Source organism: Bradyrhizobium sp. P5_C12, assembly GCF_054049735.1.
On the sequence record NZ_JBFULU010000022.1, the window covers coordinates 1 to 113,988 of the forward strand.

Annotated in this window: 102 protein-coding genes (1 of these 102 only partly in view); 48 read left to right on the forward strand and 54 right to left on the reverse strand. The window is 65.4% G+C overall.

Annotated elements, in window-relative coordinates; translation table 11 throughout:
• Positions 1–1,289 (reverse strand): single-stranded-DNA-specific exonuclease RecJ (locus tag ACXJMY_RS20260; protein ID WP_456621112.1); only part of this gene is annotated, 1,289 nt, incomplete at its 3' end.
• Between the two features lie 288 nt (positions 1,290–1,577).
• Here ACXJMY_RS20260 and ACXJMY_RS20265 point away from each other — a divergent pair.
• Positions 1,578–2,660, forward strand: coding sequence for a methyl-accepting chemotaxis protein (locus ACXJMY_RS20265; RefSeq protein ID WP_456621113.1), 1,083 nt, complete (start codon positions 1,578–1,580; stop codon positions 2,658–2,660).
• Positions 2,661–2,838: 178 nt separating this feature from the next.
• Here ACXJMY_RS20265 and ACXJMY_RS20270 read toward each other — a convergent pair whose 3' ends face one another.
• Together ACXJMY_RS20270 and ACXJMY_RS20275 are read right to left on the reverse strand one after the other, a co-directional pair.
• Positions 2,839–3,597 (reverse strand): sulfite exporter TauE/SafE family protein, encoded by a 759-nt coding sequence (locus tag ACXJMY_RS20270; protein WP_456621114.1) that lies wholly within the window; start codon positions 3,595–3,597, stop codon positions 2,839–2,841.
• A 73-nt stretch (positions 3,598–3,670) separates the two neighbouring features.
• Positions 3,671–3,844 carry a hypothetical protein gene (locus ACXJMY_RS20275; RefSeq protein WP_456621115.1) on the reverse strand — a complete coding sequence of 58 codons (174 nt, stop codon included), beginning with the start codon at positions 3,842–3,844 and terminating at the stop codon, positions 3,671–3,673.
• 364 nt (positions 3,845–4,208) lie between these two features.
• Here ACXJMY_RS20275 and ACXJMY_RS20280 point away from each other — a divergent pair, with 364 nt between their 5' ends.
• On the forward strand, positions 4,209–4,952 hold the full coding sequence (locus ACXJMY_RS20280) for an SDR family oxidoreductase (protein WP_456621116.1): 744 nt from the start codon (positions 4,209–4,211) through the stop codon (positions 4,950–4,952).
• Between the two features lie 14 nt (positions 4,953–4,966).
• On the forward strand, positions 4,967–5,383 hold the full coding sequence (locus tag ACXJMY_RS20285) for a cupin domain-containing protein (RefSeq protein ID WP_456621117.1): 417 nt from the start codon (positions 4,967–4,969) through the stop codon (positions 5,381–5,383).
• 10 nt (positions 5,384–5,393) lie between these two features.
• Here the strand turns inward: ACXJMY_RS20285 and ACXJMY_RS20290 are convergent, their stop codons facing one another.
• From ACXJMY_RS20290 to ACXJMY_RS20315, 6 genes are read right to left on the reverse strand one after another with little or no spacing between them, the layout of a single operon-like run.
• Complete coding sequence (locus tag ACXJMY_RS20290) at positions 5,394–6,398, reverse strand: 4-hydroxythreonine-4-phosphate dehydrogenase PdxA (protein ID WP_456621118.1); 1,005 nt, start codon at positions 6,396–6,398, stop codon at positions 5,394–5,396.
• The gene (locus tag ACXJMY_RS20295; RefSeq protein WP_456621119.1) at positions 6,395–7,939 is read right to left on the reverse strand and encodes a tripartite tricarboxylate transporter permease; all 1,545 of its coding nucleotides are present in this window, start codon (positions 7,937–7,939) and stop codon (positions 6,395–6,397) included. The genes ACXJMY_RS20290 and ACXJMY_RS20295 overlap by 4 nt, the downstream gene beginning before the upstream one ends.
• A gap of 12 nt (positions 7,940–7,951) precedes the next feature.
• Positions 7,952–8,434: a tripartite tricarboxylate transporter TctB family protein gene (locus ACXJMY_RS20300; protein WP_456621120.1), complete on the reverse strand. Its 483-nt coding sequence runs from the start codon at positions 8,432–8,434 to the stop codon at positions 7,952–7,954.
• 55 nt (positions 8,435–8,489) lie between these two features.
• Positions 8,490–9,482 carry a Bug family tripartite tricarboxylate transporter substrate binding protein gene (locus ACXJMY_RS20305; RefSeq protein ID WP_456621121.1) on the reverse strand — a complete coding sequence of 331 codons (993 nt, stop codon included), beginning with the start codon at positions 9,480–9,482 and terminating at the stop codon, positions 8,490–8,492.
• A 52-nt stretch (positions 9,483–9,534) separates the two neighbouring features.
• Complete coding sequence (locus tag ACXJMY_RS20310) at positions 9,535–10,794, reverse strand: CaiB/BaiF CoA transferase family protein (RefSeq protein WP_456621122.1); 1,260 nt, start codon at positions 10,792–10,794, stop codon at positions 9,535–9,537.
• Between the two features lie 9 nt (positions 10,795–10,803).
• Positions 10,804–11,601, reverse strand: a complete 798-nt coding sequence (locus tag ACXJMY_RS20315; protein ID WP_456621123.1) for an enoyl-CoA hydratase/isomerase family protein — start codon at positions 11,599–11,601, stop codon at positions 10,804–10,806.
• A gap of 116 nt (positions 11,602–11,717) precedes the next feature.
• Between ACXJMY_RS20315 and ACXJMY_RS20320 the strand changes: the two genes are divergently transcribed.
• On the forward strand, positions 11,718–12,383 hold the full coding sequence (locus tag ACXJMY_RS20320; protein ID WP_456621124.1) for a GntR family transcriptional regulator: 666 nt from the start codon (positions 11,718–11,720) through the stop codon (positions 12,381–12,383).
• 42 nt (positions 12,384–12,425) lie between these two features.
• Here ACXJMY_RS20320 and ACXJMY_RS20325 read toward each other — a convergent pair whose 3' ends face one another.
• The 7 genes from ACXJMY_RS20325 to ACXJMY_RS20355 all read right to left on the reverse strand — a co-directional run bounded on the left by ACXJMY_RS20325 (position 12,426) and on the right by ACXJMY_RS20355 (position 18,364).
• Positions 12,426–12,980 (reverse strand): hypothetical protein, encoded by a 555-nt coding sequence (locus ACXJMY_RS20325; protein ID WP_456621125.1) that lies wholly within the window; start codon positions 12,978–12,980, stop codon positions 12,426–12,428.
• Positions 12,981–13,010: 30 nt separating this feature from the next.
• Positions 13,011–13,730 carry a haloacid dehalogenase type II gene (locus ACXJMY_RS20330; RefSeq protein ID WP_456621126.1) on the reverse strand — a complete coding sequence of 240 codons (720 nt, stop codon included), beginning with the start codon at positions 13,728–13,730 and terminating at the stop codon, positions 13,011–13,013.
• A 138-nt stretch (positions 13,731–13,868) separates the two neighbouring features.
• Positions 13,869–14,870, reverse strand: a complete 1,002-nt coding sequence (gene glpX, locus ACXJMY_RS20335; protein WP_456621127.1) for a class II fructose-bisphosphatase — start codon at positions 14,868–14,870, stop codon at positions 13,869–13,871.
• 144 nt (positions 14,871–15,014) lie between these two features.
• On the reverse strand, positions 15,015–16,331 hold the full coding sequence (locus ACXJMY_RS20340; RefSeq protein ID WP_456621128.1) for a homoserine dehydrogenase: 1,317 nt from the start codon (positions 16,329–16,331) through the stop codon (positions 15,015–15,017).
• Positions 16,332–16,360: 29 nt separating this feature from the next.
• Complete coding sequence (locus ACXJMY_RS20345; RefSeq protein ID WP_456621129.1) at positions 16,361–17,581, reverse strand: LL-diaminopimelate aminotransferase; 1,221 nt, start codon at positions 17,579–17,581, stop codon at positions 16,361–16,363.
• 252 nt (positions 17,582–17,833) lie between these two features.
• The gene (locus tag ACXJMY_RS20350; protein ID WP_456621130.1) at positions 17,834–18,109 is read right to left on the reverse strand and encodes a hypothetical protein; all 276 of its coding nucleotides are present in this window, start codon (positions 18,107–18,109) and stop codon (positions 17,834–17,836) included.
• A gap of 42 nt (positions 18,110–18,151) precedes the next feature.
• Positions 18,152–18,364: a hypothetical protein gene (locus ACXJMY_RS20355; protein WP_456621131.1), complete on the reverse strand. Its 213-nt coding sequence runs from the start codon at positions 18,362–18,364 to the stop codon at positions 18,152–18,154.
• On the opposite strand from ACXJMY_RS20355, the gene ACXJMY_RS20360 reads away from it, so the two are divergent.
• Both ACXJMY_RS20360 and ACXJMY_RS20365 read left to right on the forward strand, forming a co-directional pair.
• Complete coding sequence (locus tag ACXJMY_RS20360; RefSeq protein ID WP_456621132.1) at positions 18,363–20,171, forward strand: PHA/PHB synthase family protein; 1,809 nt, start codon at positions 18,363–18,365, stop codon at positions 20,169–20,171. The two genes, ACXJMY_RS20355 and ACXJMY_RS20360, sit on opposite strands and share 2 nt — an antisense overlap.
• Positions 20,172–20,236: 65 nt before the next feature.
• Entirely contained in the window at positions 20,237–20,635 is a 399-nt protein-coding gene (locus ACXJMY_RS20365; RefSeq protein WP_456621133.1) for an MAPEG family protein, read from the forward strand.
• Positions 20,636–20,638: 3 nt separating this feature from the next.
• Here the strand turns inward: ACXJMY_RS20365 and ACXJMY_RS20370 are convergent, their stop codons facing one another.
• On the reverse strand, positions 20,639–21,232 hold the full coding sequence (locus ACXJMY_RS20370; protein WP_456621134.1) for a class I SAM-dependent methyltransferase: 594 nt from the start codon (positions 21,230–21,232) through the stop codon (positions 20,639–20,641).
• 242 nt (positions 21,233–21,474) lie between these two features.
• Here ACXJMY_RS20370 and ACXJMY_RS20375 point away from each other — a divergent pair, with 242 nt between their 5' ends.
• Positions 21,475–22,242, forward strand: coding sequence for an outer membrane protein (locus ACXJMY_RS20375; RefSeq protein WP_456621135.1), 768 nt, complete (start codon positions 21,475–21,477; stop codon positions 22,240–22,242).
• Positions 22,243–22,374: 132 nt separating this feature from the next.
• Here the strand turns inward: ACXJMY_RS20375 and argC are convergent, their stop codons facing one another.
• On the reverse strand, positions 22,375–23,358 hold the full coding sequence (gene argC, locus ACXJMY_RS20380; RefSeq protein ID WP_456621136.1) for an N-acetyl-gamma-glutamyl-phosphate reductase: 984 nt from the start codon (positions 23,356–23,358) through the stop codon (positions 22,375–22,377).
• Positions 23,355–24,023: an FMN-binding negative transcriptional regulator gene (locus ACXJMY_RS20385; protein WP_456621137.1), complete on the reverse strand. Its 669-nt coding sequence runs from the start codon at positions 24,021–24,023 to the stop codon at positions 23,355–23,357. The genes argC and ACXJMY_RS20385 overlap by 4 nt, the downstream gene beginning before the upstream one ends.
• 369 nt (positions 24,024–24,392) lie before the next feature.
• On the opposite strand from ACXJMY_RS20385, the gene ACXJMY_RS20390 reads away from it, so the two are divergent.
• Entirely contained in the window at positions 24,393–25,391 is a 999-nt protein-coding gene (locus tag ACXJMY_RS20390; RefSeq protein ID WP_456621138.1) for an MBL fold metallo-hydrolase, read from the forward strand.
• A 39-nt stretch (positions 25,392–25,430) separates the two neighbouring features.
• On the opposite strand, the gene ACXJMY_RS20395 is transcribed toward ACXJMY_RS20390, so the two are convergent.
• A complete protein-coding gene (locus ACXJMY_RS20395) occupies positions 25,431–25,961 on the reverse strand; it encodes a DedA family protein (protein ID WP_456621139.1) in 531 nt (176 codons plus the stop codon).
• A 272-nt stretch (positions 25,962–26,233) separates the two neighbouring features.
• Here ACXJMY_RS20395 and parE point away from each other — a divergent pair, with 272 nt between their 5' ends.
• The 4 genes from parE (at position 26,234) to ACXJMY_RS20415 (ending at position 30,730) form a co-directional block, all read left to right on the forward strand.
• Entirely contained in the window at positions 26,234–28,279 is a 2,046-nt protein-coding gene (parE, locus tag ACXJMY_RS20400) for a DNA topoisomerase IV subunit B (protein WP_456621140.1), read from the forward strand.
• A 434-nt stretch (positions 28,280–28,713) separates the two neighbouring features.
• Positions 28,714–29,496 (forward strand): outer membrane protein, encoded by a 783-nt coding sequence (locus ACXJMY_RS20405; RefSeq protein WP_456621141.1) that lies wholly within the window; start codon positions 28,714–28,716, stop codon positions 29,494–29,496.
• 256 nt (positions 29,497–29,752) lie between these two features.
• Positions 29,753–29,938, forward strand: coding sequence for a hypothetical protein (locus ACXJMY_RS20410; protein WP_247347112.1), 186 nt, complete (start codon positions 29,753–29,755; stop codon positions 29,936–29,938).
• Positions 29,939–29,959: 21 nt separating this feature from the next.
• Positions 29,960–30,730, forward strand: coding sequence for an SDR family NAD(P)-dependent oxidoreductase (locus ACXJMY_RS20415; RefSeq protein WP_456621142.1), 771 nt, complete (start codon positions 29,960–29,962; stop codon positions 30,728–30,730).
• A gap of 91 nt (positions 30,731–30,821) precedes the next feature.
• Here the strand turns inward: ACXJMY_RS20415 and ACXJMY_RS20420 are convergent, their stop codons facing one another.
• Complete coding sequence (locus tag ACXJMY_RS20420) at positions 30,822–31,595, reverse strand: outer membrane protein (RefSeq protein WP_456621143.1); 774 nt, start codon at positions 31,593–31,595, stop codon at positions 30,822–30,824.
• A gap of 181 nt (positions 31,596–31,776) precedes the next feature.
• Positions 31,777–33,033: an FAD-dependent oxidoreductase gene (locus ACXJMY_RS20425; protein ID WP_456621144.1), complete on the reverse strand. Its 1,257-nt coding sequence runs from the start codon at positions 33,031–33,033 to the stop codon at positions 31,777–31,779.
• A 120-nt stretch (positions 33,034–33,153) separates the two neighbouring features.
• Here ACXJMY_RS20425 and ACXJMY_RS20430 point away from each other — a divergent pair, with 120 nt between their 5' ends.
• Entirely contained in the window at positions 33,154–33,438 is a 285-nt protein-coding gene (locus ACXJMY_RS20430) for a hypothetical protein (RefSeq protein ID WP_456621145.1), read from the forward strand.
• A 32-nt stretch (positions 33,439–33,470) separates the two neighbouring features.
• Here the strand turns inward: ACXJMY_RS20430 and ACXJMY_RS20435 are convergent, their stop codons facing one another.
• Complete coding sequence (locus ACXJMY_RS20435) at positions 33,471–34,991, reverse strand: caspase family protein (protein ID WP_456621146.1); 1,521 nt, start codon at positions 34,989–34,991, stop codon at positions 33,471–33,473.
• 206 nt (positions 34,992–35,197) lie between these two features.
• Between ACXJMY_RS20435 and ACXJMY_RS20440 the strand changes: the two genes are divergently transcribed.
• From ACXJMY_RS20440 to ACXJMY_RS20450, 3 genes are all read left to right on the forward strand, one after another.
• Positions 35,198–36,160: a helix-turn-helix transcriptional regulator gene (locus ACXJMY_RS20440; protein ID WP_456621147.1), complete on the forward strand. Its 963-nt coding sequence runs from the start codon at positions 35,198–35,200 to the stop codon at positions 36,158–36,160.
• Positions 36,161–36,460: 300 nt separating this feature from the next.
• Positions 36,461–38,044, forward strand: coding sequence for a DEAD/DEAH box helicase (locus ACXJMY_RS20445; RefSeq protein ID WP_456621148.1), 1,584 nt, complete (start codon positions 36,461–36,463; stop codon positions 38,042–38,044).
• A 198-nt stretch (positions 38,045–38,242) separates the two neighbouring features.
• A complete protein-coding gene (locus tag ACXJMY_RS20450) occupies positions 38,243–39,310 on the forward strand; it encodes a GGDEF domain-containing protein (protein WP_456621149.1) in 1,068 nt (355 codons plus the stop codon).
• 75 nt (positions 39,311–39,385) lie between these two features.
• On the opposite strand, the gene ACXJMY_RS20455 is transcribed toward ACXJMY_RS20450, so the two are convergent.
• The 9 genes from ACXJMY_RS20455 to ACXJMY_RS20495 all read right to left on the reverse strand — a co-directional run bounded on the left by ACXJMY_RS20455 (position 39,386) and on the right by ACXJMY_RS20495 (position 48,294).
• Positions 39,386–39,832 (reverse strand): TfoX/Sxy family protein, encoded by a 447-nt coding sequence (locus ACXJMY_RS20455; protein ID WP_456621150.1) that lies wholly within the window; start codon positions 39,830–39,832, stop codon positions 39,386–39,388.
• 181 nt (positions 39,833–40,013) lie between these two features.
• Positions 40,014–40,424, reverse strand: a complete 411-nt coding sequence (locus ACXJMY_RS20460) for a HesB/IscA family protein (protein ID WP_456621151.1) — start codon at positions 40,422–40,424, stop codon at positions 40,014–40,016.
• A gap of 63 nt (positions 40,425–40,487) precedes the next feature.
• Complete coding sequence (locus tag ACXJMY_RS20465) at positions 40,488–40,859, reverse strand: SUF system Fe-S cluster assembly protein (RefSeq protein ID WP_014495549.1); 372 nt, start codon at positions 40,857–40,859, stop codon at positions 40,488–40,490.
• Entirely contained in the window at positions 40,856–42,103 is a 1,248-nt protein-coding gene (locus ACXJMY_RS20470; protein WP_456621152.1) for a cysteine desulfurase, read from the reverse strand. The genes ACXJMY_RS20465 and ACXJMY_RS20470 overlap by 4 nt, the downstream gene beginning before the upstream one ends.
• Positions 42,100–43,404 carry a Fe-S cluster assembly protein SufD gene (gene sufD / locus ACXJMY_RS20475; RefSeq protein WP_456621153.1) on the reverse strand — a complete coding sequence of 435 codons (1,305 nt, stop codon included), beginning with the start codon at positions 43,402–43,404 and terminating at the stop codon, positions 42,100–42,102. The genes ACXJMY_RS20470 and sufD overlap by 4 nt, the downstream gene beginning before the upstream one ends.
• 12 nt (positions 43,405–43,416) lie before the next feature.
• On the reverse strand, positions 43,417–44,166 hold the full coding sequence (gene sufC / locus ACXJMY_RS20480; protein ID WP_456621154.1) for a Fe-S cluster assembly ATPase SufC: 750 nt from the start codon (positions 44,164–44,166) through the stop codon (positions 43,417–43,419).
• A 130-nt stretch (positions 44,167–44,296) separates the two neighbouring features.
• Entirely contained in the window at positions 44,297–45,793 is a 1,497-nt protein-coding gene (gene sufB / locus ACXJMY_RS20485; RefSeq protein WP_456621155.1) for a Fe-S cluster assembly protein SufB, read from the reverse strand.
• Positions 45,794–45,909: 116 nt separating this feature from the next.
• A complete protein-coding gene (locus ACXJMY_RS20490; protein ID WP_456621156.1) occupies positions 45,910–47,049 on the reverse strand; it encodes a cysteine desulfurase family protein in 1,140 nt (379 codons plus the stop codon).
• 51 nt (positions 47,050–47,100) lie between these two features.
• Positions 47,101–48,294 carry an acyltransferase family protein gene (locus tag ACXJMY_RS20495; protein WP_456621157.1) on the reverse strand — a complete coding sequence of 398 codons (1,194 nt, stop codon included), beginning with the start codon at positions 48,292–48,294 and terminating at the stop codon, positions 47,101–47,103.
• A 44-nt stretch (positions 48,295–48,338) separates the two neighbouring features.
• Between ACXJMY_RS20495 and ACXJMY_RS20500 the strand changes: the two genes are divergently transcribed.
• The 3 genes from ACXJMY_RS20500 (at position 48,339) to ACXJMY_RS20510 (ending at position 50,830) form a co-directional block, all read left to right on the forward strand.
• Positions 48,339–49,292, forward strand: a complete 954-nt coding sequence (locus ACXJMY_RS20500) for a LytTR family DNA-binding domain-containing protein (protein ID WP_456621158.1) — start codon at positions 48,339–48,341, stop codon at positions 49,290–49,292.
• A 370-nt stretch (positions 49,293–49,662) separates the two neighbouring features.
• Positions 49,663–50,310, forward strand: a complete 648-nt coding sequence (locus ACXJMY_RS20505; protein ID WP_014495555.1) for an alpha/beta hydrolase — start codon at positions 49,663–49,665, stop codon at positions 50,308–50,310.
• 7 nt (positions 50,311–50,317) lie between these two features.
• Positions 50,318–50,830: a DUF1697 domain-containing protein gene (locus ACXJMY_RS20510; RefSeq protein WP_456621159.1), complete on the forward strand. Its 513-nt coding sequence runs from the start codon at positions 50,318–50,320 to the stop codon at positions 50,828–50,830.
• Here ACXJMY_RS20510 and ACXJMY_RS20515 read toward each other — a convergent pair.
• The 3 genes from ACXJMY_RS20515 to ACXJMY_RS20525 form a co-directional block, all read right to left on the reverse strand.
• On the reverse strand, positions 50,827–51,150 hold the full coding sequence (locus ACXJMY_RS20515; RefSeq protein ID WP_456621160.1) for a DMT family transporter: 324 nt from the start codon (positions 51,148–51,150) through the stop codon (positions 50,827–50,829). The two genes, ACXJMY_RS20510 and ACXJMY_RS20515, sit on opposite strands and share 4 nt — an antisense overlap.
• Before the next feature lie 9 nt (positions 51,151–51,159).
• Positions 51,160–51,837, reverse strand: coding sequence for a glutathione S-transferase family protein (locus tag ACXJMY_RS20520; RefSeq protein ID WP_456621161.1), 678 nt, complete (start codon positions 51,835–51,837; stop codon positions 51,160–51,162).
• A 111-nt stretch (positions 51,838–51,948) separates the two neighbouring features.
• Positions 51,949–53,052, reverse strand: a complete 1,104-nt coding sequence (locus ACXJMY_RS20525) for an anhydro-N-acetylmuramic acid kinase (RefSeq protein WP_456621162.1) — start codon at positions 53,050–53,052, stop codon at positions 51,949–51,951.
• Positions 53,053–53,217: 165 nt separating this feature from the next.
• On the opposite strand from ACXJMY_RS20525, the gene tyrS reads away from it, so the two are divergent.
• The 3 genes from tyrS to ACXJMY_RS20540 all read left to right on the forward strand — a co-directional run bounded on the left by tyrS (position 53,218) and on the right by ACXJMY_RS20540 (position 56,458).
• Positions 53,218–54,471: a tyrosine--tRNA ligase gene (gene tyrS, locus ACXJMY_RS20530; protein ID WP_456621163.1), complete on the forward strand. Its 1,254-nt coding sequence runs from the start codon at positions 53,218–53,220 to the stop codon at positions 54,469–54,471.
• A gap of 57 nt (positions 54,472–54,528) precedes the next feature.
• Entirely contained in the window at positions 54,529–55,800 is a 1,272-nt protein-coding gene (locus ACXJMY_RS20535; protein WP_456621164.1) for an MFS transporter, read from the forward strand.
• Positions 55,801–56,020: 220 nt separating this feature from the next.
• Positions 56,021–56,458 carry a DoxX family protein gene (locus ACXJMY_RS20540; protein WP_456621165.1) on the forward strand — a complete coding sequence of 146 codons (438 nt, stop codon included), beginning with the start codon at positions 56,021–56,023 and terminating at the stop codon, positions 56,456–56,458.
• Between the two features lie 59 nt (positions 56,459–56,517).
• On the opposite strand, the gene ACXJMY_RS20545 is transcribed toward ACXJMY_RS20540, so the two are convergent.
• Positions 56,518–56,757 carry a hypothetical protein gene (locus tag ACXJMY_RS20545; RefSeq protein ID WP_456621166.1) on the reverse strand — a complete coding sequence of 80 codons (240 nt, stop codon included), beginning with the start codon at positions 56,755–56,757 and terminating at the stop codon, positions 56,518–56,520.
• A 64-nt stretch (positions 56,758–56,821) separates the two neighbouring features.
• Between ACXJMY_RS20545 and ACXJMY_RS20550 the strand changes: the two genes are divergently transcribed.
• The gene (locus ACXJMY_RS20550) at positions 56,822–58,516 is read left to right on the forward strand and encodes a methyl-accepting chemotaxis protein (protein ID WP_456621167.1); all 1,695 of its coding nucleotides are present in this window, start codon (positions 56,822–56,824) and stop codon (positions 58,514–58,516) included.
• A gap of 251 nt (positions 58,517–58,767) precedes the next feature.
• Here ACXJMY_RS20550 and ACXJMY_RS20555 read toward each other — a convergent pair whose 3' ends face one another.
• Positions 58,768–62,580, reverse strand: a complete 3,813-nt coding sequence (locus ACXJMY_RS20555; RefSeq protein WP_456621168.1) for a YhdP family protein — start codon at positions 62,578–62,580, stop codon at positions 58,768–58,770.
• A 195-nt stretch (positions 62,581–62,775) separates the two neighbouring features.
• Between ACXJMY_RS20555 and ACXJMY_RS20560 the strand changes: the two genes are divergently transcribed.
• Both ACXJMY_RS20560 and ACXJMY_RS20565 read left to right on the forward strand, forming a co-directional pair.
• Positions 62,776–63,468, forward strand: coding sequence for a peroxiredoxin (locus tag ACXJMY_RS20560; RefSeq protein ID WP_456621169.1), 693 nt, complete (start codon positions 62,776–62,778; stop codon positions 63,466–63,468).
• Between the two features lie 110 nt (positions 63,469–63,578).
• The gene (locus ACXJMY_RS20565) at positions 63,579–64,949 is read left to right on the forward strand and encodes a peptidoglycan DD-metalloendopeptidase family protein (protein WP_456621170.1); all 1,371 of its coding nucleotides are present in this window, start codon (positions 63,579–63,581) and stop codon (positions 64,947–64,949) included.
• Positions 64,950–64,985: 36 nt separating this feature from the next.
• Here ACXJMY_RS20565 and ACXJMY_RS20570 read toward each other — a convergent pair whose 3' ends face one another.
• Complete coding sequence (locus ACXJMY_RS20570) at positions 64,986–65,564, reverse strand: TetR/AcrR family transcriptional regulator (RefSeq protein WP_456621171.1); 579 nt, start codon at positions 65,562–65,564, stop codon at positions 64,986–64,988.
• Positions 65,565–65,838: 274 nt separating this feature from the next.
• Here ACXJMY_RS20570 and ACXJMY_RS20575 point away from each other — a divergent pair, with 274 nt between their 5' ends.
• From ACXJMY_RS20575 to ACXJMY_RS20585, 3 genes are read left to right on the forward strand one after another with little or no spacing between them, the layout of a single operon-like run.
• A complete protein-coding gene (locus ACXJMY_RS20575) occupies positions 65,839–67,401 on the forward strand; it encodes an efflux transporter outer membrane subunit (RefSeq protein ID WP_456621172.1) in 1,563 nt (520 codons plus the stop codon).
• 17 nt (positions 67,402–67,418) lie between these two features.
• Positions 67,419–68,543: an efflux RND transporter periplasmic adaptor subunit gene (locus tag ACXJMY_RS20580; RefSeq protein ID WP_456621173.1), complete on the forward strand. Its 1,125-nt coding sequence runs from the start codon at positions 67,419–67,421 to the stop codon at positions 68,541–68,543.
• Positions 68,544–68,554: 11 nt separating this feature from the next.
• Positions 68,555–71,680, forward strand: a complete 3,126-nt coding sequence (locus ACXJMY_RS20585) for an efflux RND transporter permease subunit (RefSeq protein WP_456621174.1) — start codon at positions 68,555–68,557, stop codon at positions 71,678–71,680.
• A 30-nt stretch (positions 71,681–71,710) separates the two neighbouring features.
• On the opposite strand, the gene ACXJMY_RS20590 is transcribed toward ACXJMY_RS20585, so the two are convergent.
• On the reverse strand, positions 71,711–72,913 hold the full coding sequence (locus tag ACXJMY_RS20590; RefSeq protein ID WP_456621175.1) for a DUF5666 domain-containing protein: 1,203 nt from the start codon (positions 72,911–72,913) through the stop codon (positions 71,711–71,713).
• Positions 72,910–73,800 (reverse strand): DUF6502 family protein, encoded by an 891-nt coding sequence (locus ACXJMY_RS20595; protein WP_456621176.1) that lies wholly within the window; start codon positions 73,798–73,800, stop codon positions 72,910–72,912. The genes ACXJMY_RS20590 and ACXJMY_RS20595 overlap by 4 nt, the downstream gene beginning before the upstream one ends.
• Before the next feature lie 126 nt (positions 73,801–73,926).
• Here ACXJMY_RS20595 and ACXJMY_RS20600 point away from each other — a divergent pair, with 126 nt between their 5' ends.
• The 5 genes from ACXJMY_RS20600 to ACXJMY_RS20620 are packed head-to-tail and all read left to right on the forward strand — an operon-like array spanning position 73,927 to position 79,448.
• Entirely contained in the window at positions 73,927–74,085 is a 159-nt protein-coding gene (locus ACXJMY_RS20600; RefSeq protein WP_456621177.1) for a hypothetical protein, read from the forward strand.
• A gap of 8 nt (positions 74,086–74,093) precedes the next feature.
• Positions 74,094–76,019: a glycosyltransferase gene (locus ACXJMY_RS20605; protein ID WP_456621178.1), complete on the forward strand. Its 1,926-nt coding sequence runs from the start codon at positions 74,094–74,096 to the stop codon at positions 76,017–76,019.
• 2 nt (positions 76,020–76,021) lie between these two features.
• The gene (locus tag ACXJMY_RS20610; RefSeq protein ID WP_456621179.1) at positions 76,022–76,768 is read left to right on the forward strand and encodes an ABC transporter ATP-binding protein; all 747 of its coding nucleotides are present in this window, start codon (positions 76,022–76,024) and stop codon (positions 76,766–76,768) included.
• A complete protein-coding gene (locus tag ACXJMY_RS20615; protein WP_456621180.1) occupies positions 76,765–78,144 on the forward strand; it encodes a glycosyltransferase family 4 protein in 1,380 nt (459 codons plus the stop codon). The genes ACXJMY_RS20610 and ACXJMY_RS20615 overlap by 4 nt, the downstream gene beginning before the upstream one ends.
• Before the next feature lie 11 nt (positions 78,145–78,155).
• Positions 78,156–79,448 carry an O-antigen ligase family protein gene (locus ACXJMY_RS20620; RefSeq protein WP_456621181.1) on the forward strand — a complete coding sequence of 431 codons (1,293 nt, stop codon included), beginning with the start codon at positions 78,156–78,158 and terminating at the stop codon, positions 79,446–79,448.
• Here the strand turns inward: ACXJMY_RS20620 and ACXJMY_RS20625 are convergent, their stop codons facing one another.
• From ACXJMY_RS20625 to ACXJMY_RS20655, 7 genes are all read right to left on the reverse strand, one after another.
• Positions 79,449–80,684: an ABC transporter substrate-binding protein gene (locus ACXJMY_RS20625; protein ID WP_456621182.1), complete on the reverse strand. Its 1,236-nt coding sequence runs from the start codon at positions 80,682–80,684 to the stop codon at positions 79,449–79,451.
• A 109-nt stretch (positions 80,685–80,793) separates the two neighbouring features.
• The gene (locus ACXJMY_RS20630) at positions 80,794–81,705 is read right to left on the reverse strand and encodes a DMT family transporter (RefSeq protein ID WP_456621183.1); all 912 of its coding nucleotides are present in this window, start codon (positions 81,703–81,705) and stop codon (positions 80,794–80,796) included.
• Between the two features lie 135 nt (positions 81,706–81,840).
• Complete coding sequence (locus ACXJMY_RS20635; protein WP_456621184.1) at positions 81,841–82,722, reverse strand: NAD(P)-dependent oxidoreductase; 882 nt, start codon at positions 82,720–82,722, stop codon at positions 81,841–81,843.
• Positions 82,722–83,853 (reverse strand): peptide chain release factor 2 gene (gene prfB, locus ACXJMY_RS20640; RefSeq protein WP_456621185.1). Its coding sequence is split into 2 segments (ribosomal slippage): positions 82,722–83,783 and positions 83,785–83,853, totalling 1,131 coding nucleotides; the frame shifts between segments, so codons are not numbered across the junction. The genes ACXJMY_RS20635 and prfB overlap by 1 nt, the downstream gene beginning before the upstream one ends.
• 116 nt (positions 83,854–83,969) lie before the next feature.
• Positions 83,970–86,471, reverse strand: coding sequence for a penicillin-binding protein 1A (locus ACXJMY_RS20645; RefSeq protein WP_456621186.1), 2,502 nt, complete (start codon positions 86,469–86,471; stop codon positions 83,970–83,972).
• A gap of 231 nt (positions 86,472–86,702) precedes the next feature.
• Complete coding sequence (locus ACXJMY_RS20650; RefSeq protein ID WP_456621187.1) at positions 86,703–87,995, reverse strand: N-acetylmuramoyl-L-alanine amidase; 1,293 nt, start codon at positions 87,993–87,995, stop codon at positions 86,703–86,705.
• A gap of 613 nt (positions 87,996–88,608) precedes the next feature.
• Positions 88,609–89,460: a hypothetical protein gene (locus tag ACXJMY_RS20655; protein ID WP_456621188.1), complete on the reverse strand. Its 852-nt coding sequence runs from the start codon at positions 89,458–89,460 to the stop codon at positions 88,609–88,611.
• On the opposite strand from ACXJMY_RS20655, the gene ACXJMY_RS20660 reads away from it, so the two are divergent.
• The gene (locus tag ACXJMY_RS20660; protein WP_456621189.1) at positions 89,422–91,800 is read left to right on the forward strand and encodes an Rne/Rng family ribonuclease; all 2,379 of its coding nucleotides are present in this window, start codon (positions 89,422–89,424) and stop codon (positions 91,798–91,800) included. The genes ACXJMY_RS20655 and ACXJMY_RS20660 overlap by 39 nt on opposite strands.
• 63 nt (positions 91,801–91,863) lie before the next feature.
• Here the strand turns inward: ACXJMY_RS20660 and ACXJMY_RS20665 are convergent, their stop codons facing one another.
• Complete coding sequence (locus ACXJMY_RS20665) at positions 91,864–92,544, reverse strand: helix-turn-helix domain-containing protein (RefSeq protein ID WP_456621190.1); 681 nt, start codon at positions 92,542–92,544, stop codon at positions 91,864–91,866.
• Between the two features lie 210 nt (positions 92,545–92,754).
• On the opposite strand from ACXJMY_RS20665, the gene ACXJMY_RS20670 reads away from it, so the two are divergent.
• The 3 genes from ACXJMY_RS20670 to ACXJMY_RS20680 are packed head-to-tail and all read left to right on the forward strand — an operon-like array spanning position 92,755 to position 95,757.
• Complete coding sequence (locus ACXJMY_RS20670; protein WP_456621191.1) at positions 92,755–94,251, forward strand: amidase; 1,497 nt, start codon at positions 92,755–92,757, stop codon at positions 94,249–94,251.
• 53 nt (positions 94,252–94,304) lie between these two features.
• On the forward strand, positions 94,305–94,508 hold the full coding sequence (locus ACXJMY_RS20675; protein ID WP_456621192.1) for a hypothetical protein: 204 nt from the start codon (positions 94,305–94,307) through the stop codon (positions 94,506–94,508).
• 16 nt (positions 94,509–94,524) lie between these two features.
• Positions 94,525–95,757 (forward strand): NAD(P)/FAD-dependent oxidoreductase, encoded by a 1,233-nt coding sequence (locus ACXJMY_RS20680; protein WP_456621193.1) that lies wholly within the window; start codon positions 94,525–94,527, stop codon positions 95,755–95,757.
• Here the strand turns inward: ACXJMY_RS20680 and ACXJMY_RS20685 are convergent.
• Both ACXJMY_RS20685 and ACXJMY_RS20690 read right to left on the reverse strand, forming a co-directional pair.
• Entirely contained in the window at positions 95,754–97,838 is a 2,085-nt protein-coding gene (locus tag ACXJMY_RS20685) for a tetratricopeptide repeat protein (RefSeq protein WP_456621194.1), read from the reverse strand. The genes ACXJMY_RS20680 and ACXJMY_RS20685 overlap by 4 nt on opposite strands.
• A 56-nt stretch (positions 97,839–97,894) precedes the next feature.
• A complete protein-coding gene (locus ACXJMY_RS20690) occupies positions 97,895–98,731 on the reverse strand; it encodes a helix-turn-helix transcriptional regulator (protein ID WP_456621195.1) in 837 nt (278 codons plus the stop codon).
• Between the two features lie 102 nt (positions 98,732–98,833).
• Here ACXJMY_RS20690 and ACXJMY_RS20695 point away from each other — a divergent pair, with 102 nt between their 5' ends.
• On the forward strand, positions 98,834–99,718 hold the full coding sequence (locus tag ACXJMY_RS20695; RefSeq protein WP_456621196.1) for an SDR family oxidoreductase: 885 nt from the start codon (positions 98,834–98,836) through the stop codon (positions 99,716–99,718).
• Between the two features lie 33 nt (positions 99,719–99,751).
• On the opposite strand, the gene ACXJMY_RS20700 is transcribed toward ACXJMY_RS20695, so the two are convergent.
• The 3 genes from ACXJMY_RS20700 to ACXJMY_RS20710 form a co-directional block, all read right to left on the reverse strand.
• Entirely contained in the window at positions 99,752–101,086 is a 1,335-nt protein-coding gene (locus ACXJMY_RS20700) for a dicarboxylate/amino acid:cation symporter (RefSeq protein ID WP_456621197.1), read from the reverse strand.
• A gap of 84 nt (positions 101,087–101,170) precedes the next feature.
• Entirely contained in the window at positions 101,171–101,719 is a 549-nt protein-coding gene (locus ACXJMY_RS20705) for a biotin transporter BioY (protein ID WP_456621221.1), read from the reverse strand.
• 91 nt (positions 101,720–101,810) lie between these two features.
• Positions 101,811–102,998, reverse strand: coding sequence for a pyridoxal phosphate-dependent aminotransferase (locus ACXJMY_RS20710; RefSeq protein WP_456621198.1), 1,188 nt, complete (start codon positions 102,996–102,998; stop codon positions 101,811–101,813).
• A 191-nt stretch (positions 102,999–103,189) separates the two neighbouring features.
• Here ACXJMY_RS20710 and ACXJMY_RS20715 point away from each other — a divergent pair, with 191 nt between their 5' ends.
• From ACXJMY_RS20715 to aat, 10 genes are all read left to right on the forward strand, one after another.
• On the forward strand, positions 103,190–104,593 hold the full coding sequence (locus ACXJMY_RS20715) for a M48 family metalloprotease (RefSeq protein ID WP_456621199.1): 1,404 nt from the start codon (positions 103,190–103,192) through the stop codon (positions 104,591–104,593).
• Positions 104,594–104,698: 105 nt separating this feature from the next.
• Positions 104,699–105,466: a DsbA family protein gene (locus ACXJMY_RS20720; RefSeq protein WP_456621200.1), complete on the forward strand. Its 768-nt coding sequence runs from the start codon at positions 104,699–104,701 to the stop codon at positions 105,464–105,466.
• Positions 105,467–105,688: 222 nt separating this feature from the next.
• The gene (locus tag ACXJMY_RS20725) at positions 105,689–106,528 is read left to right on the forward strand and encodes a DUF1236 domain-containing protein (protein ID WP_456621201.1); all 840 of its coding nucleotides are present in this window, start codon (positions 105,689–105,691) and stop codon (positions 106,526–106,528) included.
• A 227-nt stretch (positions 106,529–106,755) separates the two neighbouring features.
• A complete protein-coding gene (aroQ, locus tag ACXJMY_RS20730; RefSeq protein ID WP_456621202.1) occupies positions 106,756–107,223 on the forward strand; it encodes a type II 3-dehydroquinate dehydratase in 468 nt (155 codons plus the stop codon).
• A 37-nt stretch (positions 107,224–107,260) separates the two neighbouring features.
• On the forward strand, positions 107,261–107,746 hold the full coding sequence (accB, locus tag ACXJMY_RS20735) for an acetyl-CoA carboxylase biotin carboxyl carrier protein (protein ID WP_456621203.1): 486 nt from the start codon (positions 107,261–107,263) through the stop codon (positions 107,744–107,746).
• A 59-nt stretch (positions 107,747–107,805) separates the two neighbouring features.
• The gene (gene accC / locus ACXJMY_RS20740) at positions 107,806–109,164 is read left to right on the forward strand and encodes an acetyl-CoA carboxylase biotin carboxylase subunit (RefSeq protein ID WP_456621204.1); all 1,359 of its coding nucleotides are present in this window, start codon (positions 107,806–107,808) and stop codon (positions 109,162–109,164) included.
• Between the two features lie 105 nt (positions 109,165–109,269).
• A complete protein-coding gene (locus ACXJMY_RS20745) occupies positions 109,270–110,796 on the forward strand; it encodes a sensor histidine kinase (protein WP_456621205.1) in 1,527 nt (508 codons plus the stop codon).
• Positions 110,793–111,233, forward strand: coding sequence for a response regulator (locus ACXJMY_RS20750; RefSeq protein ID WP_456621206.1), 441 nt, complete (start codon positions 110,793–110,795; stop codon positions 111,231–111,233). Before ACXJMY_RS20745 ends, ACXJMY_RS20750 begins: the two co-directional genes overlap by 4 nt.
• The gene (locus ACXJMY_RS20755) at positions 111,230–112,375 is read left to right on the forward strand and encodes a sensor histidine kinase (RefSeq protein ID WP_456621207.1); all 1,146 of its coding nucleotides are present in this window, start codon (positions 111,230–111,232) and stop codon (positions 112,373–112,375) included. The genes ACXJMY_RS20750 and ACXJMY_RS20755 overlap by 4 nt, the downstream gene beginning before the upstream one ends.
• A gap of 59 nt (positions 112,376–112,434) precedes the next feature.
• Positions 112,435–113,115 (forward strand): leucyl/phenylalanyl-tRNA--protein transferase, encoded by a 681-nt coding sequence (gene aat, locus ACXJMY_RS20760; protein ID WP_456621208.1) that lies wholly within the window; start codon positions 112,435–112,437, stop codon positions 113,113–113,115.
• Positions 113,116–113,122: 7 nt separating this feature from the next.
• Here the strand turns inward: aat and ACXJMY_RS20765 are convergent, their stop codons facing one another.
• Positions 113,123–113,988: the 3' portion of a DUF2155 domain-containing protein gene (locus ACXJMY_RS20765; protein WP_456621209.1), read on the reverse strand. It continues 151 nt past the right edge of the window; only the last 866 of its 1,017 coding nucleotides appear in the window; its start codon lies beyond the right edge, outside the window; it ends in the stop codon at positions 113,123–113,125.

Below are 113,988 nucleotides of genomic sequence, written 5' to 3' on the forward strand. Positions count from 1 at the left end.
GCAATCGAGCGGCCCGAGCCAGTGCCGATGCCGCCGGGCTCCAGCGCAATGGCAAAAGCGGGGCGCGAAAATTTCTCCTTCAACCGGGAGGCGACGAGCCCGACCACGCCGGGATGCCAGCCTTCGGAGGCCGTGACGATGACGCCAAGCTTGTCCTCGAGCCCGATCGAGGCGAGCGCCTCGGCTTCGGCTTGCGCCTCCGCCGCCTGCTCGATGACGCGGCGCTCGCTGTTGAGCCGGTCGAGCTCGGCGGCGATCCGCGCGGCCTCGACGCTGTCGCCCTCGAGCAGGAGCCGCACGCCGAGATCGGCGCGGCCGATGCGGCCGCCGGCATTGATGCGCGGCCCCAGCATGAAGCCGAGATGCCAGGCCTCCGGCGGCCCGTTGAGGCGCGCCACATCCATCAGCGCGGTGTGACCGACATGGTCGCGCCGCCGCATCGCGATCAGGCCCTTGGCGACGAAGGCGCGGTTCAGCCCGATCAGCGGCGCCACGTCGGCGACCGTGCCGAGGGCGACGTGATGCAGCATGCCGAGCAGGTCGGGCTCGGGCATCTCGGATGTCCAGAAGCCGCGCTGGCGCAGCTCGCGGTTGACCGCGACCAGCGTCACCAGCACCAGCCCCACGGCGGCGAGATGGCCAAGGCCAGAGAGATCGTCGAGCCGGTTCGGATTGACCAGTGCGTCGACCACCGGCAGTTCCGTGCCGGCCTGGTGATGATCGATCACGACCACGGACATGCCGAGGCGCTTGGCTTCGGCGAGCGGCTCGATGCTGGTGGTGCCGCAATCGACGGTGACGAGCAGCGTGGCGCCCTTTGCCGCGAGTCCGCGAACGGCTTCGACGTTCGGGCCATAGCCCTCAAAGATGCGATCAGGGATGTGGATCAGCGGATCGAGCCCGCAATGGCGCAGATGCCAGGCGAGCAGCGCCGCCGAGGTGGCGCCGTCGACGTCGTAGTCGCCGAAGATCGCGACCTTTTCGCCCCGCACTGCCGCGTCTGCAATCCGCTTCGCCGCGGCCTCCATCTCGGTGACCGTGAACGGGTCCGGCAGGAGCTTGCGGATGGTCGGATCGAGGAAGTCGGCGACCGCATCGGCGTCGACGCCGCGGCCCGCCAGCACCCGCGCCAGCAGCTCAGGCAATTGGTGGCGCTGCACGATAGCCAGCGCCTTGGCCGCCCCCCGCGCGTCCAGCCGGTCCCGCCAGAGCTTGTCGGTGAACGAGCGCGCTACACCCAGGAAGGCCTGGGGCGCTTCGACGGGCAAGGTGGTGGCCGGCGGCGTCATGATTCGAGGGACTGACTGTTGGGAACTCGAGGACCGGACCTCACGCAGGCGTCCGGCCGCTCACTTAAGGGGATTGGCCGGGAATCCCTCGGGATTTGCAACGGCAACCGGGCACAAAGCGGTGGATGGCCGCTGTACAGGCCGGATTGACTACCATTTAGGCATTCCGCCAAACAGCAAATTAAGCAGGCGTTAGGCGGAATCCTCGAAAAAGACTCGTATTCGATCTGTAATTTGTTGTTCCGGGTTCTTTGCAGATCAGGCCTCATTGCCAAGGGAAGTCCCCCGATGTCTGCTGCGCTGGGTCTGAAAGCCAAGCCGATTGCGAACGGAACCACCGAACCCGACGATGATTCCGACATCTCCGCGCTGATCAACCGGTTGACCGCGGAGGTCAACCAGATCGCGGTCGACAAGACCAAGTCGATCCAGCAGATCACCAACCAGATGAAGATGCTGGCGCTGAACGCGCTGATCGAGAGCTCGCGCGCCGGTGCGCAGGGCGCGGGCTTCGCCGTGGTGGCGCAGGAGGTGCGTGGCGTCGGCCAGCAGGTCGAGACCATCGCCCGCGAACTCGAGACCCAACTGACAAAACGCACCGGCGACCTCGTCGCCTCGATCGAGCGCATGAGCCAGCGCTCGCGCGGCGAGCGCATGGTCGATCTGTCCCTGAATGCCATCGAGCTGATCGACCGCAACCTCTATGAGCGCACCTGCGACGTGCGCTGGTGGGCGACCGACTCCGCCGTGGTCGATTGCGCGGCTTCCCCGAGCGCTGCGGCCGTCTCCCATGCGTCGGAGCGCCTGGGCGTGATCCTCGGCGCCTACACCGTCTATCTCGATCTCTGGCTCTGCGACCTCGACGGCAACGTCATCGCCAACGGCCGCGCCGACCGCTTTCGCGCCGTCGGCCAGAACGTCGCCCACACCAAATGGTTTCGTGAGGCCCGGACCTTGCGCTCCGGCGACGACTATGTCGCCGGCGACGTCGAGAACCAGCCATTGCTCGGCAACGCGCAGGTGGCGACGTATTGCGCCAGCGTGCGCGCCGGCGGCCAGGCCAACGGCGCGCCGATCGGCGTTCTCGCCATCCATTTCGACTGGGAGGCGCAGGCGCGCGCCATCGTGCAAGGGGTCCGCGTCGGCGACAGCGACAAGGCCCGCGTGCTGCTGGTCGATTCCAATTTTCGCGTGATCGCGGCCTCCGACGGCCAGGGTATCCTCAGCGAGCGGATACAGCTGTCACTGAACGGCCAGCGCTCCGGCTTCTACCAGGACCGCACAGGCACGCTGGTCGCCTTCCACGCCACGCCTGGCTATGAGACCTATCGCGGCCTCGGCTGGTACGGCGTGATCATCTGCGGGGCGTGAAGGCCGGAGCCGACTGCCTCGATCAAAAACCGAGAAAACAACCCCATGCACAGTAGCCCAAGTGTTGTTTTCCTTGGTGTTTTGCGCTCGTCAAAACACCGGCATGATGACATCATCGCGTGATCTGTGAGCGGGCTGTCGAACGATGGTCGCGCCGTGATGGGGAGCGACTTGCAGCCTATCCGAGATAACCAGACACTCCGTCCCACATCAGCTTCAACGCCGTCACGACCAGCAGTCCGTAGCACGCCCGGTAGATCTGCCGCTGGTCCAGCTTTCCGTGCAGCTGCCAGCCGAGCCAAACGCCGCTGGGAATGGCAAAGAGGCACGCCGCCATCACGATCCAGACGTTGCCCGCCGGCCGCACGAGCAACAGCCACGGTACCACCTTGACCGCGTTGCCGACCGTGAAGAACAGGCTCGTCGTTCCCGCGTAGACCTCCTTGCTGAGGCCAAGCGGCAGGAGGTACATCGCCAGCGGCGGTCCGCCGGAATGCGCGACCATGGTCGTGACACCCGAGGCAAGACCGGCAGCAACCGCCTTCGGCGAGGAGCGCGGACGAATGACCACCTTCGGATCACTCACGAGCCATATGCCAACGAAGATCAACGTCACGACCGCCATCACGATCGCGACGGCGCGATGGTCCAATACACGGAACAAGAGATAGCCGAGGGCAATGCCGATCACGAGCCCGGGCAACAGCAGCACCAGGTCCGGCTTCGACCATGTCGAAGGCTTCCAGTAGCGCAGCGCGAACAGGTCCATGGCGATGAAGAGCGGTGCGAGCAGGCCACCCGCCGTGACCGGATCCATCACGAACGACAGCAACGGAATGCCGACGATGGAGAAGCCGCCGCCGAATGCGCCCTTCAAGAAGCAGATCAGGAAGACGCCGGAAAAGGCGATGATCACTGTGGCGACCGTCAAATCCATCTGCGCATCTCCATGACCGTCACGCTCGCGCCTCAGCTCGCGTCGCGCCGAAATATCGCGGGCGAGACTCGGCTCAAGTCGCCGTGACGTCGTCATCGGTTGCTGTTGGGCCGACGTCGGTTGACATCGCTTGCGACGTCCGAGGCGGCGCGGCCTTCCGCTGGAAAAAGAGGCCGGGCAGCACTGAAGGCAGGCCAAAGGTCATTCCTAGGAATGCCAGAAACACATCAAGATAATTCATGCTCATTCTCATTCTCCGCCTTGTCGGGCGCGACCACATCTCGGTGCATTTTGGTCGATGCACGCAATATGAACCGGTGCAATTACCAGTACAATAAGAACATTGATCTCGGTGCAATTTCGTCGCCTCCAAATGGGCTGAGCAGATGCAGCCGACTTTTGCGGTGGGCTTGGATCCGACTGCGGCAGGCGCGGCGCCCAACCCGCTGCAACGAGTTTTCTGAAGCATTTTCCGGCAAGGCAGGCCGGTTACAGGCAAGAGCTCGCCGCATTGCTCGGGTAAGCTGCGCTTCGCATCACGTTGGGCGACGTGACGTGATCGGCTCACGGATCGGGATCACTCACGCTCGTCGCATGCGAGGAGACGCGCCATGAAGATCGTCGTGATTGGTGGGACGGGATTGATCGGATCCAAGCTCGTCGCGAAGCTCAAGCAGCAGGGGCACGAGGCGGTGGCAGCCTCGCCGAAATCAGGCGTGAACGCCGTGACCGGGGAAGGCCTCGCAGCAGTGCTGGCGGGCGCGGATGTCGTCGTCGATGTTGCCAACGCGCCGTCCTGGGAGCCCGCCGCCGTGCTCGATTTCTTCCAGCGTTCGAGCAAGAATCTCGCTGCGGCAGAGGCCTCGGCAGCCGTGAAGCATCACGTGGCGCTGTCGATCGTCGGGACCGAACGGTCGCCCGACAATTCCTATTTTCGTGCCAAGCTCGCCCAGGAGACCATCATCAAATCCTCGCCGATCCCCTACTCGATCGTGCGCGCCACCCAGTTCTTCGAATTCCTCGGCGCCATTGCCGAGACGGGTGCGATCGAAGGAAAGATCGTCGTCCCATCGGCACTGTTTCAGCCGATCGCGGCTGAAGACGTCGCCGATCGCCTCGCCGAGGTCGCCATGGGCCGGCCGCTCAACGGCACGATCGATATCGCGGGACCCGAGAAGGCCCCCTTCAATGAATTCATCGCACGCCGCCTCAAGGCGTCCGGCGACGCCCGGCCGGTGGTGGGAGACCCAACGGCGCCGTATTACGGCGCCCCCATTGACGACACATCGCTGAACCCGCTCGGCGAGGCGCGGCTCGGAAAGATCCCGCTCGCAACCTGGCTCGCGAACCTCTGAGGAGGAAAGTCCCCATGCGCGGATTGCTGATCGCAGCGGCGGTTTATGCCGCATCTTTCCTGAGTGCCCATGCAGCAGAATCGGCGGCGCCTTCGGCGAAGGTGACTGTCGTGTTTGACCAGGCACTGCCAAATGTCCCGGGCAAGAGCATGAAGGGCGTGCTGGTCGAGTATGGTCCCGGCGGCTCCTCACCGGCCCACATGCACCCGCCCTCCGCCTTCATCTATGCCACGGTCCTGGAAGGCGCGATCCGTAGTCAGGTCAATGACGGCCCCGCCAAGGTCTTTCACAAGGGAGAGAACTTTTCCGAGAGGCCCGGCGACCGCCACGCCGTCAGCGCCAATGCCAGCGAGACCGAGCCCGCGAAGCTGCTTGCCGTGTTCGTGGTGGATACGGCCGACAAGGAGCTGACGACGCCGATCGCGAAATAGCGTCGCCTCGTCACGCAGCACGACGCCCGGCCATCTCCGCCGCGAGCAGCACCGCGGCGCGGCTCGCGCCGATCGACGCGATGCCTTGCCCTGCGATGTCATAGGCGGTGCCGTGCGCCGGCGTGCAGATCGGAAACGGAAAGCCGCCGAGCAAGGTGACGCCACGGTCGAAGCCCATCAGCTTCATCGCGATCTGGCCCTGGTCGTGATACATCGTCAGTACCGCATCGAAGGCGCCGCCCTTGGCGCGCAGAAACACGGTGTCGGCCGGGAACGGTCCCTCGGCGGCGATGCCATCGCGCTGCCCGGCGGCGACTGCGGGCGCGATGACGTCGATCTCCTCGCGGCCGAAATTGCCGCCGTCGCCGGCATGTGGATTGAGACCCRCGACCGCGATGCGCGGTCGYGCGAAGCCGGCATTGCGCATGCAGGAGTCGGTCAACTTGAGCGCGCGATGGATGCGTTCGCCCGACAATCGCGCGGCGACGTCCTTGAGCGGAATGTGGGAGGTGACCCGTGCGTTCCAGAGCTGCCCCAGAACGTTGAATTCGCTCGCCGCCGTCTTGAGGCCGGCCACTTCGGCTGAAAATGCGATCTCATCGTCATATTCGGCGCGGGCGAGCCGCATCGCCTGCTTGTTGAAGGGGGTGAAGCAGACCGCATCGACGCGGCCGTCGCGGGCGAGTTCGAGCGCATGCTTGTAGTTGGCAAGCGCGAACCTGCCGCCGGAAAGGGTCGCAGTCTTCGGTTCGACCTCTTTGGGATCGAGATGGCCGAGATCGACGAACAGCACATCGCCCTCCGTCCCGCGAAAGTCGGCTCCCTCCTCCACTGTCTTCAGCTCCGGCTTGATGCCGGCTATGCGCGCCCCCTCGTCGAAGATGCGGCGGTCGCCGATCACGACGAGCCGGCCGCGGGCGCGGACGTCGTCCTGCGCCGCGAGCCTTGCCGTCAGCTCCGGACTGATGCCGGCGGGATCTCCCATCGCAAGTGCAATGAGCGGCCTTAAGGTCATATGATCACCTTTTCTTCCTGGCTTGAGGTCTCGTCACCGGTCGCGACGGGCTTGGGTAGCAACCAGCGCGCAAGCTGCAACGCAAGCGGCAGCAGCAGCAGCGCTATGCCGGCCAGCACGAGACAGGTCACGAGACGGTTCGCGAAGAAGATTCCGAGCGATCCCTTGGACATCAGCATCGATTGCCGGAACGCATCCTCAGCCTTGTCGCCGATGACGATCGCCAGCACCAGCGGAGCCAACGGATAGAACAGCTTCTTGAAGAGATAGCCGACGATGCCGAAGCCCATCATCATGATGACGTCGAGATAGGAATTCGACACCGAATAGGCGCCGACGACGCAGATGATCACGATCAACGGCGCGATGACGACGAAGGGAATCCGCATCAGGGCGGCAAACACCGGAACCGTCAGCAGCACCAACGCCACGGCGACGATGTTGCCGACATACATCGAGGCGATCAGCCCCCAGACGAAATCCTTCTGGTCGACGAACAGCATCGGTCCGGGATTGAGTCCCCAGATCATCAGGCCGCCCATCATGACCGCCGCGGTGGCCGAGCCGGGAATGCCGAGCGAGAGCATCGGCAGCAGCGCGCTGGTGCCGGCGGCATGATCGGCCGTCTCCGGCGAGATGATCCCCTCCACCTCGCCCGTCCCGAAGTAGCGGCCACGCCGCGAGAAGCGCCTGGCGATGCCGTAGCTCATGAAGGATGCAGCCGTCGGGCCGCCCGGCGTGATCCCCATCCAGCATCCGATCGCCGCGCTGCGCAGCAATGCAACGCTATGGCGCGGCAGACGGGCGACCGCGCGAAACACCTCGCGCCAATCGATCTTCGATGAGACGGCGCGGGCGTGAAACTCCTCCTCGACCGCGACCAGAAGCTCGCCGATGCCGAACAGGCCCATCACCGCGACGACGAAGTTCACGCCCTTGACCAGCTCGTCGATCCCCATGGTGAGGCGGACGCTTCCCGAGACCGTGTCGATGCCGATGGCGGCGATCGCAAAGCCGATCGCGAGCGCCACGACCGTCTTGATCGGCGCCGCGCCGCCCATGCCGACGAAGCTTGCGAAGGCCAGGAAATAGACCGCAAAATATTCCGGGGGGCCGAAAGCGAGCGCGACCTCGGCCACCCATGAGGCGAGAAAGGTGATCAGGATAACGCCGACCAGCGCGCCGAACGCCGCCGAGCCGAAGGCGGTGGCGAGCGCCGTCGTCGGCCGCCCGTCGCGTGCCATCGGATAACCGTCGAAGGTGGTCGCGACGGACGACGGCTCGCCGGGGATGTTGAACAGGATCGACGTCACCGAGCCGCCGAACAGCGCGCCCCAATACATGCTGGAGAGCAGGATGATGGCTGAGACCGGCTGCATGCCGAAGGTCAGCGGCAACAGCAGCGACACACCGTTCGGTGCACCCAGCCCCGGCAGTACGCCAACGAGAATGCCGAGCAGCACGCCGACCACCATCAGCGCCAGATGCGGCACCGTGACCGCGATGCTGAAGCCGTGCAGGAGCTCCTGGAGATTATCCATCGCGGCCTTCCATCAGAGTCCGAACGCGGCGGCGAGCGCCCCGTGCGGCAAGGACACCTGGAACATCCGCTCGAACACGACGTAGAGCGCCAGCGCCGTCGCTCCCGCCATGGCGAGCGCGCGCGGCACGGATTGGTGTCTGGGGATCGCCAGCACCGCAAAGACATACAGCGCCGACGCGGCGTACATCCCGGCGAGCGGGATCGCGGCAACAAAAATCGCGGCCGGCACGAACAAGCCGGCAAGCCGGCGCAGCTCCGTCGGCGTGATGGCGATAGGGACGCTTGCAAGCGTCGCGCCCGGCAGGGCACCGCGCGCCAGATTATACAGGCTGCCGAGGACGAGGATGACACCGGTCAGGAACGGGAATGTGCCCGACTCCACGCCCGCACTCGACCAGCCGATGCCGTTGTCGAGGCTGGAGACGACGACCGTGACACCGAAGCTGCCGGTGAGAGCGGCGGTCGCCAGTTCGAGAGCGCGGCGCGATATCATCGGAAGCTCCAGCTCGGCACGAGATAACAGGACGTCATTGCCCGGTGGCGCCGGCTCACTTGATGAGCCAGCCCTGCTCGCCCGCGACCTGCTTGAGGTGCTCAAGATCCTCCTTGATGAACTTGTCGAAGTCAGCTCCGGTCAGGAACGTGTCGACCTGGGACGTCTTCTCGATGTAGTCCTTCCATTCCGGCGTCGCCTGTACCTTCTTCATGAGATCGACATAGTACGCGGCCTGCTCCGGCGTGACCTTGCCCGGCAGCCAGACCGTGCGCGGCTGCTCATATTGCTTGATGTCGAGGCCCTGCTCGGCGCAGGTCGGAACATCACCCCAGCCTTCGGTCGCGGTGACCTTGGCGCCCTGCGGCAATCGCTTCGGGCTGAACACACAAAGGGGGCGCTGCGTACCGCCGCGCCATTGCCCAAGGCTCTCGCTGGGATTGTTGACGTGGGAGTCGAGGTGTCCGCCAGCGAGCTGCACCGCGGTCTCGGCGCCGCTCTTGAAAGGGATGTAGGTCATCTTGACGTGACCGGCCTTCTCGATCATGCGGGTCAGCACCTCATCGGTGTCCTTGGACTGGGCGCCGCCCATCTTGAACTCACCAGCGGCGGCAGCTTTCAGATAATCGCCCGCCGTCTTGTAGGGCGCGTCCTGCTTGACCCAGAGCAGGAACTCGTCCTGCGCCATCGCCGCGACCGGCGTGAGATCGGTGTAGTTGAAGGCCACCTTCGACACGAGCGGCTGCTGCCAGGCGTTCGACGTGCCGAAGATCACCTTGTAGGGATCGCCGGCGGAGGCCTTGCCGTAGACATAGCCCTCCGCGCCGCTGCCTCCGCCCTTGTTGACGACGACGATCGGCTGCTCCGTCAGCTTGTACTTGGTGATGATGTTCTGGACCGCGCGGGCCAGATTGTCGGTGCCGCCGCCCGGCCCTGCAGTCGCCACGAACTCGATCGGTTTCTGCGGCTGCCAGGCCGCGCTGGCGGAAATCGTGCAGGCGAGCACGCTGGCGGCTGCGGACAGCAAAAATGTCGACGTCTTGCGCATGTTTTTCCTCCACCCAAATTTTTTTGTCTTGTTTCTTGGTCGCGACGTCAGATCAGGCGATACGTTCCTCCTGCCTGATCGACGCCGAGACGATCGCGCCTTCTTTTTCGAGCGCTTCGATCTGTTGCTGGTCGAACCCGTATTCCGCCAGCACCTCCCGTGTATGTTCACCATAGACCGGTGCGCCGGAACGTACCTTGCCGGGCGTCTCCGAGAATTTGACCGGAAGTCCGATCGTCTTCACCGGACCGAGCGTCGAATGCTCGACCTCGACCACCATCTCGCGCGCAAGCGTCTGCGGATCGCTCAGGGCTTCCAGCATGTCGTGCACGGGACCACAGGGCACGCCCTTATCCTCAAGCGCCGCCAGCCAATGCGACCGCGGCCTGGTGCGGAAGCGCTCGCTGAGAACGGCTTCGAGCTCCTTCAGATGCGCCATTCGGTCGGCCCCGGTGACGAAGCGCGGGTCGGAGGCGAGCTCGGTCGCGCCGAGCGCCTCCAGCATCAACAGCCAGTGCTTCTTGTTGGCACCGCCGACCACGAGCCAACCGTCGGAGGCTTCAAAGGCCTGATACGGCGCGTTGAGCGGATGCGCCGAGCCCATCGCGCGTGGCGCCGTCCCCGCGGCCAGCGCAATGGTCGATTGCCAATAGGTCTGCACCAGCGCGGCTTCATAGAGCGACGTCTCGACCCACTGCCCCTCACCCGTCTTGAGACGATGCGCATAGGCGGCAAGAATTCCCATGCTCGCGAGCAGGCCGGCGGTGATGTCCGACAGCGGCGGCCCGCACTTCACGGGCGGGCCGTCCGGACGTTCACCGGTGAAGCTCATGATCCCGCTCATCGCCTGCGCGACCAGATCGAATCCCCTGCGGTGCCTGTAGGGGCCGGTGCGGCCGAAGCCCGACAGCGAACAATAGATCAGCGCCGGATACTCCTCGTGCAGCTCCTCATAGCCGAAGCCCAGCCGCTCCATGGCGCCGGGCGCGAAATTCTCGACCAGCACATCGGCGCTCGCGATCAGTCGGCGCAGGACGCACTTGCCGCCGTCGGTTTTCAGATCCAGCACGACGCCGCGCTTGTTGCGGTTCATCATCAGGAACGAGGCCGCCTCGTCGCCGATCTTCGGCGGCACCGAATGGCGGGTGTCATCGCCATTGGGCGATTTTTCGATCTTGATGACGTCGGCGCCCATGTCGGCGAGCATCAAGGTACAGGTCGGCCCTGCCATGACATGGGTGAGATCGACGACCTTGAGGCCGGCCAGCGGCCCCGGGCGGACGGAGGTGGATTGCGATTGACCCTTTTGCATCGGCCCGTCCTATTGGCCGCGCCATTGCGGCGGGCGCTTGTTGAGAAATGCGTCGAGGCCCTCGCGAAAATCCTGGCTGGTGTAGCACATCAGGATCAGGTCCTCGCCCTCGTCCCGCGTCAGCCGCTTTTGCAGGCGGGCCACCGCCTGCTTGGTCGCGTTAAGCGTCAGCGGCGCATGACCGGCGAGAAGCCGGGCGACTTCGTCGGCGCGCTTGTCGAGTGCCGTGATATCCTCGACGACTTCGCCGAGCAGTCCGACGCTTGCCGCCTCCGCGGCTTCGATGAGCCGCGCGGTGAAGATCAGATCCTTGACCCGGGCAGCACCGATCAGCGCGGTAAGACGGCTGACATTGGACATCGACAGGCAATTGCCGAGCGTCCTTGCGATGGGGAATCCAATCTTGGTGCTGGCTGTGCCGATGCGCAGATCGCAGGCCGCGGCGATGCCGGCGCCTCCGCCGGTGCAGAAGCCGTTGATCGCCGCGATCGTCGGCACCCGGCATTGCTCGAGGGTGGAGAGAACGCGGTCGATCCGGTTCTCGTAGTCGAGCGCGTCCTGCGGTGTCTCGAATTCGCGGAACTGGTTGATGTCGGTTCCCGAGGCGAAGGCCTTGTCGCCGGCACCGCGGAGCACCAGCACCTTGATCGACGGATCCTGGTTGGCCTCTTCGCAGATCGCGGCGAGCCGCTCGTACATGGCGAAGGTGAAGGCATTGCGGGCCTGCGGGCGGTTGAAAATGATCCGCCCGATGCTGCCATTGCGTTCAAAGATGAGGTCTTCCGCCGCCGCGACCTGCTGGTCCATCTCCCGAGCCTCCTCTGTTTTTTGTAGTTTTGAATGCAAAATATGATATTTTCAAGCCTGAACTTAACGATTGGCGACAGTATTCCCCTTTTTGCATGCAAATTAGGTCTCATCCCATGCTTCATGAGGAAGTCGTCGGCCGCATCCGCGCCATTCTGCTCGAGGGCGAAATCCCGCCAGGCGCGCGGATTCCCGAGCGCGAGCTGTGCGACCGGCTCCAGATCTCGCGCACACCGCTGCGCGAGGCGCTCAAGGTGCTGGCCGCCGAGGGCCTCGTGCAGTTGCTGCCGCATCGCGGCTCGCGCGCCGCGAAGCTGACCGACAAGGACATGCGCGACCTGTTCGAAGTCTGCCAGGGCCTGGAAGCGCTCGCCGGCGAACTCGCTTGCGAGCGCATCACGGAGGTCGAGATCGACGTGATCACCGCCGCGCACGCGGTCATGGTGCAGCATTATCGCGAGGGCGACCTGATCCAATATTACCGCGGCAACCGCGCCATTCACGAGGCCATCGTCGACGCGGCCGGAAATCCCGCGCTTGCGGCGGTCTATGCGTCCGTGACCGCGCGCATCCGGCGCGCGCGCTACGTCACGCCGATGACGCCGCAGCGCTGGGCGCTGGCCGTGAAGGAGCACGAGGCGATCCTGAACGCGCTGCAGCGCCGCGACGGCGTCGGCCTGTCCCACATTCTGCGCGCGCATCTGCGGCACAAGCGCGAAGAGGTTTTACAGGCGGGATTTGCGGAGACGGAGGGGAGCGAGCCCGCGTTGCGGATTGCGTGACGGACAAGGACCCGCAGGTATCTCCTCAGGGACGGCCGCCTGTCATTTCCGTCCGCCAAGGAAGCGCTCGATCGGCCGCAGCGCATCGATATCCGGAATGCGCTCGCGGGCCTGGACGTCCGGGCACCCTGGATAAGGCAAACCCGCCAGCCACTGCATGATCGGCTCCGAGGCCTCGATCGGAAGCACGCACATGACCTCGATGTCGATCACGAGCTTCTTCACACGCCCATCGTCGCCGGAAGCAAAATGCCAGCCATAGTGTCCGCATCCGACGCGAACGGCGCCGCCCTGCCGCGTCGACATCCCGACCAGCCAATCGCAACGGAAATGCGGCAGGTGGCCTGCATCGGGACGCGAAAGGCAAAACGTGCGCACATTCTCGTACTGGTCGCCGAAGCCGGTGACCAGCACCTGGGTGACTTGCTCCAGCCCCTTTGCCGAACTCGGAAACGAGATGGCGTCGGTCTTGACGGCCATTTCGAGCTCGCAGTCCTCCACGAAGGCGAGCTTCATCAATTGAGGCCGGTTGCCATCCTTCGCCAGGATATAGGTGCTGATCGCATTGGCGGCATCGATGGCCGCGGCCTGGTTCATTCGGTCGCCCTCAACACGTTCAGGCCGCCTTTAGCACCCCAGTCTGTCGGCGATCCCGCCAAAGTCCTTGGCGACGATGTCCCAATTGCCGGTGGCCTCGAAATCCACCTTCTGCAACGGACCATACTCGGTCGGCCGCGCCACGAACGCGGTCTTCAGCCCGTTCTTCTGCGCGGCCGCAAGGTCGCCGTTGTGGGCGGCGACCATCATCACCTGCTCGGGCTTGAGGCCGAGCAGGCGCGCGGCGCCGAGATAGGTCTCGGGATCGGGCTTGTAGTGCTCGAACAATTCCGCCGACATGATGAGGTCCCAGGGGAGCCCAGAGAACTTCGCCATGTTGGTGAGCAGCGCGACGTTGCCGTTCGACAGCGGCGAGATCACGAATTTTGATTTCAGCCGGGTCAGGCCGGCGACGCTGTCGGGCCACGGATGCAGGCGATGCCAGCCCCTGGTGATGTAGTCGAGATCGGCCTCGGTCAGGCCCTTGATTGCAAACTTCTCGACCAGCTTCTCCAGCGAGCGGCGGTGCAGGTCGTCGAGGATGACGTAGCCGCGCTCGGGGTGTTTGCGCACATCGTCCATGGAGGCCATGTACATGCCGCGCCAGCCGTCGACCAAAGCGGTCCAGTCGGCGGTGACGCCGCGGTCCCTGCTCCACCACATCAGGTCGGTGATCAGGCTGGTGCGCCAGTCGACGACGGTGCCGAACACGTCGAAGACGAGGGCTTTGACGGCGGAGAGATCGGACATGGGCGCTTCCCCTGTTGTTCTTGTTGTCATTCCGGGGCGTCGGGACCGCGCCAGGCGCGGCCCGGACAACCCGGAATCCAGAAGTTGTGGCGCGAGATTCCGGGTTCTCGCTGCGCGAGCCCCGGAATGACAGACGTCTTAGTCCAGGTGGAACTTCGCCAGCTCGCGGTGCTCGGCCTTGATGTAGCGCACGGTGCCGGTGACGGAGCGCATCACCACGGTCTCGGTCTCGATCACGCCGTCCTTGCGGAATTTCACGCCCGAGAGCAGCGAGCCGGTGGTGACGCCGGTGGCGGCGAACAGGCAGTCGCCCTTGGCCATGTCCTCGATGCCGTAGATCATCTTGGGATCGTTGACGCCCATCTTGCCGGCGCGTTCGCGCTTCTCGTCGGAATCGAGGATCAGGCGGCACTGCATCTGGCCGCCGATGCAGCGCAGCGCCACCGCGGCGAGCACGCCTTCCGGCGCGCCGCCGGTGCCGAGATACATGTCGACGCCGGTGTTGTCGGGATCGGCGCAGTGGATCACGCCGGCGACGTCGCCGTCGGTGATGAGCCGCACCGCCGCACCCGTCGAGCGCACGCTCTCGATGATGCTGGCGTGGCGCGGACGGTCGAGCACGAGCACGGTGATGCCCTCCGGCGTGACGCCCTTGGCCTTGGCGAGACGGCGGACGTTGTCGGCCGGCGTGGCATCGAGCTCGACGACGCCCTTGGCGTAACCTGGGCCGATCGCGAGCTTCTGCATGTAGACGTCGGGCGCGTGCAGCAGCGTGCCGCCGTCGGCCATCGCCATGGTGGCAATCGAGCCCGGCATGTTCTTGGCGCACAGCGTGGTGCCTTCGAGCGGATCGACCGCGATGTCGACCTTCGGGCCGGCGTTCATGCCGACCTTCTCGCCGATGAAGAGCATCGGCGCCTCGTCGCGCTCGCCCTCGCCGATCACGATGGTGCCCTCGATCGGCAGCTTGTTGAGCTCGCGCCGCATCGCGTCCACCGCGGCCTGGTCGGCCGCCTTCTCATTGCCGTGCCCGCGCAGCCGCGCCGAAGACACCGCCGCCCGCTCCGTCACGCGCACGATCTCCAGCGTGAGAATGCGCTCAAGCAACGCATGCGGCGGGACTGAAATATGGGTCGACATCGGCTCACTCCTTCAAGACAGTTTTTGGACGGAAATCTCCGTCCGCATTAACTCGCAACGCCCACGGTTCGTTCGTTCAAACCGCCCTCATTGTTTGAGCATGACCTTTCCGGAAAACCGCTTCGCACGTTTCCGGGGCATGCTCTAGTTCTTCTCGATCCGGATCACCTGCGGCCGTCCGCTGATCACCTTGTCGCGCTGCACGGCGGCAAGCGCCCGGCGCACGGCGTCCTCATGCGTCGCATAGGTGATCAGGATGACCGGCACGGGCACCGCCTTGCCGTTTGCCGGCGCGGCGCCGCCATTGGGATGACGCTGCACGATCGATTCGATCGAAATCTTCTGTTCTGCAAGCCGGGTCGCGATCGCAGCCGCGGTGCCCGGGAAATCGCGCGCCAGAAGGCGGATGTAGTAGCCGCCCTCGTGCCGCTCCATCGGCGCCTTCTTGGTGTCGCGCAGTTGCGAGATCGGCCGGCCGAACGGATTGGCGCGGATACCGCGCGCAACGTCGGCGATGTCGGCAACGACGGCGGATGCGGTCGCAGCACCGCCGGCGCCCGGGCCGACCAGCGTGATCGGCGGAATGCCCTCGCCATCGATCGTGACCGCATTGGTGACACCCATCACCTGCGCGATCGAGGAGGATTTTGGAACCATGGTCGGGTGCACGCGCTGCTCGATGCCCTTGGCGGTACGAACCGCAACACCGAGCAGCTTGACGCGGTAACCGAGATCGGCAGCCGCGCGCAGATCCTCCGGCGCGATGGACGAGATACCTTCGACATACACCGCGCTTTGAGCAACTTTCGTGCCGAAAGCGAGGCTGGCGAGGATGGCGAGTTTTTGCGCGGTATCATGGCCGTCGACGTCGAAGGACGGATTGGCCTCGGCATAGCCGAGCCGCTGCGCATCCTTCAGGCATTCGGCGAACGACAGGCTCTCCTGCTCCATCCGGGTCAGGATGTAATTGCAGGTGCCGTTGAGGATGCCGTAGATGCGGTTGATGCCGGTTCCCGCAAGACCCTCGCGTAACGTTTTGATGACGGGGATCGCGGCGCCGACGGCTGCCTCGAAATTCAGCGCACCGCCGTGCTTTTCGGCGGCTTTTGCCAGCTTGAGCCCGTGCTTGGCGAGCAACGCCTTGTTGGCGGTGACGACGGACTTGCCGGCGTTGAGCGCGGCTTCGACCGCGGAGAGCGCGGGGTCGCCGGCGCCGCCCATCAGCTCGACGAAGCAGTCGATGCCGGGATGCGTGGCCAGCGCCATCGGATCCTTGGCCCATTCGACGCCACGCAGATCGACGCCGCGCTTCTTCGCCTTCGAGCGCGCGGTGACGGCGACGACGCGAATGCCGCGGCCGCTGCGGCCGGCGAGCACGCGGGCTTGCGTTTCAATCAGACGGACAACTTCGGCGCCCACGGTGCCGAGCCCCGCTATGCCCACTTTCAGGGGTGCGACCATGATGCTTTTCGAAAACCTGCCGAGGAGAATTAGCGCCGATTGGCGAGCGGAACGACGTTGTGCAACGTTTCGATGCCGCTTTCAAGGAAGCGGCGCACGCCGCGCGCGGCCTGCCTGATCCGTTGCTCGTTTTCCACCATGGCGATGCGGACATATCCTTCACCATGCTCGCCGAAGCCGACGCCGGGCGACACCACGACGCCGGATTTCTCCACCATCAGGGTTGCGAACTGCATGCTGCCGACGCTGCGGAACGCTTCCGGCAGCGGCGCCCAGGCGAACATCGAGGCGTCCGGCGGCGGAATCTCCCAGCCGGCGCGGCCGAACGATTCGACCAGCGCGTCGCGGCGCTTGCGATAGGTGTCGCGCATCTCCTTGATGCAATCGTCGGGCCCGTTCAGCGCGGCGGTCGCAGCGACCTGCACCGGCGTGAAGGCGCCGTAATCGAGATAGGATTTGACGCGGGCGAGCGCCGCGATCACGCGCTCGTTGCCGACCGCAAAGCCCATGCGCCAGCCGGCCATCGAATAGGTCTTCGACATCGAGGTGAACTCGACGGTGACGTCGATTGCGCCGGGCACCTGGAGCACCGAGGGCGGCGGGTTGTTCTCGTCGAAATAGACCTCGGCATAAGCGAGATCGGACAGGATCAGGATCTCGTGCTTCTTCGCGAACGCCACGAGGTCCGTGTAGAAGTCGAGGCTCGCGACATAGGCGGTCGGGTTCGAGGGGTAGCAGACCACCAGCGCCAGCGGCTTCGGGATCGAATGCACGATCGCCCGCTCCACCGCCTCGAAGAACTGCGGCGTCGGCTCCGACGGCACCGAGCGGATCACGCCGCCCGCCATCAAAAAGCCGAAGGCGTGAATCGGGTAACTAGGGTTCGGGCACAGGATGACGTCGCCGGGCGCGGTGATCGCCTGGGCCACGTTGGCAAAGCCCTCCTTGGAGCCGAGCGTCGCCACCACTTCGGTGTCCGGGTTGAGCTTCACGCCGAAGCGGCGGGCATAATAGCCGGCCTGGGCCCGGCGCAGTCCTGGGATGCCGCGCGAGGCCGAGTAGCGGTCGGTGCGCGGCTTGCCGAGGGTCTCCTTGAGCTTCTCCAGCACATGCGCCGGCGCCGGCAGGTCCGGATTGCCCATACCGAGGTCGATGATGTCAGCGCCGGCATTCCGCGCGGCTGCCTTGGCCCGGTTGACCTGCTCGAACACGTAAGGCGGAAGGCGGCGGATGCGGTAAAAATCTTCCATGGCTCTCTGGGCTCCGGGCAACCGGTCAGGACAGAATCGAAAGGGGTGTGACGGCCCCTTGAAAGGCCCCCGGCCCCTGCGCGAAAATAGCTCTACATCAAAGACTTAGAGCAATCTTCGGCGACAAGGGCTGAACTCCTTCGCCCCAACTCTCGGCTGATCTCGGTCTTTTTAGCACGGAGTGGCGGGGGCGCCAGCGATTACCTTGCACCGCCCCAATCGGTCTCGGCCTCTTGGTCTTGGCCTGGCGTGCTATTTGGCATCCTTGGCGGCAACGGCCTGGCGGTCGCGCGCGGCAGCAAGTTCGGCCTCGATCTTGGCACGCTGATCCGGCGGGATGATCGCTTGATCACGGTCCGGCGGCAGGTCGTGCACCGGCAGATAGCTGCCGGGCTCCCTGGGATGCGCCTGCGCATCGGTGGGCGTGAGGTCCGCGAGCTGACTCGAGCAGCCGCTCAGCGCCGACGCCGCGATCAGCAGCGCGCAGCAGGCAAGCCGCGTCTTTTGCAGGTCCCTCAACGCCAACACTTGGGAAATCCCCTACTCGTCCCAACGCCAGGCTGCCGGACCTTAGCCCAACAACCCATCCAAGCTCAAACCATTGCTGCCCAACATGGTGCGAGCGAGAAAACATCCAAGACCCATCAACCCGCCCGGTGCGGCCTGATTGTGACGGAACCAAGAAAACTTATCGCAGTGCAGCACATCTTCAAGAGCGTTTAGGGCGAAACGTGCGAGCTTCGCGGTGACGAATACGGAATGAATCGTTACTGTTCTGCGCATGAGTACCGCCACGACCGACACGCCCAAATCCGAGACGAAGTTCAATGCGGAAGCCTTCGCGATGAATGTCGCGCGGGCCATGGAAAGCGGCGGCAAGGCGCTCGCCGCCTACCTGAAGCCGCGCGAAAGCGGCGAGGTGCAGGATCGCCCGCCGGCCGAGCTCACGGAAGTGGTCAAGACCTTCACGTCGGTCGCCGAATACTGGCTATCGGATACATCGCGCGCGTCCGATCTCCAGACCAAGCTCGCCAAGGACTATCTCGACCTCTGGGGCTCGGCGGCACGGCGCATGGCCGGCCAGGACGCCGCGCCCGCGATCGCGCCCTCGCCGCGCGACAAGCGCTTTGCCGATCCGGAATGGAAGTCGAACCAGTTCTTCGATTTCGTGATGCAGCTCTATCTGCTCACGACCAAATGGGCGCAGGAGCTGGTGAGCGACGCCGACGGGCTCGATCCGCAGACCCGCCGCAAGGCCGAATTCTACATCCAGCAGGTCATCAACGCGCTGTCGCCGTCGAACTTCGTGCTGACCAATCCGGAGGTGCTGCGCGAGACGGTTGCCAGCAGCGGCGAGAACCTGGCGCGCGGCCTGAAGATGCTGGCCGAGGACATCGCCGCCGGCAAGGGCATGCTGAAGATCCGCCAGTCCAATCCGGACAACCTCGTCGTCGGCGTCAACATGGCGACGACGCCGGGCAAGGTGATCTACCAGAACGAGATGATGCAGCTGATCCAGTATTCGCCGACCACGGAGAAGGTGCTGCGCACCCCGCTGCTGATCGTGCCGCCCTGGATCAACAAGTTCTACATCCTCGATCTCAAGCCGGAAAAATCCTACATCAAGTGGTGCGTCGACCAGGGCATCACCGTGTTCGTGATCTCATGGGTCAATCCCGACAAGCGGCTCGGCAACAAGAGCTGGGAAGACTACATGAAGGAAGGCCCGCTCACGGCGATGGACGTGATCGAGAAGGTCACCGGCGAGATGAAGGTGCACACCGCCGGTTATTGCGTCGGCGGCACCATGCTCGCGACCACGCTGGCCTGGCTCGCCGAGAAGCGCCGCCAGCGGGTGAGTTCCGCGACGTTCTTTGCCGCGCAGGTCGACTTCACCCATGCCGGCGATCTCCTGGTCTTCGTCGACGAGGAGCAGGTCGCAGCGCTCGAGAAGGACATGAAGGCGGCCGGGGTGCTCGAAGGCTCGAAGATGGCGATGGCCTTCAACATGCTGCGCTCCAACGATTTGATCTGGTCCTATGTCGTCAGCAATTACCTCAAGGGCCAGCAGCCGAGCGCGTTCGACCTGCTGCACTGGAATTCTGACGCGACGCGCATGACCGCGTCGAACCATTCCTACTATTTGCGCAACTGCTATCTGGAGAACCGGCTGTCCACGGGCTCGATGGTGCTCGACAACACCCTGCTCGATCTCTCCAAGGTCATGGTGCCGGTCTACAATCTCGCGACCCGCGAGGACCACATCGCGCCGGCCGAGTCGGTGCTCTACGGCTCGCAGTTCTTCGGCGGCCCGGTGAAATATGTGCTGTCCGGCTCGGGCCACATCGCCGGCGTGGTCAATCCGCCCGCCTCGAACAAGTACCAGTACTGGACCAACGACGCCATCAAGGACGTCAACGTGGCCCAGTGGATGAAGGATGCGGTGGAGCACAAGGGCTCGTGGTGGCCGGACTGGCGCGAATGGCTGGGCGGGCTCGATCCGGAAGAGGTCCCGGCGCGCGCGGTCGGCAGCGAGGCGCTGCCGCCGATCGAAGACGCGCCCGGCAGCTATGTCAGGGTTCGCGCGTAGCGGAATCTTCCGCGCTTTCGTATAAGCTCCACTTCCGCCGCGGCGATTGATGAGGGGACCGGGTTATGACGCGTGAATTGTTCTGGCTGACCTTGACGGTGATCCTGACCGGAATCCTCTGGATTCCCTACACCATCAACCGCTGTCAGATTCGGGGGCTCAGCGGCGCCCTGGCCAACCCCTCGCGCAACGACAAGCCGCAGTCGGACTGGGCGAACCGCCTGATGTTCGCGCACGACAATGCGGTCGAGAACCTCGTGCTGTTCGCGCCGCTGGTGCTGATCCTGAATGCGATCGACTATTCCACGAAATGGACCGTGCTCGCCTGCGCCGTCTATTTCTGGTCGCGCGTCGCACATCTGATCGTCTACGCGCTGGGGATCCCGGTGTTCCGCACGCTGGCCTTCACCGTCGGCTTCCTCGCCCAGGCCGTGCTGGCGCTGGCGATCTTCAAGGTCTTCTAGCGATCAGGTAGCAGCCTTGCGGACGACGAGATTCAGCATGTTGGCCGGGGTCTGGTCGAAGCTCTGAATCACGTTGGTATCGGATGACAGCGTGATCCACGGACCCGCGCTGGCATAGGTCGCTTCAAGCCACTCCGGCGATACATAGCTGTAGTAGCGCCCAAGGCTGTCGCGGCCGTCGCTTTCGCCCATCTTGTAGCTCGCGTAGAATACGCCTGACGGTTTGAGGGCGCGATGAATCCGCGCCAGGATTCCGGCGAGCTCGTCGCGCGGTGCGTGCAGCAGGCAGGCGCTGGCCCAGACGCCGTCATAGGCTTGATGCGCGTCCAGTTCGTCGAACAGCATCGCCTCGACGGGATGACCGAGCCGGCGCGACGCGATCTCGGCCATTTCCGACGAGCCGTCGGTGGCACGCACCGAAAAACCTTCGGCCAGCATCACGGCCGAATGATTGCCGGCACCGCAGCCGAGCTCGAGGATCGCGGCACCGGGCGGCAACAGCGCGAGAAAGCCACGCAGCCGCGTCGAGGGTGCCTTCGCCCACCCGGCATAGGCCTCGGCGTTGTCCCGATAGAACTGCAGCGTGCTCTCATCCATGGCGTCACCTGCTCCGGGAGGCGCACGATAAGCCTCCTCGCCTTTCCGGCGGCCCCGGCATCAAGCCCATGTTCCGGCCGCCTGCCCGCCCCCAACCTTGCCCAACCTGCCCTGCCGCGCAACCAGGTGTTGCCGAAGGATGACAGTGCGACAGAATCAGCGGTGCTGCCGTTTGACTGTTACAAAGTGTCGCGCATCCAGAGGTATAGTGGGCCATCGCAATTGATTGATTCGGGGCAGACATGAATTGGAAGATCGCATCCGTGCTCGGCGCCGCGTCGCTGGCAGCCGTCGTGACCCAGGCCAGTGCCGCTGATCTCGCCGCCCGTCCCTACACCAAGGCGCCACCGATGATCGCCGCGGTCTACAATTGGAGCGGTTTCTATATCGGCGCCAACGGCGGCTATGGCTCGTCACGCAAGTGCTGGGACCAGACTGTCGGCTTCGCGCCCGGCGTTGCGGAAGGATGCCATGACGCGACGGGCGCCGTCGCCGGCGGCCAGATCGGCTATCGCTGGCAGAGCAGCGCCTTCGTGTTCGGTCTTGAAGCGCAGGGCGACTGGGCCGACCTCTCCGGCCGGAGTGCCAGCACCGTTTTCGGCGTCGCGAACCGCACCCGCGTCGACGCCTTCGGCCTGTTCACCGGCCAGGTCGGCTACGCCTGGAACAACGCGCTGCTTTACGTGAAGGGCGGCGCCGGCGTTACCCGCGATCGCTACCGCGGCATCGGTACGGGCGGTCTGGCCGGGGCCGAGTTCGATGGTGCCGACGAGACCCGCTGGGGCGGCACGGTCGGCGTCGGCTTCGACTACGGCTTTGCCCCGAACTGGTCGGTCGGCATCGAATACGACCACATGTTCATGGGTCACCGCGACGTCACCCTCACGGCGAACGGCGTGCTGGCGCCTGTCGGCACATTCTCGCGCACCGACCGCATCGGTCAGGATGTCGATCTGATCACCGCCCGGATCAACTACCGGTTCGGTGGCCCGGTGATTGCGAAGTACTGAAGTCTAGTGTCCCGGACGCGCGAAGCGCGAGCCGGGACCCAGACTGCCACAGACGAAGCAAGAAGAATGGGCTCCGGCTCTGCAGCGCATCACTGAAGAAGTGCTGCGCTGCGCCCGGCGCACGAGACTGCCCTACTGGTCAGCCAATCCCAGCATCAGCCGCATGTTCTGCACGGCCGCGCCGGACGCACCCTTGCCGAGATTGTCGAGCCTGGCGACCAGCACCGCCTGGTGGTACTTGTCGCTGGCGAAGACGTAGAGCTCGAGCATGTTGGTCTCGTTCAGCGCCTCGGGCTCGATCCGGCCGCCCTTGGCCGCCTCGTTCTGAAGCGGCATCACCGAGACATATTTCGAGCCGGCGTAACGCTTTGCCAGCGCGGCTTGCAGGTCCGCGCCGCTGGGCTTGCCCGGCAGCGTGTCGAGCTGGAGCGGCACCGAGACCAGCATGCCCTGCCGGTAATTGCCGACCGACGGAATGAAGATCGGCCGCCGCGTCAGGTTGGAATAGAGCTGCATCTCCGGCAGATGCTTGTGCTCGAAGCCGAGGCCGTAGAGCTCGAAGGACGGCGCGCTGCCGTCCTCAAAACTCGCGATCATCGACTTGCCGCCGCCGGAATAGCCGCTCACCGCGTTGACGGTGACAGGATAGTCCGAAGGCAACAGGCCGGCATCGACGATCGGCCGTAGCAGCGCGATCGCGCCGGTCGGATAGCAGCCGGGATTGGACACCTTCCTCGCGGCCTTGATCTTGCCGGCCTGGTCCGGCGTCAGCTCCGGAAAGCCGTAGGCCCAGTCCGGCGCGACCCGGTACGCGGTCGAGGCGTCCAGCACCTTCGGGCCCGACGGCCCCATGCCGTCGATCAGCGCGACCGTTTCCTTGGCGGCATCATCGGGCAGGCAGAGGATGACGAGATCCACCTCCTCCATCAGCGCCTTCTTGGCCGCGGGATCCTTGCGCTTGTCGTCGGCAATCGTCTTCACCGCGACGTCGTTCTGGAGCTTCAGCCGCTCGTTGATGCCGAGCCCGGTGGTGCCGGAGCCGCCGTCGACGAAGACGGTGGCAGGCTTGCTGGCCGCGCCGGTGGTCGGGGCTTTGGTGGTTTCCGTGAGGCTCATGGCGCGCTCCTTTCGAGCATGTTGGTTTCGTTCACGAAGGCCTCCGGCCTCACGTCCTGCATCAGTTGCGCGATCTCCCTCGCGTCGGCGTGGGCTTGCGCACCGAGCGCATTGGCGATCGCCGTATAGTCGGCGTCCGACTTGTGCTGGTTGAGCTTGAAGCTGCCTTCGACCTCTTCAACCGTCATGACCAGACCCACGATCCCCTTCTTCAGCGCCTCGAGGCGGCCCGCCGTCATCTTGCCCGACGTCCATGGCTTCTTCGGCGGCAGCCAGTTCTCGAACTTGTCGCTGAGCGTGTCGATCTGCACCGCCAGCTCATCGTCCGACAACAACCGCACCGGCCCGGTCAGATGCACCGCCTGGTAGAGCCAGGTCGGCACCTGATCCGGCGAGACGTACCAGTCCGGCGATACATAGGCGTCCGGGCCGTTGACCGCGAGCAGCCAGGACGTCGTCCGGTCCGCTAGCTTTAGCAGCGGATTGTGACGAGCAACGTGGAAGGCGGCATGCGGCGTGCCGTCATCGCCATAGGTCAGATAGAACGGCAGCGGGGATGCGACCGGCTTTTGGCCGTCGAAGGCACATATGGTGCCGAAGCCGCGCTCGGCGGCGAATTTCAGGCTCGCGGCGCGGTCCTGCTTGAAAAAGGGGGGCGTGTACATCGTGGTCTCCTGCTGGGCCTCCTTGGGGGGGCCGCCGGATCAGATCGCGCTGACAGGAGAGAGAATGCCGCGGATCGGGTCCAGCGGCAAAGACGATGATCTCAAACGCGATCGACCGCCCAAACCGCAGAGCTGCGGCGGCGGCGACGGGCGAACAGGATGGTCGCGGCGTTGATCATGGCGGGGCACATAAGGCCAGAGGGTTCCGGGGTCAAGTCCAAATCGACAGCGGGAGATGGCAGCATGCCGCACCCGATGTCATCGGGCTGCAACGGAATTTCCTTTAACCAAGGGGGTTCCGGAGAAAGACTGCCGAGCCAAACCTCGCCAGTCCGTGCCATCAGCGCAACCCAGCCCCAGGACATCGCCATGACCGAGATCACTCGTCGCGCAACGCTAGCCGGCGCCGCCGCCTCGGCGCTCCTGCCGCCCTTCATGAAGACATCTCCCGCGCACGCCGCAGCGCCCCTGGCTGCGACGCAGAATGCGAGCTTCTACCGGTACAATGTCGGCACCCACCAGGTCACGGTGGTCTGCGACGGCGTCACCACCGTCAACCTCCCCGACAATTACGCGGCCGGCGCCAGCAAGGACGACATCAACAAGATCTTTGCCGAGAACCACCTGCCGACCGACAAGGTCACCCACACCTTCAGCCCGGTCGTCGTCAACACCGGCTCCAAGCTCGTCGTGATCGACACCGGTCTCGGACCGGACCAGTTCACGCAGACCAAGGGCAAGGTCGGGCAGTTCCACAACAACCTGGCGGCCGCCAGCATCGACCGTGCAGCGGTCGATACCGTGATCCTCTCGCACTTTCACGGCGACCACATCAACGGCCTGCTCGCCGCTGAGAACAAGCCGGCCTTCGCCAATGCCGAGATCATGGTGCCCTCGGTGGAGTGGAAGTTCTGGATGGACGACGGCGAGATGAGCAAGGGCATGGGCAATCCCATCCTCGAGGGCAACTTCAAGAACATCCGCCGCGTGTTCGACGCGCTCGGGCGCAAGGTGACGCAATACGATTCCGGCAAGGAGGTCGCGCCCGGCATCACCGCGCTAGCAAGCCCGGGCCACACGCCGGGCCACACCTCCTTCGTCGTCGCGTCTGGCTCGGAGAAGGTGCTGGTGCAGGTCGATATCACCGCAGGCGCGGCGTTCCTGTTCGTCAAGCATCCCGAGTGGAACATCGCCTCCGACGTCGACAAGCCGCTGGCGCAGCAGACGCGGCGCAAGCTCTACGACATGGCGATCGCCGAGAAGATGCCGATCCAGGCCTTCCACGCCGCCTTCCCCGGCCTTGTCCGGGTCGAGAAGGATGGCGCGGGCTATCGCTGGGTCCCCGCAATCTGGAACGCCTCGCTCTGACGTCATCGCAGCGCGCTGACCGGGCGGCCTGCTGCCCGGTCAGATCACGCGCCAGATCAATTCCATGATCTTCGCGATCACGTCGCCGAACAGCAGCAGCGCCGCCGACCAGACCAGCGCCGAGGTGAAATTGGCGACCTGGAAACTCCAATAGGGCATCTCGAAGATCCCGGCGGCGAGCGGCACCGAGGCGCGCAACGGCCCGAAGAAGCGGCCGATGAAGATGCTGGGCACGCCCCAGCTGCGCACGAAGGCCTCGCCCCTGGGGAGGAGTTCCGGATAACGCGAGAGCGGCCACATCTGCGCGACCTGCTCCTTGTAGCGGTAGCCGAACCAGTAGGAGACCCAGTCGCCCAGCGCCGCGCCGAGGCCGCCGGCAATCCAGACCGGATAGAAGCTGATGCCGCTGACCCCGATCAGCGCACCGATGGCGACCAGCGCGCCCCAGGCCGGGATCAGGAGCGAGATAAAGGCGAGCGATTCCCCGAATGCGAGCAGGAACACGATCGGGGCCGCCCAGACCTGGTGAGCGCGCACGAAGTCGGCCAGTGCGTGCGCATACTGCTCCATTCCAGATAGCCTTCCCGCCCCGAACAGGTCCCAGACAAATGAAAATGACTGGTAAGCCAAGGACTTGTGTGACATCAAGTCACAAAGTCCGACTGAGCCCGGACCTGGACGTCAAATTGCCGGGAACTGGTGGGCCCGCGGCGTAAAATCGCCGGGATTAGCTTCCAACCACACCGCCCAGTCCGCCCTGCGGTGACCTTTTCAAGCCAGAAGTGGCATAGTCACGCCAACCGATTCGCCGCTTGCGCGATCCTCAAAACACATCAAGACATATGTCCAAACAATTGAAGACAAAAGCAAAAGACGACCTGTTCGGCGGCAACGAGCCGAAGCCCCGTGCGCCCGCCAAGGCGGCCAGCCGCGCGAGCGGCGCGGAAGCCGACTACACCGCGGCCGACATCGAGGTGCTCGAAGGCCTGGAGCCGGTGCGGCGCCGGCCCGGCATGTATATCGGCGGCACCGACGAGAAGGCGCTGCATCATCTCTTCGCCGAAGTCATCGACAACTCGATGGACGAGGCCCTGGCGGGACACGCGACCTTCATCGGCGTCGAGCTCAGCGCAGACGGCTTTCTGACAGTCACCGACAACGGCCGCGGCATCCCGATCGATCCGCATCCGAAATTTCCAAAGAAGTCGGCGCTCGAAGTCATCATGTGCACGCTGCATTCGGGCGGCAAGTTCGACAGCAAGGTCTACGAGACCTCCGGCGGTCTGCACGGCGTCGGCATCTCCGTTGTGAACGCCCTCTCCTCGCGTCTCGAGGTCGAGGTCGCGCGCAGCCAGAAACTCTATCGCATGAGTTTCGAGCGCGGCCATCCGAAGGGCAAGCTCGAAGACCTCGGCAAGATCAACAACCGTCGCGGCACCCGCGTGCGCTTCAAGCCCGACACCGACATCTTCGGCGCCAAGGCCGCGTTCAAGCCGCAGCGCCTGTTCAAGATGACGCGCTCGAAGGCCTATCTGTTCGGCGGCGTCGAGATCCGCTGGAATTGCGCGCCTGAACTGTTGAAGGGCGTCGAGGATGTGCCGGCGGAGGCGACGTTCCACTTCCCCGGCGGCCTGAAGGATTATCTGGCCGCCGCGATCCACGCCGACACGCTGGTGCATCCCGACATCTTCTCCGGCAAATCCGGCCGCAACGGCGCGCACGGCGCCTGCGAATGGGCGGTGGCCTGGACCGCGGATGCCGACGGTTTTCTGTCGTCCTACACCAACACCGTGCCGACGCCCGACGGCGGCACGCATGAATCCGGCCTGCGCAGCGCGCTGCTGCGCGGCCTGAAGGATCACGCCGAGCGCGTCGGCCAGGGCAAGCGCGCGGCCTCCATCACCTCGGAAGACGTCATGGTCGGCGCGGCCGTGATGCTCTCGGTGTTCGTGCGCGAGCCTGAATTCCAGGGCCAGACCAAGGATCGTCTCGCCACCGCCGAAGCGCAGCGCATCGTCGAACAGGCGATAAAGGATCCATTCGACCACTGGCTGTCGGGCAATCCGAACATGGCCAACAGGCTGCTCGACTTCGTGGTCGATCGCGCCGAGGAGCGCCTGCGTCGCCGGCAGGAGAAGGAAACCGCACGCAAGACCGCGGGCAAAAAACTCCGCCTGCCCGGCAAGCTCGCCGACTGCAGCGATGCCGGCACCGAAGGCTCCGAACTCTTCATCGTCGAGGGCGACTCGGCCGGCGGCAGCGCCAAGCAGGCGCGCGACCGCAAGACCCAGGCCGTGCTGCCGCTACGCGGCAAGATCCTCAACGTCGCCTCCGCCGGCAAGGACAAGCTGGCGGGGAACGCCCAGCTCTCCGACCTCGTGCAGGCGATCGGCTGCGGCATGCTCGCGCAGTATCGCGAAGAGGATCTGCGCTATCAGCGCATCATCATCATGACCGACGCCGACGTCGACGGCGCCCACATCGCTTCGTTGCTGATCACCTTCTTCTACCAGCAGATGCGGCCGCTGATCGACCAGGGCCACCTCTTCCTGGCGGTGCCGCCGCTCTACAAGCTCACGCATGGCTCCAAATCGGTCTACGCCCGCGACGACGCGCACAAGGAGGCGCTGATCAAGAGCGAGTTCAACGCCAACGCCAAGGTCGAGGTCAATCGCTTCAAAGGCCTCGGCGAGATGATGCCGGCGCAACTCAAGGAAACCACCATGGATCCGGCCCGGCGGACCATGCTGAAGGTGGTTCTGCTCGCCGACGACCGCGACACCACGGCGGATTCGGTGGAGCGGCTGATGGGCACCAAGGCCGAGGCACGGTTTGCCTTCATTTCTGACAAGGCCGAATTTGCCAATGAGGAGCTGCTCGACGTCTGAAACCGCGATCTCTCGTCAAAAGCCCCGGCCGAAGTCCGGGGCTTTTTTATTTGTGCTTCCGCCTTGTCGCGACTATTTGCGCCGGTCCGTCGACCGGCTGTCGTTCCAGGCAGATCGCCAGCAACGGGCGACTCGGCCAGCGACTCACCGGTTCCAAGGCCGAGGCAGGATTTGCCTCCATTTCGGACAAAGCCGGTTTCCTAACGAGAAGTTACCGGAGCCCGAACTCCGGCGCTCTGCGTAACACACTGAAATCGCGTATCTTTTGCGAATCTGGCGACGGCGATCCGAATCCCGTCCGGCCGGCGTTTTCCGGCGACTGTGCCTGCCCGGCAACAGCATTTCGGTCGGAAACGTCTATAGTCCGGGCATCAGATCAAACGAACTTCAGTGCGCTCGCGCCTGCCGGACAGACCAAAGTTGGGGATTTTAAGATGAAGAAGATTTTGCTCGCACTGACCGCGATTGCGGCGATGACCGGTTCGGCCTCGGCGGCCGACCTTGGGGCCCGTCCCTACGTGAAGGCTCCGGCTCCCGCGCCGGTCGCGAACTGGACCGGCTTCTACATCTTCGGCGGCGGCGGCGGTGGCCTCTCGAACGCTGATCAGAACGTCCAGACCACGGTTGGCGCTGTTCCGCTGACGATCACCCAACGTCAGGGTGGTTCGGGCTGGTTCGGCACCGTCGGTCTCGGCTACGACTGGCAGTTCAGCGGCACCTGGGTCGCCGGCGTGTTCGCCGACGGTCAGTTCGGCAGCATCCGCGCCACCGTCCAGGATCCGATCGCCGGCATCACTGGCAACCAGAAGCTGGAAGACTCCTGGGCTGCTGGCGTGCGCCTCGGCTGGCTGGTCGCTCCGAACGTTCTCTCCTACGTCAACGGCGGCTACTCCGGCGCCCACTTCGGCAGCACCAATTTCATGACGCTGGCTGGCGTTCCCGCCGGTATCCATCTCAACGGCTATAACCGCAACGGCTGGTTCGTTGGTGGTGGCGTCGAGAACAGCCTGAACTTCTTCGGCATCTCCTCGCCCGGCTGGTTCATGAAGACCGAGTATCGTTCGGCCTTCTACAACGCCAAGACTCAGGACGAACTGTTCGACGGCGGCAACATTGCCACGGGTCGGAGCATCCGTGCCAACAGCTGGAACCAGACGATCTCGACCTCGCTGGTCTACCGCTTCAACTGGACCGGTCCGGTCGTCGCGAAGTACTGATCTGACCTCACATTCAGACGTCAAAGCCCCGGCATCGCCCGGGGCTTTTTCGTTATGGGCGGTTCGTCCGCCAACGCTGACCTTCAAAGATAAGTAGGACCCCGGACATCATCGCGCAGCTCGTCCCCGGGCGTTGCGCCCGCGGACCATTGTATCTGCAGCAGAGCTACGGCTACTGTGCCGCCCAAGTTTTCGTGGTCGCGTCAAACGTTTACGCCGCGAGCCGCGACAGAAGCAGTCCAATGGGGAGGAATGCATGCGCAGATTTCTGCTGATCGCAGGCCTGTTTGCCCTCGCCGTCGGGCTGCTCTGGATCGGACAGGGCACGGGCACCATCGCCTGGCCGCGATCGAGCTTCATGGTCAACCAGCTGCAATGGGCCGGCTATGGCGCAGCCATGGCCGGTTTCGGGCTGGTGCTGATCTGGCAGAGCAACCAATAGAAGAAACCAGGGAATAAAAGCATGACATCCAGCCGGTTCGATCTCCGCGGCAAGGTCGCGGTCGTAACGGGAGGCAATGGCGGCATCGGGCTCGGCATGGCCCGCGGCCTTGCCGACGCCGGCGCCGACATCGCCGTGGTCGGACGTAACGAAGCCAAGTCCGCCGCTGCCGTCGCAGATCTCAAGCAGCGCGGCGTCAAGGCGATCGCCGTCACCACTGACGTGACCGACAAGGCGGCGGTCACCGCGATGGTGGAGCGCGTCGTCAGGGAGCTCGGCCGCATCGACATCCTCGTCAACAACGCCGGCATGAGCATCCGCAAGCCGCCGCACGAGCTCGAGCTCGACGAGTGGAACAAGGTCATCGCGACCAACCTCACCAGCGCCTTCCTGTGCTCGAAGGCGGCCTATCCCGCGCTCAAGGTGTCCGGCAACGGCAAGGTGATCAATATCGGCTCGATGATGTCGATCTTCGGGGCGAGCTTCGCGACGGCCTATGCGGCGAGCAAGGGCGGCATCGTGCAGTACACGCGCGCCTGCGCCAATGCCTGGGCGCCCGACAACATCCAGGTCAACGCCATCCTGCCCGGCTGGATCGATACCGATCTCACCCGCGGCGCGCGGCAGCAGGTATCGGGATTGCACGAGCGGGTGCTGGCGCGCACGCCCGCAGGGCGTTGGGGCGACATCGACGATTTCGCCGGCATCGCGGTGTTTCTCTCCTCGCCCGCGTCCGGCTTCGTCACCGGCACCGCGATCCCCATCGACGGCGGTTTCTCGGTAATGGCCTGAGGCTGCCCGCACCAAAAAAGAAGCCCCGGACGAGTGCCGGGGCTTTTGAATTTGGCAGTGATCTTTTTTGTAGTGCTTGGTCGTTGGTTGCTCAGTAGCGCGCGATGACCGGCGCGTCGAACTTGTAGCTGGCGCGCACCACGGCCCACTGGATGTCGCGCGGCTTGGCATCGAACGTGTAATTGCCCGAAGTGCCGCCGAGCTGATAGGTCTGGCTGCCGAAGGCGGCGTAGTTGTATTCGAGGCCGACGATCCAGTTGCGGGTGATGCCGTATTCCCAGCCGGCGCCGACGGTCCAGCCGTTGGCCCAGTGGGTCTGACCGCCCGAGCCCGTCGACGGGTTCGCAACGTTGTCGACCACCGACAGACGATTGTTCACGCCGGCATAGCCGCCCTTGATATAGAACAGGTTGTTCTGCACGGCGAAGCCGGCGCGGCCGACGACCGTAGCAAGCACGTTGGCGCGCCAGCTGAACTGATCGTCGAGGCCGACGCCGAACACGGTGTTCGTGAACGAGCCCTTGTTGTCGAGGCCGGAGATCGTGCCCTCCATGCCGAACACGTAGTTGTTGGCCTGCCAGTTGTAGCCGATCTGGGCGCCGCCCATGATGCCCGACTTGCGCTGACGGAAACCTTCACCCGGCGAGAGATCGCCGAACGGCGCGCCGGTCCCGTTGTTGATGAACTGCTCGTTGGTCCACGCGCCACCGATGTGGCCGCCGACATAGAAACCGGTCCAGTTGAACAGGGGCTCCGCATAGGCGGGCGCCTTCGTGTAGCGCGCGCCGAGATCGGCGGCGGACGCCGCGCCGGTCGAGACCAGAGCGGTCGTGCAGGCGAAGGCAGCAATCAATTTGTTACGCATGGTACACCCCGTGTCCTTTGATGGGTGCACGCTCACACGCAGTTCTTACTCAAATTTGAATCAAGAAAGTTAAGACGCCGGTTTCCCGCGTAAGGGTCCTTGATTCCGCTTATGCTGTTGCAGCCACGCCACGCGCGGCGCGCAGTTTAACGCGGCGTTATCCCTACTGAATTCTGACGCGCTACGATGGCAGCGCGGCCTTCGAATGCACGTGCTCGGGCCGCACCCCGAGTGCAAGCAGGCGCGCCGGAATGCCCTGGAGCCACGGCAGCGCGGTGATGAGGCGCACGATCAACGGCACCTTCAGCGGCCGGTCGTCCGGCTGCAACGCGCCGCTGATGATGTTGTTCTGCACGATCACCTGCATCGCCTGCGTCATCTTCACCGGGAACTCGCGGCGTCGGCGCACGGCATCGAGTTCATCCTCGGATGGACAACCGTGTTGCATCTTGTCCGCCAGCAGGTTCGCGGCCGCGACGGCATCCTGCACGGCGAGATTGACGCCGACGCCGCCGACCGGCGACATCGCATGCGCGGCGTCGCCGATGCACAGCAGGCCCGGTCGCGTCCAGCGCTTCAGGCGGTTGATCGCGACGGTGAGAAGCTTGAGGTCGTCAAAGCTCTTCACGTCGGCAACGCCACTCCTGAGGATCGGCGCCATGCGCACGACGTCGTCGAGCAGCGCCTGCAATCCCCTCGCCTTCACCGCATCGTATTGTCCCTTGGCGATGACATAGGCGCACTGCCAGTAGTCGCCGCGATCGAAGGTCACCATCATCTTGCCGGGCTCGACCCGCGCGAACACGTTTTCCGTCTCATCCGCGTTGCGGCCGACGCGGAACCACAGCACGTCCATCGGCGCGCCGATCTCCTCGACCTCCAGCCCCGCGCGCTCGCGCACCGTCGAATGTCGGCCGTCGCAGGCGATGGTGAGATCGGCTTCGATGTCGACGGTGCCGTCCGGCGTCTTCGCACGCACACCGGCGATCGTCTCGCCGCGGCGGATCAGGTCGACGGCTTCCGTATTCATCATCACCTTGAGTGAAGAGAAGCGCTGGCCGGCCTCGCGCAGGAAATTCAGGAAGTCCCATTGCGGCATGAACGCGATGAAGGGGTACTTGGTGCGCAGGCGCCTGAGATCGGCGATCCGCACCGGCGTGCCGCCGAACAAGCCGTCCATCGTCTGCAGGCGCTGATGCGGCAGCTTCAGGAAGCCGTCGATCAGGCCGAGCTCATCCATGACCTGGAGGGTCGAGGGATGCACGGTATCACCACGAAAGTCGCGGAAGAAATCCGCATGCTTCTCCAGCACCACGACGTCGATGCCGGCGCGCCCCAGAAGATAGCCGATCATCATACCGGCGGGCCCGCCGCCGACGATGCAACACCGGACTTTCACGGAGGACCCCTGCGGTGGGTGCGATGAATCTGGTTCCACGGCAGAATCCCCGTTTACGACTTAAGTTTTCTGTGCGGTGCAGCAAGCAGGTTTAATTTGCCGCAGCTGTGAATGCCCGTTAGCGTTGCAGCGAATTTCGATTTCTTTCAGGAAATTGCAGTGCGGACGATCCTCATACTGCTCGGCGTCTGGATCCTGATCAACGTGCTTTTCGTCGTGATCATGATCCCGCCGCGCAAACCCCGGAAGTCGGCCCCGCGGGAGACGGGTACGCTTGCGCCGGTGCGGATCGATGAGAACGCCTATCCGTTCGAGGAGCAGGAAAAGTTTCTGCTTCGCCATGTCATCATCTCGATCGCCATGGGAACGCTGTTTTCGCTGACGCCGCCCTTGATCGAGGCGATCGACTCCATCAAGCGCTTCATCAGGAAGCGCCGCGAGTAGCGGGAGCGCGGCGGGCGACTCCGCCCTCGCCGTCAATTGTTGCTGCGGTTGGCGGCGCGGAAACTCTTGATCTCCGACACGCTGCCGTCGCGATAGGTCAGCTCCACCGAGACGAACTGCGTGGCCGGCGCGAGCTTCATGTAGAGCGGCATGCCCGCGGTGATCGCACTGGGATCACGCATGTCGCAATTTGGCATCTTCAGCACCTGGTTGGGAACGGCGGTGTCGATGCCGATGCGCACCTCGCGGATGGCGCAACGGTAAGAGACGAGGTGCGTGTAGTAGACCAGCAGCCCGTTGAACTCGCGGAACGACAGCCAGCTCGTCGCGGTCATGTCGAGGATCTTGCGCTGGTCGCGGATCAGCGCGGCCTCGGGATCGAACCTGATCGGGAACGGCCCCTGCATGTCGCCGGATTGATCGACATAGCGAACCTCGATGGTGCCGGCCTGCGCGTCCGGCGGCAGCTCGATCGACGGGTTCGGCATCCGCTTGCGGGTGCGCGGATCGAGCGTGTCGATGAAGCCGGTCTCGCGGAAGTCGCCGTTGCCGGCCATGCGCCAGGAGATTCCGAGTGTCGGATCGGCGAACGAGAACACCACGCTCCAGCCGCCATTGTGGCGCGAGAAGCTCGCGATCGGTGCATTGGTGGTCTCTTCCTTCGGCACGCGCGGCACCGAGACCGGCGGCAGCGCCGCGACCTTCTGCGGCGGCGGATCGGCCGGGCGGGCAGCGCCGGCCGCATCCTTCGCGACGCCGCTGAGGAAGACGTCGTCGACCATCTGATCGAAATAGACCGGCACCTGCCTGTGCTTGACGGTGTCGGCCATCTCGCTGACGAGACGGCGGGTGCGCTGCGCCACCTGCACCAGGTTCTCGCCGGGCTGGAGCAGCTCCTTGGCGAAGGTGCGCGTGAACACCGAATTGGGATTGGCGTCGTCGTTGGAGAGACGATCGAGTGCGGTCTGGCGCGGACCTGCGGAGAACACCGAGAACACGCCTTCGGGCAGCTGCACCATCGGCGCGAGCCCGCCGCCGCCGGCGACCGCGCGGGTGCCCTTGCGCTCGAACGGGTTGTTGCGGCAGGCATCGAACACCAGGATCGAGGTGCGCGCCTTCTTGTTCTGGAGCCGCTCGACGATGCGGTCCGCCAGGACCGAAGCGTCGCGCACCAGCTCCTCCTGGCCTTCGGTCGCGGCCGGCACGTCGGTCGGCAGCAAGTAGTTCTGGCCGGCGATCTCGAAGCCGTGGCCGGCGTAGAAGAAGAATGCGGTGTCGCCGGGCTCGATCGCCCTGTCGAACGCGAGCAGCGTCTCGGAGAATTGCTGCCGGCTCTGGTTCTCGGCGACCATCACCGAGAAGCCGAGCTGCTTCAGCGTATCGCCCATCGTGCGGGCATCGTTGACCGCCTTGAGGAGCTTAGGGACGTTCTTGTAGTCGTTGTTGCCGATGACGAGCGCCACGCGCTTTTCGGCGTGCGCGGGCAGCGCGAAGCCGCTCAGGCCCGCCGCAAGGCCGAGGGCCGCCAGAATTCTGAAAAGCCGACGCGTCATCGAAACATTCCCGTTGCAGAACGGCTTCCGCCGGCGCCCTTCGAACCGTCCATTGGCAAACCTTCGGCCGTTGTTGTCATAGTCGGTCCAGCCATAGCGGCGGTTCAACCGGCCTGGCCCGCCGGTTCCATGGTCTGGCCTATGGCAAGAACAGTTGGAATCTGCTTTTTCTTAGCCGCAATTCCGTTCGTGGACGAGGGGCTGCCGTGTTTCACTGGTGCACCGACGAGGTCGATCCGCAAGACCGCTTCGACTATTGGCGCGAGGTCCGGGCCAAGGGCCTGTTCGGCGTCACCGCGGAGCTCGAGCGCGAACGCCGCGCGGACTTTTTCGGCGAATTCTCGCTGCGCCAGCTCGGCGGCGCCGGCCTCGTCGAGCTGAAGGCCTCGCACTACAGGGTCGAACGCAGCGCCTCCGATATCGCCTATGCGCCGGGTGACAGCATCTGCGTCTATCAGCAGCTCGGCGGCGGCGGCTGGTTCGGCGGCATGCGCGGAAGCGACTTCGCGATTGCCAATGGCAGCTTCGCCACCAGCCATACCGACCTGCCCTATCGCACTGTGCCGCTGGGCGCGGCAGGATTCCACCTGCGGATCCTGAAGATCCCGGTGAGCGGCCTGTCCACGCGGGACAAGCGCATGCGCGAGCTCACGCCCAAGACATTCAACGACCACGCATTGGCGCCTCTGCTCGGCGCCTGCTTTGCCGACCTCGGCGAGGCCGCCGCCGATGACGGTGCGGCCGATCCCGGCTCCCTCGTGCAGGCATTGGCGCATCTGGCGCTGATCGAGCGCGGCATCATGCGACCCGGCAGCCGGCTCGGACAGGCCACGCTCCGGACCGCGCGCCTGTCGCTGGCGCGGCGCCTGATCGCGCGTCACCTGCAAAACCCTGATCTGGTGCCGGCGATGGTGGCGGACCTGCTCGGAATCTCCGTGCGCCACCTGCACATGCTGTTCGAAACCGCCGAGAAGAGCTTCTCGCTGACCGTGACGGACGAACGCCTGAAGCAGAGCCGCCGCCTGCTGCGCGAGGCGCCGGAGCGGCTGATCGCGGATATCGCGTCCAATTGCGGCTTCGAGAGCCTGGCCACCTATTATCGGGTGTTCAACGCCGCCTATGGCATGGCCCCCGGTGATTTCCGGGCCCAGGCCGCGAAAGCGGGTTAACGGCGCCGCGGTGGCCGCCGTCGGGCCGCTCCCGCCGGGGCGGAAAAGCCGAGCCGCGCCCGCTATTTGGGCAAAAACCTGAGGGTTTTTAGGGTCTTCCCGCGGCTGCTCCATTGACTTTGGCCGATTCCCGCCTATGTTCCGGTTCGACGCGGCTCAGATCGAAGAGCGATTCCTGAGCCTGGCGCTTTGTTCGCGTGAGTCAGCACCCCCAGCTTCTTTGAGAGCGCGCCGTTTCGGGGTGGAACGCGACAGCCTTATTACCCTCGATTCCGAACGGCGGTTTCGACCAGAGGCTCAATGTCCTTTTCCAATCTCGGACTATCCGAAAAAGTCCTCGCCGCAGTGGCGGCCACCGGTTACACCACCCCCACCCCCAWTCAGGAACAGGCGATTCCCCACGTCCTTGCACGCAAGGATGTGCTCGGCATCGCCCAGACCGGCACCGGCAAGACCGCGGCCTTCGTGCTGCCGATGCTCACCATCCTCGAAAAGGGTCGCGCCCGGGCACGCATGCCGCGCACGCTGATCCTGGAACCGACCCGCGAGCTCGCGGCGCAGGTCAAGGAGAACTTCGACCGCTACGGCGCCGGCCAGAAACTCAACGTCGCGCTGCTGATCGGCGGCGTCTCGTTCGGCGACCAGGACGCCAAGCTGACGCGCGGCGTCGACGTGCTGATCGCCACCCCCGGCCGCCTGCTCGACCACACCGAACGCGGCGGCCTCCTGCTCACCGGCGTCGAGCTGCTCGTCATCGACGAAGCCGACCGCATGCTGGACATGGGCTTCATTCCCGACATCGAGCGCGTCTGCAAGCTCGTGCCGTTCACGCGGCAGACCCTGTTCTTCACTGCAACCATGCCGCCGGAAATCCGGCGCATCACCGAGGCCTTCCTGCACAACCCGCAGAAGATCGAGGTCTCCAAGCCCGCCACCACGGCCGTGACCGTCACGCAGTCGCAGGTCCCGGCCGGACGCGAGGCGCATGAAAAGCGCGAATTGCTTCGCCGCCTGCTGCGCGAGGCCAAGGATCTCAAGAACGCGATCATCTTCTGCAATCGCAAGCGTGAAGTCGCGATCGTTCACAAATCGCTCCAGAAGCACGGCTTCAGCGTCGGCGCGCTGCACGGCGACATGGACCAGCCGGCCCGCATGGCCGCGCTCGAGCAGTTCCGCAAGGGTGAGCTGCCGCTGCTGGTCGCCTCCGACGTCGCCGCCCGCGGCCTCGACATTCCCGAGGTCAGCCACGTCTTCAATTTCGACGTCCCCCACCATCCCGACGACTACGTCCATCGCGTCGGCCGCACCGGCCGCGCGGGCCGCAGCGGCACGGCGATCTCGATCGTCACGCCGCTCGACCAGAAGTCGATGGTGGCGATCGAAAAGCTGATCGGCCAGAGCATTCCGCGCGCGGAGGGCGATTTCGAAATCCGCAGCGACTCCACTGATCCGAGCGAACGTCCGCGCGAGTCGCGCGGGCGCGACCGCGAGCGCTCCCGCGGCGGACGCGGCAAACCGCGTCGCGGCCACGAGCCGCGTGGCGATGCGCCACACCCCTCCGAAGCAAGGCCGTCGGCCGACGCAAGGCCTGCAGCCGAAGCGCGCCCCGCGCGCGAGGCAAGACCTCCTCGCGAAGAACGGCCTGCTCGCGAAGCAAGACCTGCTCGCGAAGAGCGGCCCGCCCGCGAGGCAAGGCCTGCTCGCGAAGCCCGGCAATCCTCCGAGCCGCGCGGCGGATCGCGCCAGCAGGCCAATCCATCCCATGTGCCCTCGATCGGCCGTCCCGAGCCGCGCCGCCAGCGCGAAGCCGACACCGAGCCTGGCGATCATTCGCATCTTCCGGCGTTCCTGCTGCGGCCGGTACGCTCGCCCGCGGGCGCCTGAAGCGCGACGCGCTTCAGGTTTTGCTTGAGCACGATCTCCGCGCAAACGCGTTCCGCGTTTGTCGCGCCTGCACACACTTCCGGATCATGCTGTCGCGAACGGCCGTTTACCGGCCGTTCACGATCGTCCGTTAGCCTACGAACATAATTTAAGCATTGCTGCGGTCGGCGGCGCACCGATCGCCGTGGGGTATGTTCTGTGGTCAAGGTGCTCGACGAACACGAACGCACGATGGCGTTCGCCGAGGTGGCGCTCGGTCAAATCCGCTCGCTCCGGCAAACCGCAATCCCCCGCAATTATGAAATCTGGTACGTCTACGCCACCGGCTACAACGCGCCGCTCAACAAGATCATCAACGAGACGCTGGCCCGCAACGGCAAGCTGACCGAAGCCGATCTCGAGCAGATCTACGAGACCTATCTCTCCCACATCAAGACCACCGACCGCATCGACAAGGTCGGCGCGCGCGTCATCGGCGAGATCGACGACGTGATGAAGGTGCTGGGCGATGCGCTCGGCATGACCGGCTCCTACGACGCCAGCCTGTCGGGCGCGACCGAACAATTGTCGACGGCCAAGAGCCGCGAGCAGATCAAGGCGATCGTCGAGAGCCTGATACGTTCGACCAGCGAGATGCGCGAGACCAACAAGACGCTGGAAGACCGGCTGACGCTGTCGAAGAGCGAAATCAGCAATCTCCAGCAGAGCCTCGAGGCGATCCGGGCCGAGAGCCTGACCGATCCGCTCACCGGCCTGGGCAATCGCAAATATTTCGACCGCATGATCGGCATGGCCGTGCAGAGCGCGCTCACCAGCGGCGAGCCGCTGTCGCTCCTGCTGCTCGACATCGATCACTTCAAGTCGTTCAACGATTCCTATGGCCATCTCACCGGCGACCAGGTGCTGCGGCTGGTCGGCCTGTCGCTGAAACAATCCATCAAGGGCCAGGACATCACCGCGCGCTACGGCGGCGAGGAGTTCGCGGTGGTGCTGCCCAATACCGCGCTGCGCCAGGCGCTCACCGTCGCCGACCACATCCGCCGCGCCGTGATGGCGAAGGAATTGAAGAAGAAGTCGACCGGCGAGATCCTCGGCCGCGTCACCATCTCCGTCGGCGTCTCCATGCTCAAGCCGGGCGACGACAACGACTCCCTGATCGAGCGTGCGGACGCCTGCCTCTACGCCGCCAAGCGCAACGGCCGCAACCGCGTGATCTGCGAGGCCGATCCGGAATACGCGATCGAGACGCACAGCCGGGTGGCGTGACGCACCTTCACAAGCAACAGAGCCGTAGGGTGGGCAAAGGTGCGAAGCGCCGTGCCCACCATCTTTCCAGCATTTCTATCGTGAGCGGTGGGCACGCTTCGCTTTGCCCACCCTACGAACCGCATTCTTGGCTGCACGCTTCTTGACGGCAGGCTTCTTGGCCACGCGCTTCTTCGCCGCCTTCTTCGCTTTCGGCCGCTTCTTCACCTTGGCGCGCTGGGCGGCTGCGAGCGCCGCCCTCGCCCATTGTACGAGATCCTCGGAATCGTCGAACAGGCGCGCCGGCAACTCCCAGTAGGAGTTGACCGTCACCGTCTTGGCCCGGGTCGAATACTGGAACGGTTTTGAGCCTTCCGCTTCAAAGTCCGGGATGGTCACCTCGTCGGCACGGAAGAACAGGCCGGCGCGTAGAGACAGCGCAAAATTGATGCCGTCGGCGGAGATGCCGTAGCCGGAGAACATTTTTCGGATGGTGACGGGGCCGAAATCGGCGAACAGGTCGATCAGGAATTCGCGGTCCATGGCCCGGATACCTCCCCATCGTCGTCCCGGCGCAGGCCGGGACCCATAACCACAGGGAGGAGTTTAGCGAAGACTCGACGTCACGCCATTCGGTACTGGCACTTCCCACAATGGAGAGATCACGCGGTATGGCTCCCGGCCTGCGCCGGGACGACAGCGGTGGGCTTTGAGATAGCCGGACTTACCCGTCGATCTTCGCCGGGCGCAGCTCGACCGACTCGCCGCAGCCGCAGGCGGAGACCTGGTTGGGGTTGTTGAAGACGAATTGGGCCTGCATCTTGTCGGCCTTGTAGTCCATCTCGGTGCCGAGCAGGAACAGCACGGCCTTGGGATCGACCAGGATCTTGACGCCCTTGTCCTCGACGACCTCGTCGGTCGGGCGGATATCATGGGCGTATTCGACGGTGTAGGACTGACCGGCGCAGCCGCCGTTCTTCACCCCGACGCGCAGGCCCACGATCTCGGAATCGGCGCGGCTCGTCAGCTCGCCGATGCGCTGCGCTGCAGCGTCCGTCAGCCGCATGACCTGCGGACGCGGCCGCTTCGGCTTGGGGGTGGAAGCTGGTGTGGAGCCTGACGAAATCTGGGTCATGTCAATGATGTGGTCCGTTGCGGCGCGAATTCAATGCCGAGGATTCAAAGCAAGCGTTACGCGTCACCACATGTTGAGCACGAGGCGGGCCTCGTCGCTCATGCGTTCGGGCGACCACGGCGGCTCCCAGACCACCTTGACGTCGACCACGCCGACGCCGGGGACGCTGGCAACGGCGTTCTCGACCATGGTCGGCAGCTCTCCGGCGGCCGGGCAGTTCGGCGTCGTCAGGGTCATCTGGACGTCCACCGAGCGGTCGTCCTTGATCTCGACCTTGTAGATCAGGCCGAGCTCGTAGATGTCGGCCGGAATTTCCGGGTCGAACACGGTCTTCAGCCCGGCGATGATCTCCGTGGTGAGACGCTCGGTCTCCTCCGGCGGCAGCGCCGACTGGGTTTCCATCGGATTGGCTTTGACTTCGGCCGTGTCACTCATGCGAACAAATCCCGCGCCTTCAACAGCGCCTGTGCCAGATGATCGACTTCTTCCCGCGTATTATACATGCCGAACGAGGCCCGGCATGTCGCCGTCACGTTGAACCGCTCTAAAAGCGGCATCACGCAATGGGTGCCGGCGCGCACCGCGATGCCCTGACGGTCGATCACGGTGGCGACGTCATGGGCGTGCGCGCCCTTGAGCTCGAAGGAGATTACCGGGCCCTTGCCGCGCGCCGTGCCGATCAGCCGCAGCGAGTTGATCTCGCGCAGCTTCTCCTGGGCGTAGGTGGTGAGATCGTGCTCGTGGGCGGCGATGCGCTCCTTGCCGATCGAATTGACGTAGTCGATGGCGGCGCCAAGGCCGACCGCCTCGACGATCGCGGGCGTGCCGGCCTCGAACTTGTGCGGGGGGTCGCCATAGGTGACGATCTCGCGCGAGACCTCGCGGATCATCTCGCCGCCGCCGTTATAGGGACGCATCGCGACAAGGTGGTCGTACTTGGCCCAGAGGATGCCGATGCCGGTGGGACCGTAGACCTTGTGGCCGGTGAAGACGTAGAAGTCGCAGCCGAGGTCCTGGACGTCGACGGGCAGATGCACCGCGCCCTGGCTGCCGTCGACCAGCACGGGAATGCCGCGGGCATGGGCGATCTTCACGACGTCCTTGATCGGCACGATGGTGCCGAGCGCGTTCGACATCTGCGTGATCGCGACCAGCTTGGTCTTCGCCGTCAGCAGCTTCTCGAACTCGTCGATGAGGAAATTGCCCTCGTCGTCGACCGGTGCCCATTTGATCACGGCGCCGTGGCGCTCGCGCAGGAAGTGCCAGGGCACGATGTTGGAGTGGTGCTCCATGATCGAGATGACGATCTCGTCGCCCGCCTTGATGTTCGGCTCGCCCCAGGACGAGGCGACCAGGTTGATGGCCTCCGTCGCGTTGCGGGTGAAGATCACTTCCTCAGTGCGGGACGCGTTGATGAACTGCGCGACCTTGGTGCGGCCGCCCTCATAGGCTTCGGTCGCGGCGTTGGCGAGGTAATGCAGGCCGCGATGGACGTTGGCGTATTCGGACGTATAGGCCTGCGTCATGCGGTCGAGCACGGACCGCGGCTTCTGCGCCGAGGCCGCGTTGTCGAGATAGACCAGCGGCTTGCCGTAGACCTGCATGGCTAGCGCCGGGAAATCCTCGCGTACGCGCGCCACGTCGTAGGCGCCGTTCTTGACTGCCGGATGCGTGCTCATGACCGCTGCTCCAGCCAGCGCTCGGCGATGCCGATCACATGCTCGCGCAGATCATCATCGGCGATCTGCTCGATCGCCTCGCCGACGAAGGCCTGGATCAGCAGCGCCTGGGCCTGCTTCTCCGGCAGGCCGCGCGCCTTCAGATAGAACAAGAGGCTGTCGTCGAGCGCGCCGGCGGTGGCGCCGTGGCCGCAGGAGACGTCATCGGCGAAGATTTCCAGCTCCGGCTTGTTGTCAGCCTCGGCCTCGTCGGAGAGCAGCAGCGCCCGCGTCATCATCTTGCCGTCGGTCTTCTGCGCGTCGGGACGGACGATGATGCGGCCCTGGAACACCGAATGGGCGCGGTCGTCGATCACGGCGCGGAAGATCTCGCGGCTGACGCAGTTCGGCACGGCATGGTCGACCACCAGCGTGGTGTCGCCGTGCTCGGTCTTCTTCAGGAGGTTGACGCCGTTGATCGCGAGATCGCTGCCCTCGCCGGCCAAGGTGATGAAGCCCTGGAGGCGGCTGACCGCGGCGCCGCTGGTCATGTTGAAGAAGTTGACCTTGGTGTTGGCGCCGACGGTGACGAATTGCGAGGTGATGTTCACCGCGTCAGGCGCATCGTCCATCAGGCGGACAAGCGCGACATCGGCGTTGTCGCCGATCGAGATCAGCACGGCGTCATGGACTTGATAGGCCGTGGCGCCGGCCGCGACAAAGCTCTCGATGATGGTGGCACGGACACCCTTCCCGACCGCGACCTGCGAGCGGGTGAACGCCGATGCGGAAGCAGCGGTCGCAACATGGATGATCTGCACGGGCACGGACAGTTGCGCGCCGTCGGCGATCGACAGCACGACGCCATCCGTCGCCATCGCCGCATTCAGCGCGATCACGGCATCGGTGGCCGCCGTCGTCAGGAGACCGGCATCGGTCGCCAGCGTCTCCCGCAACGTCTTGAAGCCCACCTCGGAGCCGAGAGCCTTGACGTCGGAGAGATCGGCCGAAAACACGCCATCGACCAGCACCAGCTTGCGGGCGCCCGCGATCGCGTGCGCCTTCACCGCCTCGGCAGCGCGCTTCAGCGCGGCCGCATCGGGCGCGGCGGCCAGCGGCAGCACCTCGCCGACCAGGGCGCGCAGATCGGTGTATTTCCATTCCTCGATCCGGCGGTGCGGCAGGCCGAGACGCTCATAGGTCTCGAAGGCCTCGCGGCGCACCGCGACCACCGCCGGCGAACCAGGCAGCCGGCCTTCTGCGCTGGTGAAGAGATCGCTCACCGCGCGGCCGCTCCCGGTCTTTGCCACAGCAACGTTCATCGCAAACAATCCTTACGCGTCCTCGAACTGGACATAGCCGGACGCTTCCAGCTCCAGCGCCAGTTCCTTGCCGCCGCTCTTCACGACGCGGCCCTTCGACATCACGTGCACGAAATCAGGCACGATGTAGTTGAGCAGCCGCTGATAATGGGTGATCACGACCATCGCGCGCTTGGGCGAGTGCAGCGCGTTGACGCCGTCGGCCGCAATCCGCAGCGCGTCGATGTCGAGACCCGAATCCATCTCGTCGAGGATGCACAGGCTCGGCTCGAACAGGGCCATCTGCAGCACTTCGTTGCGCTTCTTCTCGCCGCCGGAGAAGCCGACATTGACGCCGCGCTTGAGCATGTCCTGCGGGATGTTGAGCGACTTGGAGACCTCGCGGACCTTCTTGAGGAAGTCCGGCACCATCAGTTCGCTCTCGCCGCGCGCCTTGCGCTGGGCATTTAGTGCGGTGCGGAGGAAATTCATGGTGGTGACGCCGGGAATCTCGACCGGATACTGGAACGCCAGAAACACGCCCTTCGCGGCGCGCTCCTCAGGAGCCATCTCCAGCAGGTCCTCGCCCCTGAACAGGATCTGGCCGTCAGTGACTTCATAACCGGGCTTGCCGGCGATGACGTGCGACAGCGTCGACTTGCCGGAGCCGTTCGGCCCCATGATCGCGTGGATCTCGCCCTCGTTCACGGACAGCGTGAGCCCGTGGAGAATCTCACGCTCCTCGACACGAACCTTCAGGTCTTTCACTTCAAGCAAAGCCATAATCTTGTTCCATCTATCCACTCGTCCCGAGGAGCGCCAAAGGCGCGTCTCGAAGGATGAGGCCAACAATCATTCCGATGTCATCCTTCGAGACGGCCGCCGCCGCGGCCTCCCCGGGATGAAGCCGGAGCTAACCGACCGATCCTTCCAGCGAGATCGAGATCAGCTTCTGCGCTTCCACCGCGAACTCCATCGGGAGCTGCTGGAGCACGTCCTTGACGAAGCCGTTGACGACGAGACCGACGGCCTCCTCCTGGCTGAGGCCGCGCTGGACGCAGTAGAACAGCACATCCTCGGAGATCTTCGAGGTGGTTGCCTCGTGCTCGAACGTCGCCGACGAGTTCTTGGCCTCGATGTAGGGCACGGTGTGCGCGCCGCATTTGTCGCCGATCAACAGGGAATCGCAGGCGGTGAAGTTGCGCGCGCCTGTCGCCTTGCGATGCGCCGTCACGAGCCCACGATAGGTGTTCTGCGACTTGCCGGCGGCAATACCCTTGGAGATGATGCGGCTCGACGTGTTCTTGCCGAGATGGATCATCTTGGTGCCGCTATCGACCTGCTGGTAGCCGTTCGAGATCGCGATCGAATAGAATTCGCCGCTCGAGTTATCGCCGCGCAGGATGCAGCTCGGATACTTCCAGGTGATGGCGGAGCCGGTCTCGACCTGGGTCCAGGAGATCTTGGAGCGGTCGCCGCGGCAGTCGCCACGCTTGGTGACGAAATTGTAGATGCCGCCCTTGCCTTCCGAGTTGCCCGGGTACCAGTTCTGCACCGTCGAATATTTGATCTCGGCGTCATCATGCGCCACGAGCTCGACCACGGCGGCATGCAACTGATTCTCGTCGCGCTGCGGCGCGGTGCAGCCTTCGAGATAGCTGACGTAGGAGCCCTTGTCCGCGATGATCAGCGTGCGCTCGAACTGGCCGGTGTTGCGCTCGTTGATGCGGAAATAGGTCGACAGCTCCATCGGGCAGCGCACGCCAGGCGGCACGTAGACGAACGAGCCGTCGGAGAACACCGCCGAGTTCAGCGTCGCGTAGAAATTGTCCGAGGTCGGCACCACGGAGCCGAGATATTTCTGCACCAGCTCGGGATGCTCGCGGATCGCCTCCGAGATCGGCATGAAGATCACGCCGGCCTTCTTCAGCTCCGCCTTGAAGGTGGTCGCAACCGAAACCGAGTCGAACACCGCGTCGACCGCGATCTTGCGCCGGGCCGGGTCTTCCTCGCCCACCTTGGGCTCGACGCCTTCGAGCATCGCGACTTCCCGCAGGGGAATGCCGAGCTTCTCGTAGGTCTTCAGAATCTCGGGATCGATCTCGTCGAGCGAGGAGACCGTCTTCTTCGGCTTCGGTGCCGAATAATAATAGAGGTCCTGGAAGTCGATCTTGGGATAGTCGACGCGGGCCCAGGTCGGCTCAATCATCGTCAGCCAGCGCCGATAGGCCTCGAGCCGCCACTGGAGCATCCAGGCGGGCTCGTTCTTCTTCTCGGAGATGAACTTGACGGTTTCTTCCGACAGCCCCTTGGGGGCCTTGTCGGACTCGATCAGGGTCTCAAACCCATAACGATACTGGTCGACGTCGATGCGCTTCACGCGCTCGACCGTCTCTTGTACGGCTGGCATTCCATCCTCCGCTCGCGGTTTCAAGGACCGCGGTGGATCATCAAACTCGGACGACTATTACGATGTTTCTTGGCGGGACGCACGTGCTTAGAACCGTTCAAGCCGTGTTTCATCGCTTAACCCTTAAGTAGGGTATTACCGAGCTTTCGCCAAGCCTCTAACGTCGTATTGATGTCATCCGGTCCCGTGGACCAGCCCAGACTGAGGCGCACCGCTCCCTGGGCGGTGGCCGGGTCGAACCCCATCGCCGACAGCACGTGAGACGGCTGCACCTTTCCCGAGGAACAGGCCGAGCCTGACGATACTGCGATACCTTCAAGGTCAAAACCGATCACAGCGGTCTCGGCCTTCAGACCAGGTGCTGTGAACAGAACGGTATTTGGCAACCGCTCCACATCATCCGAGAAAACGGTCGCGCCCGCCATGGCGCGGATGCCCTGTTCCAAGCGATCTCTGAGGCTTACCATGCGTTCCATATCCTCAGGCAGAGCCTGAAGCGCCGCCTTCACCGCCGCACCGAAGCCGGCGATGCCGGCGACATTCTCGGTTCCCGCTCGCCGGTTGAGCTCCTGCCCGCCCCCTCTCAGCACCGGTTCCAGCCCCGTAATCCCCTCCGCCACCACCAGCGCGCCAATACCCTTGGGGCCACCGATCTTGTGCGCAGAAAAGGTCGCAAGGTCTGCGCCTATGGCATTGATATTGAATGGAATTTTTCCAATCACCTGGATCGCGTCGACGTGCAGGAGACCCCCGGCTTCGTGAACGATGCCGGCAGCCTCCGCGACCGGCTGGATCGCGCCGGTCTCGTTGTTGGCCGCCATGATCGAGACCAGAGCCGGTGGACCGTCGCTCAGCAGCGTCCTCAGATGGTTGAGATCGACCACGCCGGAGCGCGTAACCTTGACCTGGGCGATGCCATCGGCCGGGAACCGGCCGCCTGACAGCACCGAGGCGTGCTCGATCGCCGAGACCAGGAGCCGCTGCACCGGCCGCCCCGACTGGCCGCGGAGGCCGGGCGACAGCGCCAGCGCATTGGCCTCGGTTCCGGCGGAGGTGAAGACGACGTTCCGCGGCAGCGCCCCCACCGCTGCCGCAAGCGCGACACGGGCGTCCTCGACCAGCCGTCGCGCCTCGCGCCCCTCGGCATGGACCGAGGATGGATTGCCGATCAGGTCGTAGGCAGCCAGCATCGCAGCCCGCGCACCGGCGCGGAGCGGGGTCGTCGCATTCCAGTCGAGATAGACGCGGCCAGGCATGTCGCCCTCTTAGCACCTTTTGCCAGCGCGCCAATCGAGGCCTGGCGCACATCAGGCCGGCTGCTGCTGCGCAATCCGGACCGGGGATCGGGCCTCCTTCCGGAGTCCGAACAGCGGCCGCAGCCAGGCGATCCGCCGCACGACCTCGTAGGTGACCAGACAGGTGAGCGCGGTACCGGCAACCACGATGGCGGCTTCGTTTCCGGCTGACAGTCCGCTGCCCCGCAGCGCGTGCGCGATCATGATGATCGCGGTCTGATGCACGATGTAATAGGGAAAGATCGCGTCGGTCAGGTAGCGGCGCACGGGGCCATCGGCCGTCAAATAGCGCCGCGCATAGCCGAGCACCGCGGCCATGGCGAGCCATTGGTAGCAGCCATAGGCCGAGCTGGCGAACCACCTCAGCATCGGCGACGGTGCAAACAAGCCGGCACGAACGAGGATGAAGGCAGTGAAGCAAGCGGCTGCGATCGCCAGCATCACCCGTCGCTGCCGCTCGATGTCGCGCCAGATGCGCTCCTGGTTTGCGAGCAGGAAGCCGATCAGGAACGCGGTGGCATGGTCCGCGTGATTGTACCAGTCGCCGAACAGCGCATGCGTCGACGGAAAGGTCGGGAACAACAGCAGCCGCCAAACCGCAAACAGCAGGCACGGCAGTATCAGGAGCCACGGTCCGGCCAGCAAGGCGGCCAGCCGCTGGCCAAGCCAGGCTGCGGCCGCCGGCCAAAAGACCAGCACGCCAACCAACGCCATCGTGTAGACCCAGAGATAGACCACGAACCAGAGATGGTTCCAGGTCGGCAGCACGATGCAGGGGTTCGGACAGAACTGCGAACCGAACGCCAGGTAGTGTTGGACGTAGAAGTCGGCGAAACCCTGGGGGTAGCCGAGGGCTTCGACGATCTGGAGGTAGGACTGCGGCGGCACGATCACGAGCATGCCGAAGATCAGCGGGATCAGCAGCCGCACCGACCGCGCGCGGGCGAATTCGGCCAGGCGGTACTTTCCCAGCATGAAGCGGGTGGCGACCCCGGACACCAGGAACAGCAGCGACAGTCGCCAGGGATTGAGGAACAGCATCACCGGCTCAAGCCATATCAGCCGGTGCTGGCTCTTGATGTGAAATCCCCAGGACACGTAGAGCATGCCGACGTGGTAGAAGATCAGCAGCCCGAAGGCTAAAATCCGCACCCAATCCAGATCGATGCGCCGTTCCGAGGTCGAAACTTGCTGCGGTGTTGACATGGTATTCTGCTCCTTGACGGGACGACAAAGGCGGTCTTCGGGCCATGGCTGACACGCAAAATGCCCCCGAAACGGAGCGGGTCGAGACGGTTTGGGATCAGGACCGAACGGGAGGGGATGAGGCGTCGTCGGCCGGGACGAGCGGTTGGCGCCGCGGGATCAGTCGCGGCGACTCGACGATGTTCGGTGCGATCGCGGTCGTTGCGCTCGCCATCGGAATCGTCAATGCGCTATCCGGTGCACAGGACGCCGCCTGGCGCGGCGACAGCTACGATGTCGGCCGGCGGCTGTTCTGGGAGTTGTCGAGCATCATCGTCATCCTGCTGCTGGTGCCGATCCTGGTGCTGGCCGTCCGGCGCATGCGCCGGACACCGGGCCTGGCGGCGCAGATTGGAATCGGTGCGGTTGCCCTGCTCGGCTTCTCGACACTCCACATCATCGGCATGGTATGGCTCCGGAAACTCGTGCTCTGGCTCGCTGGAGGCGCCTACGACTTCCATTTCTCGCTCGCGGTGGTCCTGTACGAGTTCCGCAAGGATACCGCGACGGCTTTGCTGCTGGGCGGAACGCTCTGGCTGATCGAAAGCCGTCGTGAGCTGCGGAAGGCCGCACGCGCGGCTATGTCCATACCGGTCGCTCCGCTGCAGCAACCGTCCCTCGATTTGATCTGGCTCCGGGACGGCACGAGCCGCATTCGTGTCGCACCGCGCGACATCCTGTGGGTCGCCTCTGCCGGCAACTACATCGAATACAGCCTCGCTAACGGCACTCGGCACCTGATCCGGGGCACGCTTGCCGCAACCGAAAGCGAGCTGGCCCGCTTCGCCATCGCGCGCGTTCACCGGACCAGGCTTGCCAATCTCGGCCGGGTGATTGGCGTGGACTTCAAGCCGTCAGGCGATTTCGAGCTTACATTTGACAACGGGCAGACCCTGGGGGGCAGCCGCCGCTACCGGCCGTCGGTCGCCACGCTGGGAGGCCGTTCCGAGCCCGCGTGAATCGCCACCGGGATCGTCCAACGACCGATAAACAATCGTGATTCCAATTGGTTGCCGAAGGCGCATGGGCGCAACGCCAATCGTCGTCCTCACTCTGTTCGACCCCGGCAGCGGCGAGCGCGGTCGCCCAGGACGCGGCTATGACCAGCTAAACTCTTGAGCCCATTGAGAGATGTCGAAGATGCTTGCTTTTTGACCCACGCCTCATGCTAGAACGCGCGCGTCAGTTCACCGCGCGCCGCTCGCGCATCATCCGAGGGCGCCGCTCCACCCTTCCATTCGCGGTTTGCTCGGCAGAGCAGCCGACGCAGTCCGCACAATCGGTGGATTGCTGAGGAGCGCCTTCAAGGGATCAATCAAGAGATCATCCATGCCTGAAGTCATTTTCACCGGCCCTGCTGGCCGTCTCGAAGGCCGCTACCATCCGGCCAAGCAGAAGAACGCGCCGATCGCGATGATCCTGCATCCGCATCCGCAGTTCCACGGCACGATGAATCATCAGATCGTGTACCAGTGCTACTACGCCTTCGCGCATCGCGGCTTCTCCGTGCTGCGCTTCAACTTCCGTGGCGTCGGCCGCAGCCAGGGCTCGTTCGATCACGGCACCGGTGAATTGTCGGATGCCGCCGCAGCCCTCGACTGGGCGCAGACCATCAATCCCGAAGCGCGCGCCTGCTGGGTCGCCGGCTTCTCCTTCGGCGCCTGGATCGGCATGCAGCTTTTGATGCGCCGTCCCGAGGTCGAGGGATTCATCTCGATCGCGCCTCCGGCCAACCTCTATGATTTCTCGTTCCTCGCGCCCTGCCCGTCCTCGGGTCTGATCGTGCACGGCGAGAAGGACGCGGTGGTGCCGCCCAAGGACGTCAACACGCTGGTCGAGAAGCTGAAGACGCAGAAGGGCATCGTGATCGACCAGCAGGTCATCCCCGGCGCCAACCACTTTTTCGACGCCAAGCTCGAGCCGCTGATGGAAACCATCACGGCCTATCTCGACATGCGTCTCGCCAACGTGCGCTGAGGCCCCAATGGGCTCGTTCGTCGCCTTGCTGCGTGCCGTGAATGTCGGCGGCACCGGCAAGCTGGCGATGAGCGAGCTCAAGGCGATGTGCGAGGAGCTCGGCTTTGCCGCTGTCCGCACCTATATCGCCAGCGGCAACGTCGTCTTCACCAGCCGCAAATCGGAAGCTGCGATCAAGTCCGCACTCGAAAAGCGCCTCCAAGCCTACGCCGGTGCGCCGCTTGGCGTGCTCGTGCGCAGCGCAGCCGAAATGGCGCAAGTCGCGGCCGACAATCCCTTTCCGAAGGCGGCGCCCAACCGCACGGTTGCGATCTTCCTCGACAAGGCCCCGCCCGCTGACGCGCTGTCCGGGATTCGCGGCCAGAAGGACGAGGAGCTGCGCCTCGGCCGCCGTGAGATCTACGTGCATTATGGCGACGGCATAGGGACATCGAAGCTCGTCATTCCCGCCGCGAAAACCGGCACCGCGCGCAACATGAACACGATCGCGACGCTGGCGCGGATGGCCGCGGAGCTCTAGGCCAGCTTCAGCGCGGCGATCCCTGTCAGCACCAGCACGATCCCGGCGATCTTCATTGCACTCAGCGTCTCCCCGAACAGCACGACGCCCACGACGAAAGTGCCGGCCGCACCGATGCCGGTCCACACCGAATAGGCGACGCCGACCTCGAGCACCTTCAGCGCCCGCCCGAGCAGGAAGACGAAGGCGGCGAGCAGCACCAGCGAGGCGATGCTCCAGCCGGGCCGCGTATAGCCTTCCGCATATTTCATCGAGATCGCCCAGCCGACGTCGAGGAGGCCTGCGATCACGAGCATCAGCCAGGCCAGGGATGGCGACATCGGCGCGGCTCAGGCGGCGAGCTTGAGCAGATGCGCGTCATGGCGCACCAGGAACGCGCGCAGCAATTGCGGATAGTCGGCGCCGACCGCGGTGCGCACACTCGGACGCCTCGCAAGCTCCGCGCGCCAGGCGCGGACCTTCGGCACATCCTTGAAGATGCCGTGCTCGGTCAGTTCGTCGAACAGATCGAAATAGCGGAAGACGGGTGCGAACACGGCATCGACCAGGCTGAATGCTTCGCCCGCGAAGAACGGGCCTGTGCCGAGCGCGGCTTCGACACGCGCGAATTTCGCCGCAAGCGCCTGACGCTTGCTTTCGAACGTCGCCGGATCCGTCGTCGTCTCCAGCCCCCAGAGATCGCCGAGGACCGCCGAGCCGAACTCCATCCAGGCGCGATGCTCGGCGCGCTTCAACGCATCCGCCGGATGCAGCTTGAGGCCTGCTTGCGTCTCCTCGATGTACTCGCAGATCACGTTGCTCTCGAACAGCGCGACCTCGCCCTTCTCCGTCGTCACGACCAGCACCGGCACCTTGCCGAGCGGCGAAAGTTTCAGGAACCAGTCGGGCTTGTTGGCGAGATCGATGTCGACCCGCTCGAACGGCACCCCCTTCTCCTTGAGCGCGATTACCGCGCGCTGCACGTAGGGACAGAGCTTATGGCTGATCAGTTTCAGTGAAGCGGTCATGGCGATGATCCCGGCGGTTGGATGCAGTTGCATCGAATATAGATGCACTTGCATCGAACCGTCAAGATCAATGCACCTGCATCAACCGACCTTGATCTCAAGGCCTGGACCTCAGGGCCGCGCCATCACCCCGCCGGTCATCGGCATCGGCACGCCCGTGGTGGCCGGATAGGACAGCGGCAGCCCTTTCAGGCCGCGCGCGGCGAGGAAGCCGAAGGCCTGCGCCTCGATGGCGTCGGAGGCCCAGCCCAGCGTCTCGGCGGCCTCGACGGTGGCCGACCCCACCCGCTCCCGCAGCATGCGCAGCATGGTGAGGTTGCGTGCGCCGCCGCCGCAGACGATCCAGCTCCGCGGCCGCCGTGGCAATAGCGGGATGATCCGGGCGATCGCCGCGGCGGTGAAGGCGGTGAGCGTCGCGGCGCCGTCGGCCGGCGGCACATCGCCAAGCCTGAGCGCGGCAAAATCGTTGCGGTCGAGCGATTTCGGCGGCGGCAGTGCGAAGAACGGCAGCTCCAGCGCCCGCGCGATCCACGCCTCGTCCGCCTTGCCGAGCGCGGCGAACTTGCCTTCCGCGTCGAACGCCTGGTTCATGGTCCGGTACATGAAATCGTCGAGCAGCGCGTTGCCCGGCCCGGTGTCGCAGGCGATCAGCGTGTCGTTACCGTCGATATAGGTGATGTTGGAGACGCCGCCGATATTGACCACCACGATCGGCCCTTCGCGCTCCAGCGACTGGGCCAGCGCCCGGTGATAGACCGGCACGAAGGGCGCGCCTTGGCCACCGGCCTCGACGTCGGCGGCGCGGAAATCATGCATCACGGGGATATGGATCGCTCTCGCCAGAGCCGGCGCATCGCCGATCTGGACCGTGAGCCGCCGCTCAGGGCGGTGCAGCACGGTCTGGCCATGGAAGCCGACGATGTCGATGTCTTCCGGCTTCATCCGGTTCTGGGCGACGAAGGCGGCCACCGCCTCGGCATGCGCCAGCGTCACCGCGCGCTCGGCCTCGGCCAAAATCCCGGGCCGGGCATCGCGCTGCGGCAGGTGCACGGCCTCGCTGAGCGCCTGGCGCAGCAGATTGCGCTCGGCCGGGCTATAGGGCCGGTAGCCGGACGGTCCGAACGCCTTCACCTGCTTTCCGTCGGTTTCGATCAGCGCAATGTCCACCCCGTCCAGCGAGGTGCCGCTCATCAAACCGAGTGCCGTCAACATCATGGATCAGCGTCCTCTTAGACCCCACTCTGGCATGCCGATCTTGTGCCAGAGGGACACATCTTATAATGCCTCAGCGCCAAGTGGCGGGCGGCAATCGAGTTCCCACGGAAGACCCTTAAATTGCTCCCAAAACAGTAAACCAAGAATTGTCAGGCACGCCGACAGATGACTGCATTTAAATCGGATTTCCTCAATACCCTGCAGGAACGTGGATTCATCCACCAGTGCTCCGATTTCGAGGGGCTCGACGCACTCGCCGCCAAGGGCGAGGCGACCGCCTATGTCGGCTATGATTGTACCGCCCGCTCGCTGCATATCGGCAACTATCTGACCATGATGATGCTGCACTGGCTCCAGCAGTCCGGCAACAAGCCGATCACGCTGATGGGCGGCGGCACCACCATGGTCGGCGACCCCTCCGGCAAGGACGAGACCCGCGCGATCCGTACCGTCGCCGAGATCGAGGCGAACAAGGCCTCGATCCGCGGCGTGTTCGCCAAGGTGCTGCGCTATGGCGATGGCAAGAGCGACGCCATCATGCTCGACAATGCCGAATGGCTGACCAAGCTCAACTGGATCGAGATGCTGCGCGACGTCGGCCGGCATTTCTCGGTCAACCGCATGCTGACCATGGACTCCGTGCGTCTGCGCCTCGAGCGCGAGCACGAGATGAGCTTCATCGAGTTCAACTACATGGTCTGCCAGGCCTACGACTTCGTCGAGCTCGCCAGGCGCACCGGCTGCAGCTTGCAGATGGGCGGCTCCGACCAGTGGGGCAACATCATCATGGGCGTCGATCTCGGCCGCCGCATGGGCACACATCAACTGTTTGCGCTGACGACACCGCTGCTGACCACGGCGTCGGGCGCCAAGATGGGCAAGACCGCGCAAGGCGCGGTGTGGCTCAATGCCGACCAGTTCTCGCCGTATGATTTCTGGCAGTACTGGCGCAACACCGAGGACGCCGACGTCGGCAAATTCCTGAAGCTGTTCACGACGCTGCCGATGAGCGAGATCAGGAAGCTCGAGGCGCTCGCGGGCTCGGAGATCAACGAGGCCAAGAAGGTGCTCGCCACCGAGGCGACCGCGCTGCTGCACGGCCGCGACGCCGCCAACGAGGCCGCCGAGACCGCGCGCCGGACCTTCGAGGAAGGTGCGCTGGCGGAGAGCCTGCCCACGGTGGAAATTCCGCGCGGCGAGCTGGATGCAGGCCTCGGCGTGCTCAACGCCTTCGTCAGAGCGGGCCTCGTCGCCTCCAACGGCGAGGCGCGGCGCCAGATCAAGGGCGGCGGCCTGCGCGTCAATGACGAGTCCGTCACCGACGAGAAGATGGCGCTCTCGGCGGCCAACCTGACGCCGGAAGGCGTGATCAAGCTGTCGTTCGGCAAGAAGAAGCACATCCTCATCAAGCCTGCATAGGCGTATGAGCTTTTCGCTGCTTGTCAGGGCGCGCCGATGCGCGCTCCCTGATCGGCAATGGATCAGAACACGCCCAAGGAAACGCGCAAGGAAGCGATCAAGGATGGCGCCGCGGCGACACCGCAAGGCGCCGTGCGCATCGCTCTCACGGTGCTCGCTCTCTGCTTCACGCTGGCCGTGCTGGGCCGTGGGCTCGGCGACAGTTTTACGGTTTTCCTGAAGCCGATCTCGGAAAGTTTTGGCTGGGACCGCGCCCAGATCGTCTCGGTCTATTCCCTCACCTGGCTCGCGAGCGGTCTCACCGCCCCCTTCGTCGGACGGCTGTTCGATCATTCCGGACCGCGCATCGTCTATGCGCTCGGGCTGCTGCTGCTCGGCGCGGCATTCCTGATTGCGGCGCACGCACAGCATCTGTGGCAGTTCCAGCTCTCGATCGGCCTATGCGTCGGCATCGGCGTCGCCTTCATCGGCATCGTGCCGAACTCGATCCTGCTCGGTCGCTGGTTCGGGCCGCGCCTGCCGACCGCGATGTCGGTGGTGTATTCGGCGATGGGTGGCGGCGTGCTTGCGCTGCTGCCGGCCTCGCAGCTCCTGATCGATGGCATCGGCTGGCGCGACACCTACCAGCTGTTCGGATTCGCGGCACTGGCCCTGTTGCTTCCGCTGATGCTCCTGCCGTGGCGGCTGTTCGCCTCGGGCTCGCCGCATGTCGTGAAGAAGACCGATCCTCGCTTTGTCGACAACGGCTGGACGCTTCTGGGCGCGTTGCGCCACCACGCCTTTTGGGCGCTGTTCTCGACCTTCTTCTTCACCGCGGTCGGCATGTATGCGATCGCAGCCCAGATCGTGGCCTATCTGATCGACGCCGGCTTTCCGCCGCTCCAGGCCGCCACCGCCTGGGGCTTCTCGGGCGTCGTGCTGGTGTTCGGCATGTTGGGGGTCTCCGCGCTCGACGGGCTGATCGGGCGCCGGCCCTCCGTGCTGCTGAGCTACGCGATCTCGATCCTCGGTATCGTCCTGCTCTGGCTGCTGCAATATTGGCCGAACATCCTTCTGCTCACCGGCTTCGTCGTCTGCTTCGGCAGCATGATGGGCTCGCGCGGCCCGCTGATCAGCGCGACCGCGATGCGGATCTTTCAGGGCAAGCGCGTGGGCACCATCTACGGCACCATCTCGATCGGCAGCGGCCTCGGCTCGGCGTTCGGCTCCTGGAGCGGTGGCCTGATCCACGACGCGACCCACGGCTACAACGCGCTGCTCGCCTTCGCACTTGCGAGCGTGGTGCTCGGGATGATCCCGTTCCTGGTGGTTCCCGCCCTGCGGCGCTAGGTGTCTCAGAGGTAACCTGCATCCTCGCGCGTCACCGGGAAATTACGGACTGACGCGACGCCGGACACACGCAAAAAATGTGATGCCGTGGGGCTAAAATCCCAGCCTGCGGTGTTATGCCCAACATGACGAAAATGTCAGCTCGAATTGGGCGTGGGCGTCTTGCAGGGCGGAACCGAATGCGGTCCAAGTCGCAGCATTGGATGGAGGGCACAAACCAATGAACTTTCCCTATCTCGCTCGCTTTCAGCCGGCTCTGTTGAGCCTGTTTCGCTTCATCACCGGCCTCTTGCTGTTCCAGTATGGCGTCGCCAAGCTGTTCAAGTTTCCGGTGCTTCCCTACTTCGCCGACATCCCGCCGCTGATCTACGCGGCCGGTACGCTCGAGCTGGTGCTCGGGGCGACCCTGATGCTCGGCCTGTTCACGCGGCTCTCGGCATTCATCCTGTCGGGCGAAATGGCCTTCGCCTACTTCATGGGCCACATGCTCAAGACGGGCTCGCCAGTGTTCCTGCCGCTGCTCAATGGCGGCACCGCCGCGATCCTGTTCTGCTTCGCCTGCCTCTATCTCGCGGCAGCCGGCGGCGGCGCGGTCAGCGTCGATGTGCTGATGGGCAAGGACAGCGAAGCAGCGGACGGCGCCTACGCGCGGCGCTGACGCGCCCGCAATTCACCCGCAAGCAACAAGACGGCGCCGGCAGGTTTGCCGGTGCCGTCTCAGCGTGCCCCCAGCAGGTTCCAGATCACGGCCAGCGCTGCTACGAGCAGCACGGACATGATGATGCGATGAACGAATCGGTTCATTGCCGCTCCGGCCAGGCTGGATAGCCACGACACTCCAAAATCATTTTGCTCCACCACATGAACCGGCCCCAACCGGGGCACCGCCTTTTGCCTGCACGCTTGCGCACGCGGCTGCGCATGTTGCGCGCGCGGCAGCACGCCGCATGCGTCCATTCATGATTGGTAAGAACTTCATGCTACCGACGCGAGCAATAACAACCGTTCCGTAGAGGCCGCGATGAAGCTGCTGAGTCATCTGAAGATCCGCACCAAGCTCACCAGCATGGTCTGTCTCGCGGCACTCACGATTACCGCCATCATCGGAGTATCGTCCGTCCTCAGCAAGAGCCGCATGATGGAGGACCGCGTCCAGCAGATGCGGACCGCGGTGGAACTGCTCTACAACCTCGCGCAAGCGCTCCAGGACGAGGTCGCTGCCGGCAAGCTGACGCAGGCCGAAGCCAAGGCCCAGTTCCACCAGCGCGGCCGCCGCATGAGCTTCAACGGCGGCCAGGGCTACCCGGTCGTCTACAATGCCGACATCTCGCTGTTTGTGAACGGTGCCAATCAGCAGCTCGAAGGCAAGATCACCGGCGCCATCGACTCCAATGGCGTCCTGATCGCCGACGCGATCATGAACACCGCCACTCAGAATCCCCAGGGCGGCGTGGCCTCCTACCTCTATCCCCGCCCCGGCCAGACCGAGCCCGTCCGCAAGACCGTTTTCACCCGCAAATTCGCGCCCTGGAACGTGACGCTCAGCTACGGCCTCTATGTTGACGACATCGACGCCGACGTGCGCGCGCTGACGCTGGAGCTGGGCGCGATCGGCATCGGCCTGATGCTGCTGATGGCCACGCTGTCCTGGCTGATCGCCCGCGACGTGCTCGGCGCGCTCGACCGCCAGAAGAACCGCATGCAGGAGATCTCCGAAGGCGCCATCGACCAGCCGGTCGAGGAGACCGGCCGCGGCGACGAGATCGGCCGCATGGCCGAGACGCTCGAAGTGCTGCGGCAGACCGCCTTGACGGCGCGCACGCTGGAGGCCGAGCAGGCCGCCATCAAGACCCGCAGCGAGCAGGAGAAGCGCGACGCCCTGATCGCGCTCGCCGACCGCTTCGACGCCTCGGTCGGCCAGCTCGTCGGCCTGATGGCCTCAGGCTCGGGCGAACTGGAGACCACCGCAAAGTCGATGTCGTCGACCGCCGAAGGCACCAACCAGCGCGCCGCCGTGGTCGGCTCGGCCGCCACCGAGGCCAGCCAGCGCGTCCAGACGGTCGCGGCCGCCGCCGAGGAGCTCTCCTCCTCCATCACCGAGATCAGCCGCCAGGTGGCGCAGTCCGCCGAGGTCACGGGACGCGCGGTCGACAGCGCGCGCCGCACCGACACCATCGTGCGCGCGCTGTCCGACGGCGCCCAGCAGATCGAGCATGTCGCCGAACTGATCTCGAGCATCGCCGCGCAAACCAATTTGCTCGCGCTCAACGCCACCATCGAGGCCGCGCGCGCCGGCGAAGCCGGCCGCGGCTTTGCCGTGGTCGCCTCCGAGGTGAAGTCGCTCGCGAGCCAGACCGCGGAGGCGACCCGCGAGATCGGCGACAAGATCGCGCAGATCCAGGGCGCCACCAAGGAAGCCGTGGACGCCATCGGCGGCATCACCGCCACCATCGAGGAAGTCAGCCGGATCGCGACCTCGATCGGCGCCGCGATCGAGGAGCAAGGTGCCGCCACCGCCGAGATCGCCCGCAGCGTCTCGCAGACGGCGGAGGCGACCAAGGAAGTCACCACCAATATCGGCGTCGTCAGCACCGCGGCCAACGAGACCGGCAACGCCGCCGGCATGGTGCTTGCCGCCGCCTCGAACCTCTCCAAGCAGGCCGAGCAGCTCTCCGGCGAAGTCGGCACCTTCCTCGCCGGCGTCCGCGCGGCGTAAGCTGACGCAGCGCGGGTCCTACCGAGAATGTCGCGCTGGGTTAAGCCCGCAGGGTCGCGCAGCGGGGCCTGAACCTCTCCCGCTTGCGGGAGAGGTTGGCGCGAAGCACCGGGTGAGGGCTCTCTCCTCTTGGGGGTTCTCGATTGCGGAGACACCCTCTCCCCAACCCTCCTCCGCAAGCGAGGGAGGGAGCGTACCTACTTCCTGGCAGCGGCCCGACTTGATCGCACTCGACGAAAACAGCCCCGCCGCTATCGCCGCGCGAGGGTGCAGCCGCTCGACAGCTGCCGCGTCGATCCGGTCGAGCCATCGCCCGACTGCTGCGACGGCAACTCGTCAAACGGCGAGTTCTGCTTGCCGGTGTTGAATTCGAAGATCTTGCGGAACAGGCCGGGCGCCATCGCCGAGATCGGATTGACGCGCATCACCGGCGCGGCGGGCGTGCCGACGACCTCGTAGGTGACGCCGATCAAGCCCTCGTTGTTGCCGCCGCCGAGGAAGATGCCGAACAACGGGATCTGGCCGAAGATGTTGTTGACGCCATACATCGGCACGAAGGTGCCGCTCATGCACACCTGGTTGCCGGGATAGTCGATCGAGCCCTCGATGGTGGCGCCGATCATCGGTCCCTTGACCACGCCATCGCGGATCGTGAGCGCACCGTTCTGCCGGGTGAATTCCGCACGCAAAGCACTGAAGGAAACGCCGCTGCCGGTCCCGTTGGGCGCGCCCGCGGCGACGCGCTCGAGCTGCGCCTCGCCCTTCACCGTGAAGTCGCGGAGGTTGATCAGGCCTTCCCTGGGTGTCGAAGATTCCGGCGCCGGCGGCTCCATCGCCACCACAATCTGCCCGCCGATGGCCTTGGTGTAGGTGTCCGTGAAGCGCAGCAGCGCACCGGCGTCGCTGGTCTGGAGATAAATCACCTCGCGGGCGCCCTGCGCGCGGCCGCCGCGCAGGTCGGCTGCCACCGGCGTGTCGCGACCGATCTTGCCGCTCAGCGTGAAGGCCTTGATGGCGCCACTGCGTTTCGACATCTTGGCGTCGACGCTGCGCATCGCCTCGCCGTTGAAGCCGGCGACCGCGCCGAGCTTCACGTCGATGTCGAAATCGACGTTCTTCAGCTTGCTCTTGCCGTCATCCTTGGAATTGCCTGAGATCGCCGACTTCAGGAAACCGCGGCCGTCGAACACGTCGCCGCGCATGGTGCCGCGCACCACGCCGTCCTGACCGCGCTCCACCTTCAACGACGTCTTGTCGCCGTCGGACGGCGAATAGGTCGGGAAGTTCGCATTCATGAGGTCGCCGTTCGGGTCGACCTCGAGCGAGCCCTTGATCGAGGCGCCGCCGCCCTCAATGACGATGTCCTCGAAACGTGTCGATTGCGCCGTCGGCACCACCTTGAAGCTGGCCTTGCCCGATTTGCCCGGCAGCTTGACCCAGCCGGGAAGAATGTTGTCGAGCTTCACTGATGTCAGGTCCGCCTCGACGCCGAGCTTGGTCGTCTGGTCGGCACCGCTGGCGATCTTGCCCGAGAGCTTGATCGGCAGGGAGCCGCTGACGGCGGGGCTGAGGTCGAAGCCGAGGCGCGCGCGGCTCGCATCGTCCAGCGTCGCCTGCAATCTGACGTCCGCGTCGCCCTCAGCCGGCTTGCGATAGTCGAGCGAGGCCGCCTGCCCGTTGATCTTGACGTCGCCCTTGACCTGATAGCCCTGGTTGTTGGCGACGATCTTGAGATTGTTGGCCTCCAGCTTCTGGTTCATCACCAGCTTGTCGGCGGCGAAGCCGTTGAGATCGGCGGCGACGACGTAAGTGGTGTCGGCCTTGGTCAGCTCGCCCTTGACCGGCAGGCCCAGCTGGATGTTCGCCGAGAACGTTCCCTTGCTGGTGTTGGGATCGACGGTGGTCGCCGACAGATCGCTCAGGCGATCATTGGCCATGATTTCCGCCGCCGCCGGCACCGGTCCCTCGGCGCGGAACTTGGTCCGCGACGGCGACGGTTTTGGCGCCATGTCCGGCACCTCGAAGGTGAAATCGGAGATCGTGATCTTGCGGCCGGCGGGCGTATCGGCAATGCCCTGCCCGATATTCACGGTGGCCGTACGCCCGGTCACGCGTGCCTTCAAATCGGCGTCGTGCACCACCGGCATGCCGTCCACGGGGCGGACCGCGACGCCGCTTGCCACGATGTTGACCGAGAGGCCGTCGTCGGGAATGGGCGGGCCCTTGCGCGGCAGGTTCCTCGTCGGCGAATTGACGCCGATCTCGATGCGCTGGAGCGTGCCGCGCTCGATCCGCTCGATCACCCACTCGCGCAATTCCGGCACGATCAGCGTCGGCCACATCCGCTTCAGGGCGGAGGCCGACATCGGCGTTCCCGCAAAGCCCAGCGTCAGCCGCGGCTCGCCCGAATAGTCGATGGCGCCGGTACCGGCGACGCCGATCTCGCCATTGGAGATATCGGCCTGCGTCAGCAGCAGCCGCTTGTGGTCGGTGTCGAAACGGAAGCCGATCGCAATGCGGTTGAAGACCAGCGGCGGCTCATTGTCGATGCCGCCGAGCAGGATCGAGCCGCCGCTGAAGCCGAGCTGCCAGTCGTTGCTGGCGCCGTTGGGCGGTTCGAGATGGGCAAGCAGCGTGACGCGGTTGGCCCCCGAGAGGATCTTGAAGGGCGCAACCAGCACCCGCCTGTTCGAGTCCCACTCGACGTTGATCTCGGCCGAGTCGATCGCCATCGGATAGTCCGGCGTGTCGGTGTCGATGATGTTGCCGGAGCCGATCGCGATCTTGCCGCGGAAGAAGGTCGGCACGCCATCACGGCCAAGCTCGCCCTTGAGCTCGCCGGTCAAAGGCAGGTCGGCGGTATAGGTGAGGTCCTTCACCCGCAGCGCCAGCAGGATGTTGGAGGTCGAGACCTTGTCGGCGCGGATGTCGACCGAGCGCACACCATTCTCGGCCGGCCCGATCGTGGCGCGCAGCGACCACGGCCGCGCGCCCTCTTCGCCGACGCTGAGCGTGACGCCGCCACGACTCGGCCGGCGCAGGCTGAGACTGATGTTCTCAAACGACCATTTGCTGCCGCGCTGCTGATCGTCGACGATCAGATTGCCGTTCTTCAGACCGATCTCGTTGAGGTTCTGGCCGTCGAGGCCGGTCATACTCAAACTGTCGAGCCAGTCGAGGCCCTGAAGAATTCCGCTCTGTGCGGTCGCCTGAGGCGCGGCCTGGGATGCGTCCGGGCTCGCGGGCGCCGTCGCGAACGGCGGCGGCGGGACACCGTTACGCGGGAATGTCGGCGGCAGGCCCGCGTCCTTCTTTGACGCGACGCCGGTTGCGAGCGGTTTTGCGGTGTCGCCGGCGGACACCGTGACGGTCCCGTCGGGCGCAATCCGGATCGCAAGCTCGGCATCGACGAGATTGAGGCTTTCCGCGCGCAGGTGCCCCATCAGGAGACCAGCCCCCGACAGCTTCACCTCCGCCTTCGGCGCGGTGGCGACGATGGCATGGTCCTGGTCGCGCACGATGATGTCGCGGATGCGCACGGCGATCCGAATCCGCCCGGCGCGCTCGATCTGGGTGCCGCCGACCTCAACGGTATTGCCGTGACCGATATTGTCCTCGATCGCCGCCGCTAGCCATGGCGTCGCGATGTCGAGATTGATGGGACCGGCGCCGAGCCGCCACCACAGCGCGCCGAAGCAGCCGATGAAGATGACGGCGAGAGCACCGACGACGACGACCAGGCGCTTGAGCCAGCGGTCAGCCGCCAGCCACCGCCGCAACGATCCGAAGCCGTCACCGAAGCGATGGATGCCCGAATTGGAACGAGACAGCAGTCGGCGCGCCCGATGGCCCGCCGCCTCTTCCTGATCCGGATCCCAGTCGGCCTCGTCCCATCCCGGCGGCTCTTGTCCGCCGCCGCGCCGATCGAAATCGCGATTGTGATCCTGGGGCGACGTATTCCTTGCCATTGCCTCTCGATACAGGCGCCCGTCGTAGGATTGAGCGCCGCCGGGACCGCAGCCGTCGACGGGGATCGAAGCTCCCCGCCCCGGCGTTGCCGCCATACCTCGAATATTCCTGCTGTTCGTCATTTCGCCCCGGGAGCGCGTTCAACGAGCAGTGGGGTGGTGCGTGGAATTCCTTGTAACCATACTCCGGCGCCGTCAGACTTGCCCAGCCGAGGGCGCGAATCCGGCTTTCCGGACGAGAGCTGCAATACCGCTTTGGTTGACCCGCCGAAAGCGACGAAAGGAAGGCGTATGTCCAAGAAATCCCGAAAGAAATCGTCCAAAACGCCCTCCGGCAGTCCGACGGCTAAAAAGAAGGCCCCAACGACACGGGCATCGACTCAAACAAAGCCAGCGAAAACACAGCGGACACCGGCAAGCAAATCAACCAGGACCATAGCAAAAGCAGCATCGCATGGGGCCGCATCGAAACAGTTAAATTCCTCCAAATCGGCCTCCCCGCCCGCGGCAGCGGCGAAGGCTGCCCTGACCGAGGGCCGCAAGGCCCCCGCCTTCCGCCTGCCCCGCGACGGCGGCAGCGTGGTGACGCTGTCGGATTATCCCGGCCAGAAGATCGTCCTGTTCTTCTATCCCCGCGCCGACACGCCGGGCTGCACCCGGGAGGCCATCGACTTCACGCGATTGGCTGACGCCTTCGCCGCGGCTGGCACGACCGTGCTCGGCATCTCCGCCGATCCGTTAAAGGCGCAGGAGAAGTTCCGCGACAAGCACAGTCTCGGCGTCGCTCTGATCTCGGATGAGCAACATGAGATGCTGGAGGCCTATGGCGCCTGGGGCGAAAAGTCTATGTACGGCAAGACTTTCCTCGGGATTCTTCGCACCACGGTGCTGATCGGCGCCGATGGCAAGGTGGCCAAGGTCTGGCGCAACGTGCGCGTCGATGGCCACGCCGACGAGGTGCTGGCGGCGGCAAGAAGTCTTTAACCAGCCCGTTAAATTCGACTGTTCCCGTTTCCGGAAAATTAACCATGACCAGCCCAGATTGCTGCGGCAATTAGGCCGTACGGACTCATCCGACCGGCGCGGGAGTGCCGATGTCGAAAAGTTCTGCCCAATATTCGCAGTACCCCCAACATCATTCTCACGATCACGGACGGGCCTTCCACCGGCGTGCTGCTGCCGCGGCGGCAGCCGCCGCCGCGATTCCCCTTCCCGCCACCGACGACGCCTACACCATCGTCCACGCCGGCAAGCAGGTCCGCTTCGGGCCCGTGGTGTTCTGGATCGTGGTCGGCACGGTCGTGCTGCTCGGCCTCTGGTCGGCCGCGACCGCCACCTACTTTGCTTTTCGCGACGACGTCCTGACCCGGCTGATCGCCCGCCAGGCCGAGATGCAATACGCCTATGAGGACCGCATCTCCGAGCTGCGCGCCAAGGTTGACCGCACCACCAGCCGGCAGCTGCTCGACCAGGAGCAGTTCGACCAGAAGCTCGACCAGATCATGAAGCGCCAGACGGCGCTGGAGTCCCGGGCCACGGCGCTTGGCGCCATGCCCGACGTGACGGGGTCCATTCCCCGTTCGGCCCCGCAGCGTGGCGATGCCGGCCAGAGCACAACGCAGGGCACGCCAAAGCCGTCGCCGATCAGCGACACCGTGATCTTCGTGGCGCCGCCGGATCGCGAAGCGCGGCTCGAGTCGCGCGCGCCGGCCGTCATGGCCCCACAGGCCAATCAGTTCGCCAAGAACCAGGGTTTTGACAACGTTCTGGTCCGGCTCCAGACCTCGCTCGATCAGGTCGAACGTCGCCAGATGGCGGCGCTCAGCGCCGTCGAGGAAGGCATGGACTCGCGCATGCGCCGGATGCGCGGCGTGGTCAGCGATCTCGGCCTGAACCTCGCCAGCCTCGAATCCGCCGTGCCGCGCACCGCGATGGGCGGACCCTTTGTACCGGTCAAGCTGACGGCCAATGCCGGGCCGTTCGAGAAGCAGCTCAATCGCATCAACGTCACCCGCGCCGAGATGGACCGTCTCAACCGCACGCTGGCGCTGGTGCCCTATCGCAAGCCCGTCATCGGCGAGGTCGAGTTCACCTCCGGCTTCGGCGTACGCAGCGATCCCTTCCTCGGCCGGCCTGCGATGCACACCGGCCTCGACTTCCGCGCCGCCACCGGCGATCCCGTTCGCGTCACCGCAAACGGCAAGGTGGTCTCGGCCGGCTGGTCCGGCGGCTACGGCCGCATGATCGAGGTCGACCACGGCAATGGACTTGCGACCCGCTACGGCCATCTCTCCGAGATCAATGTGAAGGTCGGCGAGATCGTGAAGATCGGCCAGGTGGTCGGGCTGGTCGGATCGACGGGACGTTCCACCGGTCCGCATCTGCACTATGAAACCCGCATCGACGGCGAGGCAGTCGATCCGCAGAAGTTCCTGCGCGCCGGCGTCCGCCTGAGCGCGGGCTAGAACCGGCCTCTACCTTCACCAAGCATGCATGGCGCTTCAGGCACGAGGCTGACACGCCTTCAGGAAGAAATTGAGCCCTGCCTCGATCTCCTGTTCGATCTTCCCTTCCGTGAAATCGCTGAGGCCCAGCACGATCAGCAGCGGTAGTTCGCCGCGGACCAGGCTCAGGAATTGCTTGGCGGCTTCCATCGAGTCGTCAAACTCCAGGAGCTTCGCGGCCCTGGCCTCTTCGAGGAATTGAGAGAGCCGTCGAATCGTCGCCTCGGGACCACTTTCATAGAAGAGCCGGGCGAGCGCGGGAAACCGGCCGCTCTCGTTGGCGATGATGCGGACGAAGGCGACGTCCTTGCGATGGATGAAGGTGTGGAGGTATTGCCTGGCGAAATCCCGCAGCGCCTCGGACAGTCCCGCGGACAGTTTGGGCAGCGGCAAATCGCGTTGCAGGCTCTCGCACTCCGCCACGATCAGTGAGGCGAACAAGGCTTCCTTGCTTGGGAAATACGCGTAGAGCGTCGCCTTCGAGACGCCGGCGGCTTTCGCGACGGCGTCCATGCTGGTGGCGGAAAAGCCCTGGTCGAGAAATAGCTGCCACGCCGCGCGGATGACGATGTCCATCTTACGGCCCGCTGGTGCACTCGGCTGCTCTTGAACAGGATGGGCGATCGTTTCGATCAATGATGGCACTCCGTCGGGTCGCGAATCGATGTCGTTGGTGTCAGCGCGCACAATGACGCCGCATCAACAACTTGAAAGAACAATGAGCCGGGATCCGGTGCTGGCGCGGCACTGAGGTCGTTACACCCGCAACAAAACTAAACAGTACAGTACTGTTGACAATCCCCGCCTGCCAAGTCAAGTACTGAACGGTTCAGTTTAATGCGGGCGGCGGATGTCGGTCAGAACATTTCTCCTAAGAGGTGCTTTGGTACCTATCATTCAGGCTGCCCTCTCCCTGGGTGGCTGCGCCGTCGGCCCTGATTTCGAGTCGCCGGCCGCGCCGGCAGTGCGCGGTTACACGGCGGGCGGGCTGCCCGCGACGCAAGGTGCGGACGGGCCCGGTGGCCTGGCGCAACGGTTCGCGCATGGCGCCGACGTGCCGGCGGTCTGGTGGCAGGTGTTCCGCTCGCGGCAGATCGAAGCTTTCGTCCGCGAAGCGATCGACAACCATCCGGACCTCGCCGCGGCGCAAGCGGCGCTGCGCCAGGCTCGCGAAGTCGCGGCGGCAGACACCAGCGCCCTGCTGCCGTCGATCACCGGGGAAGGCAGCGCGACACGCAGCCAAGTGCCGCTGGCACAGTCCGGACAAACCGGATCGTCATCCCTGTACACCCTCTACAAGACCTCGGTCCCGGTTTCATTCACGCCGGACATCTTCGGTGGCAAGGCGCGCGGGATCGAGGCGGATCTCGCCAATGCGGACTATCAGCGCTTCCAGCTCGAGGCGACCTATCTCTCATTGACGGCCAACGTCGTGACGACCGCAATCAGCGATGCGTCCTACGCGGCGCAGATTCGCGTGACCCAGGAACAGATCGACGGTCAGCGCCAGCTGGTGGCGCTGCTCGAACAGCAGTTTGCCCTCGGCGCCGTCGCCAACAGCGATGTCCTGACTCAGAAGGCCCAGCTGGCGCAGACGCTCGCGACGCTGCCGCCGCTGCAAAAGTCGCGCGCGCAGAATCGCAACCAGCTGATGGCTTATCTCGGCCGGTTGCCGAGCCAGGACAAGGGCGAGGCCGTGCCGCTGGCAAACCTGCGCCTGCCGCGCGATCTGCCGGTCAGCGTGCCGTCGCTGTTGGTGCAGCAACGCCCGGACATCCGTGCCGCTGAAAGTCAGGTGCATCAGGCCAGCGCGAATGTCGGTGTTGCCACGGCCAACATGCTGCCGAACGTGACGCTGTCGGCCTCGGGCGGCAGCTCCGCGCTGGCGCTGGCGGGCCTCTACGGCCCGCAATCGGCAGCCTGGAGCGTGGCGGCGAGTGTCACCGGCCCGATCTTCGACGCCGGTTCGCTGTTTCATACCAAGGAGTCCAAGGTCGCGGCGCTGGAGCAAAGCAGCGCGCAATATCGCTCGACCGTGATCACCGCCTTCCAGAATGTCGCCGACGCGCTCCGCGCGATCCAATCCGATGCCGATCTGCTGAAGGCCCAGATTGAGGCGGAAAAGACCGCGGCTGAAAGCCTGAAGATGTCCCAGGCCCAGTTCAAGGCCGGCTCCACCACCTTCATCTCCGTCATCAACGCCGAACAGACACTGCTCACCGCGCGCATCAACCGCGTGAAGGCGCAGGCCTCGCGCTATGCCGACACCGTATCGCTGTACCAGGCGCTCGGCGGCGGCTGGTGGAATCGCGTCGATGAATCCCCCGCCGCCGAGGTCAAGCCCGCCGGCGTTGCCGCGATATTCGTTCCCGCGGGGGCCCTGCCGGCACAGCCGCCCCAGCCAGCCAACTGATCCGAGAGTCCGAAGCCATGTTGAAGCGCATGATCATCATGCTGTGTGTCGTCGGTGCGGTGTTCGCCGCGCTTGCCTGGTTCGTCAGTTTCCGCGCCGGCATGATCAAGCAGGCCATGGCCGCGCTCGCCGATCCCCCGCAGACGGTGTCGACGACCGCCGCGCAGGTCAGCGACTGGCAGTCGACATTAACCGCCATCGGTACGTTTCGCGCGGTGAACGGCGCCGATCTTTCGCTGCAACAGTCCGGCATCGTGGACAGCCTTCATTTCGAATCCGGCAAGGACGTCGCCGCCGGTGACGTGTTGCTCGACCTGCGCAAGCAGGATGACGTCGCCAAGCTGCAGTCGTTGCAGGCCACCGCCGACGGCTACGCCATCACGTTGCGGCGCGATCAGGGCCAGTTGAGGATCAATGCGGTCAGCCAGGCGACAGTCGACAGCGATGTCGTGAACGAGCGCAACGCGCTGGCGCTGGTCGCCCAGCAGCAGGCGCTCATGGACCAGAAGACGCTGAAGGCACCTTTTGCCGGCCGTCTCGGCGTGCGTCAGGTCGATGTCGGCCAATATCTGACCGCGGGCACCACCATCGTCACGCTGCAGGCGCTCGACCGTCTCTTTGTCGACTTCACGCTGCCGCAGCAGGCCGTCGACCAGGTCAAGGTCGGACAGGACGTCACCGCTCGTATCGACGCCTTTCCGGAGAGCAGTTTCAAGGGAGTCGTGCAGGCGTTCAATTCCAAGGTCGATCAGACCAGCCGCAACGTTCAGGTCCGCGCGATTTTCGACAATGCGGATCGCAAGCTCCTGCCCGGCATGTTCGCACGGATCGATGTCCGAGTAGGACATCCCACGAGCTACCTCACGCTGCCGCAGACCGCCATCGTCTACAACACCTATGGAGAGTCGGTGTTCCTCGCAGTCAAGAGCGACGCACCGGACAAGCAGGGTTTGGTAGCCCGTCAGACCTTCATCAAGACCGGCGCCACCCGTGGCGATCAGGTGGCCGTGATCTCGGGCCTTGATCGGGACGCAACCGTCGTCACCGCGGGCCAGATCAAGCTGCGCAACGGCACCCTGCTGAAGGTCGACAACTCCATTCCGCTGGCGAACGATCCCAATCCGGCACCTGCCGATCAGTGAGGAGGCAGAACGTGTCCTTTACCGACATCTTCATTCGTCGGCCGGTGCTTGCGATCGTCGTCAGCCTGATGATCCTGGTGCTGGGTCTGAAGTCGATGACTTCGCTGCCGATCCTGCAATATCCGCGCACGCAGAACGCGATCGTCACCGTGACGACGACGTACTACGGTGCGGATCCGGCGATCGTCGCCGGATTCATCACCACGCCGCTGGAAAACGCCATCGCCCAGGCCAATGGCATCGACTACATGACGTCGACCAGCCAGCCCAGCACCTCGACCATCACCGTCAACCTGCGGCTGAACTTCGACTCCGGCAAGGCGCTGACCGAGATCAACACCAAGGTGAACTCGGTGCTCAATCAGCTTCCGAGCGGCGTCCAGCAGCCGGTGCTGACGGTCAAGGTCGGTCAGACCATCGACGCCATGTATCTCGGCTTCAGCAGCGACGTGCTGGCGCCGAACCAGATCACCGACTACCTGATCCGCGTGGTGCAGCCGAAACTCCAGGCCGTGTCCGGGGTGCAGACCGCGGAACTGCTCGGCAACAAGACCTTCGCGCTGCGCGCCTGGCTCGATCCGATCAAGCTTGCGGCGTACGGGCTGACCGCGTCCGATATATCGACCGCGCTGTCCAGCAACGACTACATCGCCGGGCTCGGCACCACCAAGGGCCAGATGGTGCAGGTCAATCTGACGGCCGCGACCAACCTGAAGTCGTTGCAGGAGTTTCGCGACCTGGTCGTCAAACAGGCGGGCGCGTCCAACGTCAAGCTGTCCGACGTCGCGAACGTCACGCTCGGCTCCGAGGATTACGATTCGTCGGTCGGCTTCAACGGGAAGCGCGCGGTCTATATCGGCATCCAGGTGGCGCCAAACGCCAACCTTCTCGACGTCATCAAAGGGGTCCGCGCCGTCTATCCCGACATCAAGGCGCAGCAGCCTGAGGGGCTGAACTCCGAGATCATCTACGATTCCACCGACTTCGTGAACAGTTCGATCGACGAGGTGATCCATACCCTGCTCGAAGCACTTCTGATCGTCACCGTGGTGGTCTTCCTGTTCCTCGGCTCGTGGCGTTCGGTGCTGATTCCGGTAATCGCCATACCGCTGTCGCTGGTCGGCACCTTCACCCTGCTGCTGGCGCTCGGCTTTTCGATCAACCTCCTGACGCTGCTGGCCCTGGTGCTCGCGATCGGCCTGGTGGTCGATGACGCCATCATCGTCGTCGAGAACGTCAACCGGCATCTGGCCGAGGGCACCAAGCCGTTGCAGGCGGCGATCATCGCCGCGCGGGAGCTTGCGGGTCCTATCGTGGCCATGACCATCGTGCTGATCGCGGTCTACGTGCCAATCGGCTTCCAGGGCGGTCTGACCGGAGCGCTGTTCACCGAATTCGCCTTTACCCTTGCCGGCGCCGTTGCGGTGTCGGCCGTCATCGCATTGACGCTCACGCCGATGTGCTGCGCCTTCATTCTCAAGCCGCCGAGGACCGGCGCACCGACGCTCGACGATCGCATCGTCGCGTTCATCGATGCGCGGATGGAAGCGTTGCAACACCAATATCGACGGTTGCTCGAAGCCAGCCTGACGACGATTCCGGTCACGGTCGTGTTCGCGGCCCTGGTCCTGAGCAGCATCTACTGGCTTTATTCGAACTCCAAGAACGAGCTGGCGCCGGACGAGGATCAGGGTGCGATCCTGATGCAGTCGACGCTGGCGCCGAACGCAACACTTCAGCAGAAGCTGCTGTATTCCGCCGAGGTCTACCGTCGCATCTCCGCCCATGCTGAAACCGCGGGCGTGTTTCAGCTCGATCTCACCGGCAGCTCGATCGCTGGCTGGGTCCTGAAGCCCTGGGACAAGCGCGACAAGACCGCGGCGGAACTGCAGCCGGTGCTGCAGCAGGAGATGGCGGGGGTTGCCGGCGCCAAGATCGTGGCATTCCAATTGCCGCCGCTGCCGGGGGCGAGCGGCCTGCCGATCCAGTTCGTGATCCAGACCACCGACCCGTTCAAGCGGCTCGACGGCATCGCCAAGGCCTTCACCGCCGAGGCCCTGAAAAGCGGCAAGTTCATCTTCCTCGACAACGACCTGAAGGTGGACCAGCCGCAAACCACGGTGCTGATCGATAGCGAAAAGACCGCTCAGCTCGGGCTTAAGCTCAGCGATGTCGGTGGCGCGCTCGGCAACATGCTGGGCGGCGGGTATGTCAACTATTTCGGCCTGGACGGCCGCTCCTACAAGGTCATTCCCCAGGTCGAGCAGCGCCAGCGGCTGAACGCCGATCAGGTGCTCGACTACTACATCAAGACCTCGGATGGCACGTCCGTTCCGCTGTCGACGGTGGCGTCGCTGAAAACGACCACGGTTCCGCAATCGTTGAACCATTTCCAGCAGGTCAATGCCGCCACCATCTCCGGCGTGGCCATGCCGGGTGTGATCACCGGCGAAGCGCTCGCGACGCTGAAGGAGATCGCGGACCGGACCCTGCCCAAGGGCTACACCATCGACTATGGCGGACAGTCGCGGCAGTTCATCCAGGAATCATCCGGTTTCGCCGCCACCTTCGGATTTGCCCTGATCATCATCTTCCTGGCGCTGTCGGCGCAGTTCGAAAGTTTCCGCGATCCGCTGATCATCCTGGTCTCGGTGCCGATGTCGATCGCGGGCGCCCTGATCTTCATCATGCTGGGTATCAAGGGCGCGAGCCTCAACATCTACACCGAGGTCGGCCTCGTGACGCTGATGGGGCTGATCAGCAAGCACGGCATTCTCATCGTCGAGTTCGCCAACGAGCTGCAGCATGCCGGCCGCTCCAAGCGTGATGCGGTCATCGAAGCGACCGCGATCCGGCTGCGCCCGATCCTGATGACGACAGCGGCCATGGTGATCGGCGTGATGCCGTTGATCACCGCATCCGGCGCGGGCGCGGCCTCGCGCTTCAACATGGGGCTGGTGATCGCCTCCGGACTTTCGATTGGAACGCTGTTCACCCTGTTCGTGGTGCCGGCGTTCTACATTCTGCTTGCCGCCGACCATTCCGCGGCGACGGGCGATGACGCGGTGAAGCGCGATGCGGCCGGGCTCGGAACGAACGGCGAGCCGCGCGGCCCAGCGATGGAAGCAACGCGATGAAACGCGGATCACCGACGGCCCTCGGTGCCTTCAGCGCCGGCCGCCGCCCATCCCGCCTCCGGGACCGCCGAAGCCACCACCACCACCCACTCCACCACCGGGCCCCATGGGTCCGCCACCAGGCGAGCCAAGACCGCCGGGGCCTGACGGGCCGCTTGGCCCCGTCGGAGCGGAGCCGGGCGTTGCTCCGGGGCTTGATCCCGGCGCAGGCGCGCCTGTCGGACCGGGCTGGCTACCACCGGGATTGGCCGTGCCGCGGTTCGGATGCAGGATCGAACCGCCGCCCGGCGACCGGTTGGGATTGCCGGGCCCGCCGGGCGCCTGCCGCGGCGATCCCGGTCCGATCGCTTGAGCGGAATCCAGCTGGAGGCCGCGCGAGCGGTCGAACACGCCGTTGACCACCATGCGCGCTTCACCCGCCGCGGGACCGAACCGTGAGCCGTCACGGGCGACAAGCCCGGAGCCAAGCTGGAGGTTGGCACCCGCGCGCTGCACATAGGCCTCGATCGAGAGCCGGCTTGCGCCGACGAGATCCGAAAAATCGTCGATCCGGCTGCGCGAGGCCCGCATTGCCCCCTGGCTTGCGCTGCCCTCGATCTGGACGCGCTGGCCGACGAGCAAGGGATCGACGCCGTTCAGCTTCAGCCCACCGATATGCAGGCCGTCCGGCCCGCGCTCGACCAGACCCGTCACGCGTGCCGTCGCGTCACGCCGCGGCTCGACGAGGCTCGCGACGATCACGCCGTCGGTGCGGCGCAAGCCGTAGACGGCGACCTGCGTGCCGGCACGGAGCCGGCTTTCGTTGCCGCCCGAGACGATCTTCTGACCGAGAACCGTCAGCTCGTTGCCTTTCACGGATTCGATCGGGCCGGAGACTTCGCTCGCGATCGCGATGTTGCGCGTGACGAGCGTGCCGTCAGCCTGGCGCGTGGCGACCACGCGCGCGACCTGGCCGATGCGCAAGTCCTTGGTGGTGGCCGCTTCGCCGTCGATCCGTACCGGAACCTCGTTCCCATAGGTGATGCGTTCGCCGTTGACGTAGATGCTGCCGAAGCGCTGGATCACGCCGACGATGCCGGTGCCGCCGATGCCGTGATCATCGCCGGGCGTGAGTCCGGTGCCGCCAATGCCCTGGTCGGTGCCGCGCTTGACCTGCGCGTGGGCGATGGCCGTGCCGGCCAGCCAGAACCCCGTCAGCAGCAGACGGCGGGAGATGAGCGGCGGCCGGCTCATGACGAACCACTCTCCTTGCCGCCTTCCTTACCGCCCTCCTTGCCGTCGCCCTCCTCGTCGGCGTCCTCGGAATAGATGTAGACGCCGAAATTCCAGCGGGCATCGCCGCCCTTGTCCTTGGCGAGCGCGCGGTTGGCTTCGCGGTTGGCGGTCTTCAGCGCGTCCATGGCAAGCTCGCGCGAGCGCGCCTCGAGGCGCCGCGCAAGCTTCGGCGAGATGTTGTTGTAGTGGACCGCGCGTTCGAGGAAGCGCGGCGCCGGTCCCGACACGTTTTCGGCCGCCGCGGCGACATGGTCGTGCAGATTGCGGCCGAGATAGTGCCACTTGCTGTCGTCCTCGCCGCTCGGAACGAAGGCGGCCTCGACCAGCACGATCTCGTCGTCGGCGTTGATGGTGACGAGCTTGCGATCGATCCATTCGTCGAGCACCGCGCGCGGGCGCACGTCCTTGGTGACGGAGGCGACCAGCTGCTCGAACGAGGGCGCGTCGCTCTCGGCGGTGCGCGGCAGCGGGAGCGGCTCGCCCTTCGCATCGGTGAATTCAGGCGCGGCCAGCCAGCGCGCGATCACCGCGCTCGTCAGCGACACAGCCGCGGGCGCCTCATGCACGGGGGCGCCGGCGCCACGCAGCCGCGCCACCTCCTTGCGGTGGATACCGGTGAGCAGGCTGACACGGCTGTCGGTCTGCTCTTTCCCCTCGAGGGCAAAATCGTGCTCGGCGACGTTGACGAAAAGCTCGCGAAGCAATTGCGCCAGCGCCGGGAACGTCATGCCGCTGCGGATGCAGAGCCGCACGAGCGGGCGCAGCAGCCGCGCCAGCGGCGCGTGCAGCTTTGCGGCAGCGTTCGGCTGGGACGCCGCTGCTTTGGACCCGGACTTGGCATTCATGTCTGAATTGTATCGGCGCCACGCGTGGGACACAATCCCACTTTTTTCTCATCGTCGATTGACGTGGTAAATTTTCCCACATATACGAGACGCCACTGAGGGCGCGATTTCAAGGGGACATTGACCATGGCCGACCGCTTGGCCCGTATTTCCAGTTCGCCGCCGCCGATTCTCGACCGGGACCGTCGCGGCCCGATCGAGCCGATGCTGCCGGCGCTCCTGCGCGGCGTGATCTTCATCTCGGTGCTGGCGGCGCCGTTCGTCGCAGCGCTTCTCGCGGGCTGATCGCCGTCATGCATCACAACAGCGAAACTCCGCGCCGCCCATCGGTGCTGCACATCTTCAAGATCTACTATCCCGACCTGTTCGGCGGCACGCTCACGGTGATCCGCGACATCTGCGCGAGCCTGAAGGACACCTTCGCCTCCGCCGTGCTGGTCTGCTCGCGATCGGCCGGGCCGCGCGAGCTCGTCGTCAACGAAGTGCCGGTCGAGCGCGTCCGCTCGTTCGGCAATGTGCTGTCGCTTCCCGCCGCGCCCACCTATCCCTGGCGGCTGTGGCGCAGAATCGCGGAGCACGATCTGCTCGCGCTCCACGCCCCCTTCCCGCTCGCCGACCTCGTCTTCGCACTCGGATTCGGCCGCAACCGGCCGCTGGTGGTGCACTGGCACGCCGACATCGTCAGCCATGCCGGCCTGCGCTGGTTCATCGATCCCTTGATGCGGCGGACTTTGCGGCGCGCCAAGGCGATCATCGTCTCAGACCGCGTCCTGATCGAGACCACGGCGCTGCTGCGGGAATTCGAGGACAAGTGCCATGTCGTGCCGTTCGGCATCGACACCACGACCTATGACTGGCCGAAGATCGAGCCGCATCACGTCAACGACCGCGGCCGGCTCGTGCTCGCCTGCGGCCGGCTCGTTCCCTACAAGGGATTCGACGTGCTGATCCGCGCCGCCGTCAATCGCCAGTTCGAGGTCTGGATCGTCGGCGAGGGGGTCGAGCGGCCGCGGCTGGAGCAGTTGATCCGCGAACTCGGCCTCGGCGACCGAATCCGCCTGCTCGGCTCGGTGAACGATTGCGAGCGCATCAAGCTGATGTGCCTCTCCGACGTCTTCGTGATGCCGTCGGTGACCAATGCCGAGACCTTCGGCCTCGTCCAGTTGGAGGCCATGGCCGCCGGCCGCCCGGTCGTGAACACGGCACTCGACACGGCGGTGCCGCGCGTCGCCCGCCACGGCATGGAGGCCATCACCGTGCCGCCCAGCGACGCCGAGAAGCTCGGTGAGGCCATCGACACGCTGATCCGCGATCCCGAGCGGCGCCGCCGCATGGGGCTCTCGGCGCGGGCGCGCGCCCTCACCCACTATTCGGCCACGGCCTTCAGGCAGGGCATGGAAACCGTTTACCGCGAAGCCGTCACGTCATGCGAGGAGCAGCCGGCCGCCGTCGAACCGCCGCCGGCGACGAGCTGGCTGGACGCGGTCCGGATCGCCGCGGCGCTGGCCTGGTCCGACATGCGCCACCGCTACGTGCGCTCGCTGCTGGGGCCGTTCTGGATGTCGCTCCAGATGGCGATCGTGGTCGCGGTGCTGGGCTCGGTGATCGGCCAGATGTCGAACGCCAGCATCCTGGCGCGCCTGCCCATGCTCGCACTCTCGATGACGGCATGGACCTTCCTCAACAGTGTGGTGCTCGATGCCACCACGGCGCTCCAGAACTCCGCGAGCCTGATCCGCGACCGCGCGCTGCCGCCGGTGATCTTCCTCTTGCAATGCACCTTCCGCCAGGCGCTGTTCGCGCTGCATAACGCCTGCGTGCCACTGGTGCTCTGGCTCCTGCTCTCGCCGCACGATCTCTTCGGCGCGGTTGCGGCGCTGCCCGGCCTGCTGCTGTTCGTGGCCTGCACCTTCGCGCTGAGCCTCGTCCTCGGCGCGATGGCGACGCGCTATCGCGACCTCAAGCCGATCATCGAATCCACGCTGATGCTGGCCTTCCTCGCCTCGCCCGTGATCTGGTCGTCGGAGATGATCAACCACCGCTCGACCGTGATGCGGCTCAATCCGCTGACGCATCTGTTCGCGGTGTGGCGCGAGCCGCTCGCGGGCGGCCATGTCGATCCCGCAAGCCTCGCCTATGTCCTCGTCGCGCTGGCGCTGCTGATCCTAGCAAGCGTGCTGACGCTGGGTCATCTGCGCAAAGCCGCATTCTGGATCTGACCATGGTCTCGATCAGCCTGCGCAATGTCTGCCTCGACTATCCACTCTATGGCGCCTACGACTTCTCGCTGAAGCGGCGGTTGCTCGGCCACCTCGTCCGCGAGCAGGGCGAGACGCGCATCATCCGCGCCGTCGACGACGTCACCATCGAGGCGGAGGCCGGCGCCCGCATCGGGCTTGCCGGGCCCAACGGCTCCGGCAAATCGACGCTGCTGCGGCTGATCGCCGGCGTCTATCCGCCGAGCAGCGGCAGCGTGGTCATCAAAGGCAACGTCGTTCCCCTGCTCGGCCTCAATGCCGGGGTCAACCTGGATTTCGTCGCTGCGGACAACATCGCGCTGCTGCTCCGGATCGGCGGACGCAAGCCGACGCCGACGATGATCGACGAGATCTGGGCTTTCACCGAGCTCGAGCCGCGCATGCGGCGGCTGCCGCTGCGGATGTTCTCCTYGGGCATGCTGATGCGCGTGCTGTTCGCGACCGCGACCGCCTTCCCGGCCGACATCCTGCTGCTCGACGAATGGCTGAGCGTGGTCGACGAGCATTTTGCGGAGAAGGCCGAGCGGCGGCTGCTCAACCTGGTCTCGCAGGCGGCGATCGTCATCATTGCCTCGCACGACCAGCTGCTGCTGCGCCGCACCTGCACCAGCATCATCAATCTCGATCACGGCCGCATCGCCTCGACCGTCACGGTCGAGGCGCCGGCAACGGCAACGCCCCCCTTCGAGCTCCGCGAGAAACGCGCATGAAGCAGAACATCCTTGTCGTCTCCGAAGCGCTCGGGGAGCCCAACCACAAGCGCGGCATCTTCCACTTCACGCGCGAATTGATGCGCTCGCTCGCCGCCGAAGGCCACGAGCTCACGCTGCTGGTGGAAACCACGCGGCGTTACCGCAAGCTGCGCCGGCGCGAGCGGCGCACAAGACTGTTTCCGGCGCCGTCGCGCAACATCGAGCTGCTCGCGCTGTATCGTTTTCTCGACGAGATCAACATGAGCGAGCCGGTGATGCGCGGCGGCCTGCGCCGCACGCTCGACTGGATCCGCCACAAGGCCACCATGTCGGTGTCGTGGGACTACATCGTCTGCCTGCTGCGCGCCGTCGGCCTGCGTGGCCTCAACGCCCGGCTGATCGAGAACAGGACCGCCGCGCTCGAATACGTTCCGCCGGACCTGCGCCACCTCGAACTGTTCGGCGACTTCCAGCTCGAGCCCGGCTTCTACAGCTATCAGGACTCCTCGGCCTTTTTCCTGCTGCCGCCGCCGCGGATCGATGCGCGCGACTACGACGTCATCGTGGTCGACACGCCGACGCGGGTGGCGATCAAGCGCAGGCCGGGGGCCAAGGTGATCTGCGTCGTCCACGATTTGTTGCCGCTCACCGACCTCAAGCTCAGCGACATCGCCACGCGGCTGTTCCTGTCGCGGCTGCTCACCAGCCTGCGCCAGGCCGACGAGCTCGCCTTCGTTTCAAACTACAGCATGATGCGGTTCAGGGAACTGTTGCCGCAATTTGCGCACCTGCCGGCGCGGGTCGTGTATCCCCGCACCCGGTTCGACGCCCCGGATGTCCTGCACCTCCCAGCCCCGTCGGGGCGTCCGGGGCGGCCGAGCTTCGTCGTCATCGTGTCGAACGAGCCGCGCAAGAACGTCGCCACCGTCATCCGTGCCTTCCGCAACATTCCTCACGCCGATCTCGTGGTGATCGGCCTGGCCGGCCAGATCAGCCGGATGCGCAACGTTCCCCAAAACGTTCGCTTCGCCGGCTATGTCGGCGAGCATGAAAAGGCCGCCCTGATCGCGGAGGCGCACGGCCTGATCATGCCGAGCTTTGCCGAAGGCTTTGGCGTGCCGATCATCGAAGCGCTGGCCGCCAATACGCCGGTGCTGTGCTCCGACATCGCGGTGTTCCGCGAGGTCGCGGGTGAGCTCGCCGACTATTTCGACCCGTTCTCGACCGACTCGATCGCGGCCTCCGTCACCCGCGTGCTGACGCGTCAGGAGGAGTGCCGCGGTAGGATCAAGGCGAGACGCAGCGAATTGGCCGAGCGCTTCGGCTACCAGACCCAGGCTCGCGATTTCCTCGGACATTATATGCCCGCGGAAAGTCTCGTCGCCGCGCAGTAAGCGCTGGTCGCATGACCTCGGAACCGGCGGCGTGGTCCGATGCCGCCGAGCCCCAGGCCTGGCGCAGCCGTTGGCAGACTTGGCGCAACTCGGCCGCACTGGTTTATGCGGCCGATGTGCTCGTCATCCTGATCGCGGCCTCGCTGCCCTGGTCAACGACGGCGCCTTCGATCTTCGTCGGGCTCTGGCTGCTCGCGGTGACGCCGACCATCGACTGGCGCAACTATGCACGCAAGCTCGCATGGCCGGCGTTTGCCCTGCCCTTCGCATTCCTGCTGCTCGCGCTGATCGGTACGCTGTGGTCGGACGGCGCCTGGCCCGACCGGCTGCATGCGATCAAGCCGGTTGCAAAGCTCGTGCTGATTCCGCCGCTGCTCTACCATTTCAGCCGATCCGAGCGCGGCTTCCAGGCCTGCCTTGCCTTTCTCGCCTCCTGCGCGCTGCTTGCGGTGTTCTCCTGGATCGTGCTGCTCGATCCTGCCTGGAAGATCACCGCGACCGCGTCGGCTGGCGTCCCCGTCAAGAACTATATCGACCAGAGCCAGGAATTCACCCTGTGCGCGTTTGCGCTCGCGCTGCCTGCGCTGACTTTCTGGCGCGGCGGCAGCCTGATCGCGGCAGCCGCCTGCCTCGCGCTGATCCTGCTGTTCGTCACCAGCATGGTGTTCGTTGCCTCGGCCCGCACAGCCCTGCTCTGCATCGCAGTGCTGCTTGGACTGTTCGCCCGGCGGCATCTGAGCCGGCGTGCCGCCCTGATCCTGCTCGCGGGCGCGGTCGTCGCAAGCGCGCTGGCCTGGACGGCGTCGCCCTATCTGCGCCAGCGCATCATCGATATCGCCGTCGAATACCGCCACGGCCATGAGGACATCAGCCGCGCGTCGACCGCGCAGCGGCTGACCTATTGGCGCAAGTCGCTGCACGCCATTGCCGAGGCGCCCCTGCTCGGTCACGGCACCGGTGCGATCAAGCGGCAGTTCGAACGCGCCGCCACCGGCGAGAGCGGCCTCGACGCGGAGATCGTCAGCAACCCGCACAACCAGACCCTCAACGTCGCCATGCAATGGGGGCTGTTGGGCGTCGTGCTGCTCTACGCCCTGTGGTTCGCGCATCTTCGCCTGTTCCTGGGTGAATTCTTGGACGAAGGTGTTGCGGCCTGGATCGGCCTCGTGATCGTCGTGCAGAACATCGCGAGCTCGCTTCTGAACTCGCATCTGTTCGATTTCCACGAGGGCTGGATGTATGTGCTCGGCGTCGGCGTCGCCGGCGGCATGGCGCTGCGCGCCAAAGCCAGCAGCCCGCGCTGACTACGGGCTGCGCTCGTGGCCGACTTCGCCGGTGATGACGTCGCCGAACAGCTCCCAGGCCTGCCCGTTGAAGCGCATCAGCTGCATCTGCTCGATCGGGAAATAGTCGTCGGCCGAGGTGTTGACCATGATTCCGGGCAGCATCAGCTCGGTGTGAAAGTTCTTGAGGCTGGTGGCCTGCTTCATGACGTTCTCGCGCGTGAGATTGTCGCCGCACTGCTTCAGCACCTGCGCCATGGCTTCGGCCTGGACGTAGCCGTAGAGATTGTTGGCATTGGCCTTGTCGCCTTCGGGATAGTATTTGTCCATGAAGGCGCGCCATGCCAGCACCGCCGGATCCTTGTCCCAGGTCGGATCGGTCGGGTCCTTCAGATACGCGGTCGAGATGATGTCCTTGGAGTAGTCGAGCCCGGCGGGCTTCAGCACCGAGGCGATGGACGTGGCCGTGTTGCCCAGGAAGAACTTTGGCTTCCAGCCGAGCTCGCCGACTTTCCGGATCGCCTGCGCCGACCCTTTCGGCGCCGCCCACGAGAAGAAGATATCCGCGCCGGAATCGTGCAGGGCGACGATCTGCGAGTCGATCGAGGGATCGCTGACCTCATAGGACTTGTCGGCGATGATCATGCCGGCCTTGTCGCCGAGCCCGTCCTTCAAACCCTTGAACTGGTCCTTGCCGGCGTCGTCGTTCTGCCAAAAGACCGCGATCTTGCCGTCGGGGAAATTGTCGCGAATGTACTTTGCGTAGATCCGTCCCTCGCTCTGGTAGTTCGGCTGGAAGCCCATGGTCCACGGGAAGTTCTTCGGGTCTCCGAACTTGGTGCCGCCGGAGGCGACGAACAGCTGTGGCACCTTCTTGGCGTTCATGTATTTCATGATCGCGGAATTCGAGGGCGTGCCGAGCGGCTGGAAGATCAAGAGCACCTCGTCGCTCTCCACCAGCTTGCGCGCCTGCTCGATCGCCTTCGGCGGCGAATAGGCGTCGTCATAGCTGATGAAGTTGATCTTGCGGCCGTTGATGCCGCCCTGGTCGTTGATCATCCTGAAGAAGGCGGCCTCGGTCTTGCCGATCACGCCGTAGGACGACGCCGGACCGCTATAGGGCATGATGTTGCCGATCTTGACTTCGGTATCGGTGGCTCCGGGGTCGTATTTCTTCTGCGCCGAGGCCGAAGTCGTGACGAGCACGCCGGCAGCAAGCATGGCTAGAGCAGCAAGGTTGTTGCGACGACCCGGCATCGTTCTCTCCCCAATGTTTTGTAGTCTTGTTTTGTGAAGAGTGTCGCAAGGTGGCCAGCCACTGGCAAGCGGCAGGATTTTCCGTGGAGTGAAACGCTGACCTTGGAATCTACCGGACGCGCTGCAACATTCTCAGCGCCCGTCCGTCGATCACGATCAAAGCGCTGCCGATGACGATCGCGCCGGCGATCTCACGCATGGAAATCGGCTCCCCCAGCACCAGCCATCCCAGAAGGATCGCGGTGACGGGAATAAGCAATGTCACCAGCATGACATTCGTTGCGCCGGAGCGTCGTATGATCTGAAAGAACACGATGTAGGCGAGCGCGGTCGACAGCGCGGCAAGGCCGAGCACGGCAAGCCAGGTCGCCAGGCCCGGCATCGGTAGCCGCCACGGCTGCTCCAACCCACCGGCGACGAGGGCCATCATCACCGTCGATGCCATGAGCTGAAACGTCGCCGTGCCGAGCGGCGGCGAGTCTTTCAGGAGCCTTCGCGCTGCGAGCGCCGCAAAGCCATAGCTGAGCGCGCCCCCGAGGCAGAGCAGGATGCCGATCCCCTGCCCGGTCCGCGTCTCGATCCCCCACCCGCGCAGGATGATCACACCGGCAAGGCCCAGCGCCACGCCGGCCACCCGTCGCGCCTGCAACGCCTCTTCACCTGCCGCTGCCATCACCAGCACCGTGAACAGTGGCGTGGTCGCGTTGAGGATCGACGCCAGCCCGCTCGGAATAAAGGTCTGGCCGGCCACGATCAGCGAGAACGGAATGACGTTGTTGAGCAACCCGATCGCGAAGAACGGCTTCCAGCCCGCCAGGCCCTTGGGAAAGCCGATCCCCTGCACGCGGAGCAGCGGCAGCAGAATGGCCGCGCCGATAACAACGCGCAGGAACACGAGCGTCAGCGGCGGCAACTCCCGCAGCGCCGCACCGTTGAAGAAGAACGAGCCGCCCCAAAGGATGGAAAGCACGGCCAGCAACGACCAGTCTCGTGCGTCGATCCGGTTGTCGTTCGGGGGCATGGCGTCTCGCATCGGTGGCTGCCCCCCGCCTAGTGCGGCGCGACGCGCTTTGCCACCCGATTTCCGATGAGGTTTGGAATTCCCGTGTTCAGAAGCGATAGGGCGAACGAGGCTGCCCCATGTTAATGCGACCGGCTAGGACGGCTCCTTCGGCCGCGACACCAGCTCGATCATCTTGCCTTCGTCGTCGTCCGGCATGCTGGCTTTCGCCCGCGCGTAGGATTCGACCGCCGCGCGCGCCACCAGCGGCTTGTCGGCCAGCAGGCTCTCGGCAAGCCTCACGGCATAGGCGGCATCCTTGTGCCGCAGCGCCGAGGTGAAGGTCGCGCCGCCGAAGTCGCGCGCCACCATGCGCTTGGAATGCCGCTGCACCTGGGGGCTGGCGGCGACGCCGGCCTGGATCGACTCCAGCACCAGGTTCATGTCGAGCCCGGCCTGCTCGGCGATCGCGAGACCCTCGGCGAGGCCGGCGATCTGGATCGCCCCCATCAAATTGTTGATGAGCTTGTAGACCGTGCCGGAGCCGACCACGCCGAAATGGCGGATGGTCGAGCCGATCGGTTCGAGGAACGGTCGGGCGCGCTCGAGGTCGGCCGCGTCGGCGCCGGCCAGCAGCGTCAGCTTTCCGGCCGCCGCCGCATCCGGCAGTCCGGTCACGGGGCAATCGATGTAGATGAGCCCGCGCGCGTTCAGCTCGCGGCCCATCTCGCGCGCATGGTCATAGGAGACGGTGGAGCATTCGATCGCGATGGTGCCGGCCTTCGCCGTCTTGGCCGCGCCTTGAGGCCCGAGCCAGACCGCGCGCGAGGCCTCGTCGTCGGCAACCATGGTCACCACGGCGTCGGCATCGATCGCGGCGTCCTCCGGCGAGGTCGCCCATTGCGCGCCGCGCGCGATCAGGTCTTCCGCCTTGGCCTTGCTGCGATTCCACAGCGTCACCGTGAAGCCGGCATCGAGATAGCGGCCGGCCATGCCGTGGCCCATCCGTCCAAGCCCGATGAAGGCAACACGCGGCATCAGTCGACGTCCTCGATCTCGCCGGTGGTGGTGCCGAAGGCGCGCTGCGCCAGCGTCGCGGCCATGAAGTCGTCGAGCTCGCCGTTGAGCACGCCCGACGTGTCCGAGGTCTGCACGCCCGTGCGCAGGTCCTTCACCATCTGGTAGGGCTGCAGCACATAGGAGCGGATCTGGTGACCCCAGCCGATATCGGTCTTGGCGGCCTGGTCGGCGGCGGCCTTCTCCTCGCGCTTCTTCAGCTCGATTTCGTAAAGGCGCGCGCGCAGCATGTCCCAGGCCTGCGCCCGGTTCTTGTGCTGGGAGCGGCCGGCCTGGCAGACCACGGCGACACCGGTCGGGATATGCGTCAGCCGCACCGCGGACTCGGTCTTGTTGACGTGCTGGCCGCCGGCGCCGCCCGAGCGCATGGTGTCGACGCGGACGTCGGCTTCCTTGATGTCGATCTTGATGCTGTCATCGATGACGGGGAACACCTGCACACTGGAGAAAGACGTGTGCCGCCGCGCGTTGGAATCGAACGGCGAGATGCGCACCAGGCGGTGCACGCCGGCCTCGGTCTTCAGCCAGCCATAGGCATTGTGCCCGGAGACCTGGATGGTCGCGGACTTGATGCCGGCCTCTTCGCCCTCGGACTCTTCGAGATATTCGACCTTGAAGCCGTGGGTCTCGGCCCAGCGCGTGTACATGCGCAAAAGCATCTGCGCCCAGTCCTGGCTCTCGGTGCCGCCGGCGCCGGCATGGACTTCGAGGTAGGAATCGAAGCGATCGGCTTCGCCCGACAGCAGCGCCTCGAGCTCGCGCCGCGCGACTTCCTTCTTCAGGTTCTTCAGTGCGGCTTCGGCTTCGGCAACGACGCCCGCATCGCCTTCGGCTTCGCCGAGCTCGATCATGCCGATGTCGTCCTCGAGCTCCTGCTCGACCTTGCCGATGCCCGACAGCGAATCCTCAAGCGAGGTCCGCTCCTGCATCAGCTTCTGGGCTTTCTGGGGATCGTTCCAGAGGTTGGGATCTTCTGCGAGCTTGTTCAGCTCAGCGAGGCGCGCCGTCGATTTCTCGACGTCAAAGATGCCTCCTCAGCAGCCCGACTGACTGCTTGATCTCTTCTACCAACCGTTCGATTTCGGCGCGCATGTCGTTCTCTGATCTCGCGGAATTGGGCCCGCGTTCGATTTGTGAGCCGGATGTAGCGGTGACGGCGGCAAAGCGCAACCGCCCGCCCCTCCAACGCCGACGATTCCCGTCGTCGCCTACCAGAGTCCGCCGGTACCCGGGCGCATGAGGAAGCCGGAATCCGGCTGCTGCTGCTGCGAGGCCGGCATGCGGCTCTCGGCGTCGGCAACGCCGATGACCGAATAATTGTCCGGCGGCGCCGTGCCCGGCTTGAAGGCTTCGAGGATGGTTCCGCCGGTCTCGCCGGGGCCGGCGCGCATGCCGGTCTTGGCGACGACGCGGACCAGCTTGATACCGGCCGGCACCTTGAACGGAACTGCCTGCTTGTCGGCGAGCGCGAGCTTGAGGAAGTCGCGTGCGATCGGAGCAGCCAGATGGCCACCGGTCGCGGCGTTACCCTTACCGAGTGCACGCGGCTTGTCGTAGCCCATGTAGATCGCGACGGCGACGTCCGGCGAGAAGCCGACGAACCAGGCGTCCTTGGCCTCGTTGGTGGTACCGGTCTTGCCGGCGATCGGCTTGCCGACCTCCTTGACCACGGTCGCGGTACCGGCCTGCACGACACCTTCCATCAGCTCGGTGATCTGATAGGCGGTCATGGAGTCCAGCACCTGCTCGCGGCGGTCGATCAGCTGCGGCTCGGTCTGGTTCTTCCAGCCGCCCGGCGCGTCGCAGCCACGGCATTCGCGCTGGTCGTGCTTGAAGATGGTGTGGCCGTAGCGATCCTGGATACGGTCGATCAGCGTCGGCTTCACGCGACGGCCGCCATTGGCGATCATCGAATAGGCCGTCACCATCCGCATCGCCGTCGTCTCGCCGGCGCCGAGGGCGTAGGAGAGATAGTTCGGCAGTTCGTCATAGACGCCGAAGCGGCGGGCATATTCGCCGATCAAGGGCATGCCGATGTCCTGCGCGAGGCGCACCGTCACGGTGTTGAGCGACTGCCGCAGCGCGTTGCGCAGCGTCACCGGCCCCTGGAACTTGCCCGAGGAGAAGTTTTCCGGCCGCCACACGCCGGCGCCCTGGCCCTGGTCGATTTCGATGGGCGCGTCGAGCACCACGGTCGAAGGCGTGTAGCCGTTGTCCAGCGCCGCCGAGTAGACGATCGGCTTGAACGACGAGCCGGGCTGGCGATAGGCCTGGGTGGCGCGGTTGAACTGGCTCTGGTCGAACGAGAAGCCGCCGACCATGGCGAGCACGCGGCCGGTCCAGGGATCCATCACCACCATCGCGCCGGACACTTCGGGGATCTGGCGCAGCCGGTATTGGCCCTCGACCGGGTTGCCGTCCTTGTAGAGCGGATCGGCATAGATCACGTCGCCGGGCTGCAGCACCTGCGACACCGCGCTCGCCGCCCTGCCCTTCGCAGGCCCCGCGGCCGCCTTGGCCCATTTGATGCCATCGAGCGTGATGAGGCCGGTTTCGCGCTGCTTGCTGACGGCGCCGCCGAGCTCGCGGCTCGGCTGGAAGCCGATGCGCGCCGACTGGTCGCTGGTCTCCAGCACCACCGCCATGCGCCATGGCGAGATGTCGGACAGCGACTTGATCTCGGCGAGCTTCACGCCCCAGTCGCCCGACGTATCGAGCTTGCTCATCGCGCCGCGATAGCCCTGCTGCTCGTCATAGTTCACGAGGCCCGCGACCATGGTCTTGCGTGCCATGACCTGGATCTTCGGATCCAGCGTGGTACGCACCGACAGGCCGCCCTCATAAAGCTTCTTCTCGCCATAACGCTCGAAGATGTCGCGGCGGACTTCCTCGGCGAAATATTCGCCGGCGAAGGTGTGCGCGCCGTTGGCGCGGTTGGTGACGGCGAGCGGCTCCTTGCGCGCCTTGTCGGCGTCGGCCTGCTTGATCCAGCCGTTCTCCAACAGGCGGTCGACCACATAGTTGCGGCGCTCGATCGCGCGGTCGCGGTTGCGCACCGGATGCAGCGTCGCAGGCATCTTCGGCAGCGCCGCCAGATAGGACGCTTCCGCCACCGTGAGCTCGTTCACCGATTTGTCGAAATAGACCAGCGAAGCGGCTGCGATGCCGTAGGCACCGAGGCCGAGGTAGATTTCATTGAGATAGAGCTCGAGGATCTTGTCCTTCGAATAGGTCTTCTCGATCCGCATCGCCAGCAAGGCTTCCTTGATCTTGCGGGCGAACGAGACCTCGTTGGTCAGAAGGAAGTTCTTGGCGACCTGCTGGGTGATCGTGGAGGCGCCCTGCGGACGCCGGTTCGAGCCGTAGTTCTGGATGTAGACCAGACCGGCGCGCGCCATGCCGGTGTAGTCGATGCCGCCATGCTCGTAGAAATTCTTGTCCTCGGCCGCGAGGAACGCGTTGATCACGAGCTTCGGCACGGCCTGGATCGGCAAATACAGCCGCCGCTCCTTGGCATATTCGCCAAGCAGCGAGCCGTCGACCGCGTGCACGCGGGTCATCACCGGCGGCTCGTAATCCTGAAGCTGAGAGTAGTCCGGCAAGTCCTTGGAGAAATGCCAGATCAGGCCTGCCACGGCACCGACACCGACAAGGAACAACACCGTTCCCGCGGCGAACAGGAAGCCCATGAACCGCACAAGCAAGCGCATTATCTGTTTATCCGTTCAATCCCAAGATCAGGTCAAGATCAGCCCAAGGCGCCCAAAACGGGCGCCAACGTCACGTCGCGAATTCACCGGCCTACTCAAATCACATCCGTGCCGGGCCTAAAGACGCTTGCCGAGCGGGATTCTCGTCGATTCCGGAACCCCCTGCGGCGTTTTTATAAAGCGACCGCTGTGGCCAAACTAGGGCTTTCACGGCGGGACGGAAAAACCCCTTCAATTCGAAGACCCGACTGTGGCCATGCGCTTGGCCAGAAAGCCGTCGATCGCCTGCGCCATCGAGCTCACCGCGCGGGATCGCCAGCCCTCGGAGACCAGATGCTCGAGATCCCCCTTGTTGGAGACGTAACCGATCTCGACCAGCACCGACGGCACGTCCGGCGCCTTCAGCACCCGGAAGCCGGCCGATTTCAGGGGATGCTTGTGCATCCGCACGGCTGTCTTCATTTCCCCCATCAACAAGCGGGCAAAACGGTTTGAAAAGGTGCGGGTTTCCCGCTGGGTGAGGTCGATCAGGATGTCGGCGACATCGGTCGGCTCCTCCGCGAGATTGAAGCCGGCGATCGCGTCTGCGCGATTTTCCGCATCCGCCAGACGCTGGGCCTCGGCGTCGGAGGCCTTGTCCGACAGCGTGTAGATCGTGGCGCCCTGGGCATCGCCCTCCGCGCGCGGCAGCGCGTCGGCATGAATCGAGACGAACAGCGCAGCCTTGAGGTTGCGCGCGATCTTGGTCCGGTCATTGAGGGGAATGAAGGTGTCGTCGTCCCGCGTCATCACCACGCGGTATTTGCCGTTCTTTTCCAGCCGGTCGCGCAGCGCGAGGCCGAAGGCGAGCACCAGGTTCTTCTCGCTCTCGCCGCTCGACTGCGTGCCGTTGTCGATGCCGCCATGGCCGGGATCGATCACGACCACCGGGCGCCCATCGGCCTTTTGCGGGCCTGCTTCCGGGGCTGCGGTGGCGGGAACCGTGGCCGGCGGCGCGTCGGCGATCGCGGGCCGCAGCTCAGGCCGGTTTTCCGGGGCCAGCGATTGTACGAAGGCGGCGCGGTCGACCTCCTCCAGCTCGAGCACGAGCCGGGCCGGTTGGCTATTGGCCGCCTCCAGCACGTAGGAGTTGGCGATCTTGGCAGGTCCCGTCAGGTCGAACACGATTCGCGAGCCGCCGGGCATCACCAGCCCATAGCGGAAGGCCTTGACCAGCCCCCGCCCGGCCCCCGTGCCCGTGGGCAGCTGAAAATTCAGCTGGGGCACGTCGACCACCACCCGATACGGGTCGGCCAAGGTGACGGCGCGGAATGTGACCGTCTTGTCGAGGTCGAGAATGAAGCGGGTCTGCTTGCCGTCGCCGGCCAGCCGGGCAGCCGAGGCGATCGGAAAATTCGCTACCGCAACAGCGGGTTGCGGCTGGCTCTCGGCCGCGCTCAGGCGCGAGGAATCGGCACATGGCAGGGCTGCGGCGCACAGAAGTGCACACCCCAGCAAAACCCTTTGATTTGCGCGGCTCGCCACCGATTCCGTGCCTCCGAGCAGCCTCTTTAACGCAATAGAACCACAGGGTTAATCAGTCCCTAATGACAGGGACTAGAAACTCGCTGACTGTGACCGGTATGCGACGGTCCCTTGCACGGTTGGCCCATTCCTCGTATGTACGAAGGGCTGACGGCCAGTATTTTCGGTTGTGTCGCATTCAGCCTCCCGGTGCAGCGCCGGAACTCTCAAGGTTTGGGAATTCCAGCGTTTTTCCGTTCCCCCCGAAGGCCAGCGCGGTGCGCGGCAGCGAGGTGGATCGGGTCAAGCCCCGGCGGCAGACGGTCCCCGGTTACCCCTGTGTTTCCGGGACAGTTCTGACAGCGACGTGGCCCGTTACCCGATCCCTTAATCCCAAGGGGGCGGTTCGATCTTCAGGGCGAGCGCTTCCGCGCCACGCCTGGCCAGCAGCAACTGATTGAGGGGCGGCCTCGCCGCCCAATGTTTCATACGGGCCGACGCTTGATGCGCCAGACTGTGCCGACGAATTCTGAAGGATCATTCGCGACGCTGCGGAGTGAAACTCCCGCGCGCCGCCTTGGTCCTCCGGCTTCCGGTTCGGCAAGGCGCGAGAGACGGTGTTTCGGCCTTCCCCTCACCCCCGAATCAGGTGGACCGTCGCGTCACCCGGCAGCGCACATCGCGCCCACGGTGAATCGCGCCCGCCGCCGCCAAGAGTTAAGACATGCCCAACAAGATGTTGATCGATGCCACCCACCCGGAAGAGACCCGGGTCGTCGTGGTCCGCGGCAATCGCGTCGAAGAGTTTGATTTCGAGACTGCGCAACGCAAGCAACTGCGCGGGAATATCTACCTCGCCAAGGTCACCCGGGTGGAGCCTTCGCTCCAGGCCGCCTTCGTCGAATACGGCGGCAACCGCCACGGCTTTCTCGCCTTCAGCGAAATCCATCCCGATTACTACCAGATCCCGGTCGCCGACCGGCAGGCGCTGATCGAGGCCGAAGAACAGGCCCATCGCGAAGCTGAGGAAGAGAGCGAGAACCGCTCTCACGGCCGCCGCCGCTCGCGCCACCGCAATGCCCGCCGCCGCGGTCATGGCGAACGCGTCCGCAGCGATATCGTCGAAGGCGCCGATCCCGCCGCCCAGATGGCCAATGGCGAGGCCCGGCCCGAGCACGCCGAGGGCGCACCGCATGAGGGCGAGCATCTGCACGCCGATGCCGAGCATCACGGCGAGCACGAAGCCCATCATCACGACCATGATCACGACGATCACGGGCACGACGAGCATGGGCACGACGATCATCATCACGCCCATGATGACGATCACGATCACGATCATGATCACCATGGCCATGACGGCGGGCACGACCATCACGACCATGATCACGCCGGCGAGACGCCCGCGCCTGTCGCAGCCGTTGGTGCCGAACCCGCGACCGAGGCCGTGACCTGGCCGCAGGAGGCCGCCGCCGCCGAAGCGCACGCTGAAGCTCTCGCCGAAGCCGTGACGGCCGCCGCTGAACCGGCCGATGCCGTCTACGCTGCCGGCGAAAGCTCTGAGGCTCCGCATCACGAATCCGAAGCGAGGGCCGAGGACGAGGACGACGACGAGGATGAAGACGGCGAGGAAGCCGAAGAGGAAGTCGTCGAATCCGTCGGCGGCGACGACGTGATGGAGGAGGTGCCGGAGCGCACCTTCCGTCCGCGCCGCCAGTACAAGATCCAGGAAGTCATCAAGCGCCGCCAAGTGATGCTGGTGCAGGTCGTCAAGGAAGAGCGCGGCAACAAGGGCGCGGCGCTGACGACCTATCTCTCGCTCGCCGGCCGTTACGCCGTGTTGATGCCGAACACCGCGCGCGGCGGCGGCATCAGCCGCAAGATCACCAGCGCGCAGGACCGTTCGCGCCTGAAGGAAGTGGTGCAGGATCTCGACGTGCCCGAGGGCATGGGCATCATCCTGCGCACCGCCGGTGCCGCCCGCACCAAGCCCGAGATCAAGCGCGACTTCGAATATCTGATCCGGATGTGGGAGACGGTGCGCGACCTCACGCTGAAGTCGCAGGCCCCGACCCTGGTCTATGAAGAAGGCTCGCTGATCAAGCGCTCGCTGCGCGACCTCTACAACAAGGAGATCGACGAGATCTCGGTCGCCGGTGAATCCGGCTACCGCGAAGCACGCGATTTCATGAAGATGCTGATGCCCGCCAATGTGAGCGCGGTGAAGCAGTATCGCGACGGCCAGCCGCTGTTCTCGCGGATGGGGGTCGAAAGCCAGCTCGATGCGATGTTCTCGCCGACCGTGCAGTTGCGTTCCGGCGGCTACATCGTGATCAACCAGACCGAGGCGCTGGTCTCGATCGACGTCAACTCCGGCCGCTCGACCCGCGAGCACCACATCGAGGACACCGCGCTCAAGACCAATCTGGAAGCGGCCGAAGAGGTCGCCCGCCAGCTCCGTCTGCGCGACCTCGCCGGCCTGATCGTCATCGACTTCATCGACATGGACGAGAAGCGCAACAACCGCGCGGTCGAGCGAAAGCTGTCCGACTGCCTGAGGCAGGACCGCGCCCGTATCCAGGTCGGCCGCATCTCGCATTTCGGCCTCTTGGAAATGTCGCGCCAGCGCATCCGCGCCAGCGTGCTGGAATCCTCGACCGATCCCTGCCCGCATTGCGGCGGCACCGGCCATGTGCGCTCGGTGTCCTCGGTTGCGCTCCAGCTGCTGCGCGGCCTGGAAGAGATCCTGATGAAGGGCGCGACCCACAACCTCGTGGTCCGCACCCGCACCGACGTCGCGCTCTATGTGCTGAACCACAAGCGCGGTCATCTGCGCGACCTCGAAAACGGCTTCAAGGTCACGTTGGCTGTCATCGCCGACCCCAGCGTCAGCGGACCGCAGGCCTATCTCATCGACCGCGGCGAGCAGGTGCATACGCTCGAGGCCGCCAAGGCGTTGCTCGCGGCGCAGGCCGCGGCAAGCCCGCCACCCGCGGTTGAAGAGGCCTATGACGACGAGGAGTTCGATTCCGAACTCGAATCCGAGATCGAGACCGAGGAGACCGAAGGTCTCGCCGAGGAACAGACCGCTGGCGAAGCAACGCCCGAGCAGGACGGTCAGCGCCGCAAGCGACGTCGGCGTCGGCGCGGCCGCGGCGGCCAGCGCGACGGCGAGTTGCGCGAGGATGGCGCGCCCATGCTTGCGGAGGCGGCCGTGGCGGCCGGCGAAGGCGACGAGGATGCCGAGTCCGAGCAGGACGGCGAGGAAGGCGAGGACCAGGCGGGTCAGGCCCGTGGCGAGCAGCAGGGCGGCGGCGAGCGCCGTCGCCGGCGTGGTCGCAGGGGCGGACGCCGTCGGCGCGGTGGTGGCGAGGAAGGTCTCGCCGGCTCCATCGGCGACGAGCTCGGCGGCAATCCGCCGTCGGAGGCGACCGACGCGGTTGCCGATTTCGACGGATCGAACGGCGAGACTGCGCCCTCGATCGCGCATTCGGAGCACGTCAACGCTGTTGAGCCGCAGGTGACCCAGCCTGAGCCGCGCGCCGAGTTGCAGGCCGAAATTCCGGCCCGGCTCGAGCCTGCTCCCGCGGTCGCCGAGGAAGAGCCCGCATCCGACGACAAGGCGGCCGCGCGCCGCCGCTCCACCGTCCGGGAGAAGGTGAGCTTCCTGTCGAGCAGCCAGCCCGAGCCCGCCGCACCCGTTGCGCAGGCGTCAGAGCCGGTTGCCGCGCCGGCTCCGGAGCCCGCGCCGCAGGAGACAAGCGAAACGCCGGCCGCACCGCGTCGCGCCGGCTGGTGGTCGCGCCGCTTCGGCGGCGGCGAATAAGACGAACAACCAACGCGAACGCCCGGCCTGGCCGGGCGTTTTTCGTTTCAATGAGCGACAACGCTATTGCGGCGGCTCGCCATCACCCGGCGCCGCCACGTCGCGCGAGGCGATCTGGCGGAGCTGATCGTAGAGATCGGGCGCCTCGCTGGTACAGAGACAGACGCCCGTGGCGGACGACGCATCGCCGGCGTTGAGGTAGGCGTGGCCCATGGTGCTGTCGAGATAGATGCCGTCGCCCTCGCCAAGGATCTCCGGCGCGTAGAACTCGGTGTGGACGGCAACGCGTCCGCTCGTCACCAGGAAATACTCCTCGCCGGCATGGCGCAGCAGCGGGCCGAACTCGTCCAGCGAGCGCGCGCGGACCTCGGCCATGATCGGCACCATGCGTTTGCCGATCAGGTCCGTGCATTGATAAGTGTAGGTGTAGAATTTCGTGGTGATCACCTGGCCCTGCCCGGCCCGGCTGATGCTGCGCCGCGCGGTCACCGGCCGCCCCTGCGCAGGCGCCGCGATCGCCGGATTGAACAGCTCGGCGATCTCCATCTTCAGGCCCGAGGTGAGCTGCAACAGCTTGTCGTAGGTCAGCGACATCAGGCCGTTCTCGACCTTCGACAGGGTCGAGAGCGCCATGCCTGTCCGCTCCGCCACCTGCTTGAGCGTCAGGCCGCGCGCCTGGCGGGCAGCCTTGAGGCAGTGGCCGAGCTGGGAATTGGCTCCTTCGGGCGTCGCGATCTCGCTCATGCAGCTTCTCTACCACCCCGTCGGGAAAAAATGTTGGCCGATCCATCTAATCTTTTCGGGTGATTCCGCCCCTAAGAGACCCCGTTTGGTCCTCCGACGGGCAAATCAGCCAGGATTTGTGCACGAAACGGCGCGATTTGACGAATATTGATGCGCCATGCACACTTTCCGATATGCTAAATCGTTTTCACAATTTGAAAGGGATGGGCGTTGTCAGGACTTTGCGATTCCAGTGCCGTTGACCTGCGCCGCCTGCTGGCCGCGCGGGCGATCTCGCCCGTCGAGCTGCTCGACGCCTGCCTGTCCCGCATCGCCACTGTCAATCCAGCCGTCAACGCGGTCGTCACGCTGGACGAGCCGGGCGCGCGCGCTGCGGCGAAGGCGGCCGAGGCCGCCATCCTGCGCGGCGAGGATCGTGGCGCGCTGCACGGGCTCCCCGTTCTGATCAAGGACACGCAGGACACCGCCGGGCTGCGCAGCACTTATGGCAGTCCCCTGTTGCGCGACAACGTACCGGCCGCCGACCAGGCTTCGGTGGCGCGGCTGCGCGCCGCCGGCGCCATCATCTTCGGCAAGACCAACACCCCGGAATGGGCGGCGGGCGGCAACACCCGCAACCCCGTGTTCGGCGCGACCGGCAATCCCTTCGATCCCATGAAGTCGGCGGCCGGCTCCTCGGGCGGCTCTGCGGTGGCGCTGGCCTGCGGCATGGCCCCGCTCGCCTCGGGCTCGGACACCGGCGGGTCCTTGCGCAATCCGGCCGGCTATGCCGGCATCGTCGGCATGCGTCCCTCCTCCGGCCTCGTGGCCAGTGAAAAGCGCGCCTTCGGCTGGTCCAATCTGTCGACCGACGGACCGATGGCGCGCAACGTCGCCGACACGGCTCTGATGCTGTCGGTGATGGCGAGCGACGACGCCCGCGATCCGCTGGCCTATACGCTGCCGGGCGAGCCGTTGCGCGGACGCGCCGAGCGCTGGGCCCCGCCGCATCCCGCGGAGCTTGGCAAGCTGCGCGTCGCCTTCACCGAGGATTTCGGCTTCGCACCGACCGAGCAACTCATCCGCCGCGTGTTCCGCGATCGCATGACGAAGCTCGCACCGCTCGTAGCGGAATGCCGCGAGGCGACGCCGGACTGCACCGGGGCCGACGACGCCTTCGCGGTGCTGCGGGCCGCCTTGTTCATGGCGATGCACGGCAAGAACTACAAGGAGCGTCCCGAGATGCTCGGCCCCAATGTGCGGGCCAATGTCGAGGAAGGCCTGAGCTACACGCTCGAGGACTACGCCCGCGCCGCGACGACGCAGACGCGGATCTATCGCGCATTCCAGACCTTCTTCAGCCAGTGCGACGTGCTGATCAGCCCGACCATTACGCTGAGCCCGCGGCCCTGGTCCGAGCTCTATCCGGCCGAGATCGACGGCGCGCCGACAAAATCCTACTTCCACTGGCTCGCGCTCGCCTATGCCGTCACCCTCGCCGGCCATCCCGCGATCAGCCTGCCCGTCGGCGTCGACGAAGCCGGCATGCCCTTCGGCCTCCAGATCGTGGGTCCGCGCGGCGGCGACGCCATCGTGCTCTCGGTTGCCGCGAGCCTCGAGGCTGCGTTTGCGGGCGAACCACAATTATGCCGGCCGTTGCCCGACCTGGCGCGGCTTGCCGTGGCGCCGCCGCTGTCGGCGGCAGCGGACTTCCTCACCTGGGAATAGGCCAACACGAGAGCCAGCAGTGCCGCCGGATCGCCGGTGAACCGGAGATGAGCATGACTGATTTGTCCACCGGCAGCTCCGCATTGACCGGCATCTTCCTCTACGTCATGTACAAGTCGGAGACGCTCACGGTGCTGATCGTCTATCAATCGCTGGTCTACTTCTTCAAATCCATCGTGGCGATGACCGCGATGTCGGTCGTCGTCGCCGCGACGATCAATACCGCACAGGCCAAGCTCGCGCCGAGCCCGGCCTGACAGGAGATCCTTCCCGATGCAAAGCGCAATCGTTCTCGGCGGTGGCATGGTGGGGGTGGGCGCCGCGCTGCATCTCCAGCGCCGCGGCTGGTCGGTCACCCTCGTCGACCGCAGGGAGCCCGGCCGCGAGACCAGCTACGGCAATGCCGGCATGATCCAGGCGGAGGCGGTGCGGCCCTATCCGATGCCGCGCGACCTCGCCTCGCTCCTGAAGATCGCGACCGGCCGCACCAACGACGTGCGCTACAGCCTTTCATCCCTCCATCTCCACGTCGAGCCACTGCTGCGCTATTGGTGGCACTCGGCGCCGAAGCGGCATCGCGAAGCGATCGAAGCCTGGGCGCGGCTGATCGCCTATGCGACGCCCGAGCACGACATCCTCATCCGCGAGGCCCACGCCGACAATCTGATCCGGCGCGCCGGCTATCGGGCGCTGTTTCGCGACGCCGCGTCGATGGATCTGTCGATCAAGGCCGCGGAGGAAGACCAGCGCGAATTCGGCGTGAACTTTCGCGTACTGTCGGGCAGCGAGCTCGCCAAGGCCGAACCGATCCTGCGCGACGATCTTCCCGGCGCCATCCACTGGCTCGACACCTGGACCGTGTCAGATCCAGGTGCGCTGGTCACGGCCTATGCCGAATTGTTCGAGCGTTTAGGCGGCTCGATTGTGCTCGGTGATGCCCAAAGCTTGCAGCAGACCGCAACCGGCTGGTCGGTCAACACCGACCAGGGTCGCATCGATGCCGCCAACGCCGTCGTCACGCTCGGGCCGTGGTCGCCGGATCTGTTGCACAAGTTCGGCTATCGCATTCCGCTGGTGCGCAAGCGCGGCTACCACATGCATTACAGCGGTGGCGCGTCGCTCGATCTGCCGCTGGTCGACAAGGGCAACGGCTACGCCATGGGCCCGATGGCCAAGGGCATCCGCATCACCACCGGCGCCGAGCTGACTGGCCCTGACGCGCTCGCAACGCCGGTGCAGCTCGCCAGTGCCGAAGCCTCCGCCCGCGAGTTGATTGATCTCGGCAAGCGCGCCGAGCCCGACCCGTGGTTCGGCACCCGCCCCTGCACGCCAGATATGCTGCCGGTGCTCGGCCGTGCCCCGCGCCACCCCGGCCTCTGGATGAACTTTGGCCACGGCCACCAGGGCTTTACGCTGGGCCCGGCGACGGGACGTCTGCTCGCCGAGATGATGAGCGGCGAGACGCCGTCGATCGATCCGGCACCATACCGGCCGGAGCGGTTCTAGCCCTCGGCTTTCGCGGCGAGGACCGCGAGCGCGGCCGACAGGCGCATCAGGGGGGCATCCCATTCCCGCGGCCTGCGCTGGCGGAACAGTCGCATGGTCGGATACCAGGGACTGTCCTCGCGATCGCGCAGCCAGCGCCAGTCGAGCGCGTAAGGCGTGAGCATCCACACCGGACGGCCGAGCGCGCCGGCGAGATGGGCGACCGACGTGTCGACGGCAACGACGAGATCGAGCGCCGCGACGGCTGCTGCCGTATCGGAAAAATCGCCGAGCGCTGGCGCCAGATCGATGATCTCGTCGCCGAGCGCCGCAAGCACCGGACCATCGTCTGGCCGCGGCTCCTTTTGCAGGCTGTAGAGCTGGACGCCCGGCATGACGAGGCGCGGCAGCACGGCCTCGGCCGATAGCGACCGCTGCCGGTCGCCCTTGTGCCCGGCATTGCCGGCCCAGACCACACCGACCTTCAATGCCGTCACGCCATCGAGCGCGGCACGCCAGCGCGACAGTTTCGCGGGATCGGGATGCAGATAGGGAATGTCGGCGGGAATGCCGTCCAGCGTGGTGCCGAACAGTCGCGGCAGGCTCATCAGCGGCAGTTGCAGGTCGAACGGCGGCAGCAGTTCGCCGCGCGGGATCACGATGACATCTGATAGCTGTCGCAGCAGCGAGGCGAGCGCGGGCTGAACCTGCAGGATGATCCTGCCTCCTCTCGCGGCCACCATCGGCAGATAACGCACGAAGTGCAGGGCATCGCCGAGCCCGTATTCGGCGAACAGCAGCAATGTGCGGCCGTCGAGCGGCTCGCCCTGCCACTCCGGCTGGCTGAAGGTCGGATCGCCGTCCGACAGCGTCTTGCATCTGCGCCGCCACCGATAGGCTTCGAAGCCGTTGCCGAAGTCGCCGTTCAGCAGCAGGAAATGCGCGTGATTGTACTGCGCCAGCGGCTGGTCCGGAGCGAGCGCGACGGCTTGACGCGAGACCGCGAGCGCTTCGTCGATCTCGCCGGCGTTGCGCAGTGCGACCGCGAGATTGGCGTGGCCCTTGGCATAGAAGGGATCGGCCACGACCGCGCAGCGGTGCGCGGCAACCGCGTCCTCGGCGCGATCCTGCTTCTCGAAGATGATGCCGAGATTGGTCCAGGCCGGCGCATGATCGGGCTTGAGCAGCAGCGCGTGCTCGCAGGCCGCGATGGCGTCGTCGAGCGTGCCGAGCTCGGAGAGACAGGCGCCGAGATTGCTCGCGATCACATGATCCGCCGGATCGCGCGCAAATGTCCGCCGGTAGATCGAGGCCGCCTCGCGCAGATGACCGGCCTCGTGCAGAACCAGGCCGAGCAGGCGCAGCCCCGCGACGTTGTCCGGCGCAACCGCAATCGCGCGGCGATACTGCGCGATCGCGTCCTCGAGCAGCCCCTGGCGATAGAGCGCAGCGCCGAGATTGCACAGCAGCCCGGGATCATCGGGATCGGCGTCGAGGGCGCGACGATAGGCGGCCTCGGCCTCGGCGAGCCTGTTCTGGTCCGCAAGAACGTTGCCGAGATTGAGCCAGACGCCGCGATAGGCCGGCTCCCGCGCAATCACCGCCCGATAGGCCTCTTCCGCCTCGGTCAGTCGCCCCTGCTCCGCGAGCGCGACGGCGAGGTTGAAGCCGGCTCGCGTCAGATGCGCATCGAGCGCGAGCGCGCAGCGATAGGCCGCCTCGGCCTCGTCGAAGCGCGCGAGCTCGCCAAAAGCCACGCCAAGCTTGTTGTGCAGGCCGGCATCGTCCGGCCGCCGGCGAAGAGCGCGCTGGAATGCCGCCACCGCGCCCTCGTGCTCGCCCTTCACCGCAAGCGCGTCGCCCAACGTGACCAGCGCCGGCGCATGGTCGGGGTCGATGTTGAAGACGCGGTCGAGCAGCGCAGCACCCTCGGTCGCGCGGTCGGTGACGAAGGCGGCGACGGCGGCAAGATGCAGCGCCGGCACATGATCCGGCGCCGCCTTCAGCACCTCCGCGCAGAGCGCGTCGGCCTCGTCAGGCTGCCCCGCCGCAAAATGCTCCGCCGCCTGCAACACAATCCGGTCGACTGCCGCCTTGCCCACGATGCCCGCCCTTTCGAAGTCAGATGCGGGTTAAACGCGCGAGCTGGCAAATTCCGTCAGTCGGCCCGTTCGGCCAGCAGCTGCCTGATGCGGTCGGCATCTTCAGGCGTCGCCGGATTGTAGACGATCATGCTGAGATCGGAGCGGCCCTCGACATTGAAGCTCGAATATTCGAACGACATGGTGCCGTGGACGGGATGCCGCAGCCGCTTGGTGCCGTCGCCATGATGGCGCACGTCGTTGTCGCGCCAGAGCGCCGCGAACTCAGGACTGGTGCGGCACAGCTCGTCGACGAAATCGGCGACATGCGAGACCGCGCCCGCGCGGGCGGCGTCCGCCCTGAAAGCGGCCACCACGAAGCGCGCCACGCTGTCCCAGTCATATTGCGCGGCGCGCACGCGCGGATCGCAGAAGATGAAGCGCAGGATGTTGCGCTGTCCCGGCGGGATCGCGCCATAGTCCGTGAGCACGGCGGTCGCGGCTCGATTCCAGGCGACGACATCCCAGGTCGCGGTCCGCACCAAAGCCGGGCTGAATGCGAGCGCATCGAGCACGCGCTGGAGTCGCGGCGAAACGCCTTCGGCGGCCCGATAGCGCACCTCGGGCGGGCGGCCGAGGCCAATCAGGAACAGATGCTCGCGCTCGACATCGGTCAGCATCAGGGCGCGGGCGATACGGTCGAGCACGTCGGCTGATGGCGCGCCGCCGCGGCCCTGCTCCAGCCAGGTGTACCAGGTCGAACTGATATTGGCGCGTTGCGCCACCTCCTCACGCCGCAGCCCGGGCGTGCGCCTGCGGCTGCCGCTGAGGCCGAACGCAGCGGCGTCCAGCCGGGTGCGGCGATCCCTGAGATAGGCCCCGAGCAGGTTTTCGGCCGAAGCGGTTTCGCTCATCCTGTTAGCTGTTATACCCCGATAAGGTCACTACTTTACCCGGATAATCCTAGCGCAGATGGTCCTCTCCACCAACCCTCTTCCGATCCCTGGAGACTGCTTATGCGTGTATTCGTCACTGGCGCCACCGGCTTCGTCGGCTCCGCCGTCGTTCGGGAGCTGATCGCCGCCGGCCACAGCGTTACCGGTCTTGCCCGGACCGATGCCGGCGCGGCCGCCCTCACCGCGATGGGCGCGGCGGTCCATCGCGGCTCGCTGGAGGACCACGCCTCCCTGCGCAGCGGTGCGGCCGCCTCCGATGGCGTGCTACACCTCGCCTTCAACCACGATTTCTCGAAATTCGCCGACAATTGCGAGCTCGACCGCCGCGCCATCCTCGCGCTCGGCGAGGAGCTGAAGGGCTCCGAGCGTCCGCTCATCGTCACGTCGGGCGTGGCATTGCTTGCGCCCGGGCGGCTCGCGACCGAGGACGATGCGGCGGCCCGCCACTTTCCGCGCGTCTCGGAAGCGACCGCCGAAGATCTCAGGGAGCGCGGCGTCCGCGCCGGCATCGTGCGGCTGCCGCCCACGACCCATGGCGAAGGCGACCACGGCTTCGTGCCGCGCCTGATTGCGATCGCCCGCGAAAAGGGAGCCGCAGCCTATATCGGCGAGGGCAACAACCGCTGGCCGGCCGTTCACCGTTTCGACGCCGCGCGCGTCTATCGGCTTGCGCTCGAGCAAGGCGCGTCCGCCGGGCGCTATCACGCCATCGCCGAGGAAGGCGTCCCCTTCAAGACGATTGCGGAAGTGATCGGCAAGAGAGCGGCCGTGCCCGTGGTCTCGAAATCGGCCGACGAAGCCGAGTCCCATTTTGGCTGGTTCGCGCGATTTGCCGCCATCGACGTTCCCACATCGAGCGCGAAAACGCGCGCCCTGCTCGGCTGGGCACCAAAAGAAAAAGGGCTGATCGAGGATCTCGACCAGCCCTGTTACTTCAAGACCTGACGGCGCATTGCGCCGCCGCAGGCAATTGGCGGATCAGTCCGTCGTGATCGCCGTTTCCATGTCGGTCGGATCGATCTGCTGGTTCAGCCGCGCGTTGAGCTTGTCGCGGTCGAGCTCACCCTCCCACCAGGCGACGATCACGCACGCGACGCCGTTGCCGCACAGATTGGTCAGCGCGCGGCATTCGCTCATGAACTTGTCGATGCCGAGCACGATCGCCATGCCCGGCACGAGGCGCGGATCGACCACGGCCAGCGTCGCGGCCAGCGTGATGAAGCCCGCGCCGGTGATGCCGGAAGCGCCCTTCGACGTCAGCATGGCCACGACCAGGATGGTCAACTGCTGGCCGAAGCTGAGATCGAAGCCCAGCGCCTGCGCGATGAACAGCGTCGCCAGCGTCATATAGATGTTGGTGCCGTCGAGGTTGAACGAATAACCCGTTGGCACCACGAGGCCGACCACCGACTTGGAGCAGCCGAGCCGCTCCAGCTTTTCCATCAGGGACGGCAGCGCGCTTTCCGAGGACGAGGTGCCGAGCACGATCAGGAGCTCGTCCTTGATATAGGCCAGGAACTTGAAGATCGAGAACCCCGCGATACGCGCGATGACGCCGAGCACGACGAACACGAACAGCGCCGCGGTGACGTAGAACGTGGCGATCAGCCCGACCAAATTGAGGATCGCACCGGTGCCGAACTTGCCGATCGTATAGGCCATCGCGCCGAACGCGCCGATCGGTGCCGCGCGCATCACGATGGAGATGACGCCGAACACCGCATGCGCGGCGTCATCGATGAAGCTGCGGATGGTGTGGCCGCGCTCGCCGAGGCTCATGATCGCGAAGCCGAACAGCACCGAGAACAGCAGCACCTGCAGGATCTCGCCCTGCGCGAACGCACCAACCACGGTGTCCGGAATGATGTGCAGCACGAAGTCGACGGACTTCTGACCGGCGGCCTGCTTGGCGTAATTTGCAACGGCCGCCTCGTTTGCCGCCGCATTGCCGAAGCCCGCGCCCGGCCTCACCAAATTGCCGATGACGAGACCGATCACCAGGGCGAAGGTCGAGACGACCTCGAAATAGACCAGCGCCTTGACGCCGATGCGGCCGACCTTCTTGGCATCCTGGATATGGGCGATGCCCGAAACCACCGTGCAGAAGATGATCGGTGCGATCACCATCTTGATCAGCTTGATGAAGCCGTCGCCGAGCGCCTTGATCCATTCGTTGGTGGCGAACGACGGCCACAACCAGCCGACGATGGCGCCGAGCAGAATCGCGATCAGCACCTGGACGTAGAGAACCTTGTACCACGGCTTGGCGGCGGTCGGCGCGACCGGCGCCCCCGCCATCGTTGTCGTCGTCATCGTTTCACTCCCCCTCAAACTCCGGGGCCAGCCAAGATCAACTTGGCCGGCCCTGTCAATTGGAACTGATCGTTATTGCGCGCTTTACCGGCGGTCGATGATCCGGCGTGCCGCCGGCATCAGTGCGGCGCCGAGCGCGTTCTTGACCAGAGACGCCGCGATGAATGGCGCGACGCCGACCTGCCAGGCCTTGGCAGCACCAAGGCCGAAGGCCAGCCAGCCGAACCCGGCGGCGAAAATGGCGATATGGCCGACGGCCATGGCCGCGAACAGCAGGACCACGCTGCGATCCCAGCCGCGCTCGGCGAGCCAGCCGGTGATGAAGGCCGCCGCAATGAAGCCGAACAGATAACCGGCGGTCGGGCCAACCAGCGGCGCAAGTCCGCCGACCGGGCCGGCGAACACCGGCAGCCCCATCGCGCCTTCGGCGAGATAGGCGATCATGGTTGCGCTGCCAAGCCGCCAGCCATAGGCCGCGCCGATCATCAGCACGACCAGGCTCTGCAGGGTCATGGGCACGTAAGGCAGCGGCAGGCTCACCTTGGCCGACAGCGCCATCAAGGCGGTGCCGAGCGCGACCAGCACGACCGCGCGCAAGCTGCCGACGGTTTCGCCCGGCCGGGTCGGCCACATGACAGCGGCGAGAGGAAGTTGCGGCGCAGCAGTGGATGGGATGGATCTGTCAGACAAGATGAACTCCGGAAGGCTGTTCGGAAACTGGCGGCTATTTAAGCCAGTGAGCGATCCGGTCAACTGCCTCCCGCATCTCATCAGCCGAACGTGCGTAGGACAGTCGTATGAACGAGCGGCCATGGATGGGATCGAAATCGAGACCCGGCGTGGCCGCGACACGGGCCTGTTCCAGCATCTGCTTGGCGAAGTCGAGACTGTCCGACGTGAAATCCGAGACGTCGGCATAGAGGTAGAAGGCGCCGTCGGCAGGCAGAAACCTCGTCAGCCCGGCCCTGGGCAGTCCCTCGATCAGGATGCGGCGGTTTTCCTGATAACCGTGCTTGATCTCCTCCATCTCGGCCGCGCCGTCAAACGCAGCTTCGGCCGCGATCTGCGACAGCGACGGCACCGAGATCGACAGGTTCTGCTGGAGCCGCTCGATCGGCCGCACCAGCACGTCCGGCACGACCATCCAGCCGACGCGCCAGCCCGTCATGCAGAAATACTTCGAGAACGAGTTGATCACGAGTGCGTGCTGCGACAGCGCGGCTGCCGTCACGGCCGGAAACGCATAGTCGAGCCCGTGATAGATCTCGTCCGAAATGAAGCGGATGCCGGCGTCTTCCGCCGCCGCGATCAGGCTGGAGAGCGCCTCCCTCGACATCATCGTTCCCGTCGGATTGGCGGGACTGCCGACCAGCACACCCTTCAGCGGCGCCTTGCGGTGGGCGGCGAGCAGCGCCTCGCCGGTGAGCGCATGGCGCGTCTCGTCGGAGGTCTCGATCAGCACCGGCTCGCAGCCGAGCGCGGTGAGGATATGGCGGTACGGCGGATAGCCCGGCACTGTCACGGCGACGCGATCGCCGGGTTCGAACATCGCCAGGAACGCCAGGATGAAGCCGCCGGACGAGCCCGTCGTCACCACGATCCGCTCGGGGCTGACGGCGCAGCCATAGGCATCGCGATAATGCCGCGCGATGCGCTCGCGGAGCGAGGGGATGCCGAGCGCGGAGGTGTAATCGATCCGCCCGGCTTCGAGCGCGGCATGGGCGGCCGCGATCGCGGTCTTGGGCGCGGACGCGGAGGGCTGGCCGACCTCCATATGAATGACATGGCCGCCGGAGGCCTCGATTCGGGCCGCAGCCGCCATCACGTCCATCACCATGAACGGGGGAACATCGCTGCGGCGGGACGGCTCGAGCCACTGCCCCACCCGGTTCCTCAATGTCGCATCGTGCATCGATTTCTGCTATTTCGCTGGCGGACCGGTCCGTTCGGTCCGGAAAACCGGGCACTTGCGCCCCAGACTGGCCGCATTGTACGGCTCATAAGGGCATATCGCGTATCCGGTCCGCCGCCAATCGCCAAAACCAATCACGAAACTGCTTGACCAAGACCACTTGACCGAGCCCGTTTGACCCAGACCGCTTGATGTTGCTCCAGATCGCATTGCGCAAGAAGGCCTCCGCCCTCACCGCCCTCGTCACGGCTGCGGCGATCGCGCTGTTGCCGCTCCCGGCGGCACAGGCGCAGCAGAAGGGCCCGCCAATCCTGCGCGACACCGAGACCGAGCAGCTCCTGCGCGAATACACGCGCCCGATCCTGCGCGTCGCCGGTCTGGAGAAGCAGAACATCCAGATGGTGATCATCAACGAAGCGTCGTTCAACGCCTTCGTCGCCGACGGTCGCCGCATCTTCGTCAATTACGGCGCGATCCTGCAATCGGAGACGCCGAACCAGATCATCGGCGTGCTCGCGCACGAGACCGGGCATCTGGCCGGCGGGCATCTGTCCAAGCTGCGCGAGCAGCTCGCCAATGCCCAGACCCAGATGATCATCGCGATGCTGCTCGGCGCCGGCGCGATCGCGGTCGGCAGCACCCGCGGCAGCAGCAGCGCCGGCAACAACGGGCTTGCCAATGCCGGCGCCGCCGCGATCGCCGGACCGCAGGAGATGATCCGCCGTACGCTGCTGTCCTACCAGCGCCAGCAGGAAGAGAACGCCGACCGCGCCGGCGTGAAATTCCTGACCGCGACCCAGCAGTCGCCGAAGGGCATGTACGAGACCTTCAAGCGCTTCACCAGCGAGAGCCTGTTCGCCGCGCGTGGCGCCGATCCCTATCTCCAGTCGCATCCGATGCCCGCCGAGCGCGTCGCAGCGCTCCAGGAATTCGCCAGCTCCAGCCCCTATTGGGACAAGAAGGACGATCCCGCGCTCCAGCTCCGCCACGACATGGTGCGCGCCAAGATCTCGGCCTTCATGGAACGGCCGGAGACGGTGTACCGCCGCTATCCGCAGTCGAACGACAGCCTGCCGGCGCGTTACGCCCGCGCCATCAGCACCTATCTCCACGGCGATTTGCGTAGCGCGCTCGCCCAGATCGACGCCCTGATCCAGGTCCAGCCGAACAATGCGTATTTCTACGAGGTGCGCGGCCAGGCCCTGCTGGAAAGCGGCAAGCCCGCCGAGGCGATCCCGGCCCTGCGCAAGGCTGTCGCGCTGTCGAACAATTCACCCCTCATCGAGATGTTACTTGGGCAGGCTCTGGTTGGAACCGATAATAAGGCCTACACGGACGATGCCGTTCGGATTCTCCGCGCCGCAGTGGTACGGGAGCCCGAGGCTGTCCTCGGCTATACCCAGCTCGCGATGGCCTATGGCCGGAAGGGCGACTATGCCGAGGCCGATCTGGCGTCGGCGCAGGCCGCTTACTTGCGCGGCGACAACAAGACCGCCCGCGAGCTCGCCACGCGCGCGAAAACCCGTTTCGCCGTCGGCACGCCCGGATGGGTCAAGGCCGACGACATCGTGGCGGCCAAGCCGTCGCGCAACTAGAACGACGCCTGACACGACAACCGCAGACACCACGACGTCACGACACAGAGCTTCAAGCCCGGCGGGACGTTTTCCGAAACCTGCTTTCGACAAGAGGATTTGCCAATGCCTTCGCTGCGCCTGCTTGCTCCCGCGCTGTTTGCGCTCGCCATGTTCGGCGCAGCCGCGCCCGCGTCGGCCGACAGCTTCTCCGATGTCCAGCGCACCGATATCGAGGCGATCGTCAAGAACTACCTCGTCAGCCATCCCGAGGTGCTCGAGGAGGCCATGGCCGAGCTCAGCAAGCGCCAGGCCGCGGCCGAGACGCAGAAGCACGAAGCCAGCATCAGCCAGAACGCCGACGCGATCTTCAACTCGCCGCGCCAGGTCGTGCTCGGCAACAAGGATGGCGACGTCACCTTCGTCGAGTTCTTCGATTACAATTGCGGCTACTGCAAGCGCGCGATGACGGACATGCTCGATCTCATGAAGGCCGATCCGAAGCTGAAGGTCGTGCTGAAGGAATTTCCGGTGCTGAGCCAGGGCTCGGTCGAAGCGGCGCAGGTCGCGGTCGCCGTGCGCATGCAGGATCCCACCGGCAAGAAATATCTCGACTTCCACCAGAAGCTGCTCGGCGGCCGCGGCGCCGCCGACAAGGCGCGCGCGCTTCAGGCGGCCAAGGAAGCCGGCCTCGACACCGCGAAGATCGAGAAGGACCTCGCCAGTCCCGAGGTGCGCGCCACCATCGAGGAAAACTTCAAGCTCGCGGAAGCGATGGGCATGAACGGCACGCCGAGCTACGTGATCGGCAAGCAGATCGTGATCGGCGCCGTCGGCGTGGAAGGCCTCAAGGAGAAGATCGGCGTCGCCCGCTGCGGCAAGGCGACCTGCTGATCGCGCCTTTCACAACTTCACTCACAAGCGAGGCCGGCTGAAAAGCCGGCCTTTTCGTTTGCGCATGGGCGCCGTTGCGATCGTGTCGCAATCGCGGCGCCCGCGTTCATCTGGCGTTCAACAAACAAAAGCCGTGGAACCACCGAAGTTCCGGAACAACCGATATCTCCTTTCGTTGTTGGCGCGGGCAATGACGCAAATAAACACGTGAGGAGAAATTCAATGTCTAACCGCTTTATGATCTCGGTTGCCGCGCTCGCGCTCGTCGCAGGCACCGGACTGGCGAACGCACAGGGCACCATGAACCGCGACAGCGGCGGCGCCGGCGCGCAGCCTGCGCAGCAAACACAGCCGTCGGGCGGTGCGGCCGAGCACGGCACCATGGGCAAGGACTCCGTGACGAAGGAAAAGGGCACCGTCGGTCAGGCTGGCGGCGCCAGCGCCACGAAGCCGGGTGCGGCCGCGGAAGACAAGTCGTCCGGGGCGATGAAGGACGAGCGCCCGGGCGGCGCGATGCACAAGAACGCCGCCGAGGACAAGGCCGGCGCGACCAAGGGCCAGCGCACCGACGAACGCGCGCAGGGTCAGATGGACAAGTCGCAGCAGGACAAGTCCAAGAGCATGAGCCAGGATACGACCAAGTCCGGCGCCAAGGACCACAAGGACATGAAGGCTGAGGACAACAAGGCCGGCACGTCCACCAAGAGCAACGCCGAGAACCGCCCGGGCTCGGGCACCTCGACCGACATGAAGGCCGAAGGCAAGAGCTCGACCTCGACGACGGTCGGCCAGGCCGGCGCCGGCGCCAAGCTCTCGACCGAGCAACGGACCCAGATCACGTCCGTCATCCGCGAGGAACGCGTGGCGCCCGTGACCAACGTGAACTTCGCGATCTCGGTCGGCACCCGGGTGCCGCGCGAGGGCATCGAGCTGCACGCCCTGCCGTCACGTGTTGTGACGATCTATCCGGAGTGGCGTAGCTACCGCTACGTGCTGGTCCGCGAGCAGATCGTGATCATCGACCCCAACACCTACGAGATCGTCGCCATCCTCGATGTCTGAGGCTCCGGGACGTTAACCTCTGAGGGGCGGGCAGCGATGCCCGCCCCTTTGCGTTCGGTGGCAGCCATGCTTTGGACTGGTTAACAAGCAATTTCCGTGGTTTCCGCACAGGTTTTTGCGCACTGGATGAGGTGCCTGAAGCGACCCGGGAGGCCCTTCAAGGCTTCCCCTAAGCCGCTTTGTTACCTATAACCCCCGCCACGCCGAAACACCTCTCCGGGATAGGAATGGCTGAACCAGCGACCGACACGATCCTCCTTCTGAACGGGCCGAACCTCAACATGTTGGGGACGCGGGAGCCGGAGAAGTATGGCCACGCCACGCTGGCCGACGTCGAGAAGCTGTGCCGGGAGACGGCGGCGCAGTTCGGCCTCAAGGCCGACTGCCGGCAGTCCAACCGCGAAGGCGAGCTGATCGACTTCATCCACGAGGCGCATGCCCGCAAGATGAAGGGCATCATCATCAACGCCGGCGGCTATTCGCACACCTCGATCGCGCTGCACGACGCCCTGCTCGCGGTGCAGATTCCGACGGTCGAGGTGCACGTGACCAACATCCACGCCCGCGAGAGTTTCCGTCACCACTCCTACACCGCGCGCGCGGCCTTCGCCTCGCTGTGCGGCTTCGGCATCGAAGGCTACCGCCTCGCCATCCTGGGCCTTGCCGTCAAGCTCGGCATCAAGCCCAAGGCCTGACGCTCCCTCATCACACAGAACATTCGGATCAAGCAACATGGCGCGCCAGCCAGACGACAAAGCAGCCGCAAAATTCTCCAGCGACGATTCCGCCCTCATCCGCGAACTCGCGCTGCTGCTCGATGAGACCAGCCTCACCGAGATCGAGATCGAACGTGCGGGCCTGCGCCTGCGCGTCGCCCGCAACATCAGCGTTGCCGCGACCATGCCCGTTCCGATGTCGCATGCGGGCCACGCGCCGGTCGCCGTTGCGGCGGCTGCACCTGCGGCCGCGGACATGTCCAAGCATCCGGGCGCCGTGACCTCGCCGATGGTGGGCACCGCCTATTGGGCGCCGGAGCCCGGCGCAAAACCGTTCATCGAGGTCGGCAGCAAGGTCTCGGTCGGCCAGACGCTGCTCATCATCGAAGCGATGAAGACCATGAACCAGATCCCCTCGCCGCGCGCCGGCACCGTGACGCAGATCCTGGTCGAGGACGGCCAGCCCGTCGAGTTCGGCGAGCCGCTCGTCATCATTGAGTAACGGCCGCGGGCGGCCTTCCGCCCTCGCCGCGTTTCGCGCGCCAGTCCCTTAAGGACATCATGTTCGACAAGATCCTCATAGCCAATCGCGGCGAGATCGCCCTTCGCATCCTGCGGGCCTGCAAGGAGCTCGGGATCGCGACCGTCGCCGTGCACTCCACCGCCGACGCCGACGCCATGCATGTGCGCCTGTCGGACGAGAGCGTGTGCATCGGGCCGCCGCCGTCCAAGGACAGCTATCTCAACGTGCCCGCGCTGCTCGCCGCCTGCGAGATCACCGGCGCGGATGCGGTGCATCCCGGCTACGGCTTCCTGTCGGAGAACGCCCGCTTCGCGGAAATCCTGTCCGAGCACAATCTGCATTTCATCGGCCCCAAGGCCGAGCACATCCGCCTGATGGGCGACAAGATCGAGGCCAAGAAGACCGCCAAGCGTCTCGGCATCCCGGTCGTGCCCGGCTCCGACGGCGGCGTCGGCCCCGAGGACGACGCGATGGCGATCGCGAAGGAGATCGGCTTTCCCGTGCTGGTGAAGGCGGCGGCGGGTGGCGGCGGCCGCGGCATGAAGGTCGCCCAAAGCGAGGCCGATCTGGCGGTGGCGCTGCAGACCGCTGCCAACGAGGCCAAATCCGCCTTCGGCGACGCATCGGTCTACCTGGAGAAATACCTCCAGAAGCCACGCCACATCGAGATCCAGATCCTCGGCGACGGCCGCGGCGGCGCGATCCATCTCGGCGAACGCGACTGCTCGCTGCAGCGCCGTCACCAGAAGGTCTGGGAGGAAGGCCCCTCGCCCGTCCTCTCCGCTGCCGCGCGCGCCAAGATCGGCGAGACCTGCGCCAAGGCGATGCGCGAGATGAAATATCTCGGCGTCGGCACCATCGAATTCCTCTACGAGGACGGCGAGTTCTACTTCATCGAGATGAACACCCGCATCCAGGTCGAGCATCCCGTCACCGAGAGCATCACCGACATCGATCTCGTGCTGGAGCAGATCCGCATCGCCGCCGGCGGCGAGCTGCCTGCGAAGCAGAGCGAGGTCCAGATCATCGGCCACGCGATCGAGTGCCGCATCAATGCGGAGAACCCGCAGACCTTCCGCCCCTCGCCCGGCCGCATCTCGCAATACCACTCGCCCGGCGGGCTCGGCGTCCGGATCGATTCTGCGGTCTATCAGGGCTACACGATCCCGCCCTATTACGACTCGCTGGTCGGCAAGCTGATCGTGCACGGCAAGACCCGGGGCGAATGCCTGATGCGGTTGCGCCGCGCGCTCGACGAGATGGTGGTCGAAGGCATCGAGACCACCCTGCCGCTGTTCCGGGCGCTGGTCCGCGAGCCCGCCATCATCGACGGCGACTACCACATCCATTGGCTGGAACAGTATCTGGCCGGCCAGACGGAACCGGCCGCGAAATAGTCCCGCCTGCCATGGAACCCTTTGGACCCAATCGCGTTCTGGACGGTTGGGACAGTTCCAAGGGGGCGCTTTGAACTCCGCTGAACGTAACAAGGCGAGACCGTCGTGACGGCCGAGGCGCAGCGACGGCGCGCATTTTGGCAGATCCTGCTGTTCGCAGCCGGACTCGTTGTGCTGACCGCAATCAGTGCGGGCTCCGTCTACCTCGTCAACAAGGCACGCGACGACAACAAATGGGTGGTTCACACCATCGAGGCGGAGAACCAGATCAACGCGCTGCTGCTGGAAATCCGGCGCGCCGAGAGCGCCGCCCGTGGCTACCTCCTGACGCAAGGGACGGATTTCAAGGCCGACCATGAGAAGGCTGTGGCAGCGATCGTACCCGCGCTCGACCGGCTCACACGCCTGATCGGCGACAATCCGGCGCAACGGGCCAGCATCGAGAAGCTGAGCGCCGCGATCGAGACCCGGCTCGGCCAGTTTGCCCAGGAGCTGGATTTCATCGCCCAAGGTCATCCTGACAAGGCCGCCGCGCTGGTCCGCGAGATGGCCTCCACTGACACCACGGCCGCGATCGGCAGCGTCGCTGCTGCCATGATCCAGCAAGAGGAGCGCCTGTTCCGGCTCCGCACGGAAAACGCCGATCGCAGCCAGACGCTGGCGGCGTCGATGACGGGCATCGGCTCCGGGCTCGTGGTGCTGCTGTCACTGATCTCGATCTGGTTGGTGCGACGTTCAGCGCAGGGCCGTGACGAGGCCGAGACGCGCCTGCGCGACGCCTACGCGAATCTCGAGGCCGTGGTCGACGAGCGCACCGCGGACCTGCGCGAAGCCAACAACGAGATTCAGCGCTTTGCCTATATCGTGAGCCACGATCTGCGCTCGCCCCTCGTCAACATCATGGGCTTCACCAGCGAACTCGAAGAGCTCGGCGGCGACATCTTCCGCCGCATCGGCGGCCTCGCTCACGCCCCTGCCGATGGACCGCCGCTGGCGCACGGCGCCCCCGGCGAAATCGCGCTCGAAGGCACCGACAAGCAGCTTTCGGAGGAGTTTTCCGAGGCGCTCGGCTTCATCAAATCGTCGATCGGCAAGATGGACCGGCTGATCTCGGCGATCCTCAACCTCACCCGGGAGGGACGGCGCGAATTCCAGCCCGTGAAGATCGACACGCGGGAGTTGATCGAGACCATGGCGTCGACGCTGGCGCATCAGGCGGCCGAGGCGCAGGCCGAGATCCATGTCGAGCCCCTGCCGAACATCATCAGCGACCGCCTTGCGCTCGAGCAGATCTTCTCCAATCTGATCGACAACGCGCTCAAATATCTCAAGAACGGCGTCCCCGGCGAGATCAGAATCCGCGGGCGCACCAAGCTCGGCTACGCCATCTTCGAGATCAGCGATAACGGCCGCGGGATCGATCCGAAGGATCACCAGCGGATATTCGACTTGTTCCGCCGTGCCGGAACCCAGGACAAGCCCGGACAGGGCATAGGTCTTGCTCACGTGCGTGCACTTGTGCGCCGCCTCGGCGGCACCATGTCGGTATCGTCGGAACTGAACACAGGCAGTACATTCACGATCACGCTGCCTATCGCCTGGAACGCCAGCAACCGGAACGCGGATCAATGACCCAGCCTGTCACCATCATCATGATCGAGGACGACGAGGGGCACGCCCGCCTGATCGAGCGCAACATCCGCCGCTCCGGGGTCAACAACGAGATCGTGGCGTTCGCCAACGGCACCGACGCGATGAAGCATTTGTTCGGCGCCGACGGCAGCGGGCTGGCGCAGAAGGGCAACGCGCTCCTGATCCTGCTCGACCTCAACCTGCCCGACATGACCGGCATCGACATCCTGAAGCAGATCAAGGAGAACAAGTACCTGAAGGCGTCGCCCGTGGTGGTGCTGACCACCACCGACGATTCTCAGGAAATCAAGCGCTGCTACGAGCTCGGCTGCAACGTCTACATCACCAAGCCCGTCAATTACGAGAATTTCGCCAACGCAATCCGGCAGCTCGGGCTATTCTTCTCCGTCATCCAGGTCCCGCCCGCCGCCACATGAACCAGCGAACGCCAACCCTGCTCTATATCGACGACGACGACGCGCTGGCGCGCCTGGTCGAACGCGGCCTGACCCGCCGCGGCTACAAGGTCGTTCATGCCGCGAGCGGCGAGGAAGGCCTGGAACTGCTTCGCCGCGCGGATGCCCAAGACTCCGATGCACAAGACTCCGATGCACAAGACTCCACCGAAGGCTGCATCGACGTCGTGGCGCTCGACCAGTACATGCCCGGTCTCGACGGCCTCGAGACGCTCGAACAGATCATGGCGATCCCGGGCGCGCCTCCCGTGGTGTTCGTCACCGCGTCGCAGGATTCCAACATCGCGGTCACCGCGCTGAAGGCGGGCGCGGCGGATTATCTGGTCAAGGACGTCATGGGCGACTTCATCCCGCTCCTGCACGTCGCCGCCGACGGCGCGCTGCGCCAGGCCGAGTTGCAGAAGGCGCGTGAGGCCGCCGAAGCGGAAATCCATGCCTCGCGCGACCGCTACGCCGCCCTCGCGGCCGAGCGCGAACTGCTGCTGCGCGAGGTCAACCACCGCGTCGGCAATTCGCTCCAGATCATCGCCTCGCTCCTGCACTTGCAGGCGAGCTCCGCCGCACAGGAAGAGGTCAAGGCGGCGCTGACCAATGCGATGGGCCGCGTCGCCGCGGTCGCCCAGGTGCACCGCCGCCTCTACACCTCGCAGGATCTCAAGAGCGTGGTCCTGAACCAGTATCTGGACGCGCTGCTCGAGGACCTGCGCCGCTCGGCCGAAGGTAACCGGATGTCGCGCCTGACGCTGAAGGCGGAGCCGATCGAGATCGATCCGGACCGCGCCGTCGCCGTCGGCATCATCGTCAACGAGCTGGTCATGAACGCTGTGAAATACGCCTATCCCGACGGCGCGGGCCCGATCCATGTCGAGCTGACCTCGCAGGGCGAGGATCTCATGCTGGCGATCGCCGACGACGGCGTCGGCGACAACGTCAAGGCCGATCCGCGCTCCACCGGCATGGGTCAGCGCATCGTCGCGGCGATGGCCTCCAAGCTCGACGCCTCGGTCGAGCGCGATCCCGGCCATGCCGGAACCCGCATCCTGCTCAAGTTCCGCCGCGTGGTCCCGCCCCCCGGCAGGGCCAGCACCGCCGCGGCAAGCTGACCGGCGCGGCCTCGCCGGCCCATCGCAAGCGCGCCGCGATCCTGCTATTGTCGCAAGCCATGACTTCGCGCGATTCCGCCTCGTCTGAAATCACGCCGGCCGTGCTGCTGCGGGCCTATGCCTGCGGCATCTTTCCGATGGCCGAGAGCGCTGACGATCCGACCCTGTTCTGGGTCGAGCCGGAAATGCGCGGCGTCATCCCGCTGGATGGTTTTCGCGTCGCCTCACGGCTCGCGCGCACCGTGCGGTCGGACTGCTTTCGCGTCACCGTCAACACCGCCTTCAAGGCGACGATCGCCGGTTGCGCCGCGCCGCAGGCCGGACGCGAGGACACCTGGATCAACAAGCGCATCCGCGATCTCTATGGCGGCCTGTACGAGCTCGGCCATTGCCACAGCGTCGAGGCCTGGCAGGGCGACGATCTCGTCGGCGGCCTCTATGGCGTGAGCCTCGGGCGGGCCTTCTTCGGCGAGAGCATGTTCCACACCGCGCGCGATGCCTCCAAGGTCGCGCTGGTGCATCTCGTCGCGCGGCTCATCCATGGCGGCTTCGAGCTGCTCGACACCCAATACGTCACCGAGCATCTGAAGAGCTTTGGCGCGGCCGAGATTTCGCGGCGCCGCTACACCGCCCTGCTCGACAGGGCGCTCGCCGGCGAGCCCGGCGATTTCCTGAGGCTCTCGACAGGTGAAGCGATCCCGGGCGCGCACGCGCTCGAGATCATCGCGTCTCGGCAATAAATCAGGTCTACCGGCTCCCGAAGCCGGGGATGCCGAACAGACCCGGCCGCTGCTCCGGCGGCGGAGGTGGCGGCGGCGCCGGCTGCGCTTGCGGTGGCGGCAACGGCTGCGGCGGACGCTGCTGCACGGCCTGCTTCGGCGCGGCCTTCTTTTGCGCCGGAGGCGGCGGCGCCACCGGCCTGGTCGCCGGATCCGGCGCTGCGGTTGCGATGGTCTGCTGCGGCTCTTTGCAGTCGGTCAGCCAGATGTCGTAGATCGGGTGCTCGACGCCGTGCAGGCCGGGGCTTGCGGCATACATCCAGCCCGAGAAGATCCGCTTCACCTCGCCCTGCAACGTGATCTCGTCGACCTCGACGAAGGCGTCGGTGTTGGCGGCTTCGGTCGCCGGCCGGGTGTAGCAGGCATCGGTTTTGACCCGGAGCGCGCCGAACTGCACGGTCTCGCCGATATCCTCGTCGAAATTGATGATGCGCCCGGTGATCTTGTCGAGGCCGGAGAAGGTCGCCTTCTTGTTCACGATCTTCTGGGCCGGCGGCTCGGTGACCACCTCGTCGCCGGGCTGGAGGCTGGCCGGCGTCTGCGGCACGGTCCCCTTCTGCAGGGGCTGGCGCTGGCCCGGAACGGCCGGATTGGCACCCGGCGGCGGCGCGGCTTGCGGATTGGGCGGTGCGACCGCCACGGACGGCGGCTGGTTCGGAGGAGCGACGGTGCTGCCGGGCGGCGGCGCCAGAGGCTGGGTCTCGACCGGCCCCGGCATGATATTGCCCTGCCGTCCCGGCGGCGGCGCCATCGGGCGCGACGGCAGCACGCGGCCCTGCGGCGGCAGCTCCGGCACCTCTTCGTCGTCGTCGGGGATCTGCTGCGGCGGAGGCT

Excerpts from the sequence above, each read along its gene's own strand:
- accC (WP_456621204.1), top strand. The coding sequence starts at position 107,806 with ATGTTCGACAAGATCCTCATAGCCAATCGCGGCGAGATCGCCCTTCGC.
- ACXJMY_RS20595 (WP_456621176.1), bottom strand. The coding sequence starts at position 73,800 with ATGAATGCCAAGTCCGGGTCCAAAGCAGCGGCGTCCCAGCCGAACGCT.
- ACXJMY_RS20525 (WP_456621162.1), bottom strand. The coding sequence starts at position 53,052 with ATGATGTTGACGGCACTCGGTTTGATGAGCGGCACCTCGCTGGACGGG.
- ACXJMY_RS20725 (WP_456621201.1), top strand. The coding sequence starts at position 105,689 with ATGTCTAACCGCTTTATGATCTCGGTTGCCGCGCTCGCGCTCGTCGCA.
- ACXJMY_RS20465 (WP_014495549.1), bottom strand. The coding sequence starts at position 40,859 with ATGAGTGACACGGCCGAAGTCAAAGCCAATCCGATGGAAACCCAGTCG.
- ACXJMY_RS20355 (WP_456621131.1), bottom strand. The coding sequence starts at position 18,364 with ATGCGCAGAACAGTAACGATTCATTCCGTATTCGTCACCGCGAAGCTC.
- ACXJMY_RS20710 (WP_456621198.1), bottom strand. The coding sequence starts at position 102,998 with ATGCACGATGCGACATTGAGGAACCGGGTGGGGCAGTGGCTCGAGCCG.
- ACXJMY_RS20700 (WP_456621197.1), bottom strand. The coding sequence starts at position 101,086 with ATGACGACGACAACGATGGCGGGGGCGCCGGTCGCGCCGACCGCCGCC.
- ACXJMY_RS20750 (WP_456621206.1), top strand. The coding sequence starts at position 110,793 with ATGACCCAGCCTGTCACCATCATCATGATCGAGGACGACGAGGGGCAC.
- ACXJMY_RS20505 (WP_014495555.1), top strand. The coding sequence starts at position 49,663 with ATGCCTGAAGTCATTTTCACCGGCCCTGCTGGCCGTCTCGAAGGCCGC.
- ACXJMY_RS20615 (WP_456621180.1), top strand. The coding sequence starts at position 76,765 with ATGAAGCAGAACATCCTTGTCGTCTCCGAAGCGCTCGGGGAGCCCAAC.
- sufD (WP_456621153.1), bottom strand. The coding sequence starts at position 43,404 with ATGAACGTTGCTGTGGCAAAGACCGGGAGCGGCCGCGCGGTGAGCGAT.
- ACXJMY_RS20310 (WP_456621122.1), bottom strand. The coding sequence starts at position 10,794 with ATGCAAAAGGGTCAATCGCAATCCACCTCCGTCCGCCCGGGGCCGCTG.
- ACXJMY_RS20315 (WP_456621123.1), bottom strand. The coding sequence starts at position 11,601 with ATGGACCAGCAGGTCGCGGCGGCGGAAGACCTCATCTTTGAACGCAAT.
- ACXJMY_RS20570 (WP_456621171.1), bottom strand. The coding sequence starts at position 65,564 with ATGGACATCGTCATCCGCGCGGCGTGGCAGCTATTTCTCGACCAGGGC.
- ACXJMY_RS20510 (WP_456621159.1), top strand. The coding sequence starts at position 50,318 with ATGGGCTCGTTCGTCGCCTTGCTGCGTGCCGTGAATGTCGGCGGCACC.
- ACXJMY_RS20390 (WP_456621138.1), top strand. The coding sequence starts at position 24,393 with ATGACCGAGATCACTCGTCGCGCAACGCTAGCCGGCGCCGCCGCCTCG.
- ACXJMY_RS20385 (WP_456621137.1), bottom strand. The coding sequence starts at position 24,023 with ATGTACACGCCCCCCTTTTTCAAGCAGGACCGCGCCGCGAGCCTGAAA.
- aroQ (WP_456621202.1), top strand. The coding sequence starts at position 106,756 with ATGGCTGAACCAGCGACCGACACGATCCTCCTTCTGAACGGGCCGAAC.
- ACXJMY_RS20345 (WP_456621129.1), bottom strand. The coding sequence starts at position 17,581 with ATGGAAGATTTTTACCGCATCCGCCGCCTTCCGCCTTACGTGTTCGAG.
- ACXJMY_RS20370 (WP_456621134.1), bottom strand. The coding sequence starts at position 21,232 with ATGGATGAGAGCACGCTGCAGTTCTATCGGGACAACGCCGAGGCCTAT.
- sufB (WP_456621155.1), bottom strand. The coding sequence starts at position 45,793 with ATGCCAGCCGTACAAGAGACGGTCGAGCGCGTGAAGCGCATCGACGTC.
- ACXJMY_RS20325 (WP_456621125.1), bottom strand. The coding sequence starts at position 12,980 with ATGAACCAGGCCGCGGCCATCGATGCCGCCAATGCGATCAGCACCTAT.
- ACXJMY_RS20295 (WP_456621119.1), bottom strand. The coding sequence starts at position 7,939 with ATGGATAATCTCCAGGAGCTCCTGCACGGCTTCAGCATCGCGGTCACG.
- ACXJMY_RS20420 (WP_456621143.1), bottom strand. The coding sequence starts at position 31,595 with ATGCGTAACAAATTGATTGCTGCCTTCGCCTGCACGACCGCTCTGGTC.
- ACXJMY_RS20320 (WP_456621124.1), top strand. The coding sequence starts at position 11,718 with ATGCTTCATGAGGAAGTCGTCGGCCGCATCCGCGCCATTCTGCTCGAG.
- ACXJMY_RS20575 (WP_456621172.1), top strand. The coding sequence starts at position 65,839 with ATGTCGGTCAGAACATTTCTCCTAAGAGGTGCTTTGGTACCTATCATT.
- ACXJMY_RS20340 (WP_456621128.1), bottom strand. The coding sequence starts at position 16,331 with ATGGTCGCACCCCTGAAAGTGGGCATAGCGGGGCTCGGCACCGTGGGC.
- ACXJMY_RS20360 (WP_456621132.1), top strand. The coding sequence starts at position 18,363 with ATGAGTACCGCCACGACCGACACGCCCAAATCCGAGACGAAGTTCAAT.
- ACXJMY_RS20550 (WP_456621167.1), top strand. The coding sequence starts at position 56,822 with ATGAAGCTGCTGAGTCATCTGAAGATCCGCACCAAGCTCACCAGCATG.
- ACXJMY_RS20590 (WP_456621175.1), bottom strand. The coding sequence starts at position 72,913 with ATGAGCCGGCCGCCGCTCATCTCCCGCCGTCTGCTGCTGACGGGGTTC.
- ACXJMY_RS20375 (WP_456621135.1), top strand. The coding sequence starts at position 21,475 with ATGAATTGGAAGATCGCATCCGTGCTCGGCGCCGCGTCGCTGGCAGCC.
- ACXJMY_RS20330 (WP_456621126.1), bottom strand. The coding sequence starts at position 13,730 with ATGTCCGATCTCTCCGCCGTCAAAGCCCTCGTCTTCGACGTGTTCGGC.
- ACXJMY_RS20275 (WP_456621115.1), bottom strand. The coding sequence starts at position 3,844 with ATGAGCATGAATTATCTTGATGTGTTTCTGGCATTCCTAGGAATGACC.
- ACXJMY_RS20600 (WP_456621177.1), top strand. The coding sequence starts at position 73,927 with ATGGCCGACCGCTTGGCCCGTATTTCCAGTTCGCCGCCGCCGATTCTC.
- ACXJMY_RS20495 (WP_456621157.1), bottom strand. The coding sequence starts at position 48,294 with ATGTCAACACCGCAGCAAGTTTCGACCTCGGAACGGCGCATCGATCTG.
- ACXJMY_RS20665 (WP_456621190.1), bottom strand. The coding sequence starts at position 92,544 with ATGAGCGAGATCGCGACGCCCGAAGGAGCCAATTCCCAGCTCGGCCAC.
- ACXJMY_RS20405 (WP_456621141.1), top strand. The coding sequence starts at position 28,714 with ATGAAGAAGATTTTGCTCGCACTGACCGCGATTGCGGCGATGACCGGT.
- accB (WP_456621203.1), top strand. The coding sequence starts at position 107,261 with ATGGCGCGCCAGCCAGACGACAAAGCAGCCGCAAAATTCTCCAGCGAC.
- ACXJMY_RS20605 (WP_456621178.1), top strand. The coding sequence starts at position 74,094 with ATGCATCACAACAGCGAAACTCCGCGCCGCCCATCGGTGCTGCACATC.
- ACXJMY_RS20435 (WP_456621146.1), bottom strand. The coding sequence starts at position 34,991 with ATGACGCGTCGGCTTTTCAGAATTCTGGCGGCCCTCGGCCTTGCGGCG.
- parE (WP_456621140.1), top strand. The coding sequence starts at position 26,234 with ATGTCCAAACAATTGAAGACAAAAGCAAAAGACGACCTGTTCGGCGGC.
- ACXJMY_RS20625 (WP_456621182.1), bottom strand. The coding sequence starts at position 80,684 with ATGCCGGGTCGTCGCAACAACCTTGCTGCTCTAGCCATGCTTGCTGCC.
- ACXJMY_RS20535 (WP_456621164.1), top strand. The coding sequence starts at position 54,529 with ATGGATCAGAACACGCCCAAGGAAACGCGCAAGGAAGCGATCAAGGAT.
- ACXJMY_RS20540 (WP_456621165.1), top strand. The coding sequence starts at position 56,021 with ATGAACTTTCCCTATCTCGCTCGCTTTCAGCCGGCTCTGTTGAGCCTG.
- ACXJMY_RS20395 (WP_456621139.1), bottom strand. The coding sequence starts at position 25,961 with ATGGAGCAGTATGCGCACGCACTGGCCGACTTCGTGCGCGCTCACCAG.
- ACXJMY_RS20410 (WP_247347112.1), top strand. The coding sequence starts at position 29,753 with ATGCGCAGATTTCTGCTGATCGCAGGCCTGTTTGCCCTCGCCGTCGGG.
- ACXJMY_RS20565 (WP_456621170.1), top strand. The coding sequence starts at position 63,579 with ATGTCGAAAAGTTCTGCCCAATATTCGCAGTACCCCCAACATCATTCT.
- ACXJMY_RS20500 (WP_456621158.1), top strand. The coding sequence starts at position 48,339 with ATGGCTGACACGCAAAATGCCCCCGAAACGGAGCGGGTCGAGACGGTT.
- ACXJMY_RS20690 (WP_456621195.1), bottom strand. The coding sequence starts at position 98,731 with ATGAGCGAAACCGCTTCGGCCGAAAACCTGCTCGGGGCCTATCTCAGG.
- ACXJMY_RS20645 (WP_456621186.1), bottom strand. The coding sequence starts at position 86,471 with ATGCGCTTGCTTGTGCGGTTCATGGGCTTCCTGTTCGCCGCGGGAACG.
- glpX (WP_456621127.1), bottom strand. The coding sequence starts at position 14,870 with ATGTCGACCCATATTTCAGTCCCGCCGCATGCGTTGCTTGAGCGCATT.
- ACXJMY_RS20470 (WP_456621152.1), bottom strand. The coding sequence starts at position 42,103 with ATGAGCACGCATCCGGCAGTCAAGAACGGCGCCTACGACGTGGCGCGC.
- ACXJMY_RS20280 (WP_456621116.1), top strand. The coding sequence starts at position 4,209 with ATGAAGATCGTCGTGATTGGTGGGACGGGATTGATCGGATCCAAGCTC.
- ACXJMY_RS20365 (WP_456621133.1), top strand. The coding sequence starts at position 20,237 with ATGACGCGTGAATTGTTCTGGCTGACCTTGACGGTGATCCTGACCGGA.
- ACXJMY_RS20305 (WP_456621121.1), bottom strand. The coding sequence starts at position 9,482 with ATGCGCAAGACGTCGACATTTTTGCTGTCCGCAGCCGCCAGCGTGCTC.
- ACXJMY_RS20695 (WP_456621196.1), top strand. The coding sequence starts at position 98,834 with ATGCGTGTATTCGTCACTGGCGCCACCGGCTTCGTCGGCTCCGCCGTC.
- ACXJMY_RS20490 (WP_456621156.1), bottom strand. The coding sequence starts at position 47,049 with ATGCCTGGCCGCGTCTATCTCGACTGGAATGCGACGACCCCGCTCCGC.
- ACXJMY_RS20520 (WP_456621161.1), bottom strand. The coding sequence starts at position 51,837 with ATGACCGCTTCACTGAAACTGATCAGCCATAAGCTCTGTCCCTACGTG.
- ACXJMY_RS20270 (WP_456621114.1), bottom strand. The coding sequence starts at position 3,597 with ATGGATTTGACGGTCGCCACAGTGATCATCGCCTTTTCCGGCGTCTTC.
- aat (WP_456621208.1), top strand. The coding sequence starts at position 112,435 with ATGACTTCGCGCGATTCCGCCTCGTCTGAAATCACGCCGGCCGTGCTG.
- ACXJMY_RS20545 (WP_456621166.1), bottom strand. The coding sequence starts at position 56,757 with ATGGACGCATGCGGCGTGCTGCCGCGCGCGCAACATGCGCAGCCGCGT.
- ACXJMY_RS20675 (WP_456621192.1), top strand. The coding sequence starts at position 94,305 with ATGACTGATTTGTCCACCGGCAGCTCCGCATTGACCGGCATCTTCCTC.
- ACXJMY_RS20630 (WP_456621183.1), bottom strand. The coding sequence starts at position 81,705 with ATGCCCCCGAACGACAACCGGATCGACGCACGAGACTGGTCGTTGCTG.
- ACXJMY_RS20285 (WP_456621117.1), top strand. The coding sequence starts at position 4,967 with ATGCGCGGATTGCTGATCGCAGCGGCGGTTTATGCCGCATCTTTCCTG.
- tyrS (WP_456621163.1), top strand. The coding sequence starts at position 53,218 with ATGACTGCATTTAAATCGGATTTCCTCAATACCCTGCAGGAACGTGGA.
- ACXJMY_RS20680 (WP_456621193.1), top strand. The coding sequence starts at position 94,525 with ATGCAAAGCGCAATCGTTCTCGGCGGTGGCATGGTGGGGGTGGGCGCC.
- ACXJMY_RS20515 (WP_456621160.1), bottom strand. The coding sequence starts at position 51,150 with ATGTCGCCATCCCTGGCCTGGCTGATGCTCGTGATCGCAGGCCTCCTC.
- sufC (WP_456621154.1), bottom strand. The coding sequence starts at position 44,166 with ATGGCTTTGCTTGAAGTGAAAGACCTGAAGGTTCGTGTCGAGGAGCGT.
- ACXJMY_RS20720 (WP_456621200.1), top strand. The coding sequence starts at position 104,699 with ATGCCTTCGCTGCGCCTGCTTGCTCCCGCGCTGTTTGCGCTCGCCATG.
- ACXJMY_RS20265 (WP_456621113.1), top strand. The coding sequence starts at position 1,578 with ATGTCTGCTGCGCTGGGTCTGAAAGCCAAGCCGATTGCGAACGGAACC.
- ACXJMY_RS20620 (WP_456621181.1), top strand. The coding sequence starts at position 78,156 with ATGACCTCGGAACCGGCGGCGTGGTCCGATGCCGCCGAGCCCCAGGCC.
- argC (WP_456621136.1), bottom strand. The coding sequence starts at position 23,358 with ATGAGCCTCACGGAAACCACCAAAGCCCCGACCACCGGCGCGGCCAGC.
- ACXJMY_RS20555 (WP_456621168.1), bottom strand. The coding sequence starts at position 62,580 with ATGGCGGCAACGCCGGGGCGGGGAGCTTCGATCCCCGTCGACGGCTGC.
- ACXJMY_RS20300 (WP_456621120.1), bottom strand. The coding sequence starts at position 8,434 with ATGATATCGCGCCGCGCTCTCGAACTGGCGACCGCCGCTCTCACCGGC.
- ACXJMY_RS20560 (WP_456621169.1), top strand. The coding sequence starts at position 62,776 with ATGTCCAAGAAATCCCGAAAGAAATCGTCCAAAACGCCCTCCGGCAGT.
- ACXJMY_RS20460 (WP_456621151.1), bottom strand. The coding sequence starts at position 40,424 with ATGACCCAGATTTCGTCAGGCTCCACACCAGCTTCCACCCCCAAGCCG.
- ACXJMY_RS20705 (WP_456621221.1), bottom strand. The coding sequence starts at position 101,719 with ATGTGGCCGACCCGGCCGGGCGAAACCGTCGGCAGCTTGCGCGCGGTC.
- ACXJMY_RS20580 (WP_456621173.1), top strand. The coding sequence starts at position 67,419 with ATGTTGAAGCGCATGATCATCATGCTGTGTGTCGTCGGTGCGGTGTTC.
- ACXJMY_RS20755 (WP_456621207.1), top strand. The coding sequence starts at position 111,230 with ATGAACCAGCGAACGCCAACCCTGCTCTATATCGACGACGACGACGCG.
- ACXJMY_RS20715 (WP_456621199.1), top strand. The coding sequence starts at position 103,190 with ATGTTGCTCCAGATCGCATTGCGCAAGAAGGCCTCCGCCCTCACCGCC.
- ACXJMY_RS20415 (WP_456621142.1), top strand. The coding sequence starts at position 29,960 with ATGACATCCAGCCGGTTCGATCTCCGCGGCAAGGTCGCGGTCGTAACG.
- ACXJMY_RS20455 (WP_456621150.1), bottom strand. The coding sequence starts at position 39,832 with ATGGACCGCGAATTCCTGATCGACCTGTTCGCCGATTTCGGCCCCGTC.
- ACXJMY_RS20635 (WP_456621184.1), bottom strand. The coding sequence starts at position 82,722 with ATGCCGCGTGTTGCCTTCATCGGGCTTGGACGGATGGGCCACGGCATG.